The 112071-nt window shown below is 66.1% G+C and carries 105 protein-coding genes and 4 tRNA genes (2 of these 109 only partly in view); 66 read left to right on the top strand and 43 right to left on the bottom strand.

Translation table 11 applies throughout. The annotated features are described in order from the left end of the window. From QW845_RS08425 to QW845_RS08375, 11 genes are all read left to right on the top strand, one after another. A protein-coding gene (locus QW845_RS08425) for a molybdopterin-binding/glycosyltransferase family 2 protein (RefSeq protein ID WP_315801131.1) crosses the window boundary here: on the top strand, positions 1-1109 show its 3' portion. 496 nt of this gene lie to the left of the window's left edge; the window shows 1109 of its 1605 coding nt (coding positions 497-1605); the start codon falls outside the window, past its left edge; the stop codon is at positions 1107-1109. A 90-nt stretch (positions 1110-1199) separates the two neighbouring features. Further along, entirely contained in the window at positions 1200-1604 is a 405-nt protein-coding gene (locus QW845_RS08420; RefSeq protein ID WP_315801130.1) for a DUF4189 domain-containing protein, read from the top strand. 124 nt (positions 1605-1728) lie between these two features. Beyond that, positions 1729-2142, top strand: coding sequence for a DUF2000 family protein (locus QW845_RS08415; protein WP_315759242.1), 414 nt, complete (start codon positions 1729-1731; stop codon positions 2140-2142). A 122-nt stretch (positions 2143-2264) separates the two neighbouring features. Next, complete coding sequence (gene adhP, locus QW845_RS08410) at positions 2265-3290, top strand: alcohol dehydrogenase AdhP (RefSeq protein WP_315801129.1); 1026 nt, start codon at positions 2265-2267, stop codon at positions 3288-3290. Positions 3291-3386: 96 nt separating this feature from the next. Then, entirely contained in the window at positions 3387-4667 is a 1281-nt protein-coding gene (locus tag QW845_RS08405) for an alpha-glucosidase/alpha-galactosidase (RefSeq protein WP_315801128.1), read from the top strand. A 121-nt stretch (positions 4668-4788) separates the two neighbouring features. After that, positions 4789-5457, top strand: coding sequence for a TetR/AcrR family transcriptional regulator (locus tag QW845_RS08400; RefSeq protein WP_315801127.1), 669 nt, complete (start codon positions 4789-4791; stop codon positions 5455-5457). Next, entirely contained in the window at positions 5454-6245 is a 792-nt protein-coding gene (locus QW845_RS08395; protein WP_315801126.1) for an efflux RND transporter periplasmic adaptor subunit, read from the top strand. The genes QW845_RS08400 and QW845_RS08395 overlap by 4 nt, the downstream gene beginning before the upstream one ends. Continuing rightward, the gene (locus QW845_RS08390) at positions 6242-7180 is read left to right on the top strand and encodes an ABC transporter ATP-binding protein (RefSeq protein WP_315801125.1); all 939 of its coding nucleotides are present in this window, start codon (positions 6242-6244) and stop codon (positions 7178-7180) included. Before QW845_RS08395 ends, QW845_RS08390 begins: the two co-directional genes overlap by 4 nt. Beyond that, positions 7177-8334 (top strand): ABC transporter permease, encoded by a 1158-nt coding sequence (locus tag QW845_RS08385; RefSeq protein ID WP_315801124.1) that lies wholly within the window; start codon positions 7177-7179, stop codon positions 8332-8334. Before QW845_RS08390 ends, QW845_RS08385 begins: the two co-directional genes overlap by 4 nt. 40 nt (positions 8335-8374) lie before the next feature. After that, on the top strand, positions 8375-9685 hold the full coding sequence (locus tag QW845_RS08380) for an adenylate/guanylate cyclase domain-containing protein (protein WP_315801123.1): 1311 nt from the start codon (positions 8375-8377) through the stop codon (positions 9683-9685). 90 nt (positions 9686-9775) lie between these two features. Next, the gene (locus QW845_RS08375; RefSeq protein WP_315801122.1) at positions 9776-11461 is read left to right on the top strand and encodes a tannase/feruloyl esterase family alpha/beta hydrolase; all 1686 of its coding nucleotides are present in this window, start codon (positions 9776-9778) and stop codon (positions 11459-11461) included. Positions 11462-11465: 4 nt separating this feature from the next. Here QW845_RS08375 and QW845_RS08370 read toward each other — a convergent pair whose 3' ends face one another. Both QW845_RS08370 and QW845_RS08365 read right to left on the bottom strand, forming a co-directional pair. Then, positions 11466-11927 carry a DUF488 domain-containing protein gene (locus QW845_RS08370; RefSeq protein WP_315801121.1) on the bottom strand — a complete coding sequence of 154 codons (462 nt, stop codon included), beginning with the start codon at positions 11925-11927 and terminating at the stop codon, positions 11466-11468. A 16-nt stretch (positions 11928-11943) separates the two neighbouring features. After that, a complete protein-coding gene (locus QW845_RS08365) occupies positions 11944-12768 on the bottom strand; it encodes a DUF72 domain-containing protein (protein ID WP_315801120.1) in 825 nt (274 codons plus the stop codon). Between the two features lie 157 nt (positions 12769-12925). Between QW845_RS08365 and QW845_RS08360 the strand changes: the two genes are divergently transcribed. From QW845_RS08360 to QW845_RS08350, 3 genes are all read left to right on the top strand, one after another. Beyond that, on the top strand, positions 12926-13126 hold the full coding sequence (locus tag QW845_RS08360; RefSeq protein WP_315801119.1) for a hypothetical protein: 201 nt from the start codon (positions 12926-12928) through the stop codon (positions 13124-13126). Positions 13127-13477: 351 nt separating this feature from the next. Next, positions 13478-14611 carry a glycosyltransferase family 2 protein gene (locus QW845_RS08355; protein WP_315801118.1) on the top strand — a complete coding sequence of 378 codons (1134 nt, stop codon included), beginning with the start codon at positions 13478-13480 and terminating at the stop codon, positions 14609-14611. Further along, entirely contained in the window at positions 14608-16125 is a 1518-nt protein-coding gene (locus QW845_RS08350) for a glycosyltransferase family 39 protein (RefSeq protein WP_315801117.1), read from the top strand. The genes QW845_RS08355 and QW845_RS08350 overlap by 4 nt, the downstream gene beginning before the upstream one ends. Positions 16126-16133: 8 nt before the next feature. Here QW845_RS08350 and QW845_RS08345 read toward each other — a convergent pair whose 3' ends face one another. Then, positions 16134-16931: an FkbM family methyltransferase gene (locus QW845_RS08345; protein ID WP_315801116.1), complete on the bottom strand. Its 798-nt coding sequence runs from the start codon at positions 16929-16931 to the stop codon at positions 16134-16136. 540 nt (positions 16932-17471) lie between these two features. Between QW845_RS08345 and QW845_RS08340 the strand changes: the two genes are divergently transcribed. From QW845_RS08340 to lepB, 10 genes are all read left to right on the top strand, one after another. After that, entirely contained in the window at positions 17472-18659 is a 1188-nt protein-coding gene (locus QW845_RS08340) for a tlde1 domain-containing protein (protein WP_315801115.1), read from the top strand. A gap of 1458 nt (positions 18660-20117) precedes the next feature. Further along, a complete protein-coding gene (locus QW845_RS08335) occupies positions 20118-20306 on the top strand; it encodes a hypothetical protein (protein WP_315801114.1) in 189 nt (62 codons plus the stop codon). A 42-nt stretch (positions 20307-20348) separates the two neighbouring features. Further along, positions 20349-20423: transfer RNA gene (locus tag QW845_RS08330), tRNA-Asp, on the top strand. A 42-nt stretch (positions 20424-20465) separates the two neighbouring features. Further along, positions 20466-21002 carry an HNH endonuclease gene (locus QW845_RS08325; protein WP_315801113.1) on the top strand — a complete coding sequence of 179 codons (537 nt, stop codon included), beginning with the start codon at positions 20466-20468 and terminating at the stop codon, positions 21000-21002. Between the two features lie 438 nt (positions 21003-21440). Next, a tRNA-Phe gene (locus tag QW845_RS08320) sits at positions 21441-21513 on the top strand. 2 nt (positions 21514-21515) lie between these two features. Continuing rightward, positions 21516-21581: transfer RNA gene (locus QW845_RS08315), tRNA-His, on the top strand. Between the two features lie 345 nt (positions 21582-21926). After that, entirely contained in the window at positions 21927-23078 is a 1152-nt protein-coding gene (locus tag QW845_RS08310; protein ID WP_315801112.1) for a slipin family protein, read from the top strand. 54 nt (positions 23079-23132) lie between these two features. Next, positions 23133-23705 carry a 2OG-Fe(II) oxygenase gene (locus tag QW845_RS08305; RefSeq protein WP_315801111.1) on the top strand — a complete coding sequence of 191 codons (573 nt, stop codon included), beginning with the start codon at positions 23133-23135 and terminating at the stop codon, positions 23703-23705. A 159-nt stretch (positions 23706-23864) separates the two neighbouring features. Next, entirely contained in the window at positions 23865-25208 is a 1344-nt protein-coding gene (locus tag QW845_RS08300) for an RtcB family protein (protein WP_315801110.1), read from the top strand. 158 nt (positions 25209-25366) lie between these two features. Continuing rightward, positions 25367-26149, top strand: coding sequence for a signal peptidase I (gene lepB / locus QW845_RS08295; RefSeq protein WP_315801109.1), 783 nt, complete (start codon positions 25367-25369; stop codon positions 26147-26149). A gap of 165 nt (positions 26150-26314) precedes the next feature. Here lepB and groL read toward each other — a convergent pair whose 3' ends face one another. After that, on the bottom strand, positions 26315-27955 hold the full coding sequence (gene groL / locus QW845_RS08290; protein WP_315719441.1) for a chaperonin GroEL: 1641 nt from the start codon (positions 27953-27955) through the stop codon (positions 26315-26317). Positions 27956-28102: 147 nt separating this feature from the next. Continuing rightward, the gene (groES, locus tag QW845_RS08285; protein ID WP_315801108.1) at positions 28103-28417 is read right to left on the bottom strand and encodes a co-chaperone GroES; all 315 of its coding nucleotides are present in this window, start codon (positions 28415-28417) and stop codon (positions 28103-28105) included. Between the two features lie 380 nt (positions 28418-28797). Between groES and QW845_RS08280 the strand changes: the two genes are divergently transcribed. The 3 genes from QW845_RS08280 to QW845_RS08270 all read left to right on the top strand — a co-directional run bounded on the left by QW845_RS08280 (position 28798) and on the right by QW845_RS08270 (position 32038). Next, a complete protein-coding gene (locus QW845_RS08280; RefSeq protein WP_315801107.1) occupies positions 28798-29082 on the top strand; it encodes an usg protein in 285 nt (94 codons plus the stop codon). 133 nt (positions 29083-29215) lie between these two features. Then, positions 29216-29794 (top strand): cupin domain-containing protein, encoded by a 579-nt coding sequence (locus tag QW845_RS08275; protein ID WP_315801106.1) that lies wholly within the window; start codon positions 29216-29218, stop codon positions 29792-29794. Between the two features lie 222 nt (positions 29795-30016). Then, positions 30017-32038 (top strand): acyltransferase family protein, encoded by a 2022-nt coding sequence (locus QW845_RS08270; RefSeq protein WP_315801105.1) that lies wholly within the window; start codon positions 30017-30019, stop codon positions 32036-32038. Here QW845_RS08270 and QW845_RS08265 read toward each other — a convergent pair. Continuing rightward, entirely contained in the window at positions 31976-33226 is a 1251-nt protein-coding gene (locus QW845_RS08265; RefSeq protein ID WP_315801104.1) for a NupC/NupG family nucleoside CNT transporter, read from the bottom strand. The genes QW845_RS08270 and QW845_RS08265 overlap by 63 nt on opposite strands. A gap of 116 nt (positions 33227-33342) precedes the next feature. Between QW845_RS08265 and QW845_RS08260 the strand changes: the two genes are divergently transcribed. After that, positions 33343-34569 carry an MFS transporter gene (locus QW845_RS08260; protein WP_315801103.1) on the top strand — a complete coding sequence of 409 codons (1227 nt, stop codon included), beginning with the start codon at positions 33343-33345 and terminating at the stop codon, positions 34567-34569. A 241-nt stretch (positions 34570-34810) separates the two neighbouring features. On the opposite strand, the gene QW845_RS08255 is transcribed toward QW845_RS08260, so the two are convergent. The 5 genes from QW845_RS08255 to QW845_RS08235 all read right to left on the bottom strand — a co-directional run bounded on the left by QW845_RS08255 (position 34811) and on the right by QW845_RS08235 (position 40029). After that, entirely contained in the window at positions 34811-35566 is a 756-nt protein-coding gene (locus QW845_RS08255; RefSeq protein WP_315801102.1) for an SDR family oxidoreductase, read from the bottom strand. A 34-nt stretch (positions 35567-35600) separates the two neighbouring features. Then, positions 35601-36359: a peptidase gene (locus QW845_RS08250; RefSeq protein ID WP_315714729.1), complete on the bottom strand. Its 759-nt coding sequence runs from the start codon at positions 36357-36359 to the stop codon at positions 35601-35603. 205 nt (positions 36360-36564) lie between these two features. Then, entirely contained in the window at positions 36565-37413 is an 849-nt protein-coding gene (locus QW845_RS08245; RefSeq protein WP_315801101.1) for a transglutaminase family protein, read from the bottom strand. A gap of 163 nt (positions 37414-37576) precedes the next feature. Beyond that, positions 37577-38521: an alpha-E domain-containing protein gene (locus QW845_RS08240; protein ID WP_315801100.1), complete on the bottom strand. Its 945-nt coding sequence runs from the start codon at positions 38519-38521 to the stop codon at positions 37577-37579. 89 nt (positions 38522-38610) lie between these two features. Further along, a complete protein-coding gene (locus QW845_RS08235) occupies positions 38611-40029 on the bottom strand; it encodes a circularly permuted type 2 ATP-grasp protein (protein WP_315801099.1) in 1419 nt (472 codons plus the stop codon). Between the two features lie 228 nt (positions 40030-40257). Between QW845_RS08235 and QW845_RS08230 the strand changes: the two genes are divergently transcribed. From QW845_RS08230 to QW845_RS08220, 3 genes are all read left to right on the top strand, one after another. Beyond that, positions 40258-40995, top strand: coding sequence for a competence/damage-inducible protein A (locus QW845_RS08230; RefSeq protein ID WP_315759531.1), 738 nt, complete (start codon positions 40258-40260; stop codon positions 40993-40995). A gap of 38 nt (positions 40996-41033) precedes the next feature. Continuing rightward, complete coding sequence (gene gpt / locus QW845_RS08225; RefSeq protein ID WP_315714724.1) at positions 41034-41555, top strand: xanthine phosphoribosyltransferase; 522 nt, start codon at positions 41034-41036, stop codon at positions 41553-41555. A 102-nt stretch (positions 41556-41657) separates the two neighbouring features. Then, the gene (locus QW845_RS08220) at positions 41658-42275 is read left to right on the top strand and encodes a hypothetical protein (RefSeq protein WP_315801098.1); all 618 of its coding nucleotides are present in this window, start codon (positions 41658-41660) and stop codon (positions 42273-42275) included. Between the two features lie 51 nt (positions 42276-42326). Here QW845_RS08220 and QW845_RS08215 read toward each other — a convergent pair whose 3' ends face one another. Both QW845_RS08215 and QW845_RS08210 read right to left on the bottom strand, forming a co-directional pair. Continuing rightward, complete coding sequence (locus QW845_RS08215; protein WP_315801097.1) at positions 42327-45536, bottom strand: autotransporter domain-containing protein; 3210 nt, start codon at positions 45534-45536, stop codon at positions 42327-42329. Positions 45537-46038: 502 nt separating this feature from the next. Further along, entirely contained in the window at positions 46039-47061 is a 1023-nt protein-coding gene (locus QW845_RS08210; protein WP_315801378.1) for a methionine synthase, read from the bottom strand. A gap of 137 nt (positions 47062-47198) precedes the next feature. On the opposite strand from QW845_RS08210, the gene QW845_RS08205 reads away from it, so the two are divergent. The 3 genes from QW845_RS08205 to QW845_RS08195 all read left to right on the top strand — a co-directional run bounded on the left by QW845_RS08205 (position 47199) and on the right by QW845_RS08195 (position 49623). Then, entirely contained in the window at positions 47199-47906 is a 708-nt protein-coding gene (locus QW845_RS08205; protein WP_315801096.1) for a glutathione binding-like protein, read from the top strand. 131 nt (positions 47907-48037) lie between these two features. Further along, the gene (locus QW845_RS08200; RefSeq protein ID WP_315801095.1) at positions 48038-48646 is read left to right on the top strand and encodes a 2-hydroxychromene-2-carboxylate isomerase; all 609 of its coding nucleotides are present in this window, start codon (positions 48038-48040) and stop codon (positions 48644-48646) included. Then, positions 48646-49623: an NADPH:quinone oxidoreductase family protein gene (locus tag QW845_RS08195; RefSeq protein ID WP_315801094.1), complete on the top strand. Its 978-nt coding sequence runs from the start codon at positions 48646-48648 to the stop codon at positions 49621-49623. The genes QW845_RS08200 and QW845_RS08195 overlap by 1 nt, the downstream gene beginning before the upstream one ends. 315 nt (positions 49624-49938) lie before the next feature. Here the strand turns inward: QW845_RS08195 and QW845_RS08190 are convergent, their stop codons facing one another. The 8 genes from QW845_RS08190 to QW845_RS08155 all read right to left on the bottom strand — a co-directional run bounded on the left by QW845_RS08190 (position 49939) and on the right by QW845_RS08155 (position 60768). After that, positions 49939-50829 carry a crotonase/enoyl-CoA hydratase family protein gene (locus QW845_RS08190; protein ID WP_315801093.1) on the bottom strand — a complete coding sequence of 297 codons (891 nt, stop codon included), beginning with the start codon at positions 50827-50829 and terminating at the stop codon, positions 49939-49941. Positions 50830-51185: 356 nt separating this feature from the next. Then, the gene (locus QW845_RS08185) at positions 51186-52622 is read right to left on the bottom strand and encodes an amidase (RefSeq protein WP_315801092.1); all 1437 of its coding nucleotides are present in this window, start codon (positions 52620-52622) and stop codon (positions 51186-51188) included. A 65-nt stretch (positions 52623-52687) separates the two neighbouring features. Beyond that, entirely contained in the window at positions 52688-53851 is a 1164-nt protein-coding gene (locus QW845_RS08180; RefSeq protein WP_315801091.1) for a M20 aminoacylase family protein, read from the bottom strand. Positions 53852-53873: 22 nt separating this feature from the next. Next, entirely contained in the window at positions 53874-55373 is a 1500-nt protein-coding gene (locus QW845_RS08175) for a M81 family metallopeptidase (protein ID WP_315801090.1), read from the bottom strand. A gap of 248 nt (positions 55374-55621) precedes the next feature. Continuing rightward, entirely contained in the window at positions 55622-57268 is a 1647-nt protein-coding gene (locus QW845_RS08170) for an ABC transporter ATP-binding protein (RefSeq protein WP_315801089.1), read from the bottom strand. 133 nt (positions 57269-57401) lie between these two features. Further along, positions 57402-58292, bottom strand: coding sequence for an ABC transporter permease (locus QW845_RS08165; protein WP_315801088.1), 891 nt, complete (start codon positions 58290-58292; stop codon positions 57402-57404). Positions 58293-58304: 12 nt separating this feature from the next. Next, positions 58305-59246 (bottom strand): ABC transporter permease, encoded by a 942-nt coding sequence (locus QW845_RS08160; protein ID WP_315801087.1) that lies wholly within the window; start codon positions 59244-59246, stop codon positions 58305-58307. A gap of 391 nt (positions 59247-59637) precedes the next feature. After that, complete coding sequence (locus tag QW845_RS08155) at positions 59638-60768, bottom strand: M20/M25/M40 family metallo-hydrolase (RefSeq protein ID WP_315801086.1); 1131 nt, start codon at positions 60766-60768, stop codon at positions 59638-59640. 269 nt (positions 60769-61037) lie between these two features. On the opposite strand from QW845_RS08155, the gene QW845_RS08150 reads away from it, so the two are divergent. Further along, complete coding sequence (locus tag QW845_RS08150) at positions 61038-62651, top strand: ABC transporter substrate-binding protein (protein ID WP_315801085.1); 1614 nt, start codon at positions 61038-61040, stop codon at positions 62649-62651. A gap of 98 nt (positions 62652-62749) precedes the next feature. Here QW845_RS08150 and QW845_RS08145 read toward each other — a convergent pair whose 3' ends face one another. Beyond that, positions 62750-62890, bottom strand: a complete 141-nt coding sequence (locus QW845_RS08145; RefSeq protein ID WP_315801084.1) for a hypothetical protein — start codon at positions 62888-62890, stop codon at positions 62750-62752. 263 nt (positions 62891-63153) lie between these two features. Between QW845_RS08145 and QW845_RS08140 the strand changes: the two genes are divergently transcribed. Then, positions 63154-64764, top strand: a complete 1611-nt coding sequence (locus QW845_RS08140) for an ABC transporter substrate-binding protein (protein WP_315801083.1) — start codon at positions 63154-63156, stop codon at positions 64762-64764. A gap of 127 nt (positions 64765-64891) precedes the next feature. Here QW845_RS08140 and QW845_RS08135 read toward each other — a convergent pair whose 3' ends face one another. Continuing rightward, positions 64892-66295 (bottom strand): methyl-accepting chemotaxis protein, encoded by a 1404-nt coding sequence (locus QW845_RS08135; protein WP_315801082.1) that lies wholly within the window; start codon positions 66293-66295, stop codon positions 64892-64894. 222 nt (positions 66296-66517) lie between these two features. On the opposite strand from QW845_RS08135, the gene QW845_RS08130 reads away from it, so the two are divergent. From QW845_RS08130 to QW845_RS08115, 4 genes are all read left to right on the top strand, one after another. Beyond that, positions 66518-66847 carry a metalloregulator ArsR/SmtB family transcription factor gene (locus QW845_RS08130; RefSeq protein ID WP_315801081.1) on the top strand — a complete coding sequence of 110 codons (330 nt, stop codon included), beginning with the start codon at positions 66518-66520 and terminating at the stop codon, positions 66845-66847. Then, the gene (locus tag QW845_RS08125; protein WP_315801080.1) at positions 66840-67325 is read left to right on the top strand and encodes an SRPBCC family protein; all 486 of its coding nucleotides are present in this window, start codon (positions 66840-66842) and stop codon (positions 67323-67325) included. The genes QW845_RS08130 and QW845_RS08125 overlap by 8 nt, the downstream gene beginning before the upstream one ends. A 30-nt stretch (positions 67326-67355) precedes the next feature. Then, positions 67356-68015 carry a glutathione S-transferase family protein gene (locus QW845_RS08120; protein ID WP_315801079.1) on the top strand — a complete coding sequence of 220 codons (660 nt, stop codon included), beginning with the start codon at positions 67356-67358 and terminating at the stop codon, positions 68013-68015. Between the two features lie 232 nt (positions 68016-68247). Beyond that, positions 68248-68973, top strand: coding sequence for a Crp/Fnr family transcriptional regulator (locus QW845_RS08115; RefSeq protein ID WP_315801078.1), 726 nt, complete (start codon positions 68248-68250; stop codon positions 68971-68973). 36 nt (positions 68974-69009) lie between these two features. On the opposite strand, the gene QW845_RS08110 is transcribed toward QW845_RS08115, so the two are convergent. Further along, a tRNA-Leu gene (locus tag QW845_RS08110) sits at positions 69010-69096 on the bottom strand. Between the two features lie 412 nt (positions 69097-69508). Between QW845_RS08110 and QW845_RS08105 the strand changes: the two genes are divergently transcribed. Continuing rightward, entirely contained in the window at positions 69509-69964 is a 456-nt protein-coding gene (locus QW845_RS08105) for a hypothetical protein (RefSeq protein ID WP_315801077.1), read from the top strand. A 15-nt stretch (positions 69965-69979) separates the two neighbouring features. Here QW845_RS08105 and QW845_RS08100 read toward each other — a convergent pair whose 3' ends face one another. Together QW845_RS08100 and QW845_RS08095 are read right to left on the bottom strand one after the other, a co-directional pair. After that, positions 69980-71179, bottom strand: a complete 1200-nt coding sequence (locus QW845_RS08100) for an FAD-dependent monooxygenase (RefSeq protein ID WP_315801076.1) — start codon at positions 71177-71179, stop codon at positions 69980-69982. Positions 71180-71189: 10 nt separating this feature from the next. Continuing rightward, complete coding sequence (locus QW845_RS08095; RefSeq protein WP_315714692.1) at positions 71190-71432, bottom strand: zinc-finger domain-containing protein; 243 nt, start codon at positions 71430-71432, stop codon at positions 71190-71192. Positions 71433-71724: 292 nt separating this feature from the next. Between QW845_RS08095 and QW845_RS08090 the strand changes: the two genes are divergently transcribed. Both QW845_RS08090 and QW845_RS08085 read left to right on the top strand, forming a co-directional pair. Continuing rightward, positions 71725-72876, top strand: a complete 1152-nt coding sequence (locus QW845_RS08090; protein WP_409997883.1) for a hypothetical protein — start codon at positions 71725-71727, stop codon at positions 72874-72876. Positions 72877-73023: 147 nt separating this feature from the next. Beyond that, positions 73024-73773 carry an alpha/beta hydrolase gene (locus tag QW845_RS08085; RefSeq protein WP_315801075.1) on the top strand — a complete coding sequence of 250 codons (750 nt, stop codon included), beginning with the start codon at positions 73024-73026 and terminating at the stop codon, positions 73771-73773. A 111-nt stretch (positions 73774-73884) separates the two neighbouring features. Here QW845_RS08085 and QW845_RS08080 read toward each other — a convergent pair whose 3' ends face one another. After that, positions 73885-75213: a hypothetical protein gene (locus QW845_RS08080; RefSeq protein WP_409997882.1), complete on the bottom strand. Its 1329-nt coding sequence runs from the start codon at positions 75211-75213 to the stop codon at positions 73885-73887. A gap of 493 nt (positions 75214-75706) precedes the next feature. On the opposite strand from QW845_RS08080, the gene cysE reads away from it, so the two are divergent. Then, a complete protein-coding gene (cysE, locus tag QW845_RS08075) occupies positions 75707-76537 on the top strand; it encodes a serine O-acetyltransferase (RefSeq protein ID WP_315801074.1) in 831 nt (276 codons plus the stop codon). A gap of 277 nt (positions 76538-76814) precedes the next feature. Further along, positions 76815-77027, top strand: coding sequence for a DUF3126 family protein (locus tag QW845_RS08070; protein WP_006611186.1), 213 nt, complete (start codon positions 76815-76817; stop codon positions 77025-77027). Positions 77028-77415: 388 nt separating this feature from the next. Here the strand turns inward: QW845_RS08070 and QW845_RS08065 are convergent, their stop codons facing one another. Next, a complete protein-coding gene (locus tag QW845_RS08065) occupies positions 77416-78114 on the bottom strand; it encodes a hypothetical protein (protein ID WP_315801073.1) in 699 nt (232 codons plus the stop codon). Positions 78115-78310: 196 nt separating this feature from the next. Here QW845_RS08065 and QW845_RS08060 point away from each other — a divergent pair, with 196 nt between their 5' ends. Beyond that, positions 78311-78640 carry a DUF6949 family protein gene (locus QW845_RS08060; RefSeq protein WP_009027540.1) on the top strand — a complete coding sequence of 110 codons (330 nt, stop codon included), beginning with the start codon at positions 78311-78313 and terminating at the stop codon, positions 78638-78640. 83 nt (positions 78641-78723) lie between these two features. Further along, positions 78724-79254: a gamma carbonic anhydrase family protein gene (locus QW845_RS08055; protein WP_315801072.1), complete on the top strand. Its 531-nt coding sequence runs from the start codon at positions 78724-78726 to the stop codon at positions 79252-79254. Between the two features lie 31 nt (positions 79255-79285). Here QW845_RS08055 and QW845_RS08050 read toward each other — a convergent pair whose 3' ends face one another. Both QW845_RS08050 and QW845_RS08045 read right to left on the bottom strand, forming a co-directional pair. Beyond that, entirely contained in the window at positions 79286-79453 is a 168-nt protein-coding gene (locus QW845_RS08050; RefSeq protein ID WP_315801071.1) for a hypothetical protein, read from the bottom strand. Next, complete coding sequence (locus tag QW845_RS08045; RefSeq protein WP_315801070.1) at positions 79450-79755, bottom strand: hypothetical protein; 306 nt, start codon at positions 79753-79755, stop codon at positions 79450-79452. The genes QW845_RS08050 and QW845_RS08045 overlap by 4 nt, the downstream gene beginning before the upstream one ends. Before the next feature lie 75 nt (positions 79756-79830). Between QW845_RS08045 and QW845_RS08040 the strand changes: the two genes are divergently transcribed. The 3 genes from QW845_RS08040 to QW845_RS08030 all read left to right on the top strand — a co-directional run bounded on the left by QW845_RS08040 (position 79831) and on the right by QW845_RS08030 (position 81009). Continuing rightward, on the top strand, positions 79831-80268 hold the full coding sequence (locus QW845_RS08040) for a hypothetical protein (RefSeq protein WP_315801069.1): 438 nt from the start codon (positions 79831-79833) through the stop codon (positions 80266-80268). A 158-nt stretch (positions 80269-80426) separates the two neighbouring features. Next, a complete protein-coding gene (locus QW845_RS08035) occupies positions 80427-80726 on the top strand; it encodes a hypothetical protein (protein ID WP_315801068.1) in 300 nt (99 codons plus the stop codon). Positions 80727-80856: 130 nt separating this feature from the next. Further along, on the top strand, positions 80857-81009 hold the full coding sequence (locus QW845_RS08030) for a hypothetical protein (RefSeq protein WP_315801393.1): 153 nt from the start codon (positions 80857-80859) through the stop codon (positions 81007-81009). 103 nt (positions 81010-81112) lie between these two features. Here QW845_RS08030 and QW845_RS08025 read toward each other — a convergent pair whose 3' ends face one another. The 3 genes from QW845_RS08025 to QW845_RS08015 form a co-directional block, all read right to left on the bottom strand. Next, the gene (locus tag QW845_RS08025) at positions 81113-81925 is read right to left on the bottom strand and encodes a dienelactone hydrolase family protein (RefSeq protein WP_409997891.1); all 813 of its coding nucleotides are present in this window, start codon (positions 81923-81925) and stop codon (positions 81113-81115) included. Positions 81926-82320: 395 nt separating this feature from the next. Next, positions 82321-82836 (bottom strand): hypothetical protein, encoded by a 516-nt coding sequence (locus tag QW845_RS08020; protein WP_315801066.1) that lies wholly within the window; start codon positions 82834-82836, stop codon positions 82321-82323. Between the two features lie 242 nt (positions 82837-83078). Continuing rightward, positions 83079-83501, bottom strand: a complete 423-nt coding sequence (locus QW845_RS08015; RefSeq protein ID WP_315801065.1) for a hypothetical protein — start codon at positions 83499-83501, stop codon at positions 83079-83081. A 281-nt stretch (positions 83502-83782) separates the two neighbouring features. Here QW845_RS08015 and QW845_RS08010 point away from each other — a divergent pair, with 281 nt between their 5' ends. Beyond that, positions 83783-84781: a hypothetical protein gene (locus QW845_RS08010; protein WP_315801064.1), complete on the top strand. Its 999-nt coding sequence runs from the start codon at positions 83783-83785 to the stop codon at positions 84779-84781. Between the two features lie 480 nt (positions 84782-85261). Here QW845_RS08010 and QW845_RS08005 read toward each other — a convergent pair whose 3' ends face one another. The 3 genes from QW845_RS08005 to QW845_RS07995 form a co-directional block, all read right to left on the bottom strand. Continuing rightward, on the bottom strand, positions 85262-85882 hold the full coding sequence (locus tag QW845_RS08005; protein WP_315801063.1) for a transglutaminase-like cysteine peptidase: 621 nt from the start codon (positions 85880-85882) through the stop codon (positions 85262-85264). Positions 85883-86214: 332 nt separating this feature from the next. After that, on the bottom strand, positions 86215-86829 hold the full coding sequence (locus QW845_RS08000; protein ID WP_315801062.1) for a PilZ domain-containing protein: 615 nt from the start codon (positions 86827-86829) through the stop codon (positions 86215-86217). Between the two features lie 241 nt (positions 86830-87070). Then, positions 87071-87628, bottom strand: a complete 558-nt coding sequence (locus QW845_RS07995; RefSeq protein WP_315801061.1) for a PAS domain-containing protein — start codon at positions 87626-87628, stop codon at positions 87071-87073. 523 nt (positions 87629-88151) lie between these two features. Here QW845_RS07995 and QW845_RS07990 point away from each other — a divergent pair. Both QW845_RS07990 and QW845_RS07985 read left to right on the top strand, forming a co-directional pair. Beyond that, positions 88152-88949: a rhomboid family intramembrane serine protease gene (locus QW845_RS07990; RefSeq protein WP_315801060.1), complete on the top strand. Its 798-nt coding sequence runs from the start codon at positions 88152-88154 to the stop codon at positions 88947-88949. 304 nt (positions 88950-89253) lie between these two features. After that, on the top strand, positions 89254-89682 hold the full coding sequence (locus QW845_RS07985; RefSeq protein ID WP_315801059.1) for a CBS domain-containing protein: 429 nt from the start codon (positions 89254-89256) through the stop codon (positions 89680-89682). Here QW845_RS07985 and QW845_RS07980 read toward each other — a convergent pair. Further along, entirely contained in the window at positions 89669-90688 is a 1020-nt protein-coding gene (locus QW845_RS07980) for a patatin-like phospholipase family protein (protein WP_315801058.1), read from the bottom strand. The genes QW845_RS07985 and QW845_RS07980 overlap by 14 nt on opposite strands. Before the next feature lie 273 nt (positions 90689-90961). Here QW845_RS07980 and QW845_RS07975 point away from each other — a divergent pair, with 273 nt between their 5' ends. The 3 genes from QW845_RS07975 (at position 90962) to QW845_RS07965 (ending at position 95866) form a co-directional block, all read left to right on the top strand. Then, positions 90962-92038: a hypothetical protein gene (locus tag QW845_RS07975; protein ID WP_315801057.1), complete on the top strand. Its 1077-nt coding sequence runs from the start codon at positions 90962-90964 to the stop codon at positions 92036-92038. Positions 92039-92111: 73 nt separating this feature from the next. After that, a complete protein-coding gene (locus QW845_RS07970; RefSeq protein WP_315801056.1) occupies positions 92112-92282 on the top strand; it encodes an RNA polymerase sigma factor region1.1 domain-containing protein in 171 nt (56 codons plus the stop codon). A gap of 1112 nt (positions 92283-93394) precedes the next feature. Next, positions 93395-95866, top strand: a complete 2472-nt coding sequence (locus QW845_RS07965; RefSeq protein ID WP_315801055.1) for a putative bifunctional diguanylate cyclase/phosphodiesterase — start codon at positions 93395-93397, stop codon at positions 95864-95866. 196 nt (positions 95867-96062) lie between these two features. Here the strand turns inward: QW845_RS07965 and QW845_RS07960 are convergent, their stop codons facing one another. Then, positions 96063-96626, bottom strand: coding sequence for a nitroreductase (locus QW845_RS07960; protein ID WP_315801054.1), 564 nt, complete (start codon positions 96624-96626; stop codon positions 96063-96065). A 264-nt stretch (positions 96627-96890) separates the two neighbouring features. Here QW845_RS07960 and QW845_RS07955 point away from each other — a divergent pair, with 264 nt between their 5' ends. Continuing rightward, positions 96891-97847: a hypothetical protein gene (locus QW845_RS07955; RefSeq protein ID WP_409997881.1), complete on the top strand. Its 957-nt coding sequence runs from the start codon at positions 96891-96893 to the stop codon at positions 97845-97847. A 214-nt stretch (positions 97848-98061) separates the two neighbouring features. Here QW845_RS07955 and thrS read toward each other — a convergent pair whose 3' ends face one another. Beyond that, entirely contained in the window at positions 98062-100134 is a 2073-nt protein-coding gene (gene thrS / locus QW845_RS07950) for a threonine--tRNA ligase (RefSeq protein ID WP_409997880.1), read from the bottom strand. Between the two features lie 198 nt (positions 100135-100332). Here thrS and QW845_RS07945 point away from each other — a divergent pair, with 198 nt between their 5' ends. The 3 genes from QW845_RS07945 to QW845_RS07935 all read left to right on the top strand — a co-directional run bounded on the left by QW845_RS07945 (position 100333) and on the right by QW845_RS07935 (position 103534). Next, positions 100333-101748 carry a hypothetical protein gene (locus QW845_RS07945; protein WP_409997879.1) on the top strand — a complete coding sequence of 472 codons (1416 nt, stop codon included), beginning with the start codon at positions 100333-100335 and terminating at the stop codon, positions 101746-101748. Between the two features lie 101 nt (positions 101749-101849). Next, positions 101850-103037, top strand: coding sequence for an MFS transporter (locus tag QW845_RS07940; protein ID WP_315801053.1), 1188 nt, complete (start codon positions 101850-101852; stop codon positions 103035-103037). Positions 103038-103174: 137 nt separating this feature from the next. Further along, a complete protein-coding gene (locus QW845_RS07935) occupies positions 103175-103534 on the top strand; it encodes a hypothetical protein (protein ID WP_315801052.1) in 360 nt (119 codons plus the stop codon). A 21-nt stretch (positions 103535-103555) separates the two neighbouring features. Here the strand turns inward: QW845_RS07935 and QW845_RS07930 are convergent, their stop codons facing one another. Beyond that, positions 103556-104767 (bottom strand): alpha/beta hydrolase, encoded by a 1212-nt coding sequence (locus tag QW845_RS07930; RefSeq protein WP_315801051.1) that lies wholly within the window; start codon positions 104765-104767, stop codon positions 103556-103558. A gap of 340 nt (positions 104768-105107) precedes the next feature. Here QW845_RS07930 and QW845_RS07925 point away from each other — a divergent pair, with 340 nt between their 5' ends. After that, positions 105108-106481 (top strand): APC family permease, encoded by a 1374-nt coding sequence (locus QW845_RS07925; RefSeq protein ID WP_315801050.1) that lies wholly within the window; start codon positions 105108-105110, stop codon positions 106479-106481. A gap of 1 nt (position 106482) precedes the next feature. Then, entirely contained in the window at positions 106483-107721 is a 1239-nt protein-coding gene (locus QW845_RS07920) for a hypothetical protein (protein WP_409997878.1), read from the top strand. A 9-nt stretch (positions 107722-107730) separates the two neighbouring features. On the opposite strand, the gene QW845_RS07915 is transcribed toward QW845_RS07920, so the two are convergent. After that, positions 107731-107943, bottom strand: coding sequence for a hypothetical protein (locus QW845_RS07915; RefSeq protein ID WP_315801048.1), 213 nt, complete (start codon positions 107941-107943; stop codon positions 107731-107733). Positions 107944-108106: 163 nt separating this feature from the next. Then, complete coding sequence (yidD, locus tag QW845_RS07910) at positions 108107-108457, bottom strand: membrane protein insertion efficiency factor YidD (RefSeq protein ID WP_315801047.1); 351 nt, start codon at positions 108455-108457, stop codon at positions 108107-108109. Between the two features lie 262 nt (positions 108458-108719). Between yidD and QW845_RS07905 the strand changes: the two genes are divergently transcribed. Continuing rightward, the gene (locus tag QW845_RS07905; protein ID WP_315801046.1) at positions 108720-109613 is read left to right on the top strand and encodes a hypothetical protein; all 894 of its coding nucleotides are present in this window, start codon (positions 108720-108722) and stop codon (positions 109611-109613) included. 134 nt (positions 109614-109747) lie between these two features. On the opposite strand, the gene QW845_RS07900 is transcribed toward QW845_RS07905, so the two are convergent. After that, positions 109748-110209 carry an iron-sulfur cluster assembly scaffold protein gene (locus tag QW845_RS07900; protein WP_315801045.1) on the bottom strand — a complete coding sequence of 154 codons (462 nt, stop codon included), beginning with the start codon at positions 110207-110209 and terminating at the stop codon, positions 109748-109750. A gap of 227 nt (positions 110210-110436) precedes the next feature. On the opposite strand from QW845_RS07900, the gene folE reads away from it, so the two are divergent. From folE to QW845_RS07885, 3 genes are all read left to right on the top strand, one after another. Continuing rightward, positions 110437-111144, top strand: a complete 708-nt coding sequence (gene folE / locus QW845_RS07895) for a GTP cyclohydrolase I FolE (protein WP_315801044.1) — start codon at positions 110437-110439, stop codon at positions 111142-111144. Positions 111145-111171: 27 nt separating this feature from the next. Beyond that, positions 111172-111597 carry a phosphoribosyl-AMP cyclohydrolase gene (hisI, locus tag QW845_RS07890; RefSeq protein WP_315801043.1) on the top strand — a complete coding sequence of 142 codons (426 nt, stop codon included), beginning with the start codon at positions 111172-111174 and terminating at the stop codon, positions 111595-111597. Positions 111598-111746: 149 nt separating this feature from the next. After that, positions 111747-112071 carry the 5' end (the start) of a lytic transglycosylase domain-containing protein gene (locus QW845_RS07885; RefSeq protein ID WP_315801042.1) on the top strand. Its footprint extends 701 nt past the window's final position, so only the first 325 of its 1026 coding nucleotides appear in the window; the start codon lies at positions 111747-111749; its stop codon lies off the right edge, out of view.

The raw sequence follows: 112071 nt of genomic DNA, 5'->3' as shown, positions 1-112071 counted from the left end.
AGCGCGTCGGCGTGGTCTCGACGCTTCTTCCTGGGCTCGCGCCCAAGGTCATCGACAAGACGCTGCGCGTCACCGCAGAGCGGCTCGCACCGGCCGGCGCCACCATCATCGCCGAGCGCCGCGTGCCGCATGAGCAGGCCGCGCTGGCGGCTGCGATCAGGGAGCTGCTGGCGCTGGGCGCCGAGCTCGTCATCGTGTTCGGCGCGTCCGCGATCGCCGACCGCCGCGACGTCATTCCCGCCGCGATCACCGGCATCGGCGGGGCCATCGAGCATTTCGGCATGCCGGTCGATCCCGGCAATCTGCTCTTGATCGGCAATGCCGGCGGTGTGCCGGTGCTCGGCGCGCCCGGTTGCGCCCGCTCGCCGGCCGAAAACGGTTTCGACTGGGTGCTGATGCGGCTGCTCGCCGGCATCAAGGTCACCCGCGCCGAGCTGACCGCGATGGGCGTCGGCGGCCTGCTGATGGAAATCGTGACGCGGCCGCAGCCGCGTGCCAAGCCGGAAGCCGAGGGTGAGCGCAAGGTCGCCGCGGTCGTTCTTGCCGCCGGACGCTCGACCCGGATGGGCGGACCGAACAAGCTGCTGGCCGAGCTCGACGGCAAGAAGCTGGTGCGGACGGTCACCGAGCAGGCGCTGGCCTCCAGGGCCTGCGAGGTCATCGTCGTCACCGGTCATCAGGCCGAGTTGGTCGAACAGGCGCTGTCCGACCTGAAGGTCCGCTTCGTCCGCAATCCCGATTTCGCCGGCGGCCTCGCCAGCTCGGTGAAATCAGGCATTGCCGCGGTGCCTGAGGGCGTCGATGGCGCGGTCGTGTGCCTCGGCGACATGCCGATGGTTTCCTCGGATCTGCTCGACCGTCTGATCGCCGCGTTCGCGCCCGATCGCGGCAATTTGATCGTGGTGCCCGTGTCCGAAGGACGCCGCGGCAACCCCGTGCTGTGGTCGCGCCGCTTCTTCGCCGAGCTGATGACGCTGGACGGCGACGTCGGCGCGCGGCACCTGATCGCCAAGCACACCGAGGCCGTCGCCGAGGTGCCGGTCGACGGTGACAGCGCGTTTCTCGACATCGACACGCCGCAGGCGCTGGAAGCCGCGCGGCGTGGCTGAGCCCACGTAGCCCGCCCTCAACCTCCCATTCACCAAGTCTCAACGACCCCCGGCTAGATTTGCCGACATTGGGCCTCGGGGGAGGAGAGAGTGATCATTTCGACCGCTGCGCGACGTTTCGCGCTGTTTGCATTTGGACTGACTGTGATCGTTGCTGCCGCGCGCATCGCGAGCACCAGCGCCATCAGCCCGGCCCACGCCGCCGGCGCCTTCGCCATGGGCCAGTGCGCCGCCTACGGCCAGGCGTTCGACTATCCCGCCGAGCATCTCGCCAAGGCCGCCGCGCTGAAGCAGTGCAAGGGCGACTGCACCGCGGTGACGATGAAGAAGGCCTGCGCCGCGTTCGCGGTCGATCTCACCAATCCCTGCGGCGCCCACGGCTATGCTGTTCGGCCGACGATCTCGACCTCGCTCAACGAGGCGACCCGGGAATGCTACAAATATGGCGGCAAGGAATGCGTCATCCGCGCCTGGGTCTGCGACGCCAAGGGTTGATTCAAGTCTGATGATCTCAACGGCTCGGCTGCCGGGGTTCCACGTCCGCTTTCATTTCGATGCTTCACCCCGAGAACGGCTCGGCTATTCTCGGCGTTCGATGACATCGAACCCCGGAAGTGACATGCAATTCGACACCAAGATCGCGCTGATCATCCGCAACGATCTCGAAGCTTGGCAGAAGCTCAACGTCGCGGCGTTTCTTTCCAGCGGCATCGCCGCCGCATTTCCCGAATGCATTGGCGCACCTTATGAGGACGGCTCGGCAACCCTGTATCACGCGTTGATCGGGCAGCCGATCCTGATCTACGGCGCGCCGGATCGTGCCGCGCTGGCGCGTGCTCTGGATCGGGCGCTGTCGCGCAGCGTGAAGCCTGCGCTCTACACCGAGGACATGTTCAAGACCACGCATGACGAGGCCAACCGCGATGCCGTGAAGGCGGTGGCGCGCACCGATCTCAATCTGGTGGGACTGGCGTTTCGTGCCGAGCGCAAGGTGGTCGACAAGGTCGTCGACGGACTCAAATTTCACGCCTGACAGAAACGGGCGCATTGCGCTGTCATCAAACTGTTACTTCATGCGGCGGCGCGGCTTGACGCCGATCAAGACCGGACGACTCCGACGTCGTTAGTTTGCGCCGCGACATGAGGAGCAGACAGATGCAGACCATGAAAGCCGCCGTCGTCAAAGCCTTTGGCAAGCCGCTGGTCATCGAGGACGTTCCAATTCCTGCGCCGGGACCCGGCGAGATTCTGGTCAGGGTGAAGGCCTGCGGCGTCTGCCACACCGATCTTCACGCCGCCTCCGGCGATTGGCCGGTGAAGCCGGTGCCGCCGTTCATCCCGGGTCACGAGGCGGCCGGCATCGTCGCGGCGCTCGGGCCAGGGGTCACCGACTTCAAGGTCGGCGACGCCGTGGGCGTGGCTTGGCTGCACGATGCCTGCCTGCGCTGCGAGTATTGCGAGACCGGCTGGGAGACACTGTGCGAGCACCAGCACAACACCGGCTACAGCGTGAATGGCGGCTTTGCCGAATACGTGATCGCGTCCGCGGCGTTCGCCGCGCGTCTGCCGGCCAATGTGGACTTCGCCAGGATCGCCCCGATCCTCTGCGCCGGCGTCACCACCTACAAGGGCTTGAAGGAGACCGACACGCGGCCCGGCGAGTGGGTGGTGGTCTCCGGCGTCGGTGGCCTCGGTCATGTCGCCATCCAGTACGCGAAGGCGATGGGGCTGAAGGCGATCGGTCTCGATATCGCCGATGACAAGCTGAAACTCGCGCTGGAGGCGGGCGCCGAACATGCCGTCAACGCGCTCGACAAGGATGCCGTGGAGCAGGTGATCCGGATCACCGGCGGCGGCGCTCATGGCGTGCTGGTCACCGCGGTGTCGACGCCGGCTTTTGCCCAGGCGCTGCACATGGTCCGCCGCAAGGGGACGGTCAGCCTTGTCGGCTTGCCGCCGGGCGAATTCCCGACGCCGATCTTCGATGTCGTGCTGAAGCGCATCACCGTGCGCGGCTCGATCGTCGGCACCAGGCGTGACCTCGACGAAGCCATTGCGTTTGCCGCGGACGGCAAGGTGACGGCCGAGGTGACCACGGCGCCGTTGTCGGAGATCAACACCGTCTTCGACCGCATGAAGGCCGGCAAGATCGACGGTCGCGTGGTGCTCGACTTCGGCTGATCAGCATGACCGATTGGTGCGCCGCCGCGCCGAACACTTCGCGGCGGTTTGATCTGGATCAGGAAGGGGGACGCGCGGCGCTGGCACAAATTGTTCATGGCAGCCGTCACCAAGATCGTCTTCCTCGGCGCGAGCAGCGCGTCCTTCGGACTCAGCGTTTTCCGAGACCTGTTCTCGACGCATGATCTCGCCGGTTCGACGCTCGTGCTGATCGGCCGCGATCCGGTCCGGCTTGCCCGGTCGGAAGCACTCGCCCGGCTGCTCAACGACCTCTCCGGCGCCGGCCTCAAGATCGAGGCGACCACGGATTGGCGCGCGGCGCTCGACGGCGCCGGCTTCGTGATCCATGCCACCGCGATCGACCGCAACCGCCTGTGGAAGCTCGATTTCGAGGTGCCGCGCAAATACGGCATCCGACACACGCTGGGTGAGAATGGCGGGCCTGGTGGATTGTTCTTCACGCTCCGTACCCTGCCGGTCGTCTTCGACTTCGTGCGCGAGATGGAGCGGCGCTGTCCGGACGCGCTGTTCATCAACTTCTCCAATCCCGAGAGCCGCATCATCCTCGCGCTCGGGCTTCACAGCCGCGTCGCGCATATCGGCCTGTGCCATGGCATCTTCATCGCGCGCAGCCAGGTGGCCTCCATTCTGGGACTCGCCGAGGAGCGCGTGGACGTGTGGGGCGCCGGGCTCAATCATTTCCAATGCCTCGTGCAGATCCGGGATCGCGACACCGGGGCCGATCTCTATCCACTGCTTCGCGAAAAGGCCGGGAGCCACGACCCCAAGGTCGCGCCGCTGACGCGGGCGCTGTTGCGCGACTTCGGCTTCTGGCTGGGCTGCGGCGACAGCCATGTCGGCGAGTATCTCGCGTATGGCTGGGAAGCGGGCGAGAGCGGGTACGACTTTGCGTGGGACGAGGCGGAGCGGGCCAAGCTGATTCGGCAGATCGACGAGGTCCTGGCGGGCAAAGCCGGCATGCCGGACTGGTGGCGAATGCCATCCGGAGAGCGCGCGGTCACCGTGATCGGTTCGGTGCTGCACGATCGCAAGCAGGTCATCGAGTCCGGCGTCGTTCTGAACCGTCACGTCATTCCCAACCTGGCTGCCGAGGCCGCTGTCGAAGTGCCCGTTGTCGCGGATCGCGTCGGCATCCATCCGGTTTCGCTGGGCCCGCTTCCAGATGCCGTCGCCAAGCTGATGTCGGTCCAGGTTCAGGTTCAGCAACTGGCGGTGCAGGCGGCCATGACGGCGTCCAAGGATCTCGCCTTGCAGGCGCTCCTCATCGATCCCGTCGTCAACTCGGCCGCCGCCGCGCGCCAGATCGTGGACGAGCTTTGGGAGATCAATCGGCCTTACATCAGGTCCTGCGCGTGATCGCGCTGACTTCGTCTGATGAGGGGCCGCGCGCGGTCGGGTCGGGCTCCTGACCCGCGCCGACGGCTCAGCCTTCTCGGGGCCTCTTTACAATGACTGACTAGTCAGTCATAATTGTTCAATGTCGAAGCCGTCGAAATTGTCCGAGCGCAGAGTTGAGCCCGTCAAGCCGGCGGCAGCCGGCGCCTCGCGCCGGGCGGATCGCTCCGCCGAGCGCCGCGCGGCGATCGTGCAGGCGGCGATGGACGAGTTCATCGCCCGAGGCTTCGCGGCGACCCGGCTGGACGACGTCGCCAAGCGGGCAGGGGTCGCCAAGGGGACGATCTATCTGCACTTCAAGGACAAGGAATCGATGTTCGAGGAATTGATCCGGACCGCGATCGTGCCCTTCGTCGGCCGTCTTGCGGCGCCGCCGCCGGCCGGCGGCTCGGTGCGCGACATGGTCGAGGCGTTGGCGCGCATGTTCCTGCAGGAAATCGCCGGCACGCGGCGGGCCGATCTCGTCCGGCTCATCATCGCGGAAGGGCCGCGCTTTCCGTCCATTGCCGATTTCTACTATCGCGAGGTCGTCTCCCGCGGTCTCGCGGCCATGCGTGCGCTGATCCAGTTGGCGATCACGCGCGGCGAGATCCGCGAGCCCAAGCTGGCGCAACATCCGCAACTGATGATCGCGCCGATGATGGTCGCGGTGATCTGGAAGAGCCTGTTCGAGCGTCATGCGCCGCTCGACGCGGAAGCGATGCTGCAGACGCATCTCGATCTGATCTTTGGCGCGAGGAGGCCGACATGAGTCTGCTGCACTGCCTCGCCGTGCTGGTCACGGCCTTCACGTTCAACGGTTGCAAGGAGACGCGCGATCCCGGCTATCAGGGCTGGGTCGAGGCCGACATGATCTTCGTCAGCCCGGACGAAGCGGGCCGGATCACGAAGCTCAACGTGCATGAGGGGGACGTGGTCAAGATCGGCGATCCGCTCTATTCGGTCGACGACGATCTGCAGCAGGCCGATCTCAACCAGACCAAGGCGACGCTGGCCAATGCGCAGCAGACCTATGACCGCGCCGCCGCCTTGAGCAAGACGGGCGCTGGGACGCAGGCGACGCTCGACTCCGCCGTTTCGGCGCTGCGCGTCGCCGAGGCCCATCTCGTGACCTCACAGACGCGGCTGGCAAGGCGCAAAGGTGTGGCGCCCGTCGCGGGGACCGTCCAGCAGATCTACTTCCGCGAGGGCGAGATGGTCGCGGCGCAGCGGCCGGTGCTGTCGATCATGCCGCCGGGCAACATGAAGCTGCGCTTCTACGTGCCCGAGCCTGATCTGCCGAAACTCGCCATCGGCGACGAGGTCCGCGTCACCTGTGACAATTGCGCTGATGATCTGACCGCCAGAATCTATTTCCTCGCGACCTCGGCGGAATACACGCCGCCGGTGATCTACAGCCTCGATGAGCGCAACAAGCTCGTCTATCTGATCCAGGCGCGGCCCTCGAGGCCGGACGCGCTGCGCGTCGGCCAGCCGGTCAGCATCTATCCAAACCTCAAGACTCCCGATCGGAAGACTCCGGTGGCGGACAAGCAATGAACGGGACGGGACCGGCCGAGATCGCGATCGACGTCCAGGGACTGACCAAGTCCTTCGACGGCCGCGAGGTCGTGCATGATCTGTCGATGCAGGTGAAGCGCGGCTCGATCTACGGCTTTCTCGGCCCGAACGGCTCGGGCAAGACCACGACCATCCGGATGCTGTGCGGCCTGCTGACACCCGACGGCGGCGAGGGCACCTGCCTCGGCTTCGACATCCGGCGCGACGCTGACAAGATCAAGCGCCGGGTGGGCTACATGACGCAGCGCTTCAGCCTCTATCAGGACCTCTCGGTGCGGGAGAACCTCGAATTCGTGGCGCGCCTCTATGGCATGTCCGATCCGCGCCGGGCCGCGCGCGACATGGTGCAGCGGCTTGGGCTTGCCGGCCGCGAGCGGCAGCTCGCCGGCGAGTTGTCGGGCGGCTGGAAGCAGCGGCTGGCGCTCGGGGCTTGCACCCTGCCGAGCCCGCAACTGCTGCTGCTCGACGAGCCCACTGCCGGCGTCGATCCCAAGGCGCGGCGCGATTTCTGGAACGAGATTCATGCGCTCGCCAGCGAAGGGCTGACCGTGCTCGTCTCGACCCACTACATGGATGAGGCCGAGCGCTGTCACGAGATTGCCTACATCGCCTATGGTCATCTGCTGGCGCACGGCACCGTCGCCGAGGTGATCGCGCAATCGGCGCTCACGACCTACACGGTAAGCGGCGACGATCTGCGCGAGCTCACGGCTGACCTCACCGGCAAGCCGGGTGTCGACATGGTGGCGCCGTTCGGCACCAGCCTGCACGTGTCCGGCCGCGACCGCAACGCGCTGGACGCGGCGATCGCGTCCTGGCGCGACAAGGCTGACCTGCACTGGCAGCCCGCCGCGCCCTCGCTCGAGGACGTCTTCATCGACCTGATGAACCGTTCGCGGGACAACTTCCAATGAGCGATGCGGCCGTCCATCCCACGTCTTCCGAGCCGCGCTTCGGCTTCTGGCGGCGCACCTATGCGATGCTCGTCAAGGAGTTCATCCAGCTCAAGCGCGATCGGGTCTCGTTTGCGATGATCGTGATGATCCCGGTGATGCAGTTGATGCTGTTCGGCTACGCCATCAACACCACGCCGCATCATCTGCCGGCGGCGGTGCTGCTGCAGGAGGACAGCGACCTCGGCCGCTCGATCCTGAAGGCGATGGAGAACACCGCCTATTTCCGCTTCACCCGGGAAGTCAGCAGCGTCGCTGAGTTCGACGATCTCCTGCTGTCCGGCAAGGTCCTGTTCGGCGTCGAGATCCCCCGCGGCTTCGAGCGCGCGGTCCGCCGCGGCGACCGGCCGGCCTTGCTCGTCGCGGCCGACGCGACCGATCCGGTCGCGGCGTCCTCGGCACTGTCCTCGCTCGGCATGATCGTGCAGACCGCGCTGGCGCATGATCTCTACACCGGCAATCCCGTCACCACGCCGTTCGAAATCAGGGCCCATGCCCGTTACAATCCGGCGGCCTCGTCGCGGCTCAACATCGTGCCGGGCCTTGTCGGCACCATCCTGACCATGACCATGCTGATCTTCACCGCGCTCTCGGTGACGCGCGAGATCGAGCGCGGCACGATGGAAAGCCTGCTGTCGATGCCGATCAAGCCGGTCGAGGTCATGCTCGGCAAGATCATCCCCTATGTGATGGTCGGCTTCCTGCAGGCGACGATCATCATCGGCATCGGCGTGCTGCTGTTCGGCGTTCCCATCATGGGCAGCTTATTGCTGCTGGCGCTGCTGTCGACGCTGTTCATCGCGACCAACCTCTCGATCGGCTACACCTTCTCGACGCTGGCGCAGAACCAATTGCAGGCGATGCAGCTGTCGATGATGTTCTTCCTGCCTAGCATCCTGTTGTCGGGATTCATGTTCCCGTTTCTCGGCATGCCGCAATGGGCGCAGGTGCTCGGTGAATGCCTGCCGCTGACGCACTATCTGCGCATCGTGCGCGCCATCATGCTCAAGGGCTCGACGCTCCAGAACCTGCAGCATGACACGATCGCCCTGTTCGGCCTCATGCTGTTCGCCATGACGGTCGCCGTCTTGCGCTTCCGCCGCACCCTCGATTGAGGCACAATGGCGGCCGGGCTCAGAAGACGGCTGGGGCAGGATGACGATCTCGTGGGAAGGGCAGGCCGGCGCGGAGCCGGCGGCGTCGGCTACGTTCAACCAGGCGCTGATGCGCCAGACGTTGAACACCGAGCTGTTGCGCGTGAGGGTGCTGATCAACACTGCGGCGCTGTTTCTCGTGATATCGATGCTGGTCGAAACCTTCGAACCCAAGATCTCGGAGTGGATCTGGCCGAGCCGGATCGGGGTCCTCTACGTCTACGCGATCATCGTGGTCTTCATCGGCTTCGAGACTCTCATCCTGTTCAGGATCAAGTCGGACATCCGCCACGGCCGTGACGTGCCGGTGATCTGGCGCTATGTCAGCGCGCTGGTCGAGACCTCGCTGCCAACGTTCGTCCTCGTTCTGCAGATCGAGGGCATCGGTCACGACAAGGCACTGGGCTTCGGCGCGCCACTTGTCTATTTCATCTTCATCGTTCTCTCGACGCTTCGTCTCGATTTCTGGCTGTCGAGCTTCACCGGTCTGGTTGCCGCGGTAGAGCTGCTGGTGGTGGCGCTGTTCGACCGGCCTTCGATCGATCTCAGCCAGAATCCGGAGATCTACTATCACGGTGAGCGCAGCTTCATCATCCTGCTGTGCGGGATGCTCGCTGGTGCTGTCAGCGTGCAGCTGCGACGCCAGTTCGCGGCGAGCATCGAGGCCGCGTCGGCGCGCGACCGCGTCACGGATCTGTTTGGCCAGCACGTCTCGCCCCAGGTCGTCGAGCGCCTGATGAAGGAGGGGACGGCGGAGGCACGCGACATCCACGAGGTCGCGGTGATGTTCGTCGACTTCCGCGGCTTCACCGCGGCGGCGCGGTCGAAGACGCCGCAGGAGGTCGTTGACCGGCTCGACGGCGCATTTGCTGTTCTCGTCGAGATTCTCGAGCGCCATGGCGGCATCGTGAACAAGTTCCTCGGCGATGGCTTCCTGGCGCTGTTCGGCGCGCCGTTCGAGTCGCGCGATGCGGCCCCGCAGGCCGTCGCGGCGGCCCGCGAGATGGTCGCCGCCATGGACCGCGTCAATGCGATGTCGTCCTGGCCGCTGCGGATCGGGATCGGTGTTCATCTCGGCGAGGTCGTTGCCGGCAGCATCGGGTCGCCGCGGCGGAAGGAATACACCGTCATCGGCGATACCGTGAACTTCGCCTCCCGCCTCGAGGCGCTGAACAAGGAGCTCGATTCGCGCCTCCTGATCTCGAGCGAGGTGCGGCAGGCCGCCGGCGACGGGGCGCGCGACGCCGTCTTCCACGGCGCGGTGTCGGTGCGCGGCTACGACCGGCCGTTCGAGGTCTGGCAATTGCACTGACTGGCAAGCCGTCGCGCGCTGTCGGAGATTTACATTGCACGGTCTCCGCGTTTAACTGCCCCCAACGAGAAGCATCATCAGGGGGAATGCATGATCCGAACCGGAGCGCTGTTTTTGGCCGGGGTAAGCCTCGCGTGCGCAGCCGGCGGGGGGCCAGCGCGAGCCGAGGATGTTGCCTGCAGCAAGGTGACGGCCGAGGCGCTGAAGGTCGCCGGGCTGACCCTGACGGGATCGAAGCTGCAGGAGGCCGCCGACGGGTTGCCGCGGCATTGCATCCTCTCCGGCAAGGTCAACGAGCGCACTGGCGTCGACGGCCACGCCTATGCGATCCAGTTCGAGATCCGGCTGCCGGAGAATTGGAACGGCCGCTTCCTGCATCAGGTCAATGGCGGCAATGATGGCGTGGTGGTGCCGGCGCTCGGCGACAAGGCCGATGGCTTGGTCAGCGGTGGCATCACGCCGCTGGCCCGCGGCTTCGCGGTGCTGTCGTCGGACAGCGGCCACTCCGGCAACGATCCCGCCAACAAGCCGCGCGGGCTTGCGTCCGGCTCCGCCTTCGGCCTCGATCCGCAGGCGCGCCGGGATTACGGTTATTCGGCCGACATCACGCTGGCGCCGATCGCGAAGGCGATCATCTCCGCGCATTACGGCAGGAAGCCGGACTATTCCTACATCGCCGGCTGCTCCAACGGGGGGCGCCACACCATGGTCGCTGCCGAGCGCATGCCCGAGCAGTATGACGGCTTCCTGGTCGGCAACCCCGGCTTCAACCTGCCGCGCGCTGCCGTGCAGCACGCCTGGGACGTGCAGGCGCTGACCAAGGCCGATGCCGACATCCGCAAGTCGATCACGCGGGAGGACGCCAAGCTGATCGCCTCCAGGATCACGGGGGTCTGCGACGGCCTCGACGGCGCCAAGGACGGCCTCACGGCCAACCTGAAAGCCTGCCAGAAGGCGTTCGACTTCGACAGCCTGCGCTGCGCCGCCGGCGCGACCGACGCCTGCCTGCCGGCGGCTAAGGTCGACGCTCTGAAGAAGGTCTTCGCGGGTCCGCACAATTCCAAGGGCGAGCCGCTGTATTCCGACTGGCCGGTGGATGGCGGCGTCGGCACCGGCAATTGGCGCGCCTGGAAGGTCGAGAGCCCGGTGGCGCCCTGGAACAACCTTCCGATCATCGCCACAATGGGCGGCGCCTCGCTCAACTACATCTTCTCCACGCCGCCGATCGAGATCGAGGGCTCGCCCGACAAGCTCGTGGAGAAGCTGCAGACCTTCGACTTCGACAAGGACGCGCCGAAGATCTACGCCAAGGAGGGCCCGTTCACGGAATCGGCGATGGACTTCATGGCGCCGCCCGCGGTCGATAACCCGACCTTGCCGGCGTTCCAAAATGGGGCCCGCAAGATGCTGATCTACCACGGTCAGGCCGATCCGGTGTTCTCGATCAACGACACGATCCGCTGGTACGAGAAGCTCGATGCCAACGTGCAGGGCAAGGCCGAAACGTTTGCGCGCCTGTTTGCATTGCCCGGCGAGACCCATTGCGGCGGCGGCGTCACGCTGGAGAAATTCGATGCGCTGGGCGCGCTGATGGACTGGGTCGAGAAGGGCAAGGCGCCCGAGGCGATCACGGCCTCGGTCAATGCGGCCAACAAGGAGCTGCCATCGACATGGAGCCCGCAGCGGACGCGGCCGCTGTGCCCATGGCCGAAATTCGCCAAATATATCGGCGGCGATGTCGAGCAGGCGTCATCCTTCACCTGCGCGGCGGAGTGAGGCGTCAGACCTGCGGCGCGACCAGGTTCTTCACCTTGACCTGGTCGCGGTCCTCGATGATCTCGGCGATCCATTGCCGGTGGCAATGAGCGTGGTCGCGCTCGTAGCAGAGCAGGCAGACGGGACCGGCGCTCTTCACCAGCGCGGCCAGCTCGTCCATCTGCTCCTTCGCCTGGGGCGTCTTCAGGTGCGCGCTGTAGATCTTGTGCAGCGTGTCGTAATGGCCGCTGCGCGCGGCTTCGCGGCCCTCTTTCGGCGTGCCGAGCCCGCGCAGATGGACGTAGCTGATGCCGCGCTCGTCGAGCCCGGCGGCGAGCTGGCTCTTGGAGAAGCCCGGCCGGCGCGAGGCCGCCACCGCGCGCACGTCAACCAGCAGCTTGACGCCGGCCGATTGCAGCTCGTCGAGCACGGCTTTGGCCGGCGTGTGCTCGTAGCCGATGGTGAACAGGGTCTTGCTCTTGGCCATCGTGCGTCCCCTCGCGTCAGCTCACGCGCTCGATGAGCTCCATCGCCCCGGCTGGCGCGCGCACCTTGCCCTCGTGAATGACATAGGCAAACACGTCGCGCGGCATCTTCTTCGCCGGCTTGTCGTCAACCCGGGGCAGGTCGTCCGGTTCGCTGCCGCTGGCCCAGAGCTGCAATCGCTTTGCCCAGGCGTCGAGCTGCTTCGGCGGATAGCACGTCGTAAGCTCGTCATTGCCCTTCTGCAGCCGGGCATAGACGAAATCACCCACGACATCGGCGATCGCCGGATATTTGCCGTGCTCGGCGAAGACCACCGGCGTCGCGAACTCGCGCAGCAGCGCGACGAAGCCGGGGACGCAGAAACTGTCATGGCGGACCTCGACGACGTGACGCAGCTTGCGGCCGCCGAGCTCACGCGGCAACAGCTCGAGGAACTTGCCGAAATCAGCCTCGTCGAACTTCTTGGTCGGCGCGAACTGCCACAGCACCGGTCCGAGCCGGTCGCCGAGCTCGAGCACGCCGGTGTCGTAGAAGCGCTTCACGGAATCACCGGCCTCGGCGAGCACGCGGCGGTTGGTCGCGAAGCGCGGCCCCTTCAGCGAGAAGATGAAGCCGTCCGGCACCTCGCGCGCCCATTTGCGGAAGCTCTCCGGCTTCTGCGACCCATAATAGGTACCGTTGATCTCGATCGAGGTCAGCTTCGAGGCGGCGTATTCGAGCTCTTTCGATTGCGGCAGCTTGTCCGGATAGAACACGCCGCGCCACGGCGCGAAGGTCCAGCCGCCAATGCCGATGTAGATGTGGCTCTTGGATTGCGAGGCGCGTGCGGGGGCTTTGCTCACGGACCGATTCCGATGCTGATTGCCGAGGGTGTTGCGGTACGGAGACGATAGTCAACCGGACCGGTTCTGGCCAGTTCGGCGCTGTTGGGGCGTCGCTCTTCCCGTGCTCCGGAGGCTCGTGTATCCAGGACGTGGGCCGGGAAGGGGAGATATGGCAATGAGAGCGGAATCGGTCGGTGGCCTGCTGGGCGCTATCGTCGGGGCCGCCGTGCTGGCGGCAGCCTTCTATTATGTTCCCGTCGGGCCGATGGCCCGTCAGATGCAGCCGGCCAAGGTCGAGCTGCCGCCCACGCCGGTGCAGACCGTCCCAGTGGCCCCGGCGGTGCGGGGACCGGTCGTCCGCGAGGTTCCGAACTAGGCTGGCTTTCGTAGCCCGGCTGAGCGGAGCGATATCCGGGGTCTCCCGAAGAGTTCGCCTGAACCCGGATGTCGCTGCGCTCAGCCGGGCTACGGCGGACGGCCCTTGCATTTCGGCCGGCGCACCCCATTTGGGGAAGGAGGGTGACGTCGAGCTCAACGGCTCCGGCACCGAGACGACCACGGCAGAGCGGCTGCGCCGGATGTACGCGCGCCCTTTGTTTGTGGTCGTTGGCGTTTTTGGGCCGGATTTGCGGCGGTGCACGGCGGCACCACAGTTCGCCCTTTTTGCAGTTTCCGGCGGCCGTCGCGCTTGGCAGTGCGGAACGCGGCGGATATACGCATCCGCACCATGACCGACGCCCTCCGACCGGCCCCGCAAGTGGCCCAGCAAACCGTTGAAATTCCGATCGTTTCGGTGGTCGTTCCGACCTTCAACGAGCGCGACAATGTCACCACGCTGTATCGGCGGCTGGAGGCGGCGTTCAAGGACGTGCCCTGGGAGGTCGTGTTCGTTGACGACAACTCGCCGGACGGCACCTGGCAGGTGGTGCGCGAACTGTCGCGCAACGACCAGCGCGTCCGCTGCATCCGCCGCATCGGCCGGCGCGGCCTGTCCGGCGCCTGCATCGAGGGTATCCTGGCTGCCAGCGCGCCCTATGCGGCTGTGATCGACGCCGATCTGCAGCACGACGAGACCCAGTTGCCGAAGATGCTGTCGCTGCTGCAGAGCGGCGCGGCCGAGCTCGTGGTGGGCAGCCGCTACATCGAGGGCGGCAGCGCGGCGAGCTTCGACAGCAAGCGGGCCGGGGCCAGCGCCTTCGCCACCGAGATCGCGCGCCGCGCGCTCAAGGTCGAGGTCAACGACCCCATGAGCGGCTTCTTCATGATCCGCCGCGATCGGTTCGAGGAGATCGCGCCAAAACTGTCGACACAGGGCTTCAAGATCCTGCTCGACATCATCGCCAGCGCCGAGGGCGGTCTGAAGACGGTCGAGGTGCCCTATACGTTCGGCTCGCGCCTGCATGGCGAGAGCAAGCTCGACTCGATGGTCGCGCTCGACTTCCTCGGCCTCGTGCTGGCCAAGATGACCAACGACGTGGTGTCGCTGCGCTTCCTGTTGTTCGCCATGGTCGGCGGCACCGGCCTGGTGGTCCATCTCGCCACGCTTTTTCTCGGTCTCAATTTGTTCGACATGCCGTTCGCCGAGGCACAGGCGCTCGGCGCCTTCGTGGCGATGACCTCGAACTTCATCCTCAACAACTTCCTCACCTATCGCGACCAGCGGCTGAAGGGCTTTGCCATCCTGCGCGGCCTGCTCGTGTTCTATCTGGTCTGCTCGGTCGGGCTGCTCGCCAATGTCGGCGTCGCCTTCTCGGTCTATGACCAGGAGCCGATCTGGTGGCTGGCGGGCGCGGCCGGCGCGCTGATGGGCGTGGTGTGGAATTACGCGATCTCCGGATTGTTCGTCTGGCGCAAGCGATGACCTCTGCGGCAGGCGCCGACGACGCCCGGCTGGTCCGCAATGTCTGGCTGACCATCGCGGGCCTCGTCATTGTCAGGCTGATCGCGGCCGCGGTCACGCCGATCACCTTCGACGAAGCCTATTACTGGATGTGGTCGAAGCATCTCGCCGGCGGCTATTACGACCATCCGCCGATGGTGGCGGTCGTGATCCGGCTGGGCACCCTGATCGCGGGGGACAGCGAGCTCGGCGTGCGCCTGGTCTCGATCCTGCTCGGCCTGCCCATGAGCTATGCGGTGTATCGCACCGCTGAGATCCTGTTCGGCGGCGTGCGCGTGGCGGCGACCGCGGCGCTGCTGCTCAACGTCACGCTGATGGCGGCGGTCGGCACCTTGATCGTGACCCCCGACGCGCCGCTGCTGGTCGCCTCCAGCTTCGTGCTGTTCTTCTGCGCCAAGGTGCTGGAGACGGGCCGGGGCGCGTGGTGGCTCGCCGTCGGCGCGGCGGTCGGTGCGGCGCTGCTGTCGAAATACACATCGCTGTTCTTCGGCGCGGCGATCCTGATCTGGCTCGTCGCCGTGCCGAGGCTGCGGCATTGGCTGGCCTCGCCCTGGCCCTATCTCGGTGGCCTCGTGGCATTCGCGCTGTTCGCGCCGGTGATCCTGTGGAATGCCGATCACCAATGGGTGTCGTTCATCAAGCAGCTCGGCCGCGCCAGGGTCGAGGCGGTCAGGCCCGTCTACATCGCCGAGATCATCCCGACGCAGTTCGCCTTTGCGACGCCGCTGGTCTTCATCCTCGGCGTGATGGGCCTCTATGGCCTGGCCCGCCGCCGGGCAGGGGACGCGGCGGCACGCGTCCTGATCGAGGCGATGGTCTGGGTCATCGTCGCCTATTTCGTCTGGCATTCGCTGCATGCCCGCGTCGAGGCCAACTGGTTCGCGCCAATCTATCCGGCCTTCGTAGTGGCTGCTGCGGCGGCGGCCCATCTCGTCGCCTGGTCGGCGCGCGAGCAGCGCACCGCGGCATTCTGCCTGCGCTGGGCGCTGCCCGCCGGCGTCGTGATGTTCGTTGCGCTGATCGTGCAGGCGAACACGGGCCTGCTGTCCGGCTACCGGCGCGACGCCACGGTGCGCAGTGTCGGCGTCGGCTGGCGCCCACTGGCCGACGAGATCGAGGCGGCACGCGTGCGCGTCGGCGCCTCCTGCGTGCTGGCGATGGATTATGGCACCACCGCCTGGCTGTCGTTCTATCTCCCGCCGGGGACCTGCGTGCTGCAGCCGATCCAGCGCATCCGCTGGGTCAATTTTCCCGAGCCTGATCCGGCCAAGCTCGCGGGGACGCAACTGTTCGTCGACGAGGCACAGATCGCGACGCGGGTCTACGTGAGCAAAACGTTCGGCCGCATCGAGAAGGTCGGCGAGGCCGCGCGCAAGCGCGGGCCCTTGACCATCGAGACCTACGCGTTCTACTCGCTCGGCGAGCCGAAGGCCGAGCTCCTCGACCGCACGTCGCCGCCGGAGCTGCAGCGCTGACGCGCGCGTCAGGCCTGCGGGATGATATCGGCCAGCGCCTTGTCCCGGCCGTGGATCGCAACCATGTTGATATCGGCGTCGACGGTCTTGTAGCCGCGGCGATCGAACCATTGCCGCAACTGGTCGGCATCGGTCTTGATCTTCTCGACCAGCATGATCGGCGTGCAGCGCTCGATCGTCGCCGCCGCCCCTTCGAGCGCCTCGAGCTCCATGCCCTCGACATCGAGCTTGATCAGGTCGCAGCGCGGCAGGTTGAAATCGTCCAGCGGAAGCTTGCGCACCTCGACGGTATCGTTCGCGTAGTCGATGGCCTGGCCGATGAACTCGGTGTTGGGACGCTGGCGCAGCTCGAGGCTGCCGAAGCTCGACGGGGTCAGATAGTTCGGGCTCGGGATGTTGAGCACGCCGCGCTCCGAGGAGACCGCGGCATGGATCGCGATCGCGTTGAAGCAGTTGTTGATCGCGATATTGCCGGCGAGCGCGTAGTAGATCCGCTCCTGCGCCTCGATCGAGAGCACGGATCCCCAGCCGGTCATCGCCTTCGCCCATTCGACGGTGTGGACGCCGATATTGGCGCCACAGTCGATTGCGACCGCGCCGTCGCCATAGTGCCTGCGGCGCACGCCGAGCAGGCGGACGGCGAGCTGCACCTCTCCCGGATCGAACGCGCCGGTGTTGAGGATCTGGAAGCCGACACCGTAGCCGCGGTTGGCGTCGATCATGCGATAGTCGAGCCGGTTGACGATCATCGTACCTTGATTGGTCGAGGCCAGCACGAAGGCCAGCTTCCGGTCGGGGATCTGCATGGAGAGGTCCTCTCGTGTCGTCTCGGCAGGGAGCGGACGCGGTACGATTCGCCGACGGAGTGTCGCAGAGAATCGTCCCGTACCATACTGCCGCCAGCGGCCACAGCGCCTGTAGCTCCGGGTCGCTACGGATGCGCTTGTCGCGCCCGGCCTGCCGGAGCGGGGGCTTTCGACCGGCGAGACCTGCGGCCTTTACCTCGTCAGCGCGCGCAAACGAGAGATCATCGATCGCGCGCCGCCGCCCCGGCCCAATCGTTAACGCGGCGTGCGCTGTTTTACGGATCGGCGCAGCCGACGGATGCTGCCTCTCCGGATTTTCCCGGTACGGTAATATTGCATGTGGCTGCAGTTTTGCCCTGTTTCCGCCCTGTTTGACGGCAAAACAGGCCCTGAAGGTTAACCCGCCCCTAATCCGCCAACACTTAATCAGCATTTAACTAAAAGTCGCCTTAATGAAGCTCTGTGCTTCTGCGAGATGCAAAGCGGGTGTCCGTGGCGCATCGAGCGAGAGTTGTCGAGTATTCGTTCGGGCGTGAGTGAATGAGTAACAGTCGAGCTGCGTTGGCCGCACGAAATCGCAGGAAGTCCTCCCTGATCGCGTTCTCTCACAAATTGATCGGTGGCGCGGCAATCGCATGCCTGATCGGGGGCTGCGCCGTGACGGTCTATACCAAGATCATCGCGGCCGACGCCTATCCGACCCTGGGCAGCATCGAGCAGGACGAGCCCGTCGTGCGCCCCGCGCCGCGGCTCGCGACGCGCAGCGCCGCCGAAGCGGTGGGCGACGCCTTCTCGGCATTCCCGGAATCTCCCCCCGTCACCACGGTCGCCGCCATCACGCCGCAGATGTTCAACGACCGCTTCGGCGCGGCCGTGCCGCAGGGCGTGGCCTCCAACGCCGCGAACGGCGCGCCGCCGCTGTCCAAGCTCGCCGAAGCCGCGCCGCCCAGGCCCGTCGAGGCCAGGCAGATCGAGACGAAGCCGTCCGAAGCCAGGCCGGCTGAGCCTGCGAAGGTTGCCGAGGCGCCGAAGAAGGATGCCCGGCCGCCGATGCAGCTGGCGCTCGCCAATACCAAGCCGGCCGCGCAGCCGCAGCAGCCCGTGACGCCGGCGCAGGCTGCCGAGGCCAATGCGCCGAAGAGCAGCGGCTTCTCGCTGCGCGCGATGACCGAGCGCGCCAAGGCGGCGGTGCTGTCGATCGCGGGTGATCGTCACTCGATCCAGGAAAAGCTCTGGGGCAAGCCGGAGAACCAGGATGGCGGCCTCCTGGCCTATGCTTCGGCTGATTCCAACATCACCGCCAGCATCGCCAAGGATCCGACCCGCGGCGGCCGGCCGCCTTATGATCTGAGCACCGCGGTCTACGACATCTCGGCCAAGGCGGTGTATCTGCCCGACGGTACCAAGCTCGAGGCGCATTCCGGCCTCGGCGAGAACCTCGACAAGCCGAGCTCGGAGAAAATCAAGATGCGTGGCGTCACGCCGCCGCACATCTACGAGCTGAAGCCGCGCGAGGCGCTGTTCCATGGCGTGCCGGCGCTGCGGCTGAACCCGATCGGCGGCGAGGACGCCATCCACGGCCGCAACGGCCTGCTGGCGCACACCTTCATGCTCGGCCCGAACGGCGACTCCAACGGCTGCGTGTCGTTCCGCGACTACTACGCGTTCCTCGATGCCTACAAGAACAAGGGCATCCGCAAGCTCGCCGTCCTCGCCCGCATCGAGTGAGGCGGGCAGGGGGCGTTGAGGTGTGATCTGCATGGCCGCCCTCGCACTCAGCAGTAGTTCCGAACTGGAGGGCGTGCAAAGGTGCGCCGTGACCCCCGCCGCACGAGTGCTATATCGCCAACTACTACGCTGCGCGATACAGCGTCCTCTCCCCTTGTGGGAGAGGGCATGTACGGCCCTTCCGAGTATTCGGTTGGGTGAGGGGCATCTCTCCGCAAGCGAACTCGCGGAGGCAGACCCCTCACCCAACCGAGCACGCCGTGCTCTCCTACATGCCCTCTCCCACAAGGGGAGAGGGCGCATTCACTCGCAGCGCTCGTCCGATCTCCCAATCTCCAAGAGCATGCACTCTTAGAGCCACAAGCTCGAGAATCCATTGGATGCCGTGCGGCAACGAGCGCAGTGATGCGGCTTCGGGATCGGCGTCGCTCCGGGCGACCGCTTCATGCGATCGCAGGGGAAGAAGGGCAGACGGATACACAGCTCGAACACCTCGGCCACGACGTCGCATTCTCGCGGCGAATGACGCCCGAGTGATGCCAGCGACATCGCCCTCGAAAATCGTGAGAGGGCGCGGGGAATGCCGGGTGAGGGCCTCACCCATGGCCCGCCTGCAACAAAGAAAGCAGGCGGCAGTCACCACAGGTTCAGCCGCATCATCCGGCATTCCCCGCGCGATGGATTGACGGCTTATACGTGGTCTCCCTGGTGCGCCGGCTGTCTGGCCACCATCGGTCGGAGCATTCGTCTCTCTCGACCTTGACACCAGCGTCGGGGTGTCAGGACATCACGACTTCGCCGTGCGCATCTCCGCGTTCGTCGGCATGACCGAAGTCACGCTGCGAGGCGATGCGCCCACCGCATCCCGCCCTCCACGTTCATGACGATCGCGAAGCGCCCCTCTCATGAGGGCGGGACCGGCATAGAATGCATGATTTCTGATTTTTGGAAATAGGAAAATGTTCGGGCTCGGCGGTGAGCGTGGTGATCCCATTGGCTGTGCTCGACAAATGAGCTTCCGCGCGCACGCATTTTCGATCGCTCGAATGACCATTTGCGACCTTGTAGCTCGCGAGAATGCGCAACTGATTTGCCCGACGAGCAGTCTGGTTGTTGCAAATCTGTCGCGGTGCAGGGGACTGCAACGCCATCGCTTCGCGCTGCGGCCTTGACGGCTTCGGGAAATTCTGCGCATAGCTCTGCCCCATCGAAATCGATGCGCCGTTTGCCGGCGCGCTCTTGAGGACCACGACCGTGTTGAGCCTACGCTCACATCTCGCGAACGCCCCCGCCAACGAACGACCGTTTACCTGGTCGCGCGATGGGTCCGGCATGGGCGTCGCCTGTCAGGGTCCTGCCAATCTCGTGCTGTCCCCGGACAAATCGGGACTGCGAATTCCAGCACAAGTATAACTCGCGGCGGGATCTCGACCCTCCGCACCAAGAGCGGAGGGTCTGATGACCCGCATGATGAGCCCAGATTCCGAGACAACCGACCACACGCGAGCACTGTGCTCGCCGGTGGCGCTTGCCTTCGTGCGCATCGTCATGGCCTGCCGCGGCGTCACCGAGGCGCGCGCTCGCCAGATCTATCTCGACTACATCAATGGCGTTCGGCCGGAGCATGCTCCGGCTGGGTTCGACTGATTGACCATGATCGTGCCGGCGCAGGCCGGGCGCGACGAACAGGCCCATGTTCCCATCTGGCGAAGGGACCGGACTGTCGATCCGGTAAGGCGGGTTCGATTCCCGTCATGGGCGCCAACATGACCCGATGAGATCACGAGCCGAGAGAGGAGGTCGACGATGTCAGCAACAAATCCGGCGCTGGTTCTCAACGCCGACTTCCAGCCGCTGAGCTACTTTCCGTTGTCCGTGTTCAGCTGGGAGGATGCGGTCAGGGCCGTGGTCGGCGGATCGCACGTCGTCGTTGCCGAGTACGATCGCGTCGTCCGCAGTCCGAGCGTCACGATGCGGTTGCCGTCGGTGATCGCGCTGCGCGACTACGTCAGACCGGCGACGCGGGTGCCGTTCACGCGCTTCAACGTCTTCCTGCGCGATCGCTTCACGTGTCAGTACTGCGGCGGCCGTTATCTCCACGGCGAGCTGACGTTCGACCACGTGGTGCCGCGCGCCGATGGCGGCGAGACGTCGTGGAGCAACATCGTCGCCGCCTGCAGTCCCTGCAACGCGCGCAAGGACCGGCGTCACCTCAAGCCGCGGCGGCCGCCGTTCGAGCCGACGCGGCACGAGCTGATGGCCGCACAGCGCCTGTTCCCGCCGAGATTCCTGCACGAGACGTGGCAGGACTATCTCTACTGGGACGTGGAGCTGGAGCGCTGACGATGGCCGTGGTGCCCAGATGAGCTCACGTCGTTGCCCGTCGGGCGGCGGCGTGAGCGACATGCGGTGTTCAACGAGCTGCGCGTGTGAACCCGGATGTCGCTGCGCTCATCCGGGCTACGTGGTGGTCACGTGCTTGTAGTGGCGCGTTTGTAGCCCGGATGAGCGCAGCGATATCCGGGGTATCACGAGCTGCGTGTATGAACCCGCATGCCGCTTCGCTCATGCGGGCGACATTCTTTAATGATCGAGAGATCGAAGTGTATCTAATTAGTAACGACGAGATCGGCAGTGAAAATGAGCGAGATGTTTGTCTTGCGTAAAATGGGAATTGCATTTAGCAGAACGATCCTTCGTGATGACTTTGGTTCGGGCTCGCTGAGATCCCGACTGGCGCGGCCGGTGTCCGGTCCCGTGTTCCGTCGTCGCAAAGAGCAAGGAGTCTGTAGCTCATGGAGAGCGTCGGGTTGAAGGCCCGAAGGCATCGGTTCGATTCCGGTCGACACCACCAAAGGATAGCTCAGTTGGATAGAGCAGATGATTATGATTCATCGGGTCGCGGGTTCGACTCCCGCTCCAGCGCTTCGGTTTAGCCTGAAAAGCTAATCGCCTCTGACGAGGACCGGACGCGCGCTTCAGTCGCGGTCCGGCCGTTTTGCCCCAGGGCATTTCGACCAGATCAAAGACACTGCAGAGCCGGCTCTGCGCCGCGGTGGATACCGCGTCCGAAGATGTCGGGAAGGCTGCGCAAGGACGCTCGGACTTATGGTTCGCGCGACTGCGCGCGTGCGCCCGGCATCGTCAGACGCTCAAGCCTCGGCCCGCTCAGTTCACGCAGGAAGCGTCGTCCGGTCCTCACGTCCTTTGATCGATGACATCAGCATTCTGGCCGATGGGCCGGAAAGCAAACCGTGGGAGTGTGTTGTGACTTGGCATCTGGTGACGAAGACCGTGACGGTGGAGGATGGCGAGCGGGCGCTGGTCTGGCGCGACGGCCAGCTCATGCGGGTGCTCGCGCCGGGCCGCCATGTGCTGCTCGATCCGCTGCACCGGCTGAAGGTGCAGGTGTTCGACGTCGTCCGCACCGAATACACCACCGAGCGCTACGCGGTGCTGAAGGCCGCACGGCCCGATCTCGCCGCGGAGCTGTTCGAGGCGGTGGAGACCGGCGCGAACGAGATCGCGATCGTCAGCCTCGACGGCCGGCCGACGCATCTGCTCACGCCCTGGCAGACCCGCGTCTACTGGACGGTCGCGACTGATGTCGAGGTCGAACGCATCGACATCACCAGCGACGTGCGCGTGAGCGCGCGGCACCTGGCGATGATCGAGCGCAACCGGCCGGGCATCGTGACCGAGGCCGTGGTCGAGAACCACGAGGCCGGTCTGCTCCATGTCGACGGCAGGCTGACCGAGCGGCTGGCGCCGGGCCGGCATGCCTTCTGGGCGGTCGGCCGCAAGATCGAGGTCAAGCGCCTCGATCTCAGGCCCACGGTGCTCGAAATCACCGCGCAGGAGATGCTGACAAAGGATCGCATCGCGCTGCGGGTGACGCTGACGGCGTTTCGCCGGATCGTTGATCCGGAGGCGGCGGTGGCGACGTCGCCCGACGTGGACGCGTGGCTGTACCGGCTGGTGCAGTTCGCGATCCGGGAGGCGGTGGCGTCGCGCACGCTCGACGAGGTGCTGGCGGCGAAGGCCTCGCTCGACGCGGAGCTGCGCGACTACGTGCGCGCGCGGCTCGACGGCTCGGGCGTGGAGATCGCGGAGCTCGGCGTGAAGGACGTGATCCTGCCCGGCGAGATCCGCGACCTCGTCAACAAGGTGGTCGAGGCGGAGCGGCTGGCCAAGGCCAACCTGATCCGCCGCCAGGAGGAGACCGCGGCGACGCGCTCGCTCCTGAACACCGCCAGGCTGATGGAGGAGAACCCGCTGCTGCTGCGGCTCAAGGAGCTGGAGTCGCTGGAGCGCCTGGTCGAGAAGGTCGGCCGCATCGACCTGCACGCCGGCGAGGGGGCCGGCCTCGACGCGCTGCTGACGCGGCTGGTGCGGCTGAAGGCGCCCGATGCGGCGTGATGGACAAGAGAGGCCGCCCAAGGGCGGCTTCTCGCTGCCAACGGAGGAGAGATCATGACCGAGATGACCTGGAGAGCTGACAACATCGAGACGATCGCGAATTTCTTCTCCACCGCTGAGTGCGAGGGGTATATCCGCTTGGGTGAATTGATGGGGTTCGAGGAGGCGACGTTGTTTGCGCCTCGCGGCGTGAAGGATCATCGCAACAACGATCGTGTCATCATCGATGACGCCGGGCGCGCGCGGGATCTCTACGAACGCCTCGCCGGCCATCTGGCACCGTCGTTCCAGCATCGCTGGCAGCCGGTCGGGCTGAACGAGCGGCTGCGGATCTATCGCTACGACGTCGGACAGAAGTTTGAATGGCATCGTGACGGGCATTTCGAGCGTGACGATGGTGAGCGCAGCCAATTCACCTTTATGGTCTATTTGAACGATGATTTTGGAGGCGGCACGACGTCGTTCTGCGACGACACCGGTCTGATGCCGGATGGTCCGTTGCGCATCGCACCGGAAAAAGGGATGGCGCTGCTGTTCCATCATCCCATCATGCATCGCGGCGATCCTGTCACGCAGCGCCGCAAATACGTGTTGCGAACCGACGTGATGTATCGGCGGACAGCGTAGCCCGCATGAGCGCAAGCGACGTGCGGGTTGATCACTGCTGATCTTGAGACCCCGGATGTTGCTACGCTCATCCGGGCTACAGGCTGCGCATCGTTCCGGCAATGAACGCAGCCGCCGCCCGATGCTACAAACTGACCTGTATGAAATGCGAGACGTGCCATGATCGACGGAAACACCCTGATCGCCTGGGGCTTCAAGCCCGGCCGCTGGTTCAAGCAGGGCTTGGAGACGGCGAATGCGATGCGCGCTGATGGCGCCAACGACGATGCGATCTTCGCGGCACTGCAGGCGCTGCAGCCGGTGGAGACCTTGATGCGCACCAACGGCGTGCCGTTCGCGATGCTGATCGATGCCGACAACGAGCTCGAGCGCGCCAACGTCGCGGCGGTCGCACAGCACATGGATGCCCTGATGCGGGTGCCGACCATCGTGGCCGGCGCCGTGATGCCGGACGCCTGCCCGTCGGGGACGGCGCTCGGCACCATTCCGGTCGGCGGCGTGGTGGCCTGCGAGGACGCGATCCATCCGGGCTTTCACTCCTCCGACATCTGCTGCTCGGTGGCGGTGACCGTGTTCGCGCGCAAGGACGATCCCAAGCGCATCCTCGATGCCGTCAATGCGGTGACCCATTTCGGTCCCGGCGGCCGCGACCGGCTGCATCAGCCGCCCGACGAGGTGATGGCGGGGTTCGAGGCCAACCCCTTCTTGAAGGGGCTGGAGCGCTTCGCGATCGGTCACTTCGCCACGCAGGGCGACGGCAACCACTTCGCTTATGTCGGTCATCTCACATCGACCGGTCAGGCGGCGCTGGTGACGCATCACGGCTCGCGCGGCTTCGGTGCGCAGCTCTACAAGCGCGGCATGGCGGTGGCGAAGCGGCACACCGCGATCCACGCGCCGAAGGTCCCGGAGCACAGCGCCTGGATCAAGGCGTCGAGCGACGACGGCCGGGCGTATTGGGAGGCGTTGCAGGTGGCGCGGCTGTGGACCAGGGCCAACCACCACGCGATCCATGACCTCGCGGCGGCGAAGCTCGGCAACGCCGTCACGGACCGGTTCTGGAACGAGCACAACTTCGTTTTCCAGAAGAGCGACGGCCTGTTCTATCACGGCAAGGGGGCGACGCCGAACTGGTCCGGCTTCTCGGCCGATGATGACGGACGCACCATCGTGCCGCTCAACATGGCCGAGCCGGTGCTGATTCTGAAGCACCGGGACAACAAGGACGCGCTCGGCTTCGCGCCACACGGCGCCGGGCGCAATCTCGGGCGGAAGGCTTTTCTGCGCGAGAATCGTCCCGAGCTGCCTGATGGCATCGACGCGCGCTTCTATTGCGGCAAGCCCGATCTGTCGGAGCTGCCGCAGGCCTACAAGAACGCCGCGTCGGTGCGGGCGCAGATCGCACGCTACGGGCTCGGCGAGGTGATCGACGAGGTGATCCCTTACGGCTCGATCATGGCCGGCGACTGGGAAGCCGACGCGCCGTGGCGAAAGGGACGGTGAGAGCTACGATCAGGGAGAGGTCGCCCACGGGCGGCCTCTCGTTGACGAATGGGCAGGGGCTGGAGATCTTCGGCAGCCGCGTGGCTTCCGGTTCATTTGGTGATTGCGCAGGCTCGGGCCTTCCCTCATCCTCAGGGTGTGAAGAGGGGGAAGACGCGATGACGAGCCTGGAGGTGGGCGCGACCGGGCCGAGGCGCGAGCCGTGGTGGGCGATCGTAGCGATCTTCATCGCGGGCTTCGTGGCTCTTTGCCTGCTGCTGGCCTCGCCGGTGCTGATCCGCACCTTTCTGTTTCAGCCGTTCAACATTCCTTCATCCTCGAACATTCCAACGCTTCTCGTCGGCGATATCTTCTTCGTGTCGAAATATCCCTATGGCTACAGCCGCTTCACTTGGCCGTTGTCATGGCCTTCGTCGCTGCCGCCGTCGGCGCGGATCTGGGGTGCGACGCCTGCGCGCGGCGATGTCGTCGCGTTCTTCCTGCCGAAAGACAATGCGACCGTCTATATCAAGCGCGTCGTCGGACTGCCCGGCGATCGCGTCCAGATGAAGGACGGAGTGCTCTACATCAACGATACGGCCGTCGCGCGCGAGCGGGTCGAGGATCTGACCGGAGAGGCGGCCTGCGGGGGCGATGCGACCGAGCGCGTCAAGCGCTGGCGCGAGACCTTGCCGAATGGCGTGAGCTACGAGACGCTGGATTGCGTCAGCAACGGCTTCTTCGACAACACCAATGTCTTCGTCGTGCCGCCCGGCCGGCTGTTCATGCTCGGCGACAACCGTGACAACTCGACCGACAGCCGCGTGCTGTCCCAGATCGGCTATGTGCCGATCGAGAACGTCATCGGCCGCGCCGCCATGATCTTCTTTTCGGCCGCCGGTGCCGGCAAAGGCAGGCCCGGCCGCATCCGCTTCGAGCGGATCGGGACGATGGTGAGGTAGACCGGTCGCGGATGTCGTAGCCCGCATGAGCGAAGCGACATGCGGCACTGCCGACTCTGCTTCTCGAGACCCCGGATATCGCTTCGCTCATGCGGGCTACGCTCTGAGCAAAGAAAAGGGCGCGGCTTTCGCCGCGCCCTTGGTATCTTCGCGAGGAGGCCGGACTTAGAAGTCCATGCCGCCCATGCCGCCGCCCGGAGGCATCGCGGGGCCGCCGGCGTTCTTCTTCGGCAGCTCGGCGACCATTGCCTCGGTGGTGATCAGCAGGCCGGCCACCGACGCGGCGTTCTGGATCGCGGCGCGCACGACCTTGGTCGGGTCGATGATGCCCTTGGACACCATGTTCACGTAGTCGCCCGACTGCGAGTCGAAGCCGTACGCATACTGCTCCTTCTCGAGGATCTTGCCGACGATGACCGAGCCGTCCTCGCCCGCGTTGATCGCGATCTGGCGGGCCGGGGCGGAGAGCGCCTTGCGGACGATCTCGATGCCGGTCTTCTGGTCCTCGTTCTTGGCGCGGACGCCCTTGAGCTGCTCGGAGGCCCGGAGCAGGGCGACGCCGCCGCCCGGCAGGATGCCTTCCTCGACAGCCGCGCGGGTCGCATGCATCGCGTCATCCACGCGATCCTTGCGCTCCTTCACCTCGACCTCGGTCGCGCCGCCGACGCGGATCACCGCGACGCCGCCGGCGAGCTTGGCCAGACGCTCCTGCAGCTTCTCACGGTCGTAGTCCGAGGTGGTCTCCTCGATCTGCGCCTTGATCTGCTGAACGCGCGCCTCGATGTCGGCCTTCTTGCCGGCGCCGTTGACGATCGTGGTGTTCTCCTTGTCGATCATCACCTTCTTGGCGCGGCCGAGCATGGAGAGGTTGACGTTCTCGAGCTTGATGCCGAGATCTTCCGAGATCGCCTGGCCGCCGGTCAGGATCGCGATGTCCTGCAGCATGGCCTTGCGGCGGTCGCCGAAGCCCGGCGCCTTGACGGCAGCGACCTTCAGGCCGCCACGCAGACGGTTCACGACCAGGGTGGCGAGAGCCTCGCCCTCGACATCCTCGGCGACGATCACCAGCGGCTTGCCGGTCTGCACCACGGCCTCGAGCAGCGGCAGCAGCTCGTTCAGCGACGACAGCTTCTTCTCGTTGATGAGGATGTAGGCGTCGTCCATCTCGACGCGCATCTTGTCGGCATTGGTCACGAAGTACGGAGAAATGTAGCCGCGATCGAACTGCATGCCCTCGACGACGTCGAGCTCGGTCTCGAGCGACTTGGCTTCCTCGACGGTGATCACGCCCTCGTTGCCGACCTTCTTCATGGCGTCGGCGAGGAACTTGCCGATCTCGGAGTCGCCGTTGGCGGAGATGGTGCCAACCTGGGCGATCTCGTCGTTCGACGTGACCTTCTTGGAGTTCTTGACGAGATCGGCAACGACCGCCTCGACCGCGAGGTCGATGCCGCGCTTCAGATCCATCGGGTTCATGCCGGCGGCAACCGCCTTGGCGCCTTCGCGGACGATGGCCTGGGCCAGCACGGTCGCGGTGGTGGTGCCGTCGCCGGCCGCGTCAGCGGACTTCGAGGCGACTTCGCGCACCATCTGCGCGCCCATGTTCTCGAACTTGTCGTCGAGCTCGATCTCCTTGGCGACGGTGACGCCGTCCTTGGTGATGCGCGGCGCGCCGAACGACTTGTCGAGGACGACGTTGCGGCCCTTCGGACCGAGCGTGACTTTCACGGCATTGGCGAGAATGTCCACGCCGCGCAGCATGCGGTCGCGGGCTTCGACGCCGAACTTTACGTCTTTCGCTGACATATTGGGTTTCCCTGGTTTTGATCGAGATCCTCGTCCTGAGGAGCCCGCGCAGCGGGCGTCTCGAAGGACGAGATGAGGAGGTGGTTGGGGCCTCATCCTTCGAGACGCCGGCTCAAGCCGGCTCCTCAGGATGAGGGGCAACGGCGCTTAGGCGGCCTTCTTCTTGGCCGCGGTGTCGGTGAGAACGCCCATGATGTCGCTCTCCTTCATGATGAGCAGCTCCTGGCCGTCGATCTTGACCTCGGTGCCCGACCACTTGCCGAACAGCACGCGGTCACCGACCTGAACGTCGAGCGGGACGAGCTTGCCGCTCTCGTCGCGGGCGCCGGGGCCCACCGCGATCACTTCGCCCTGCGAGGGCTTTTCCTTGGCCGAGTCGGGGATGATGATGCCGCCAGCGGTCTTCTCTTCGGCGTCGATGCGCTTGACCACGACGCGGTCGTGAAGCGGACGGAAAGCCATACAGTCCTCCTAAGGTATTGAAGCGATTGTCAGTTTCTGGAGATTTGGCAGTCGGCGCCGGCGAGTGCCAGCACGCGGGCTGGATTTAGGGGAGAGTTTTATGCCGGGCAAGGCCTTGTAGCAGAAAAATTAGCAGTCGATCGCGGGCTCTGCCAAAGCGTTCCGACAGCGTTAACGGAGGCGGAACGAACCGCGAAACCCCGTATTAGCACCTGGGCTAAGTGGCTGCTAATGCAGCATTTTTCAACATGTCGTTAAACATTTAAGCTTGAGATGGGTTGAGGACATGCGTCACATTTCTAGGCGGTGAGCGCATCGTTGCCGGGTGGCTCCATCCCCGGTTGGCCACACGGACATGCGCTCCAGAAACGGAGGTTGGCATGGTGTCGAGGGTTGAGGTTTCCGAGGACTTTCGGAAACAGGTGCTGGGTTACGGGCTGACGACCGCGCAGATCCTGTATCGGATGCCGGACCATCGCTCGCTGCTGCAGACCTATGTCTGGCAGAACTACGACCTGTTTCCGAAATTCCCTGCGCTGCAGGACTTCCTGGCGTTCTGGGAGGAGAAGATCGAGGGCCCGCTGTACTCGGTCACCGTGGCGCATTCCAAGCTGATCAAGCCCGCCGAGCTGCGCGCCGTCGACGGCGTGTTCGTGCTGCATTGAGCTGACAACCCCGCCATCGGTGTCATTCCGGGCTCGTGCTGCGCACGCCCCGGAATGACGACCTTTGTTGGAGCTCTGCCGAGTCCCCCCAATTGTGATAGCCTCTGACCCGAGGACTCGCAGGGAGAGCGCCATGGCCAAGAAGAGCCGCAGCACCACATCATCATCACGCACCGCCGCGAAGGCTGCGCCGCGTAAGGTCGCAAAGACAAGGCCGACGGCGAAGACTGTCGCCAAGACGGCCGCCAAGCCGGGCAGGGCGGCTGCACCGTCCGCGCGCAAGGCGCTCGTGAGCAAGGGGCGGCCAGCACCGGCGCCGCGCCGGCGCAAGCAGAAGGTCGCGATCAGCCATCACCGCGAGGAGGATTTCAGGGCCGACGGCCTGCGCGCCTATGCGCATTATCGCGACCTCGGCATCGCCGACGCGACGCACGGCCTGGCGCGCGCGCATGTCATCCGCATGCTGCCACCGTGCAATCCGCAGGAGGTCTCCAAGCTGCACACCCATGCGGTCGACTTCCAGATGGTCTATGTGCTCAAGGGCTGGGTGAAGAGCTACCTCGAAGGCGTCGGCGAGACGCTGATGAAGGAGGGCAGCTGCTGGACCCAGCCGCCGAAGATCCGCCACATGATCCTCGACTATTCCGACGACGTCGAGCTGCTCGAGGTGATCCTGCCGGCCGACTTCAAAACCGTCGAACTGTCGACGTAAAGCCGACAGAAATGGATGGAAACATCCGCGACGCGGTGGACGGCGGTCCCATCGCGCGTGTGTGTTGACATCCGGTCTCGCGTCATTGGGACGGATGGGCCGGCGACGAATCCGTCAGACGTGTTCGTCGCGGGCTTGCGTAAAGGCGTACCCGTCCCGTTGCCGCGCTTCGTCGTCCAGTTCGCTCCGACCATTGCGTGCGCGCCTCGCACGCGTGCATCGATGCAGCCTCGCATCGCCAACGCGGGCGCCGGCTCGGCTTCAGGTGCAGGCCATCGCGAGGACATCGACTGGCTGCGCGCCATCGCGGTGCTCTCCGTCGTCGCATTCCATTTCGAGGCGCCGGCGATCTTCGGCGGCTTCGTCGGCGTCGACATCTTCTTCGTCATCTCAGGATACCTGATCACCGGCATCATCGCGGCAGAGATGGCGCAGGGCCGCTTCTCGTTCGCGCAATTCTACGAGCGGAGGGTGCGGCGGCTGCTGCCGGCGCTCTACGCCATGGTGGCGTTCGCGGCGCTCCCGGCGTCGCAGGACATGCTGGGCTCCGAGCGCGCCGAGTTCCTCCGTTCCGCGGCCGCCGTCGTCACCTTCACCTCGAACATCTTCTTCTGGCTGCAGTCCGGCTATTTTGACCACGCGGCGGTCGAGAAGCCGCTGCTGCATACCTGGTCGCTGGCGGTCGAAGAGCAGTTCTATCTGGTGCTGCCCGTGGTGGTCTGGGCCGTGCTGCGGCTGGCGCGCGGCCACAGGCTCGCGCTGCCGGTCACTCTCGCGCTGCTTGCCACAGGCTCGTTCGCGCTCGGCCTGATGCTGATGCGCGGCGGCGCGTCCGCGAGCGCGTTCTTCCTCAGCCCGCCGCGCGCCTGGGAATTCCTGCTCGGCAGCCTGGTCGCGATATCCGGCCTTCCCGCGCCGCGGCCGGGTCTCGTTCAGCGCGGCGCCCGCGCGCTGTCGCTGCTGCTGATGGCGGTGCCGATCCTGGCGCTGCGCCCCGGACCGGGCTTCCCCGGCGTCGACGCGCTGGCGCCATGCCTCGGCGCGGCGCTGTTCCTGTGGAGCGGCGCCGGCGTGGCCAATGTGCCGCGCAGCCCGCTGTCGCCGCTCGGCGTGGCGGCGTTCTTCGGCCGCATCTCCTATTCGCTGTATCTCTGGCACTGGCCGCTGTTCGCCTTCGCGCGCTTCGCCAAGCCCGGTCTCGCGCTCGACGGCTGGGAGCGGGCGGCCCTGTTCGTCCTCACGGTCGCGGTCGCCACGCTGTCCTGGCGCTTCATCGAGCAGCCGTTCCGCAACCGCCGGCTCGCGGCGACTCCGCGCGCCGCGTTCGGTCTTGCGGCGCTGGCGAGCCTGCTGCTGCTGGCCGGCAGCGGCGTCGGCCTGCTGCGCGCCGGCGCGGTGTCTGACAACGACCGCGCGGCGCAGCGGCTGGACGCCTACAATGCCTACGACATGAAGCCGGTCTATCGCTACGGCACCTGCTTCACGACACCGGACGGCCGGGTCGCCGAGGATTGTCTGCAGGCGGTGGCCGGCAAGACCAATGTGCTGCTGTGGGGCGACAGTTTTGCGGCCCACTACTATCACGGCCTCAGGGCCCAGCTCGATCAGGACACCGTCAACATCATGCAGGCGAGCCAGCCCACCTGCATGCCGACCTTCAGCGCGGAGACGCAGGGCGTCGCGGCCTGCCGCGCCCTGGCGAGCCAGATGCGCGACTATTTCGGGCAAGCGCGGCCCGACCTCGTGGTGATGTCGGCGGACTGGCTGGAGAACGCGCGCCCACCGCGGTTCGCCGGCATGGTGCGCGACCTCAAGCAGACGCTGCAACGGCTGCAGGAGGCCGGCATTCCGGTGGTTCTGCTCGGTCCCTCCGTGCAATTTCGCGCGCGACTGCCGTCGATGCTGGCGCGCGCCACCTTGCGCGGCGCGACTCCGGATCCCGTGGCTTTCGTCCGCTCGGACATCTTCGCGCTGGATGCGGCCATGCAGGCTGCGCTGCCGAGTGGCGAGGGCTTTTCCTACGTCTCGATCCTGTCGGCGGTCTGCGAGGACGGCCGCTGTCCACTCACGGTCGGCGACGTCCCGCTGTCCTTCGACCACGCGCATCTCACCGCGGCGGGCTCGCGCCATGTGATGGCTCGGATCGCGCCGCTGCTTCTCCCGCAGGCGACGGAGCTCAGCTCACGTCAGCAGGCCGACGATCGCACCCATCAGGCAGGTGGTGAGGGTGCCCGAGACGATTGACTTGAGGCCGAGCGCGTTGATCTCGTCGCGCCGCGTCGGCGCCATGGTGCCGAGGCCGCCGATCATGATGCCGAGGCTGGCGAAGTTGGCGAAGCCGCACATCGCATAGAGCATGATCAGCCGCGCGCGCGGATCGAGCGCGCCTGCATCGAGCTTCGCCAGCTCGACATAGGCGATCAGCTCGTTCAGCACCGTCTTGGTGCCCATCAGGCTGCCGGCGGTGACGGCCTGCGGCCATGGCAGGCCCATCAGCCAGCACACCGGCGCCATCACGAGGCCGAGCAGCCGCTGCAGCGAGATGTCGGCGCCGCCGATGGCGGGCAGCAGCGACAGGATCGCGTTGGCGAGATGCACCAGCGCGACGAGCACCAGCAGCAGCGCCACGATGTTCATCAAGAGCTCGAGCCCGGCGCTGGTGCCCTTGACGATCGCGTCCATGGTCGATGTGGCCTCGGTCCCGGGATCTGCGAGCGCGCCGCCGGTGAGCTGCTTCGAGGTCTCCGGCACCATGATCAGGCTGATCAGGATCGACGCCGGCGCGCCGAGCACCGAGGCGATGACGAAATGCGCGGCGGCATCCGGGATCAGCGGCGCCAGCAGCGTGGCGTAGAGCACCAGCACGGTGCCGGCGATGCCGGCCATGCCGCCGGTCATGACGAGAAACAATTCGCTGCGTGTCATCTGCGCGAGATATGGCCGGATGAACAGCGGCGCTTCCACCATGCCCAGGAAGACATTCGCGGCCGTCGACAGGCCGACCGCGCCGCCGACGCCGAGGGTGCGCTCCAGCAGCCAGGCCATGCCGCGCACCAAGGGCGGCAGAACTCGCCAGTAGAACAAGAGCGTCGTGAGCACGCTCATGACCAGCACGATCGGCAGCGCCTGGAAGGCGAGCACGAAATCGGCACCGGGCGCCTTCAGCTCGAAGGGCAGGGCGCCGCCGCCGACATAGCCGAAGACGAACGAGGTGCCGGCCCGGGAGGCCGACGAGATGGCGCCCACGACATCGTTGATGGCGCCGAACGCGCGGGCGACGGCGGGGACCTTGAGCAGGACGATAGCCGTCACGAGTGTCACCACCAGCCCGAGCCCGGCCTGTTTCAACGACACCGCGCGCCGGTTTTCGCCGAGCGCCCATGCGATCGCCAGCAGCGCGACGATCCCGAACCCCGATTGCAGCTGAAGCATCAGATCCCCCGAACCCCGTTTCATTATGAGCGCAGGGAACTGCCGCGTGCAATGCCGCGCGGCCATGCGGGGCCCGCGATTGACAAGCCATGAGGGCTGCGTCACGCAGGCGCATCATGTCGTCCACCGTCCCGATCGGCGCGCGCGATCTCCTGAAGCAGAGCGCGTTCCTGTTCTTCCTGTCGTCCCGCAGCCTGTCGCGCTTTGCGAGCCAGATCGCGGCGGTGGCGATCGGCTGGCAGATCTACGATCTGACCGGGCGCGCCTTCGATCTCGGCATGGTCGGGCTGATCCAGTTCCTGCCAACGGCCCTGCTGGTGTTCGTCGCCGGCAGCGCCGCTGACCGATTCCAGCGCAAGCGCGTCGTGCAGCTCTGTCAGCTCGTCGAGGCGCTGACCGCGCTCTATCTGTGCTGGGGCGCCACTACCGGCCAGCTCGGCGAATTCCAGCTGTTCGCGGCGGTCTTCGTGCTCGGCATTGCCGGCGCGTTCGAGAGCCCCGCGACCGCGGCGCTGCTGCCGCTGATCGCGCCGGCCGGCACGTTACAGCGGGCGAGCGCGCTGTCGAGCGGTGCCGCGCAGCTCGCGACCATCGCGGGGCCTGCGATCGGCGGCTTCGCCTATGCCGTCGCGCCCGGTGTGCCCTACGGCATCATGATGCTGTTCTGGATCGGAGGCATGGCCCTGACCGGCCTGATGCAGGTGCCTGATGACGTGCCGGCCGAGCGGCTCGAGGGCAGCAAGGACGATCTGTTCGCCGGCGTCCGCTTCATCCGCGCCAATCCGGCGATCCTCGGCACCATCTCGCTCGATCTGTTCGCCGTGCTGCTCGGCGGCGTCACTGCGCTGCTGCCGATCTATGCGCGCGATATCCTCGACACCGGGCCGTTCGGGCTCGGCGTGCTGCGCGCCGCGCCCGCGGTCGGCGCGCTGGCGATGACGGCGGTGCTGGCGCGCTACACCATTCGGCGGCGCGTCGGCCTGCGCATGTTCCAGGCGGTCATCGTGTTCGGTGCGGCGACGGTCGTGTTCGCCGTTTCGCAGGTGATGTGGATTTCGGTCGCAGCGCTCGCCATTCTCGGCGCCGCCGACACGATCAGCGTCGTGATCCGTTTCTCCCTCGTCCAGCTCGCCACGCCCAACGAGATGCGCGGCCGCGTCGGCGCGGTGAACTTCCTGTTCATCAACGCCTCCAACCAGCTCGGCCAGTTCGAGAGCGGCGTCACCGCCGCGCTGTTCGGCGCCATGCCGGCCGCCATCCTTGGCGGCCTCGGCACGATCGCGATCGCGCTGGCGTGGATGAAGCTGTTTCCCGAGCTGAGGAAGGTCGAGCGGTTGGAGTAGCGGGCCAGCATCGGCTCGCGTCGGGGGAGAGAACGGGTTGTGACGACGGTTTCTCCGTCATTCCGGGGCATCGCGCAGCGATGAGCCCGGAATCCATAATCGCGACACGTCGTGTGGCGGAGAAGAGCGCCACATCCATCTCGCACCAAATAACCGCTCGTGGCTATGGATTCCGGGCTCGCGCTTCGCGCGCCCCGGAATGACGTGAGGAGAGAGCGGGGGCCGTGATCGGAAACGGCGATCAGCCGCGTCCGACGAACGGCATCTTCGTCGCCATCACCGTGATGAACAGGACGTTGGCGTCGAGCGGCAGGCCGGCCATGTAGGCGACGGCGTCGCCGACGGCCTTCACGTCCATCCGCGGCTCCGGCATCATGCGGCCGTCGGGCTGCAGCACGCCGCCGACCATGCGCTCGGTCATCGGCGTCTCGGCATTGCCGATGTCGACCTGGCCGACCGCGATGTCATAGGCGCGGCCGTCGAGATTCGAGGCCTTGGTCAGGCCCGTGATCGCATGCTTGGTCGAGGTGTAGGGCGACGAGAACGGACGTGGCGCATGCGCCGAGATCGAGCCGTTGTTGATGATGCGGCCGCCGCGCGGCGACTGGCCCTTCATGATGCGGAACGCGTGCTGCGTGCACAGGAACGGCGCGGTGAGATTGGTGGCGACCACCTGCTGCCATTGCTGCAGCGTCAGGTCTTCGAGCGGCACCGGCGGCGCGCCCATGCCGGCATTGTTGAACAGCACGTCGAGCCGGCCGTAGGTCGACTTCACGGTATCGAACAGCGCCGCGATCGAGGCGGGGTCCGTCATGTCAGCCGGCACGGCGAGGCTCATGCCGGACGGACCGAGCTTGGCGGTTTCCTCCAGCATCTCCTTGCGGCGCCCTGCCAGCACCACGGTGAAGCCGGAGTTCATCAACGCCAGCGATGCGGCGCGGCCGACCCCTGTGCCTGCGCCCGTCACCAGCGCGATCTTCTTTGCCGCTTCAGCCATGTTTCCTCACCTTCAATTCAAGCGTTTTGCAGTTTCAGTGTTTTGACTCGCTCTGAGTCTTATAGGGCGGCCGCGGGATGTTGTTATGCGCCGCGCGCAGGGCCGCCGACCAGCGCGAGCGGAGATCGTGGAAATAGGGCTCGCCGGCCTCGATGCGATGATTGAGGTCGGCCTCGCAGGCCTCCGCGCGCACCACCAGGACGTCGATCGGCAGGCCGACGCCGAGATTCGAGCGCATCGTCGAGTCCATCGAGATCAGGCCCGTCTTCAGCGCCTCGTAGAGCTCGACGTCGTAGTGCATGGCGCGGTCGAGCACCGGCTTGCCGTATTTGTGCTCGCCGATCTGCAGATAGGGCGTGTCGGTGGTGCATTCGATGAAGTTGCCGGCGGTGTAGACCATGAACAGCCGCATCCGCGAGCCCTTGATCTGGCCGCCGAACAGGAACGAGACGTCGAACGAGATGTCCTCGGCCTTCAGCGCCGGCCCTTCGGTGGCGTGCACCATGCGGATCGCCTTGCCGATCCGCTGCGCCGCCTGGAACATGGTCGGCGCGTTCATCAGCGTCTCCACCTCGCCGGTGTCGGGGTCTTCCATTCCTTCGGTCAAGGTCGACAGCACGGACTGGCTGATGGCGAGATTGCCGGCGCTGGCGACCGCCACGATGCGCTCGCCCGGATTGGAGAAGATGTGCAGCTTGCGGAAGGTCGAGACGTTGTCGAGACCGGCATTGGTTCGGGTGTCCGCGATCATGACGAGGCCGTCACGCACCAGAATTCCGCAGCAATAGGTCATCTCAGTCCCCTCGAGCCATTGCGCGAATTACTAGCGAAAATCGACGGTCCCTCCAACCCCGCAGTGCTGTAGCCCGGATGAGCGGCAGCCGGCGCCCGTAGGGCGCTGGTGGGAGCGATATCCGGGATCTCACGCGCTTTCTCGGAGAACCCGCATGTCGCTTCGCTCATGCGGGCTACGGGGCTACGGGCGCGCGTTCCGGAATTCAGGACTGGCGCTGCGACTGCGATTGCGACTGGCCGCCGCGGCCGACCTGCTCGACCTTCACCTTGACGGTGAGCGTCTCGGTGCCGCCGCCATAGCGGGTGCCGCGCACCGGCGCCGCGCCGAGATAATCGAGCCCGATCGCGACCCGGACATGGGCGTCGGTGGTGCAGATGCAGTTGGCGGCGTCGAAGCCGACCCAGCCCAGATCCGGCACATAGGCTTCCGCCCAGGCATGGCCGGCCTCCTGGTGCACCGCACCATCGGAGCGCAGGAAGTGGCCGGACACGAAACGCGCGGGGATGCCGGCGGCGCGCGCGCAGGCAATGAAGATGTGCGCATAGTCCTGGCAGACACCGCGCTTCAGCCCGAAGGCTTCCGCCGCCGAGGTGCCGCTGTGGGTCGGATCCTCGTCGAAGGTCATGTGCTCGTAGACCTGCGTCATCAGCGTGTGCAGAAGACCGAGCACGTCGCTCTCGGACTCCGCGCGCAGATCGCGCACGACTGCGGCCATGGCAGCATTGGCGGCCGTAAGCGGCGTCTGCCGGAGGAAGAAGCTGGGCGGGAAGCGCTCGTCCGCTCCCTTCAGCACGCCGCCGGTGTCGTGGGTCTCGACCAGACCCTCGGCCGTGATTGTGAGATCCTCGAGCGCGCCGTGCGTGATCACATGGGTGACGTTGCCGAATGCGTCCTCATGCATGTCGAGGCGGGAATCGGTCGACACGTCGATCTGCCACTCCGCCACATATTGGCCGTCATTGCTGCCGGGCGTCATGCGGATGATCTGGATGACGCCGGTCGCCGCCGGCTCGTAGCGGTAGGTGGTGGAATGGGAGATACGCAGGCGCATGGCGGTCGACCAGTCTTCGTCAGATGTGCTGTCCGCGGTAGCTCGTTTCACCTCTCCCTGAAAGGGGGGAGGAGGATCCCTCGGGCGGAGGGCAGGGCGCCGGGTGCCGGACGTGGTCTCGCAGACACAGTCCAGCGGGCCGCGATCGCTGTCTCCACTGCGCTCAGATCAGGTACTGCTTGGTGATGATCTCTCCGAGCCGCGAATTGTCGGCGATGAACTCCTGGATGAACTCGTGCACGCCATGCTGGAAGATGTCGTCCATGTTGGAGTGGTCGAGCCGGTTGCGGACGCCGCGGGCATGGCGCTGCGCCGCCCCCTGGCGGCCATAGGCGACGCCGATCTGGTCGAGATTGCGGACGAGGTTGCCGTAGCAGCTCGCCAGCGAGCGCGGCAGCGTGTCGTTGAGGATCAGGAGGTCCGCGATCAGCCAGGGCTTCAGCGTCTCGCGATAGACCCAGTGATAGGCCGTGAGCGCCGACACCGAGCGCAGGATCGAGGTCCACTGATAGTAGTCCAGCGGGCCGCCGACATGCTCCTCCTCGGGCAGCAGCACGTGATATTTGACGTCGAGGATGCGGGCGGTGTTGTCGGCGCGCTCGAGATGCAGGCCGAGCCGCGAGAACCAGTAGGCGTCGTTGCGCAGCATGGTCCGGTAGGCCGAGCCGTCGAAGCGCAGAGAGGTCTCCTGCACGAAGCGCAGGAAGCGCGCCAGCTCCTCGCGCGTCTTGGCGCCCTTGCTCCAGACTTCCTGCAGCTCGATCCAGGATCCGTTGAGGGTGTCCCACATCTCCGACGTCAACGCGGTTCGCACCGAGCGGGCGTTGAGACGGGCGGCCTCGATGCAGTTCTTGATCGAGGACGGGTTCGACTGGTTGAACGAGAGATATTCGACGACGTTCTGCTCGTTGGCCTCGGAGTAGTGCTCGTAGAAGCTGACATTGACGCCGGCGGTCATCAGCGCCGATTCCCATTCATTGGTCTTGCCGATATAGGCCGCGGGAAGCGCCGTGACGCGCAGGGTGGCGTCGATGGTGCGAGCAAGGTACTCGGCGCGCTCGACGTAGCGGGCCAGCCAGTACAGGTTTTCGGCGGTGCGCGACAGCATGGGCAATCTATGAGGTGCGATGTGAACCCGCCCCAACCACGGGGAAGGCATGCACGGGAACGAAGTGCGTGAAGCGAGAGCGGCGAGGCTTACTCATCCAGCACCCATGTGTCCTTGGTGCCGCCGCCCTGGCTGGAATTCACCACCAGCGATCCCTCCTTCAGCGCCACGCGGGTGAGGCCGCCGGGCACGATGGTGGTGCGGTCGCGTCCCGTCAGCACGAACGGCCTGAGATCGACATGGCGTGGCGCCAGGCCGGACGCGACGCAGGTCGGGCAGGTCGACAGCGCGAGTGTCGGCTGGGCGATAAAACCCTCCGGCTCGCGCTTCAGCTTGTCGCGGAACGCCTCGATGGTCGCCTTGGTGGCGGCCGGGCCGATCAGCATGCCGTAGCCGCCGGAGCCGTGCACCTCCTTGACGACGAGCTCGCCGAGATGGTCGAGCACGTAGGACAGGTCGGCTGGCTCGCGGCAGCGCCAGGTCTGCACGTTCTTCAGGATCGGCTCCTCGCCGAGATAGAACTTCACGACGTCGGGCATGTAGGAGTAGATCGCCTTGTCGTCGGCGATGCCGGTGCCGACGGCGTTGGCGAGCGTGACATTGCCGGCAACATAGGCCGACATCAGCCCGGGCACGCCGAGCGCCGAATCCGGTCGGAAGGTGAGGGGATCGAGGAAGTCGTCGTCGACGCGGCGGTAGATCACATCGACCCGCTTCAGCCCCTCGGTGGTGCGCATGAACACCTCGTCGTTCTTGACGATGAGGTCGCGGCCCTCGACCAGCTCGATCCCGAGCTTGTCGGCCAGGAACGAGTGCTCGTAATAGGCGGAGTTGTAGATGCCGGGCGTCATCAGTGCGACGGTCGGCTCGGCCGAGGCGCTGAGCGGCGCCACCGAGCGCAAGCACGACAGCAATTCGTCCGGGTAGCGCTCGACCGGCGCGACGCGGTGGCGCGCGAACAGGTCCGGAAACAGCCGCATCATGATCTCGCGGTTTTCCAGCATGTAGGACACGCCCGACGGCGTGCGCGCATTGTCCTCGAGCACGATGAAGTCGTTGGCGTCGACGCGGACGATGTCGATGCCGGCGATGTGGACATAGACGTCGTGCGGCACGTCCTGGCCGTTCATCTCCGGGCGGAAGACCGGGTTCTGGAAGATCAGGTCATCCGGCACCACGTTGGCGCGGAGGATGTCGCGGCCGTGATAGATGTCGCGCAGGAACATGTTCAGCGCCTTGACGCGCTGCTTCAGCCCCTTCTCCAGCAGGATCCATTCCTTGCCGGAGAGGATGCGCGGGATCACGTCGAACGGGATCAGCCGCTCCTGCGCCTCCGCCTCGCCATAGACCGCGAAGGTGATGCCGATTCGCCGGAACAGCAGCTCCGCCTCGTGGCGGCGATACTCCAGCGCCTCCGGCGGCGTTTCCTTCAGCCACCGCGACAGCTCCTGATAAGCCTGACGGACGTCGCCGCCCGGCTCGTTCATTTCGTCGAACGCAACTGCCATAGATGCCCGTGTGTCCCAGCCTCGCCATACACTGCATGACTCCTTGGGATGGTAGCAAGGGGCGGGCCAGCGCGATATGCATTCTCCGGCGGCATTTCGTGGGGGTTGCGAAAGCCGTGCCCGAAAAACCGGCTGCGTGGTGCTCAAATCCGCGGCATAGACTGCGACGTTCCGGATGACATTGGCGCCGTGGCGGGCCAAAAGAGACGCGAGATGCGAGGAGAAACCATGAGCGAGATCGTCACCGCGGGGTTGCTGGTCATCGGCGACGAGATCCTGTCCGGCCGGACCAAGGACAAGAACATCGGCTTCATCGCCGAATACCTCACCAATCTGGGCATCGACCTCAAGGAGGTTCGGGTGGTCTCCGACGACGAGCCGGACATCATCGCCGCGCTCGATGCGCTGCGGCATCGCTACACCTATGTGTTCACCACCGGGGGCATCGGACCGACCCATGACGACATCACCGCGGATGCGATCGCGAAGGCGTTCGGCGTCGGCATCGACCACCATCCCGAGGTCGTGGCGCGCTTCCGCGAGCGCTGGAGCGAGCAGGAGCTCAACGAGGCGCGGCTGCGCATGGCGCGCATCCCCGACGGCGCCGAGCTGATCCAGAGCGCCACCATCCTGGCGCCCGGCTTCAAGCTCGGCAACGTCATCGTCATGGCCGGCGTGCCGTCGATCATGCAGGCGATGATGGACATCGTCGCGCCGAAGCTGAAATCGGGCGTGCGCATGCTGTCGGAGACCGTGCGCGCCAATGCCCGCGAGGGCGACATCGGCGGCCCCCTGCGCGAGATCGCCAAGGCGCATCCGGACACCATCATCGGCAGCTATCCCTTCATCGACGAGGACCAGAAGCCGAACACGCATCTGGTGGTGCGCTCGCGCGACCAGGACAAGCTGTCGGCCGCGATGGCGGCCGTGAAGGAGATGCTCGCCGGGCTCAACGTGACGCGCTAAAGCAGGTGCAGCTTTCGAGAACTCACGGACGAGATGAGATGCCAGACAAGACTTTGAGTGCAGAGGAGCGCGCGGGCCGGGCCTTCCCGGTGTCCTGGGACCAGTTTCACAGGGATTGCCGGGCGCTGACCTGGCGGCTGAACGAGATCGGGCCGTTCCATGCCGTGGTGGCCATCACCCGCGGCGGACTGGTGCCGGCGGCGATCGTGGCGCGCGAGCTTGGCGTGCGTGTCATCGATACGATCTGCATCGCGAGCTATGACCACACCAAGCAGGGCGAGCTGCAGGTCCTGAAGGGCATCTCGGCTGACACGGCGCAACTCGGCGGCGGCACCGGCAAGGGGCTCCTGATCGTCGACGATCTCGTCGACACCGGCAAGACCGGGCGCATGGTCCGCGAGATCCTCCCCGACGCCCATTTCGCCACCGTCTATGCCAAGCCGAAGGGCCGACCGCTGGTCGACACCTTTATCACCGAGGTGTCGCAGGACACCTGGATATTCTTCCCCTGGGACACCGCGCTGTCGTTCGCACCGCCGCTGCGTGACGGGGCGGCATGACAGAGCGAATGGCGAGTAGGGAGTAGCGAATAGGGATTCGGGTGGGCGGGCCGTTCGCTATTCCCTACGCCCCATTCGCTATTCGCCAGCCGAAGGCTCGCCATGCCGCTGCAGAACCGTGTTACCCCGACCGGCGACATCGTCGCCACGCCGCATCGCGGCCTGTTCACCGGCAATCGCGGCATCATCCATGATCCCGCGACGAAGACGCTGCTGAACCGGCGCTGGTCGAGTCCCGCCTGGCTGGTCTGCCTGTGCGAGTTTCGCGGCAAGCGTCGCAAGGTCATGGCAACGCAGAGCTGGACCGAACTGTTCTTCCTCGACGAGGCGACCGCGCTCGCCGCCGGTCATCGCCCCTGCTTCTACTGCCGCCGCGACGACGCCAAGAGGTTTCGTGCGGCGTGGGAGGAGGGCAACGGCGTCGGGGCTCTGCGCATCTCCGAGATTGATCGCGTGCTCCATCGCGAGCGCCTCGATCGCGGTCGCAAGCGCCTGCATCCGCTATCGACGCCGCTCGCCGCCTTGCCTGACGGGGCCATGGTGCAGGCAGGCGAGGAGAGCTTTCTGATCCGAGAAGGCAGGGCGCTGCCCTGGTCGGCGGCGGGCTATGACGCGCCACGCGCAGGGATCACCGACGCGTTGCTGCTGACCCCGCCCTCGACGCTGCGCGCGATCAAGGCGGGCTACGCGCCGGTGCTGCATCCGAGCGCGATGACCTGACCGTCGGGTGATCGAGGCGCCGTACGGATGTGCCGCGCGCAGCTCCGCGCGTCACCACGTGTAGCGCACGATGCCCTTGCCGCCGTAGCTGCGGGTCACATCCGAGAACTCGCCCTCGAAGCTCGCGGCGGCCGACCAGCCATTCCGCCACTTCATTTCAGCGGAGACCGTGGTCAGCGCTGAATTCTGCGCCTGCCGCGCGCCGTTGACGACGAAGGATGCGCCCGGAAGGGTCTGGAACGTGGCCCCGGCCGACCGGCTGGGGTTGAAGTCATAGGCCCAGGCGAAGCGGCTTCGCAGCGTGAACACGCCATCGGCCAACGCATAGGCCTTGTCGGTGCGCAGGCCCAGCTCCGACCGCGTATCGGTGACGTTCTGCGATCCAAAGCGCAGCGCGAACGTGTTGGCGCCGGAGACAGCATTCTCCGCATAGCCCGGCAGGCTGAACGTCGTGAATTGCGCCGCGGCGTAAGGCGTGATCCCGAACCCCATCCAGGGCGCCACGAAGCGATAGCCGCCCTCGACCCGGCCGGCAAAGGTGTTGGCGTCGAAATTCGCCCGGAGCTGGTCGACGCCGGCCACCGTCACGGTGCGGTTGGTGGTGATGTTCTGCCAGCCATACGCCAGTGCTCCCGAGATATAGCCTGCGCCGATATTGTGCCTGACGAAGGCGCCGGCCTGGAACAGGTCGGACCGGCCGCTGCCGCCATTGGCGACGCTGAACGTGGTGCCGCCGCCGGCCATCGAGAACCCGGCGATCGTGGACGGCGAGAAGCGGTAGTCGGCGCCGACGGCCGTGCCGTAGATGTTGCTGGTGGTATTGTTGGACCCGAGCGCGGTGTTGCCATCGGTGGTCTGCGAGCCGCCGAAGCCGGCTGCCCACACGCTCCAGCCCGGCCTGGCCACGGGCGCGGCCGGCGCCTTGGTGTAGATCGCGGCCAGCGCGTCGTTCGGATTGCGCTTGGACGCAAAAGCGAGCGTCTCCTCCGCGTAGCCGATCGCGCCGCTGGGCGCAGAGCCCTGGTCGCCGCGGCCGCCGACGAACGGATCGGTCATGACGCCCATGAACTGCGTCATCGCATTGAACGTCGTCTGCTGCGAGCCGGTCGCGGTCTCGCCCGAGATCTGCGTCAGCCCCGCTGGCGTCAAGCCGGTGAAGACGACGGGAATGCTGCCGTTCGTGTTGAAGTAGTTGCTGAGCGCGTTGCTGACGTTCTGCTGGTTGATGCTCGCCGACGACGTGCCCATCGAGAGGTTGAGGAAGACATCGTTGCTGCCATAGCTCAACGTCGAGGTGAACCCGGCTGGGAGGTTGGTGTTGGTAATGCCGCTGAACGTGCCGCTGACGCCGCCGGTCGCGGTGAGAATGGTGTATTGCTTGGAGATGTAGCTGCCGTTTGCGAAGGTCGCGGTGACGGCGGCGCCCCCGAGCGTCGCAGTGCCGGTGACGGTGGCGAACGACGCCGTGGTCGGATTCACCTGCACCAGGTATTGCGCGCCCGACTGGAACGCGAGGTTGCCGACGACAGCCATGGAGGACGCCGGGGTGCCGTTGCCCGGCGCGAACGAACCTGAGATCGTCGCGTTGGCGCCGGTGACGGTGCCATCTCCGCTCAGCGTGCCGAACGTCTTGTTGAAGCCGTTGAGATCCAGCGTGGCGCCGGACAGCACGCTGAAGACCGTGCTGGCACCGAACGCGCCGGCCGAACCCGCGCGCAGCGTACCTGCGTCGACGTTGGTCGCGCCGGTGTAGGTGTTGGTGCCCGAGAGCAGCAGGATGCCGCCGCCCGCCTTCGCCAGGGTGCCGGCGGAGGCGCCGTCGCCGACGATGCCTTGCAACGTGGTCGTGGTCGCGCTGGCTATGTCGATCGTCGACAGCCCGGCAATCTTGAAGTCGCGGCCGTTGGCGAACGTCGTCGTGCCGGTGACCGCCAATGTGCCGCCGTTGGAAATGATCACGTCGTTGGCGACGTTGCCGAGATTGGCGGTGGCGCCGACCGAGAGCGTGCCGGCGCTGATGTTGACGTTGCCGGTGAACGTATTGGTCGCCGACAGCACCAACGTGCCGATGCCGGTCTTGTTGATCGCCGTGTTGACGCCGCCGGTCGTCAGTCCGGTACCGCCGATGGAGTCGCCGTAGGTCACGGTGCCACCGGACACGCTGATATTGGCCGTCACGCCGCTCAGGAAGATGCCGGCGCCCTGCGCTGCGCCGGCCGCTGCCGAAAACCCGTTGATGGCGCTTGGCCCGATGCCGATGCCGGGGGTACCGGCGGCGCCACCGGTGACGGTGTTGCCCGAAATCGGCGAGTCGAGAATCGTCAGCGTGCCGCCGGTGGCGACATAGATGGCGCCGCCATTGGCGGCGCCGCCATTGCCGCCGGCGCCGCCGTCGGAGCCGGGCCCGGGGCCGCCCGAGCCGCTGGCATTGGTCGCACCGTCGCCGCCGGTGCCGCCGTTGCCGCCATTGGCGTTGCCGCTGCCGCCGGGATTGTTGTTGGTGTAGGTGTTGCTGTTGGTGGTGCCGGAGCCGCCGCCGCCACCGCCGCCGTCGCCGAGCGCGGCGCCCGCGGTGCCGGCCGTGCCTTGCGTGCCGGTATGTCCGCCGGTGCCGCCCGCACCGCCGCCGCCGCTGGCGCCGCCGTTGTTGGCGGCGCCGCCCGCGCCGCCATTGCCGCCGTTCACCGGGTCGGCTGCCGCGTTCTGTGCGCTGCCGCCGTTGCCGCCACTGCCGCCGGTGGCGCTGTTGCTGGTGAAGGTTACCGCGGCGATCGTGACGTTGGCGCCGCTGCCGACCAGCAGGCCGCCGCCGGCGCCGAGACCGCCGCCGCCGCCGCCGCCGGAGCCATAGGCCAGGCCGCCGCTATAATAGCCGTTCTGGCCGTTCTGGCCGTTGCCGCCGATCGCGGCCGTGTTGGTGATCGCCAGGCTGGAGATGTTCACGGTCGGCGCGTTGGCACCGTTGACGACGATGCCCTGAAACGAGGAGGCGCCGTTGATCGTCTGGCCGTTGCCGGTGATGTTCACCGTGACGTTGCTGTTGGCGGCCTGCAGTTGCGCAAGCGAGCTCGACAGCGTGAAGCCGCTGGTGATGTTGATGGTGACGGTCGAGTTGGCGCCGGCGGCCGCGACCGCTGCCACCGCCGTATTCCAGTCGGCCTGGTTGGCGACGTCGATCGCCAGGGCCTGGGTGCTCAACATGGTGCCCGCAAGAAGAACCGAGACGGTCAGCCAGCGCCGCGACTTCGGCGCAGCAAACATCGTTCTCGCAAGGCAAGCCATTGCATTCCCCAATAATGAAGGCGGAGGTCAGATACGAACTGGATTAAGCAGCAAAAAATTCACGCCACACTTGTGGCCAAGAAATGAAATGTTAGGACACATACTGTCAAGCGCAGCAAAGACACACAGCGTCGGGAATGTTGTGCATCTGGTATTTTGCTACCAAGGATAGATTTTTTCCATCCGGCGACCGTGATCGATGATCGCTGCGATCTGCCGCAAAACACAGAGCAGTGCATATGAAAGGCTGACGTGGCCATCGCGGCGGTCGTGCAGGGGCGGCACAGGCGCGGCCGTGCTGTTGCGGCGAATCGCGCGTGGTGAGACCGTGCTCACCTCGGATGCGCTCTTACTTTGATTCCAGGACCGTGTGCGTATCGCCTCCCGGCGCGATCGCGATTGAGCCAGGGCCCCGAGCGCGATGCCTCGGGGGGCGGCGAGCCGTCGACGCCCTTGCCTCGTGTCTGACCTGACCTCTGAGTCAGGCAAACCTTTGCCGCGCCAGCTTTGCGCCGGTGCCGAGCGCCATCAGCTTGGCCTCGGCGATCTCGCGCCGCATCGGCGCCATGCCGCAATTGGTGGTGGCGATGATGTTCTGCTTCGGCACCACCTTCATGACGTCCTCGAGGGTCTTGCAGACGTCCTCGGCGGTCTCGATCGCGTCGCTGGCGACGTCGATGACGCCGGCCTGCACGATCTTGTTCTTGAGCAGGCCGAGCAGCTCGATCGGCACCTTCGAATTGCGGCACTCGACCGCGACCTGCTGGATCGTGCTGGCGTCGATGACCGGGAACGTCTCCTCATACTGCCGCCACTCGCCGCCCAGCGTCTCCTTCCAGTCGGTGTTGGCCTTGATGCCGTAGCCGTAGCAGATGTGCACGGCGGTCGGGCAGGTCAGGCCTTCGGCGGCGCGCTCCAGCGCCTTGATGCCCCAGTCGCGTACCTCGTCCATGTAGACGTTGAAGGCGGGCTCGTCGAACTGGATCATGTCGATGCCGTCGTCGTGTAGCGCCTTGGCCTCCTGGTTCAACAGCTCGGCGAAGGCGAACGCCATCTTGACGCGGTCGCCATAGTAGTTGTCGGCGATGGTGTCGATGATCGTCATCGGTCCGGGCAAGGTGAACTTCACGGCGCGCGTCGTATGCGTGCGCGCGATCCGCGCCTCGTCGCCATGGACGCGGCCCTTCAGCGACAAGGGTGCTACGACCTGCGGCACCATCGCCTTGTAGCGGTCCTTGCGGATGCCCATCTCGACCTTGTGGGCGAAGTCGATGCCTTCGACACGTTCCAGGAATCCGTGCACGAAATGCTGGCGCGACTGCTCGCCCTCGGTGAGAATGTCGATGCCGGAATCCTCCTGCAGCTTCAGCGCCAGGATCGTCGCATCGCGCTTGGCACGCGCCAGCTCCTCGCCCTTCGACTTCCACGGAGCCCACAGCACGTTGGGCTCGGCCAGCCATTCCGGCTTCGGCAGCGAGCCTGCAATGGTCGATGGAAACAGCATGGTCGAACTCTCCAGCATAAAGGCGGTCAGGCTTGAGCGCCTGTCTGCCATGGCTTACCCTTCAGGTACAGAAGAACGAAGCCGCCTCGCGTGTTCCGCAGCGCGGCATAATGGTCCGGGGAAGGAATCGGGGAAGGATGATCGATCTCCATTACGCGCCGACGCCGAACGGCTGGAAGATCTCGATCATGCTCGAGGAACTCGGGCTGCCCTATACCATCATTCCCGTCGACATCCGCGCCGGCGAGCAGTTCAAGCCGGAGTTCCTGGCGATCAGCCCGAACAACCGGATTCCGGCGATCGTCGATCACGCGCCGGCCGATGGCGGCGCGCCGTTCCCGGTGTTCGAGACCGGCGCGATCCTGATCTACCTCGCCGACAAGACCGGCCGTTTCCTGCCGCAGGAGATGCGGGCGCGCTCGCGTGTGATCCAATGGGTGATGTGGCAGATGGCCGGGCTGGGGCCGATGATGGGGCAGCACGGCCATTTCGCGCTGTATGCGGCCGAGAATATCCCTTATGCGATCCAGCGCTATCGTGATGAGGTCATCAGGCTGTTCCATGTGCTCGACGTGCAGCTCGGCAAGACCGGCGCCTATGTCGCCGGCGACGACTACTCGATCGCCGACATCGCCTGCTTTCCGTGGATGATGACGCACAAGGCCCAGGGGTTTACGCTCGACGACTATCCCGGCATCAAGCGCTGGTACGCGGTGTTGCGCGCGCGGCCGAAGCTGCAGGCGGGGCTGGCGATCGGCAAGTTCGTCAAGGAGCCGTTCGACGAGCAGTCGCGTCATGTGATGTTCGGCGCGCGGGCGAAAGAGATGATCGAACGAGGTTCATAAGAAACCCTCATGGTGAGGAGCGCCGCAGGCGCGTCTCGAACCATGAGGCCACGACGCGGGCCTCATCCTTCGAGATGCGCGCAGTGCGCGCTCCTCAGGATGAGGAAAAACAGCCAGAACGGAAATCATCCATGATCGAATTCTTCTTCGACTGCTCCAGCCCCTGGACCTGTCTCGCCTTCCACAACATCCAGCCGCTCGCGCAGGAATTCGACGTCGACATCGTCTGGCGGCCGATCCTGGTCGGCGGCATCTTCAACACCGTCAATCCCAGCGTCTATGCGCAGCGCGAGAAGCCGGTGCCGGCCAAGGCGGCCTACATGCTGAAGGACCTCGGCGATTGGTCCCGCTCGGCCGGGCTCAAGATCAAGATGCCGCCATCGGTGTTCCCTGTGAACAGCGTCAAGGCGATGCGCGGCTGCATCTGGCTCGGCCAGGACATGGTGCCGTTCGCGCGGGCCGTGTTCGAGATCTATTGGGGCGAGGACCAGGACATCTCGCAGGATGCGGTGCTGACCGAGGTGTGCCGGCGCGTCGGCATCGATCCGAAGGCGTTCTTCGATGGGATCGCGCAGCAGGGCATCAAGGACCAGCTGCGCATCAACACCGAGGAGGTCGTCAAGCGCGGCGGCTTCGGCTCGCCGACCATCTTCGTCAATGCCACCGACATGTATTTCGGCAACGACCGGATGCCGCTGATCCGCGAGGCGCTGGCGAGGGCGAAGGGGCGCGCCAGCTGATGGCGCGGGCGATCGTCTGCCGCGAGCTCGGGCCGCCGGAGAAGCTGAAGCTCGAAGACCTTCCGCCACGCCCGCTGGCCGAGGGCGAGGTGCGGGTTAAGATCCGCGCGGCCGGCATCAATTTCCCGGACATCCTGATGGCGGCGGGCGAGTATCAGCTCAAGCCGGAGCTGCCGTTCACGCCCGGCGTGGAGGCGGCCGGCGACGTCATCGCGGTCGGCGCGGCCGCGACCGGCCATGCCGTCGGCGACAAGGTCATCGTCCGGATGCGCTTCGGCGCTTACGCCGAGGAGGCGGTGGTGGCCGGGAGCCAGCTCACGCCGCTGCCGTCGACCTTCGACTATGCTGAAGGCGCGACCTATCTGGCCGGCCACGGCACCGCTCATCACGCGCTGGTCGATCGCGGCCAGCTCAGGCCCGGCGAGACGCTGCTGGTGCATGGCGCCGGCGGTGGCGTCGGCCTTGCCGCCGTCGAGATCGGCAAGCTCCTGGGCGCGACCGTGATCGCGGCGGCGTCGTCGGAGGAGAAACTCGCGGTGGCACGCGCGCGTGGCGCCGATCATCTGGTGCTCTATGCGCGCGAGCCGTTCCGTGATGCCGTCAAGCGCATCACCGATGGCCGCGGCGTCGACGTCGTGTTCGATCCCGTCGGCGGCGAGGTGTTCGAGAACAGCTTGCGCTGCATCGCCTGGGGCGCGCGGCTGCTGGTGATCGGCTTCACCGGCGGCATCGGGCTCGCACGCACCAATCTGATCCTGATGAAGGGCGCCAGCGTGCTCGGCGTCCGTGCCGGCGAGGCGGTGCGGAAGGATCCCGAGCTGGGCCAGCGCCGCATGGCGGCGCTGCTGGAGTTCGCTGAGCAGGGCAAGCTGCGGCCGAACGTCTCCCATCGCGTGCCGTTCGCGGACTACGCCGCGGCGATGCGGCTGTTGATCGATCGCAAGGCGATCGGTCGGGTCGCGCTGGTGATGGACTGAGGCACACAGCGGCGCCAAACCACCGGTGTCGTCCCGGCCTTGAGCCGGGACCCATACCGCGTGATCTCTCTTGTGGCACCCTGAACGTAGTTCTTCGCCAAACAGCGCCCTGTGGTTATGGGTCCCGGATCGGCGCGCGCCGTGCCGCGCGCTTGTCCGGGACGACACCGAGGGTGGGGTTGGCACCGCTCGCCGTCATCGCGAGCGAAGCGAAGCAATCCAGGGCTAAGACGGGACTCTGGATTGTTTCGTCGTGGAGCCTGTCATCGGGCCGCGCTTTGCGCGGACCCGTTTGCTCCTCGCAATGACGGACGACTACTTGTACTCCCGCTCGTCCCACCACGGAAAATAATCCGGCATATCAGCCGTCACCGTGTTCTTGAACTGCGCCGGGCGCTTCTCCAGGAAGGACACCACGCCTTCCTTGACGTCGTCGGAGCGGCCGCGCGCGTAGATGCCGCGGCTGTCGACCTTGTGCGCCTCCATCGGATCGTCGGCGCCCATCATGCGCCACATCATCTGGCGGATCAGCGCGATCGACACCGGCGCGGTCTTCTCCGCGATCTCGCGCGCAAGCGCTCGGGCGGTCGGCAGCAGATCATCCGGCGGCACGACCTTGCTGACGAGGCGGCCGGCGAGCGCCTCCTGCGCCGGAAACACGCGGCCGGTGTAGCACCATTCCAGCGCCTGCGAGATGCCGACGATGCGTGGCAGGAACCAGCTCGACGCCGCCTCCGGCACGATGCCGCGCTGGGAGAACACGAAGCCGAACCGTGCAGCGTCCGAGGCAATGCGGATGTCCATCGCAAGCTGCATGGTGACGCCGATGCCGACGGCGGGACCGTTCACCGCGGCAATCACCGGCTTCAGCGACTTGAAGATCCGCAACGTCACCTGGCCGCCGCCGTCGCGCACCTGCGGATCGGAATAGTCGACGCGACCGTCGGCATGGCGCTTCACCGGACCGCGCTTGGCATCGCGGTCGAAGGTGTCGGCACCAGACGAAAGGTCTGCACCGGCGCAGAACGCGCGGCCCGACCCGGTGACGATGATCGCCCTGACGCCGTCGTCCTTGTCGGCGCGGTCGAAGGCGTCGATCAGTTCCTCCATCATGGTGCCGGTGAAGGCGTTGAGCTTCTCCGGGCGGTTGAGCGTGATGGTGAGGATCTTGTCGACGACGTCATAGAGAATGGTCTGGTAGGCCATGGGGTTTCCTGGTTAGCTGTTGTTATTAGTTAGGCGAGCCAAAAATCCCGCCGTCATTCCGGGGCACGCCCGAATGGCGTGAGCCCGGAATCCATAACCACGATCGTGAGTATGGATTCCGAGTGCGTGCTTCGCACGCCCCGGAATGACGACGCAAACTAAGACCCGCGACGTGACCACAATAGTTCAGCGTTGCGCGGCGGCAAAGACCCGATAAATCATTCCGCAGCATGGAAAGGCGTAAGGCAACTCGCCCATTCCTGCACCCAAGACTCGCTGATAACGCAGCGTCATCTTGTTTCAATGGGCGACGTCGCAGTGATAATCCGCGCTCACGCGTGGGGATAGCTCGTCGTCTAATGGGCGGATGGTTGTGAAGCCGGAGCCTTTGGCCATGGCCGCTGCTCGCCGCGTAATCCCTCGAACGTCTTGGCCATCCCGAGCACGCCGACATCGTCGAAGCGGCGGCCGACGATCTGCAGGCCGATCGGGAAGCCGTCGGAGTCGTAGCCGGCATTGACGGAGATCGCCGGGTTCTCCGACATGTTCCACGGTACGGTGTAGGTGATGTGCTCGAACGGCGCCTGCGGGTCGTTGACCGGCGAGGCGAACTCGGCGGGGAATTTCACGCCGGGCGAGACCGGCGAGATGATGTAGTCGTAGTCGCAGAACAGTCTTGCTGCGGCGGCGCGTAGCGCCATCGTGACGTTGAAGCCTCTGACGACTTCGACGCCGGAGAGCGCGGCGCCGCGCTCGGCCCATTGCAGGATGTAGGGCAGGGTCTTGGCGCGCACCTCGGGCGCCAGCCGCGCCAGATCGTCCCACAGCCGCGCACGCCAGAAATTGTCGAGACCGTCGAGCATCTCGCGCGTCAGGAAGCCCTTGACCTCGCTGATTACGGCGCCGGCGTCCTCGAACGCTCTGGCGGCCGCCAGCGTCGTCGCGCGCACCGGCTCCTCGAGCGGCTGGCCGACGCCGCCGAGATCGAGCATCAGGCCGATGCGCAGCTTGCGCACCGGCTTCTCCGCGATCTTCCAGTGCAGGTCCGAGGGCGGCAGGCTGGTGCCATCGCGCCTGTCCGGCTTGGACAGCACGCTCATCATCAGCGCGGCATCGTCGACGATGCGTGTCATCGGGCCGGCAACGCGGCCGACATAGGGCGGATCGATCGGCACGCGGCCGAAGCTCGGCTTGAGGCCGACGAGGCCGCACCACGACGCCGGCAGCCGAATCGAACCGCCGATGTCGGTGCCGACATGCAGCGGACCGTAGCCCGCGGCGGCGGCGGCACCCGCACCGGCGCTCGAACCGCCGGGGTTCATGCGGAGATCCCATGGATTGCGCGTCAGCGGATGGAAGCTCGACAGTCCCGACGACAGCATGCCGTAGTCTGGCATCGTGGTCTTGGCGAAGATGATCGCGCCGGCCTCGCGCAGCCGCGCCACCGGCGGCGCGTCGGCGGCGAGCGGCGTGCGCGTGACGCTGGCTGCGCCGAGCGGCATCGGCTGGCCCTTGGTGGCGAGATTGTCCTTCACCGTCGCCGGTACGCCGTCGAGCACGCCGGCCGGCTCGTCATTGGCCCAGCGCTCGGTCGAGGCTTTCGCCGCCGCTCGCGCGGCGTCGGTGTCGAGCAGGTACAGCGCCTTGATATCAGGCTCCCACGCCGCCACGTGCGCCAGCACCTCGTCCATCACCTCGGACGGCGAGAACTGGCGCGCGCGGTAGCCGGCGATCAGGTCGACGGCGGAGAGATCGTGAAGCGAGGTGATGTCGTCCGAGACGGGCTTGTGCATGCTGGTGCTCCCACGCCGAAGTTCATCTCGATCTGCCGCCCGCTCATTGACGTATGTCAGTCGCGCTAGGCTGCCTTAAGGCGCGTCTCGATGATGCGGGCGAACATGCTGGCGCCGATCGGCAGGATCTTGTCGTCGAGCACGTAGCCGGGATTGTGCACCGGCACCGAGCCGTCATGGCCGACCCAGAAATAGGCGCCCGGAATCGTCTGCAGCATGTCGGCGAAATCCTCGCTGCCCATCTTCGGCGTCGAGCGGGTCAGCACCTTGGACGGCTCGACCACGGTTCGCGCGACCTGCTCGACGACCTTGGACTGCTCCTCCTGGTTCACCAGCACGCTGAACGTGTCGCGGATGTCGACATCGATCTCGCAATTGAACGCCGCCGCCATGCCGGCGCAGATCGCGCGCATGCGCTCGCGCACCAGCGCACGCACGGGGTCCGAGAACGCGCGCACGGTGCCGCACAGCCAGGCATCGCCGGGAATGACGTTGTAGGCCGAGCCGGCATGGATCTGGGTGATCGAGACCACGGCGGCCTGCAGCGGCTCGACGTTGCGGCTGACGATGGTCTGGATCGCCTGGGCCACGCTGGTGGCAATCACCACCGCGTCCTTGGAGCGCTCGGGCATCGCGCCGTGGGCGCCGTAGCCGGAGATCCGGATGTCGAAGAAGTCGGCGCCGGCCATTGCGGGACCGGGCAGGATCGCGATCTCGCCGTGCTCCAGGTCCGGCGCGTTGTGCAGGCCGTAGAGTTCGTCGCAGGGAAACTTCTGGAACAGGCCGTCCTTGATCATCGCGCGTGCGCCGCCGAGTCCTTCCTCCGCCGGCTGGAAGATGAAGTGCACGGTGCCGTCGAAGTTGCGGGTCTCGGCGAGATAGCGCGCCGTGCCGAGCAGCATCGTGGTGTGGCCGTCATGGCCGCAGCCGTGGAAACGGCCGGGGATGGTCGAGCGCCACGGCAGGTTGGTGTTCTCCTCCATCGGCAGCGCATCCATGTCGGCGCGCAGGCCGATCTTCCTGCCGCTGTCACCCTTGCCCTTGAGCACGCCGATCACCCCGGTGCCGCCGAGACCGCGATGCACCTCGATGCCCCATTGCGCGAGCTTCTCGGCGACGATGCCGGAGGTGCGCGTCTCCTCGAAGCCGATCTCGGGATGGGCGTGCAAGTCGCGGCGGATGGCGGTGAGCTCGTCGGCGTAACCTTGGATGCGATCGATGGTCGGCATGGGTGCGTTTCCGTTGAGAGGTTTATGCGTTGAACGCCGGGCCTTTCGGCTTGAGGCGGATGCCCGGACGCAAGCTGGTCCAGGGCAGGGTGGAGGGATCGGCGGGCATCGCGCCGGGCGCGGCGCAGATCAGGAGATGTTCGGCGATCGGTTCGAAATCGGCGCGGAAATGCACCGAGCTCTTGTTGACGAGAATGGCCTGTTCGGTCGGCTCGATGCCGACGAAGCGATACATTTCCTGGTCGGCGAGCTGGGACTTGTGCGAGGCCACCACGACCCTGACGTCGCCGATGCGCAGTGCCGCGGACGGTCCCATCTCCATCTTGCGACCGCCGTAGAATGGGCCGGGCGCGACGAAACGGCCGTCGGAAATCTTCTCGACGATGAAGCTTTCCTCGAACGGCGCATCGCCGGGAATGCCGCTCTTGCCGCCGAGCGACAGCGTCACGGTGGCCCCTTCGCCGGCTGCATGGGCGGCGAGCGCCGCCTGCGGATCGTAGATCATGCCGATCGCGGCACGGCTGGCGCGGTTGCGCACCAGCGCGCGCAGCATGCCGGTGGTGTCGGAGTCGCCGCCGGCGCCGGGATTGTCCTGGGTGTCGGCGATCACGATCGGGCGCGTCGCCGTCTTCGCCAGCGTCATGGCATGGCGTACGCCGTCATCGGGCGCGTAGATGCGGCCGTCGAAATCATCCTCGTGGCCGGTGACGATCGCCGCGATCGCATCCGCCGCGGCGTCCGCGTCGGCCTGCGTCCGGCCATAGGCGAACACGCTCGGGCCGCAATGGGCGAAATCGGCGGCGGGAAAGCCGGGCGCGAAGGACAGTGTCGGCACCGCCTCGCTCTGCAGCGCCGCGAGCTTCTCGTAGATGCCCTTGGTCGGCTGGTCGTTGGTGCACTGCCAGCTGATCGGGATCAGGAACGGCAACTGCCGGAATGCCTTGGCAAGCGGCTCTTTCGACCGCAGCAGCAGCGCGAGATGCTCCGCCGACGCGCGTCCGGTGTCGGCCATGTCGGTGTGTGGATATTTGCGATAGGCGATCAGCGCATCCGCATGCGCCATCATCTCGGGCGTGACGTTGGCGTGCAGGTCGAGGCTCGCGACCAGCGGCACGTGCGGGCCGATCACCTTGCGGATACGGGCGAGGATCTCGCCTTCGCCGTCGTCGAGATGCTCGGTCACCATCGCGCCGTGCAGATCGAGATAGACGCCGTCGAGCGGCCCGGCAGCCCTGATGCGATCGACCATCGTGGTCGTGATGCGCTCGAACGCATCCCGGGTGACATGTGCGGAGGGGCTCGCCGCACAGGCGATGGTGGGAACGATCTCCCAGCCGTTCGCTTCCGCGACCGCGATGAAGCCGGCCTGGCCGGCATTGATGCCGCGCATCGTCGTGAGCACGGAGGTCGCATCAACGATCGAGCCGCGGCCGCCGCCATGCATAAACGCGTCGTAGTCCGCTTTCGTCGGAGCGAATGTATTGGTCTCGTGCAGGAAGCCGCCGATCGCGACGCGCGTCATTACTTCGCCTCAGGCCGTTGAACGTATGATGACGTTAGACCCGGGTTCGCGGCCCACGCAAGCGATGGAGCGATGCCGTTTTGCATGCCGCTAACGCGTAGCCCGGATGAGCGGACGCCTGCGCCCGAAGGGCGAAGGCGGGAGCGACATCCTGGTTCAGCGCCGCAGTTCGTGAGATCCCGCATGTCGCTGGCGCCGCCGCGCGTTCCGCGCGCCGGCTTTCGCTCATGCGGGCTACGGCAGCGCTGCTACGCCACCGCTTCCGCCACCGGCCGGAAGTTGGCAAAGTCCCAGTTCCGTCCGGGGGCCGCTTCGAGCAGGGACCTGGTATAGGCCTCCTTCGGATGCGTCAGGATCTCGCCGGCCGGGCCCTGTTCGACGATGCGGCCCTTCTGCATCACGACGACGTCGTCGCAGATCTGCGCGGCAACGCGCAGATCATGCGTGATGAACAGGATCGCGATCCCGAGCCGGCGCTGGATCTCGTCGAGCAGCTCCAGCACCTGCGCCTGCACCGACACGTCCAGTGCAGAGACGGCTTCGTCCGCCACCAGCACGTCCGGATCGAGCGCGAGCGCGCGTGCGATCGCGATGCGCTGGCGCTGGCCGCCGGAGAACTGGTGCGGATAGCGCGAGATCGCGTCCGCGGGCAGGCCGACCAGCTCCAGCAGCTCGCGCGCCCGCGCCATCGCCTTATCGTGCGACGTGCCGTAATTGACGGGCCCCTCGGCGATGCTCTCGCCGACGGTGAGGCGCGGGTTGAGTGAGCGGTAGGGATCCTGGAACACGATCTGGATGCGCTTGCGGTGCGGCTGCAGCAGCCGCCGCGTCAGGATCGAGATCTCGTGGCCGGCAAGGCGGACGCCGCCGGAGGTCGGATCGATCAGCCTGACGATGCAGCGGGCCACCGTCGACTTGCCGGAGCCGCTCTCGCCGACGATGCCGAGCGTGCGGCCCTTGCGCAGGGTGAGGGTGACGTTCTGCGCGGCGACGACCTCGCGCGCTTTGCCGAGGAACGAGCGCTCGCGATAAACCTTGCCGAGCTCGTTGGTCTCCAGCACCACCGGCTCGGTGCTCTCAGGGCGGGGCGGGCGCGGGATCAGGCTGGGCACGGAGGCCAGCAGGTTGCGCGTGTAGTCCATCTCGGGCGCGCGCAGGATCTTGTCGAGCGCGCCGGTCTCGACCAGGCGCCCCTGGCGCATCACCGCGACGCGGTCGGCGATCTCGGCGACCACGCCCATGTCGTGGGTGATGAACAGCACCGCCGTGCCGTGATCGCGCTGCAGCTCGCGGATCAGCGACAGGATCTGCTTCTGCGTGGTGACGTCGAGCGCGGTGGTCGGCTCGTCGGCGATCAGCAGCTTCGGCTCGAGCACCAGCGCCATCGCGATCATGATGCGCTGGCGCTGGCCGCCGGACAGGCGATGGGGATAGGAGCCGAAGATTCGCTCGACGTCGGGCAGGTGGACCTGCTCCATCATGTCGAGGATGCGCTTGCGCCGCGCCCGTGCATCGAGCGACGTATGCGCGCGCAGCACCTCGTCGATCTGGCGGCCGACCGGCACGACCGGATTGAGCGCGGTCATCGGCTCCTGGAAGATCATCGCCATCCGGGTGGCACGCAGCTCACGCAGCCGGCGATCGGTCGCGGTGAGCAGCTCTTCGCCGACCAGCTTGACGCTGCCGCCGACGGCATGCAGCGCGTTCTTCGGCAGCAGGCCCATCGTGGTCAGCGAGGTCACGGACTTGCCCGAGCCGCTCTCGCCGACGACGCAGAGCGTCTCGCCTTTCTCGACCTTGATCGAGACGCCGTCGATGATGCGCGGGCCGTTCGGGTTCTTCGTCTTGCCGACGGTGACGACGAGATTGTCGATGTCGAGGATGGTGTCGGTCATTAGGTCAGGTCTCCGCCGTCATTGCGAGGAGCGAAGCGACGAAGCAATCCAGAGTCGCGGGCGTGGCCCTGGATTGCTTCGCTTCGCTCGCAATGACGAAAAGTGAGATGATCATCTGGGCTAAGCGGTGCCGTCACTTGCCGGCCTCGCGCTGCTTCATGCGCGGGTCGAGGGCGTCGCGGGCGGCGTCGCCGATCAGGTTGATCGACAGGATCGCGATCGACAGCAGCAGGCCGGGCCAGAAGATCAGCGACGGCTTGATCTGGAAGTAGGAGCGGCCCTCGGCCATGATGTTGCCCCAGGTCGGCGTCTCCGGGCTGATGCCGGCGCCGAGGAACGACAGGATCGCCTCGGTGAGAATCGCGGCGGCGCAGATGTAGGTGCCCTGGACGATCAGCGGCGCGATCGTGTTCGGCATCAGGTGCCGCCACATGATCTTGGGCATCGACGTGCCCAATGAAATCGCGGCCTCGACATAGGGCTCCTCGCGCGCGGTCAGCACGACGGAGCGGACGAGGCGAGCGACGCGCGGGATCTCGACGATGGTGATCGCGATCATCACGGTGCCGACGCTGGCGCCGGACAGCGACACCACGGCGATGGCGAGCAGGATGCTCGGGATCGCCATCAGGCCGTCCATCACCCGCATCATGATGGCGTCGACCCAGCGGAAGAAGCCGGAGACGAGGCCGATCACCAGGCCGATCGCGATCGAGATGATCGCCGCGCCGACGCCGACCAGAAGCGAGATGCGGCCGCCATAGATCGTGCGCGACAACAGGTCGCGGCCGTAGGCGTCGGTGCCGAGCAGATATTGCGCGCTCGACGGCTTGAGCCGCTGCGCCGGCGCGAGCAGCACCGGGTCGTGCGGCGCCAGCAGCGGCGCCAGGATCGAGATGATCACGATCAGCGACAGGCACACCGTGGCCACGGCGATGATCGGGGTCGAGGTCAGAAAGCCGAACCGGGGCCCGAGTCGCGTGGTGACCGGGATCGACGGCTCAGGAGTGGTGACGATTGCCATCGGAACAGGGCCTCAGTAGCGGATGCGGGGATCGAGCAGGGTGTAGGCGAGGTCGATCAGCAGATTGACCGCGAGATAGATGAAGGAGGTCAGAAGGATCATGCCCTGGATGACCGGATAGTCGCGCGCCAGCACGGCGTCGACGGTGAGGCGGCCGATGCCCGGCAGGTTGAACACGCTCTCGGTGACCACGACGCCGGAGATCAGCAGCGCGAAGCCGGAGCCGATCACGGTGATGACGGGCACCGCCGCATTGCGCAGCGCGTGCCGCAGCAGCACCGCGATCTCGCTGACGCCCTTGGCGCGGGCGGTGCGCACGAAGTCCTCGCCGAGCACATCGAGCATCGCGGCGCGCGTCATGCGCGCGATCAGTGCGACGTAGATGAAGGACAAGGCGCAGGTCGGCAGGATGATGCGCTCGAAGAACGGGCCGAAGCCGGCGCTGAGACTCTTGAAGCCCTGAACGGGGACCCAGCGCAGGTTGATCGCGAACACCTGGATCAGGATGTAGCCGATGACGAACACCGGCACCGAGAAGCCGATCACCGAGAGCGCCATCACGAAACGATCGATCCAGGTGCCGTGCTTCCAGGCCGCGATGACGCCGAGCGGGACGGCGACGAGGATCGACAGGATGATGGTCGAGATCGCGACCGAGATCGACGGCTCGATGCGCTGGCCGATCATCTGCAGCACCGGCACCTTCGAGATCAGCGAGACGCCGAGATCGCCATGCAGCAGCTGATTGATCCAGGTGAAGAACTGGATGTAGAGCGGCTCGTGCAAGCCGAGCGTGATGCGGATGCGCTCGAGCTGCTCCGGAGTCGCGTTGTCGCCGGCGAGAATCGCGGCGGGATCGCCCGGCGTCAGCCGCAGCAGGAGAAAGACGAACAGCGCCACCACGCCCATCACGGGGATGGACGCGAGGATGCGGCGAAGCAGATAACCGATCATCTTGAGAGAACCGCCTTCATGGTGCTGGGGCGACGCGCGCAACGTCGTGAGAGAGTGTGCATGTCACCGATGTCCATCGCTTTCAAGGTCTCCGATGTGCGCTCGCCCGCTCCTGCGCGCAGGATGACACGGTGTTCGTGATCCGCGCGAACCATCGCATTTGCGAACAATGTCGCAGCACTTTTGCGGCGAACCTTCTCGGAAACTTTGCAAGCCGCATGCCATCATGCGCGCGCTGCGGAGTGATTGTCCACTCGCCCCGTGCAGGTCCCGGAAAATGAAACCGTGCTGCTGCGCAGCGTAGCCCGGGCGAGCGCAGCGACCGCGCCGACGAGCGGGACCCGCATGTCGCTGACGCTCATGCGGGCTGCGCGCCGTCGCGTGCCGCGATCTAGTCGAGCGTCGCGAGCAGTCCCGCCATCAGGCGGCCGCGCTCGGCGAGGCTGTCGATCTCGATGTGCTCGTTCAGAGTGTGCATGTCGGTGCCGCGCACCCCTAGGCCGTCGAGGGTTGGAATGCCGAGCGCGCCGGTGAAATTGCCATCCGAGCCGCCGCCTGCCGAGCCGTGCGGCAGCGACAGGCCGAGCTGCTCGGCGATTCCGCGCGCCTTGTCGTACAGCGCCATGGTTCCGGAATCCGGCTCCCACACCGGCCGCGTCACGCCGCGCGTCACCTTGAAGGTCACGTCGTCGGTGGTGCCGGACAGGGCGAGCATGCGCTCCACGCCGCGATCGAGATCGGCCTGCCGTTTCGCCATGCTGAGCGCTTCGCCGGTGGCGGTGGTGGCGACGCAATTGACCCACTGGCCGCCATGCACGATGCCCACCGAGAAGGTGCAGTCCTCGGTCGTCATGCCGTCGATGGCGAGGATCTGTCGCGCCATTTCCCGGATCGCGGAACGGCCCGCGCCGAGCCGTGCGCCGGCATGGCTCGGACGTCCGATCGCCTCGAGATTGAAGCGGGCGATGGCATAGCGGCCGGTCACCACGCCATTGTCCTGACGGCCCGGCTCGGGCACCAGCACGTATTTGTTGCGCTGCGCCTCGGCTTCGATGATGTCGCGGGTCGAGGGCGTGCCGACCTCCTCGTCAGGCGTGAACAGGACGGTGATCGGCAGCGGCGTGGCGATGGACGCCTTGCTCAACTGGCGGATCGCTTCCAGCGAGAGATAGTTGCCGCCTTTCATGTCGCAGATGCCGGGCCCGTAGCATCGGTTGCCGTCGCGGCGCCACGGCAGCTTGGCCAGCGTGCCGACGGGGTGAACGGTATCCATGTGGCCGGCGATCAGGATGCCCGGCTCGCCCTGCCGCGGGTGCGGGAATCGCGCGCGCACGCAGCCGGCGAAGCCCTGGCGTCCGGCGATGCGCTCGATCGTCGCACCCATGATCGCCATGTCGCGCGCGGCAAGATCCAGCATGCGCTCCACCGCGGCGGCGTCCCAGGTCGGACTTTCGCATTCGACCCAGCCGCGCAAGCCCTGCAGCATGATGTCGGTATCGAAGGGAAGATGGGCTGGATTCATTTGTGCTCTCTCAAGGCTTTGTCGCGATCTCATGACACGAGACGGAGTTGCGCGCGCCTTGTAAAGCGAAAGCTATGCAGACGTTAACGGCATTCTCAGCCCAGGGCCGCATGCGCTGAATGCGGATTGACGCGAAAGGCGACCTCTGCAACTGTCGAAAGCTCGCGACTTACAGCATGTTAGTTCGCACAAGGATTGATCTGCACGCCCAACGAATGGTCTGGATCTGATCAGTTTCAGGTCAAACCATCCACTCAGGAGACCTCGTAATGTTCCACAGCCCGCGCTGGAAACGTCTGACGCTCGCGACGAGCCTCGCCGTTTCCATGCTTTCGCTCTCGACGGCGCTGAGCACCCAGGCCATCGCAGCCGGCAAGAAGACGATCACGGCGGTGATGCATTCGGATCTGCGCGTCATCGATCCCGGATTCACGACGGCCTACATCACCCGTGACCATGGCTACATGGTCTACGACACGCTGCTGGCGACCGATTCGAATTTCAAGGTCCAGCCGCAGATGGCGGATTGGAAGATCTCCGACGACAAGCTGACCTACACCTTCACCCTGCGCGACGGCCTGAAATGGCATGACGGCACGCCGGTGACCGCCGAGGACTGCGTCGCCTCGCTGAAGCGCTGGGGCCGCAACGACGGCATGGGCCAGAAGCTGATGGACTTCACGGCGAGCCTCGAGGCTGCGGATGCCAAGACCATCGTGCTCAAGTTGAAGGAGCCCTATGGACTCGTCCTGGAGTCGATCGCCAAGCCGTCCTCGCTGGTGCCGTTCATGATGCCGAAGCGTCTCGCCGAGACGCCGGCGGGCCAGCAGATTCCCGAGCAGATCGGCTCGGGCCCGTTCAAATTCGTCAAGGCGGAATTCCAGCCGGGCGTGAAGGCGGTGTACGAGAAGAACACCGACTACGTGCCGCGCAAGGAGCCGGCGAGCTGGACGTCCGGCGGCAAGGTGGTGAAGGTCGACCGCGTCGAGTGGATCACGATGCCGGATGCGCAGACCGCGGTGAACGCGCTGCAGTCAGGCGACATCGACTTCATGGAGAACCTTCCCTACGACATGCTGCCGGTGCTGGAGGCGAACTCCGAGCTCAAGATCGACGTGCTGAACAAGTTCGGCTTCCAGACGCTCGGCCGCATGAACTTCCTCAACCCGCCGTTCGACAACGTGAAGGTGCGCCGCGCGGCCTTCCTCGCGCTGAACCAGAAGGACGTGCTCGACGCGCTGGTCGGCAATGAGAAGTATCAGAAGATCTGCGGCGCCGTGTTCGTGTGCGGCACGCCGCTCGAGACCGACGTCGGCGCCGAGACGCTGATCAAGGGCAACGGCATGGCGGAAGCCAAGAAGGCGCTTGCCGAGTCCGGCTATGACGGCACGCCGATCGCGATCATGGCGCCGGGCGACGTCACCACCCTGAAGGCGCAGCCCGTGGTGGCGGCGCAACTGTTGCGCGAGGCCGGTTTCAAGGTCGACCTGCAGGCCACCGACTGGCAGACCGTGGTGACGCGGCGCGCCAGCCAGAAACCTGTGAAGGAGGGCGGCTGGAACATGTTCTTCACCAACTGGGTCGGCGCCGACGTCGCCAATCCCGTGGTGAACGTCTCGGTCGGCGGCCGCGGCACAAAGGGCGGCTGGTTCGGCTGGGCCGAGGATGCCGAGATCGAGAAGCTGCGCGACGCCTATGCGCGATCGTCCTCGCTCGACGAGCAGAAGAAGATCGCCACCGAGATCCAGAAGCTGAACTACGAGAAGGTGATCTACATCCCGCTCGGCCAGTATCTGGTACCGAGCGGCTGGCGCAAGTCGCTGAGCGGCGTGCTCGACGGCCCGGCGACGCCGCTGTTCTGGAACGTCGACAAGAGCGAGTAGGCGGCGAACGCACTCGTGATGCAAACAAAGACGCGGCGAAGTGGAAACTTCGCCGCGTCTCTTTTTTGTTCCCGCATTCGCCCGTGCGTGAGCGCCCTTCAGCAGTGCGGATCGCGCACCGCTTCGAGACCCTCGACCATCAAGGGCGGGCTGATCTGATCCTGGGACGGGTTCTTCTCGGTGCGGATCGGCATGGCCGGACGTCGGCTGTCCCGCGGTTTGGTGACTTCATTCGGCATCATCAGGCTCCTTGCTGCTGCGCATAACAGACCGGGAGCCGCCGAGTTCCAGATGGCGGGACGTGATCGACGCAATCGCGATATGTGCATCCGCGTGATGCGGCGACCCATGCGCCCATGGCGATTGACCTGCGAGGGAACTGCTGCAAGTCTCCTCGCCGAGACTGTTCGCTGAAGCGTTTGCAGACGCGACGCAGGACGCCTCGTCAGGCCTTGATCGGTGTCAGGGCCCCCGGATGGAAGCTCACGCCAAGAGAGATCGCATGTCACATACTCCGCGCCGGACCGCATCCGCGCTCGTTTCATGGTTCGTCGCTTCGGTCATGGCCGTGTCGATGGCGGGCGTCACGACCGAGGCCTTCGCCGGCAAGAAGACGATCACGGCGGTGATGCATTCGGACCTGCGCGTGATCGATCCCGTGTTCACGCCGGCCTACATCACACGCGACCACGGCTACATGGTGTACGACACCCTGCTCGGGACGGACGCCAAGTTTCAGGTCCAGCCGCAGATGGCGGACTGGAAGGTCTCCGACGACAAGCTGACCTACACCTTCACCCTGCGCGACGGCCTGAAGTGGCACGACGGCACTGATGTCACCGCCGAGGACTGCGTCGCCTCGCTGAGGCGCTGGAGCCGCAACGACAGCATGGGCCAGAAGCTGATGGAGGCGACCGCCTCGCTCGAGGCCACCGACGCCAAGACCATCACCTTGAAGCTGAAGCAGCCGTACGGCCTGGTGCTGGAATCCATCGGCAAGCCGTCGTCCTACGTACCGTTCATGATGCCGAAGCGTCTCGCCGAGACGCCCGCGAACCAGCAGATCTCGGAGCAGATCGGCTCCGGACCGTTCAAGTTCGTCAAGGCGGAATTCCAGCCGGGCGTGAAGGCGGTCTATGAGAAGAACATCGACTACGTGCCGCGCAAGGAGCCGCCGAGCTGGACCGCCGGCGGCAAGGTGGTGAAGGTCGATCGCGTCGAGTGGGTCTCGATGCCCGATGCGCAGACGGCCGTCAACGCGCTGCAGGCCGGTGACATCGACTTCATGGAATTCCCGCCGCTCGACCTCGAGCCGGTGCTCGCCGGCAATCCCGATCTGTCGATGAACGTGCTGAACAAGTTCGGCTACCAGACCCTGGGACGCATGAACTTCCTGTTTCCGCCGTTCGACAACGTGAAGATCCGCCGTGCGGCCTTCCTGGCGCTGAACCAGAAGGACGTGCTCGACGCGCTGGTCGGCAACGCCAAGTACTACACGATCTGCGGCGCCGTGTTCGGCTGCGGCACGCCGCTCGAATCCGACGTCGGCTCGGAGACGCTGGTGAAGGGCAACGGCATGGAGCAGGCCAAGAAGCTGCTGGCCGAGGCCGGCTATGACGGCACGCCCGTCGTGATCCTCGCGCCGGGCGATGCGATCACCCTGAAGGCGCAGCCGGTGGTCGCTGCGCAGCTCCTGCGCGCCGCCGGGTTCAAGGTCGATCTGCAGACGACGGACTGGCAGACCGTGGTGACGCGGCGTGCCAGCCAGAAGTCGCCGAAGGAGGGCGGCTGGAACATGTTCTTCACCAACTCGGTGATCGCCGACTCCGGCAATCCGATCGGCAGCACCTTCGTCGGCGCACGCGGCCAGAAGAGCCCGTTCGGCTGGCCCGACGATCCCAGGATGGAGGAGCTGCGCGACGCCTTCGCCAAGGCCACCAAGCCGGAGGACCAGAAGCGGATCGCCGCCCAGATTCAGCAGGAGGTCTACGATCAGGTGATCTACGTGCCGCTCGGCCAATGGTTCATGCCGAGCGCCTGGCGCAAGTCGATCACCGGCGTGCTGGAAGGGCAGGCCGTGCCGGTGTTCTGGAACGTCGAGAAGAGCGAGTAGCGGAGGTCGTGTAGCCCGCATGAGCGCAGCGACATGCGGGTTCGCCACCGCCGTGCGTGAGATGCGTAGCCCGGATGTCGCTGCGCTCATCCGGGCTACGCATCTCACGCGGAACGACGATCTTCAATCACGCCTTGATCTGGTCCAGCGCCGCCAGCACCTCGCTGGATGCGACCTCGACCCGGCCGATCTCATTGAGCGCTTCCTCGATGTGCCCTGAGCTGAACAGCCGCGCCGCTTCCTTGCCGTGGCGGTGCACCGCCTCGTGCGGGCGCTCGAGGTTGCGGAATGCCGGATCCCCGGCCAAACGCCGACCGCCTTCGCCATAGTACCATTTGCCGAGCCGGCACGTGTGATGATCGGAGAGCTCGTCGGCGCGCAGTTGCAGCCGGCCGACCGACATGTCGACCAGCCGCTTTTTCCAGATCACATGGTCGGCCTTGGCCAGTCTCACCACCTGGTGGTCCAGCGAAAGCTTGGCGATCTCGCCCAGCATCTTGCCGACCTTCGCGTCCGTCTTGCCCATGGTGTCCGCGAGCGACATCACCTCGTTGGCATTGGCGGTCGCGAGATCGGCGATGATGGTGATGCCCTGTGCGACCTCGTCGGTCGCGGCGGACTGCTCGGCGAGAATGCCGGAGATTTCGTCCATCTTGGTGCTGACCACCGCGGTCCGGGTGCCGGCCTGATCGATCGCCTGCGCCAGATCGTCCATCTCGGACATGCCGACCTCGACCGCCTTGGCGCCGCCGGCCATGGCCTCGACGATGCCGCTCATCTCGCCCTGCAGCCGCTCGATGCGGCCCTTGATGTCCTCCGTCGCCTTGGTCGTCTGCTGCGACAGGTTCTTGACCTCGGCCGCAACGACGGCGAAGCCGCGTCCGAACTCGCCGGCGCGCGCCGCCTCGATGGTGGCATTGAGCGCCAGCAGGTTGGTCTGGTTGGCGATCGCGTCGATGGTGCCGACGATGGATCCGATCTCGGCGGAGGCGGCGCTGAGATCGGCGATCTTTGCCGAGGTGTCGCGCACAGAGCTGGCGATGCCGTTCATCGTCTGCAACGTCCGCCGCACCGCGGTCACGCTGTCCTCGACGGCCTGGCGGGTCGCGGCGGCCTCGGCTGCAGCCTGGGTCGACGTCGCCCGGATGGTGTGCACGGAGGCCTGCATCTCCACCGAGGCCGAAGCGAGGCTCTGGCAGCGCTCGGATTGATTGTTGGAGGCGCCGATCAGGCGCGCCGCGCTGATCGAGGCTTCGTTGCTGTTGATGCAGAGGTCGACGATGGAATCCAGGTCCTGGGAGGCGCGGGTGGCCAGCGCGATGCCCAGGCGATGGATGGCCTCGATCAGTTGCGGCTTGAGCCTGGCACGTAGCGCGGCAGCGTCGACATCAGCGACATCGCGGTTGAGCCTGCCGTCCGCCCAGTCGCCCAGGCACCGCGCCAGCGTGTCCTGGAAGGCGTCGTGTGCGTCCGTGTCGGGGGCGGGCGGGGCATCCGACGGTTCGTTCTTTCGGCTGCGGAATCCCAGCATCGTGCCTCTCATTGATGGCGAGCCCCGGCTGGCCTCGGAACGTCGCACGCAGGTGATCGACTCGGAACGCCGGCAGCCGTTGGTTCCACCGTGGTTCGGTTGTGGTTAACGGCGGGTTTCTCCCTGCAACCGGCGGTGGCGAGATCTGCTGGATCAGACTCTCGTGTTCCGCGTCGAGCCGGCATCCTTGACAGTTTGGTAAGTATTGGCTTACAGTAAGTCATGACTTACGAAGTGGCGCTGAACGTTTTGGCGGACCCGACGCGGCGGGAGGTGTTCGAGCGGCTGCGCGGCGGGCCGCGCCCGGTCCACGCGATTGCGGCGGGAATGCCGGTGTCGCGGCCGGCCGTCTCGCAGCATCTGAAGGTGCTGAAGGATGCCGGCCTGGTCGAGGAACGCAGCGAGGGGGTGCGGCGCATCTACGCTTTGCGCCGTGAGGGGTTGGCCGAGCTGCGCGACTGGCTCGACAGCTTCTGGGACGACGCGCTGCTCGCCTTCAAGATCGAGGCGGAGCGCACGCATCGGCAGACGAAAGGGAGGATCGATGAGTGAGGGTGCCGTGATCGCGCCGGTCCGGAAGCTTGTCCATGTCCGGGCGCCGATCGATCATGCCTTCGACGTGTTCACGCGCGGCCTGACGCGCTGGTGGCCGCATACGCATGGGGTCGGCCGCAAGCCGATCGAGAAGGTGCTGCTGGAGCCGAAGCTCGGCGGCCACTGGCTCGAGATCGCCGAGGACGGCACGGCGACCACGGTCGCGACGATCACGCTGTGGGAGCCGCCGCATCGCTTCATCATGCTGTGGCAGGTCGATGCGCAGTGGAAGCCGGATGCCGCGATGCGCTCGGAGGTCGACGTGCAGTTCGTGGCCGAGGGCCCGGACGCGACCCGGGTCGAACTGCTGCACCACAAGTTCGAAACCATGGGCAGCGAGGCCGGCGCGTCGATGCGGCGGGATGTCGACGGCGGCTGGCCGGGGCTGCTGCAGCGTTTCCTGGCCGAGGCCGAGCGGCCGCCGGCGTCATCATGAGAAGTTCATCATAAGCGTGGGGAGATCGTGATGTCCGAGTTCGTCGTCCATTCCGTGCCGGGAAGCCCGTTCGGGCGCAGCGTGTTGATTGCGCTGGAGGAGAAAGGCGTTCCGTATCGGCTCGCGGCGATGGCGCCGGGTGACTCCAAGGGGGCGGCGCATCTGGCGCGTCATCCCTTCGGGCGCGTGCCGGCGCTCGCGCATGACGGCTTCGCGTTGTACGAGACCCAGGCGATCCTGCGCTATCTCGACCGCGTGCTGCCCGAGCCGGCCCTGACGCCCGCGGATGTCCGGCAGGCCGCGCGCATGGACCAGGTGATGAACATCAGCGACTGGTACCTGTTCCAGGGCGTGTGCAACGTCATCCTCTTCCAGCGCATCATCGGCCCGCAATTCTTCGGCACGACCACCGACGAGGCTGCGATCGCGCGCGCGATGCCGCAGGCGAGAGCCGTCATCGCGGAGTTGTCGCGGCTGCTCGGCGAGCAGCCATTCATGGTCGGCGATCATCTGTCGCTGGCCGATCTGCAGGCCGCGCCGCAGGCGAGCTTCCTGTCGCTGACGCCGGAATGGGCGGAGCTGACCGCCGGCCATCCCAATCTCGTCGCGTGGATCGAGCGGCTGGAGGCGCGGCCGAGCTTCAAGTCCACCACCATGGCGGAGCTGACGGCGCGAGCGCAGGCGGCGTAGGCGCAAGCGGCGTCGATCATGCTTCGGGTGTCGCGCTGCGACGGCCGTCGGGACGGATGGGCGACTTTCAGCCGCATGATTAATCCAGGTTATATCGCTGCGGACCGGTTCCATTTTAGCTGCGACGCAGGTCGAAGGCTTCGGCATCCGCCGCCCCCGATCGACCGCCACAGCGTCCCGATGACCGGATGACGAATCCGGGTCGGCGGGACGGAAGCGCGCGCACCCCTTGATGCTGCGATCAGAACCCGATCTCGCCGGCTGCTGCGTCTCCTGCACCCACGTCGATTCCGGATTCTGTGCCGCGCTGTTCAGGGCCTGCCGGGCGCAGTCGGCGCTGCCGCGGCTCAATCAGCAGTTCTTCAGCGTCCGGGCCGGCCAGCAGATCAAATGCCAGAGCGAGGCGCGCGACGACGTGCTCGTGCTCTGCAGCGGCTGGGCATTCCGTTACATCCAGTTGTCGGATGGCGGCCGCCAGATCCTGCGCTTCCTGCTGCCGGGCGACATCTTCTCGCCGGCGGCGATCTTCGCCAAAGGCATGAGCTTCTCGGCCAAGGCCTTGACCCAGGTCCAGGTCAGCCGGCTCGATGGCGAGGAGGTCCGCAAGCAGTGCCGTGCCGACGAACTGGTCATGATGGAGGTGTTCCGCTCGCTCGGCGACAACGGTCGAGCCTCCTACGAGCTCATCACCGTGCTCGGCCAGCGTCCGGCCGAGCGCCGGATCGCGCATCTGCTGCTCAGCCTGATGCGGCGGGTCGCGGTGGACGGCGTGGTCCAGCACCACCGCTATCCGTTTCCCTTGAAGCAGCAGCACATCGCCGACGCCGTCGGCGTGACCTCGGTCCATGTCAGCCGCGTGCTCGCGCTGTTTCGCGATCGCAAGATCCTGACGATTGCGGAGGGCAGGCTGGAGGTCACCGATCTCGCCGAGCTGGAGCGGCTGGCGGCGCTGAACTGAGCCGGGCAGGGCAGTCGAGCGAGGCGTGCACAGGGCTGGTGCGGACGGTGGGACTCGAACCCACACGACGTTGCCATCGAGGGATTTTAAGTCCCTTGCGTCTACCGATTCCGCCACGTCCGCGCTTTGATCTTGGAGACCTGACGCATCATCCGGCGACGCCGGACGAGTTGCACTTTGACTCCAAAGCTCATCCTCTGCTTAAGCCAGCGCGAGCGCCTTGGTAAAGCCTCAATCCGGCCGTCACCAGCTGCTTTGAGATTGCCTTGGCGCTGAAGCGCTTTGTCAGGTCTGGGATCATCTGGTGCAAGACATGGACGAAGCGGCCGTTGTAAGGCACGGACCCATCACGAGAAAACGATTCGGATCCGCATGCCTTGCGGACCAGTCGTCGGGCGAGGTGAGCGTGACGAATCCGAAGACCATCGCAGAGGCGAACGCTGCCGCCGTTCGGGCCGATGTCCGCGGCCGATCGGCCCAAGATCGAGCCCAAGATCGACCCCATGGCTCGCGGCCGCTGCACGATCGGGGCTGCATGACCAGCGATCGGCTTCGCGTCGCGCTGGCCGCGGGACTGCTCGGGGTGGGATCGCTGCTGTCGGGCTGCGCCGGCATGAGCGACAGTGTGTCGACCGCCTTCGCGGATCCGGCCAAGTACGAGCTCTATGACTGCAAGCAGCTCGAGGCCGAGCGCAAGGCGCTCGCCGGGCGCGCGGCCGAGCTGCAGGGCCTGATGGCCAAGGCGGAGACCGGAGCCGGCGGCGCGGTGGTGGCCGAGGTCGCCTATCGCAACGACTATATCGCGATCCGAGGCCAGACCCAGTTCGCCGAAGAGGCCTGGCGCCGCAACAAGTGCCAGGAAACTCCGGCGCCGCAGCCGGCGGCCGCCAAGCCTGGGAGGCCGGTCAAGCCGGCGGCGCGCCCCGCGCGGCCGATGGCCTCCGGTGCGGGCACGCCGTCGACCCTGCCGCGGGATGGCTCGGTCTACTGAGACGGCGCTCTCCGCCTACGGCCGCCAGTCGTAGATCCAGCTCTGCCGCGCCGACAGGCGCTGCGGGCCGAGCGCCTTGATGCTGAGATCGCGGGCCAGCGCCAGCGGTCCGGTCATGTGATAGAGCCGGCCCTGGTTGCGCGCGGTGCGCTGCACCTGGCCGACGCGCGGGCGGCGCAGCTTGGCGTAGCGTTTCAGCGCAGCCGGGATCGCGCCGTGACCGTCCGGGCGCGCCTCGCTCAGGCTCTTGGCCAGCACCACCGCATCCTCGACCGCCATTCCCGCGCCTTGCGCCGCAAACGGCAGCATGGCGTGCGCGGCGTCGCCGAGCAGCGCGACGCTGCCCTCGGTCCATTCGATGCCTTCGGGGACGCCGAACAACGCCCATTTGCGCCAGCCGTCGACCGCATTGAGCAGCAGCCGCGCCGTCGCCGGCCAGCGCGGCGGCGCGAACGCCGCCTTCAGCTCGCCCGGATCGCCCTCCGTGCTCCAGCCCGGCCGGTTCCAGGTGCCCGGTACCACCGCAACCACATTGACCTGCCGGCCAGCCGAGATCGGATAGGCGACGAGATGGGCCGCGGGACCCATCCAGAGCTGCACCCGCGCGGCGGTCAGTTCGCGCGGCAATTGCCGGGCGTCGAGCGTGCCGCGCCAGGCGATCAGGCCGGAGAACTCGGCGCGGACCTGCGGAAACAGATGGTGCCGGACCGTCGACCACACGCCGTCGGCGCCGATCAGCGCCAGCGCCACGTCCTGGCGGCGCTCATTGCCGCGGCGATGCACCACGGTGAGGCCCTTGGCGTGGGCGGCGACGTCCTCGAACTGGCAGCCGAGCCGCAGCTCGACGTCCGGATGCGCCATCACCTCCGCGGCCAGCGCCGCCTGCAGGTCGGCGCGGTGGATCACCCAATAGGGCGCGCCCGCTGCCTGGCTCGCGGCCTCGCCGAGCGGCAGGCGGGCGATCTCGCCGCCGGCCCGCGCGCTCATGATGCTGACGGCGTCCGGCACCACCGCGCGCGCGGTCAGCCGCGGCCCGAGGCCGAGGTCGAGCAGGATCCGGCTGGCATTGGGCGACAGCTGCAGGCCGGCGCCGACCTCCTCGAGCCGTTCGGCCTTCTCCAGCACGACGACGCGGAAGCCCTTGGTGGCGAGCGCGAGCGCGGCCGTCAGGCCGCCGATCCCGGCTCCCGCCACATAGACGGTACGCGATGCCACGACACGCCGATCAGGCGACGTCCTTCAGCACGCATTCCGGGGGCCGCGCCTCGCCGGCGGCGAGGTCCGGCGCATAGCGGTACAGCGTCGAGCAATACGGGCAGATGATCTCTTTGTCGTTGCCGAGATCGAGGAACACGTGCGGATGATCGAACGGCGGATTGGCGCCCACGCACATGAACTCATGCGAGCCGATCTCGATGACGGGGACACCGGCATCGTTGTTGAAATGCGGGACGATGTTATCGGCCATCGGTATTACCTCGCGTGGCAACGGGAGCGTATGCGGTCAGCACGACGGAACAGGACGGGACTGAGGTCGCACGGCCGCACGCGTCGAAAACGGCGCGACCATACTGAGCCTTGATGCCAATTCCTAGTGCTGGGAACCCGCGTTTGATGCAACGCACGCCGTTATGTTGTGGCTTGTGGATTCGACACAAACTCAGGGCCGCCGAGAAGCCCTTCTTTCGTCGAGGCCGTTGTGTCAGGCACGGAAATTACTATGTCTCTTCGCATCGTTCCCGCGAAAACGTGAAGGCGGCGTGATCTCGAAGCGAATCAAGCTGGGACTCAGTCTGGCGCTGGCCGGGCTTGCCGTCAGCGCCGCAGTCGGCGCTGCGGTATGGCCGCACGCCTATGGGGCCGGAGCCATCATGGCGGCGCAGGATGATCCGGCGCGGCTGTCGGAGCTTCAGGTCGCCTCGGTGCTGCAGACCGATCCGGCGCGCATCACCAGCGGCATCAAGGATGCGCTCGAAGCCGGCGATCCGGATCTCGCCGAGAGCTTCGTTGCGCTCGCGCGGGATCATCAGGTGACACTCGATGACGCGCTGGTGCAGCGCGTGAGCGATGCGGCGGCCGCCGAGAAGGCACCGGCCAGCGTCGCCAAGCGGTTCGCGACCGGGCTCGTCACCGGCCAGGCCGACGACGTCGCGAGCCTGTCCGGCACCGTGGCTGGCGACCTCTTCGTGTTCGGCGACATCCGCGACGCGGTGCGCGAAGGCAAGCATCTGGTGATGGGCGAGGAGACCGACCGCCTGGTGCTGGGCCTGGCCACGGCCGGCCTTGCCGTCACTGCCGCGACCTATGCCTCGGCAGGCACTGCCGCGCCGGTGCGGGCCGGGCTGACGCTGGTGAAGGATGCGCGAAAGGTCGGCCGGCTCGGCGAGGGGCTCGCCGCCTGGGCCGGACGCTCGGCGCGGGATGTGGTCGATGCGCCGCTGTTGCAGCAGGCGGTGGCCTCGGGCTCGGTGCTTCGTCCTGGCCAGACCGCGACCGCGATCCGCGCGGCGTTCCGCGCCGAGAAGGCCGGCGCGCTGGTGCGGCTCGCCAAGGATGTCGGCCGCATCACTGAGAAGGCCGGCACGCGCGGCGCACTGGATTCGCTCAAGCTCGCCGAAGGGCCGAAGGACATCGCCCGCGCGGCCCGGCTCGCCGAGGCCAAGGGTGGGCAGACGCGGGCGATCCTGAAGCTGCTCGGCCGCGGCGCGCTGCTCTTGACCGCCGGCGCGTTCAATCTCGCGCTGTGGCTGTTCGGCGCGCTGATGACGCTGCTCAGCTTCGTCGCATCGCTGAAGGCGATGACCGAGCGGGCCACCCAGGCCTGGCTCGACCGGAGCCGGCGACGCCGCCTGCGCCGGATGCAGGCCGCGGTCGTCGCTCCCGAACTGGCCGCAACCGCGTCCTGCGGCTAGAGCATGATCCGGAAAAGTGGAAGCCGGTTTTCCGAAAAGATCATGCTCAAACAAAGGGATAAGATCATGATGCGATTCCGTGGAATCGCATCATGATCTAGACTTCGTCCGACCAGCTTCACTCCAGCGTTCCGGGATTCGCGACCGATGCCGAGCTTTCACAACGGCGCCGTTGAAATTGCCTTCATCGATGAGGGGGAGGGCGATCCGATCGTGCTCGTCCATGGCTTTGCGTCGAGCAAGAACGTCAACTGGGTCTACCCGGCCTGGACCTCCGAGCTGCGCAAGGACGGCCGCCGAGTGATCGCGCTCGACAATCGCGGCCATGGCGATTCGGGCAAGCTGTACGACCCCGCGCTGTATTCGATCGCGGCGATGGCGAGCGACGTCACGGCGCTGATGGATCATCTCGGCCTCGCCAGCGCCGACGTGATGGGCTACTCGCTCGGCGGCCGCATCGCCGCACATATCGCGCTGACCGCGCCCGAGCGGCTGCGTTCGGCGATCTTCGGTGGCATCGGCATGGCGATGATCGAAGGCGGCGGTCCCGGCGAGAACGTCGCCGTCGCGCTCGAGGCGCCGTCGATCGACGACGTGACCGATCCCGTGGGCCGCACCTTCCGCGCCTTCGCCGACCAGACCCGCTCCGACCGCCTGGCGCTGGCCGCCTGCATGCGCGGCTCGCGCGGCCTGATCTCGCGCGAGGACGCCGGCCGCATCGCGGTGCCGGTGCTGGTGGCGGTCGGCACCACCGACGAAGTGTCGGGCTCGGGTCCGGCGCTCGGCGCGCTCATCCCCGGTGCCGAAGTGCTCGACATCCCCAATCGCGATCACATGCGCGCTGTCGGCGACAAGGTCTACAAGGCCGGGGTCGTCGACTTCCTGTCACGGCGCTGAAGCCGTAGCCCGGGCGAGCGCAGCGACCCCCGGGGTTGTCCGAGCGGCGCGTGTGAACCCGCATGTCGCTCCCGCCTTCGCCCTCTGGGCTTCGGCTGCCGCTCAAGCGGGCTACGGGAGGCGTTCCGCCGAGCCTTCCACGCGCTCGCCGCTGAACCACCTCGCCGCGGCGATCAGCGCGGTGAAGGTGGCGATCCACACCATCCGCGCGCCGTAGCGGTCATGCGGGCCGGAGATGACACCGCAGATCAGGGCATTGCCCAGCAGCGCCAGGGTCACGGTGCTGGCGAGCAAAGCCACATCGTCGCGCCGCCGGCGCCAGATCGCGTGCGCCGCGATCGCCGCCGCCGCCAGCATCGAGGCCAGCGCGACCGGCACGTGCAGCCAGTTGACGTCGGCGAAATTGATGTCCCAATGCTGCTGGTGTGCGGCGCGCATCTTCTTGAGCTGCGAGGGGACGTAGCGCTCGATGATGCCATAGGTATGCGGCAGCCAGCCATTGGTGCCTTCGCCGGTCGCCACATGCATCAACTGCTCGGCGGTGGCGACCGCGGCGGCCCTGGCCTGCCACAGCGGGTAGGCCGCGAGCGACCGCTTCACGATGAAGCCCATCTCGTCGTTCATGCCCTCGAAGCGGCCGAGCTTGTTGAACATGCTGTTGCCCCAGAGGAAGTCGTCGGCGGTGGGCGGCAGCTCGTTGCGATAGGGGCAGAGCTTCAGCTTCTCGCGAGCGCAATGGTCCTTCAGATATTGCGCCACGATGCCGTCCTGGAGCATGCGGCCGAAGGCGACCCCGGTGCCGCCCGGCGTCCACGCGAACTGGCCGGACAGGGCAAAGTTGGCTGCGAGCAGCATCGCCGCACCCGCGACGATCGTCATGCTGGCCTGGACCAGGCCGGAGAGCGCGATCTGCCGGCGCAGCCAGGGATAGCCGATCCAGCCGGCGCAGCACAGGCCGAACAGCACGCCGAGCGTGGCGCTGTGGGTGGCGGAGGCGAAGGCCACGAAGCCGAACAGCGCGCATCTTTCCAGCATGGAGATCCGGCGTGCGTGCGCGACCATGATGTAGAGCGCCAGCACCGACAGGCCGGCGAAGATGTCGGTCAGCAGCATGCTGGCGAGCCAGGGCAGGGCGGTGGTCAGGATCAGCAGCAGGCCGATCCAGAGCAGGCGCAGCGGCTGGGCCAGCCCCAGCACGCGCAAGGTGAGCTGCAGGATCCAGAGCGTCGCCAGCGCCTGCAGGCCGAGATTGAGCCAGAAGCTCGAGCCTTCGCCAAAATGCAGATAGAGCCCGAACACGGTCGAGCGGCTCGGCACCAGATAGCCTTCGTACCAGCGCGCGAGATAGCCCCCGGTGTCCCACTGCAGCAGCGGGTAGCCGTTCCATAGCGCCGGCGCGACGAGGAAGAGCGGGATGACGATGACGGGGAGCCAGGCCAATCCGGCCTCGGTTGCGCGTTCGTCCAGGATCTGAGTGTTACTGATACCCGTGTCCCCCGATCAGGAGCACCGTGGCCGAAATATGGTCAGGGCGATATTCACTAGTAGACGCAGAGCGATGGATGGTAAAGCCGCTCCCGTGATCGAACGGGGGAATGGCCGGCCTTCTGTCCCCGGGTGGTTCCTTTTTGCCGCAGCCGCCGGTATCCGTCCCTTCCGCCCTCCCGCAGAGTGCCCCAGGTGCCGGAACCGATTGCTACCCCCGAGGCCCACCTTGATTTCGGGTTCCTGCTGCCCACCTTGAGCCGACGCGGTGCCGAATGGCATGGCGGCGCAACCGGAACGTCATCGGCGGAACGTAAAATGTCTCAATCCCGTGTTCTCTGGGAAGCAGGCTGGCTGGAGGGATCCCCCGGCCTCGCGCAGCCCGCAGGGGACACCGTTCCATGCGCCGTGCTATAAGGCCCGCCCACTGAAACTGCGAGAAGCAGCCATGGCTATCCATCAGACCAATCCGCAGCAGGGCGGCAAGCTGGCGACGCTTGATCCGATCTGGGATCGGATCCGCCACGAGGCAGAAGAGATCGTGCGCCGCGAGCCCGAGCTCGCGACCTTCATCTATTCAACCGTCCTGCACCACGGCCGGCTCGAGGATTCGGTCGTGCACCGCGTCGCCGACCGTCTCGATCATTCCGCGCTGTCGGGCGACCTGATCCGCCAGACCTTCAATGACGCGCTGCGCGACGAGCCGGACCTCGGCCATGCGTTCCGCGCCGATCTCGTCGCCGTCTACGATCGCGATCCCGCCACCTCGCGCTTCATCGATCCGCTGCTCTACTTCAAGGGCTTCCACGCCCTGCAGACGCACCGGCTGGCGCATTGGCTGTATCGCAACAGCCGCAAGGATTTCGCGTTCTATCTGCAGAGCCGCTCCTCGGCCGTGTTCCAGACCGACATCAATCCGGCGGCGCGCATCGGCCGCGGCATCTTCCTCGATCACGCCACCGGCTTCGTCTGCGGCGAGACGGCCATCATCGAGGACAACGTCTCGATTCTGCATGGCGTGACGCTCGGTGGCACCGGCAAGGAGAACGAGGATCGGCACCCCAAGATTCGTCATGGCGTGCTGATCGGCGCCGGCGCCAAGGTGCTCGGCAACATCGAGGTCGGTCATTGCGCGCGCATTGCCGCCGGCTCGGTCGTCGTGAAGCCGGTGCCGAACAACGTCACCGTCGCAGGCGTGCCGGCGAAGATCGTCGGCGAGGCCGGTTGTGCGGAGCCGTCGCGCACCATGGATCAGATGATCAACGCGATCGGGATCTGAGCCGCGACCGCCTCCGTCGACAGCGAAGTCAAGACCTTCTCATCCAGGGAAATTCGTGCCAACACATCGGCGTCTGTGGATTTGACGATCCGCCGTTTGTCTTGAGTTTGTCTTGGCGGAATGAATGTGAGATCCACGGCGTCCCTTTCAGTGCGTTCGACATCGCCGCTCGTCTTGCCTCGATCCTTGGGCCGGAATGTCGAAGTCATAAGGACACGGACGTTCGCGCTGTAGCGTCCGCATCATCTGCAAACCTCGCTGTCGATTGGAGATCACCGTGGACGTTCAGGAAGTCAGGAAGCTCGACGCGTATCTGAAGCGCGTGTTCGGCAATCCCAAGATCCGTGTGGTGCCGCGGCCGAAGAAGGAAGACTCCGCCGAAGTCTATATCGGCGAAGAGTTCATCGGCGTTCTGTTCGTCGACGACGAGGACGACGACCGCTCGTTCCAATTCCAGATGGCGATCCTGGAAGACGATCTGGTGGAGTAGATCCTCTCGCCACGCTTGAGAATGCACGATCAGGCGCGGTGCCAGTGAATGCGCCCTCTCCCCTTGTGGGAGAGGGCGACGCCGGCCTATCAATGGGCTCGCTTGAGGGGTCTCTCTCCGCCAGCGGCGCTCGTCGCGAGATACCCCTCACCCAAGTGCGTTTGCCGCTCGATCCTCCATGCCCTTTCCCACAAGGAGAGGGCGCATTCACGAGAACCTCGCCAAGGTGTCGACGCTCATCGGCCGCCCCTCGAGTGCCGTGGGGATGAGCTTATGAGTAAGTAGAACGGCGCGCATCGCGTAGCCCGCATGAGCGTAAGCGACATGCGGGTTCACACGTTGTGCCGGAGAGCCCGGATGTCGCTGCGCTCATCCGGGCTACGACCAACTACTTCACCGCATGCATCTGCGCCGTCAGCCGCTCCATGGCCGCGGCGACGTCCTGCCACTGTGACAGCCAGCCGCGCGGAAACCTGAAGGTCAGATCCGCGCCTTCGACGCGGCGTTCGCTGAGGCACATGCCCGGCGTGGCGGCATCACGCGTGCAGCGGGCGACCAGCACAGGCTGCTCGGCCGTGAACAGATCCTCCATGTCGTACGCTGTGCCCGCGCGGAAGCTTCGCATGCTCAATCCGTCCTGCACCGGCACGGCAGCCGGATTGAGATAGCGCGGATAGATCGTCTTCAGTCGCGTCTCCGGCGACATCGCGTCGTGATGTGCCGATATCGAGACGAAGATGCGATCGATCGGGTGCGGCGCCTGGTCGATCTGGTCGGCGCTGACGTGATGCAGCGCCTCGGGCGGGGTGAGCGAGGGATATTCGAAGCCGAGATCGACGCGCTCCTGCGGCCCCGTATGGCGCTGGATCTTCACCCGGATGGCGGCCGCCGGCACGTTGAACACGGTGCCGCCGATGCTGACCGGCAGGCGTTCGGGCCCCTTGAAGGTGCTGGCGCGCCAGGTGGGCCAGAGCAGGTAGGCGACGAGGGCGACTGCGGCCGCCGTCAGCACGCAGCCCAGGATGATCGGCACGGCGTGGCCATGTCCGTTCGAAGGGCGGGCACTGCGGACCGAAAACATCGTCATGGCGGGCAGGGGATCTCAAGGACCGAATCAGCGCCGACTATGCCACGGCGATGCGGCATTCTGCAGAAACTTACCTGCAGGGAGCCGCGCACCGGCCGCGGCCGCCATTAACCCTTCCTTAAGGATAATGTGGCGGGTGCGGTCGCTTTTTGCCAAACCAGCATCGGGCAGTTTTGCAAGTGTGTGAGTGCGTACGATGTCGGCAGAGGCGTTCAATTCCCTGTTCTCGCTCCTCATCGGTTTCGCCTTGGCCGGCGCCTTGGCGAGCGGCTACCAGGCCTATGCCGAACGTCCGCCGGGCTTCGAGCTGCTGCAGGAGGGCGTCACGCCCCGGCGGTTCGCCGCGGTGCCATTCCTGGTGTTCGCCGCGCCTTTCATCATCATGCGCAACACGCTGCGCGGTGCCCGCATCGAGCGCCGTCGCTTCGAGTTCGTGATGCTGGCGACCGTGATCGCCGGCTTCTGGAGCATGATGTGCGGCACCTTCGTGGTGATGACGCTGCGCGCCGCGGGCGTGCTGGCCTAGTTCCCGTGCCGGGCGCCGCCGCGGCGTTTGCTTGAAATCGCTCCGGAGCCTGTGCCAAGGTCGCCTGCGAACGGGAGACCTCGATGGCCATCTACGAACTCGACGGGCAGGCGCCCGAGCTGCCGGCGGACGGCAACTACTACATTGCCGACAATGCCACCGTGATCGGTCGGGTGAAGCTCGCCAAGGAGGTCACGGTCTGGTTCGGCGCGGTGATCCGCGGCGACAATGACTGGATCGAGATCGGCGAGAGCTCCAACATCCAGGACAATGCCACCTGTCACGTCGATCCCGGCTTTCCGCTGCGCGTCGGCCGCAACGTCACCGTCGGCCACAACGTCATTCTGCACGGCTGCACGGTCGAGGATGACGCCCTGATCGGCATGGGCTCGATCATCATGAACGGCGCGCACATCCGCCGCGGCAGCGTCGTCGGCGCCGGCGCCATCATCACCGAGGGCAAGGATTTTCCGGAATACGCGCTGATCATCGGTGCGCCCGCGCGTGTCGTTCGCACGCTGGAGCCGGCGCAGGTCGAGCGCATGGGCATCGCGGCCAAGGCCTATGTCGCCAAGGGACCGCGCTACACCAAGGGTCTGAAGAAGATCGGCTGACATCACGGCCGATGGAGCTGTCGGAGATTCCTCACGTCCCTTCGGATTCGCCTGCCTCCGCTGCGCTGGCGACACGTTCGTGGCCGCTCGCCCACAGCGCATGCTGTTCGCTGCCGTCCTGATAGGGATTGGCCTCGGCCGGAATGTTCTCGCGCGCGGCGCGCTCGCCCTGTTCAAACGGATCGGGGTCGGTGCTCATGCTGATGTCCTGCTCCTCTGTTTCGGTTTGGGCTTCGACTGGTTTCTGGACTTGTCGTCCGGCTCGTTCTTCCGTTTGCGCGCAGGCTTGCCTGCGCCATCGCCATCCTCCGCAGCGCTCTTGCGCAGCGCGTCCTTCAGATCCGCCGGTACGCCGTGCTTTTCCAACAGGTCCATGAACGCCTCGTCGGCGAGGTCCTGCAGACTCAGCATCTGATCGCGGCCCAGCTGCTTGAGCTTGTCGAACGTGTCCTCGTCAAAGGCGATCAGCTTGCGCACGGCTCCTTGCTCTCCTCGCCCCATCAATCCTCTCCGATCAACATTCGTTCCGGAACGCGGTCCGTCCGGTCGGGTTGAAGTGTAAAGGGAGACGGTCCCATGGCCAGGTTTTCATTGAGCACTTTGATCGTGATTGCAGGCCTCGGCACGGGCACTGCGGTGTTCGCGCAAGGCGGTGGCGGCGGTGCGGGCGGCGCTGGCGGTGGAGTGAGCGGCGGCGGCGCGCCGAGCGCGGGAGCCGCCGGCACCGGCACGACCGGGACCGCCGGAAGCGGCAGCAATCCCTCACAGTCATCGCAACCGGGCGCGGCAGGTGCCAACGGGACTAACAGCCTGGGCACGGCGCAATCGTCCGGCTCCGGCGCGAGCGGGGCGGGGGCGAGTAATTCCGCTGTCACGACCGGCATGGGTCATGGAGGAGACGGAGGGACCGCAGCAACAGGCCCGAACCGTACCGGTGATGCGACCGATGTGCAGATTCAGCAGGAGAACAACGCGGTCGACCGGAAGGTGAAGAGCATCTGTCGCGGTTGCTGAATGTTGCCCGCCGCTCCAGACGTCACGCAACGACATCGAGATCGCGCAGATGTGAGCGGGTTTGCCCGCGCGCCGTTCCAAATCCGGCTTAGAGACTTCCGGCTGGGAGCACCGAGTACACTGACGCTCTCATGCCGCTTGAATTTGGAGACGGATCGATGCGCAAGAGATTGATGGGATTGTTGGCGGGTGCCGTGATTGCGGCGGCAATGATGCCGGGCATGGCGTCGGCGCACGGGCCGGGCGGTTTCCATCATGGCTTCGGCCATCATGGCTTTGGCCCGGGTTTCGGACTCGGATTCGGCTTCGGTTTTGGCTATCCCGGCTACTACGGATACGGAGGCTATCCCTACTACTACCCGTACACCTACGAGGATCTCGGCGGCTGCTACGTCGCGCGCAAGCGTGTGCGGACAGCGCACGGCTGGCGCTATCGCAACGTCGAAGTGTGTGAATGAAGTTTGGGCGAGGCGGCCGGCCGATCCGGTCACTTCGCCTTAACGACATCTCGTGACCATTTGTTGCCGCTCCGATCGGCGGAGCGGCGACGGAGAAGTAGCTGGCGCAACGCTTGCATGGGATCCAGGCATGATGAACACACTCACATCCCCTGAACTCACGTTTGTCTTCATGGGCGTCGTCGTCAGCCTGGGCGCTGCGCTGGTCTGGATGGCCTGGGAGCTCGAGCAGGGCGGCAGGCAGCTGGCGAAGATTCGTCGCGACGATCGTCGGCCGCGCTAACAGCCGCCGGTCCGGCGCCCGAGCGCAAGCGACAGCCGGCCAGCGACTTGCGGGAAGTCTCGCGGGGCAGTCTTCCGTGTTCGCTCGCCCCGGGCCGCGGCTGTCAGCTCAGCACGCCATATTTCTTGAACCACGCCTGCATCTGCGCCCAGCCGTCCTCGGCGGCGTCCTTGCGATAGCTGGGGCGATAATCGGCGTGGAAGCCATGCGGCGCGCCGGGATAGATCTTGAACTCAGCGGTCTTCTTGTTGGCGGCGAGCGCGGCCTTCATGGCCTCGACGCTGGCGACGGGAATGCCGGTGTCGGCTTCGCCGTAGAGGCCGAGCACGGGCGCCTTCATCTCCGGCGCAAGCTGCGTCGGGCTCTTCGGCCAGGCGGGATTGGGCGGGTCGATCAGCGGGCCGTAGAACGCCACGCCCGCCTTCAGCGCCGAACTATGCGCCGCATATTCCCACACCGTGCGGCCGCCGCGGCAGAAGCCGACGATGCCGAGACGCGAGGTGTCGCCGCCCTGCGACTTGGCCCAGGCCACGGTGGCGTCGAGGTCCGACAGCAGCTCCGCGTCGGGCTTGGCATTCACGATCGGCAGCAGGTCCTTGATCTCGGTGATCTTGGTGAGGTCGGTCCCGCTGCGGAAGTAGTAGTCCGGCGCCACGGCGAGCGCGCCGAGCTTGGCGAGACGACGCGTCACGTCCTTGATGTACTGATGCAGGCCGAAGATCTCCATCGCGACCAGCACGACGGGCGGATTGCTGGCGCTGGCGGGGCGCGCGAAATAGGCCGGCATGTCGCGGTCGCCGACCTTGATCTTCGCATCTCCGGCATTCAGCCCATTGGTGTCGGTGGTAATGACCTCGGCCCGCACCGGGCCGGCAGCCAGCGTGTAGCCGGCCGTCACGGCAGCGGATGCGGTCATGAAGCCGCGGCGTGAGAAGGGGGCGACTTTGGTCAGCCCGATGACATCGGACGTCAGTGCTGGATCGGCGGACATGGGGGCTCCTCTGCATCTTGCGGGTGCATTGAGCCGAGACTTGGTTGGGAAAAGCAAGTCACCAGCCGGAGAGCCTCGGCCGTCGGACCCGTTCGGGCGGTCGAACGCGCCCCCACAAAGAACAAGGCCGTCGGCGCAGTATGGCGCCAACGACCTTGCCAGCCCCGGATATTGAAATTGGCCCTGTGCCATCCTGAAATTGGCTCGCCATCCGGTGCAGGCAGGATGGCGTGACTCCCGGTTTCAATCTGTGAAGCACTTCACAGGGTCCCGGGAAAATTCGGCAGGAATTCTACGAGCAGGCGTCAGAACCGGGCGTCTCAGGATCGGTTGCGACGATGCCGATGGCTGCTGCGGCTGGCATGGGCGCGGGCGCGGATGCTGCGGTTGCGTGGAGCAGGCGCGGCCTGCTCCGAGCTCTGCGTGCTGGCGAAGGACTGGCGCAGGCCATCGATGGAGTCCTTCAGGGTCGAGACCTGGTCCGACAGCCGCTTGGTGTCGGCCTGCTGGGCCGCGAGCAGGCGGCGCATGCTCTGCAGTTGCTCCTGCATCATCTGCAACTGATCGATCGATTCCTGCTGGGTGGCCTCCAGGCCCTTGGTCTTCTCCACCAATTGCTCGGATGCCTGCACCGTGCGCGCCTGCAACTGCCGCGTCACCGCGCCGCGCTCGGCTTCCGGCGCGCCGCCATAGGCACGCCACAACATGATGCCGCCGATGCCCGCGACCAGCACCACGAGCGTCGCGGCGGCGAGCGCGATCGGCTGGGCGCCCTTGACGGGGCTCGGGCTGAGCTTCTCGGGGTAGCGTCTGGTGTCGCGCGTCACCGGATTCATCACGAAACCACCCAAATTGAAAAAGCTTCGGATGCTCCTCCCGAAAACTGGGAGAGGCGAAAAACTCGAGCAGAGAACGCTGTCCGCCGAGCCCGCAAATCGTGCATCTGGCGAACGAACCAAGTCGTCAACGTTTGATTAGGAAATCCGACAAAAGCGAGGCCTGCAAGCCTGAAATCGCGCGGTCGCAGCGGTTCCAGGTCGCGGTCGCGACCAGCCGAAAACTGCGGACGGACAAATGCTTACTGCGTTGCGCTGCAGTTCCGGCAGATCGTGAGCTTCTGCTTGAGGCGGGCCTCGTCGGCGAGGTCGGCCGCCTGTTCCTCCTCCCAGCTCATCCGGCCGCGATAACCGGAGCTCGATTGCGCGGACATCACGTCGACCCGCGAGTCGCCACGGCGCTTGGCGCCTTTGCGCGGCGTGCCGATGTCCGGCTCCGTCACCATCTCGGTGTCGGCGTCGGAGGTGGCGACACGGCCGTCCCAGTCGGCCGCAGCGCTCGTCGGCTGCGCGGTAATCACGGCGGGCGTAGCGGCCATCGCCGGCGCGGCTGCAGGTGTGCCGGCCGAGGCCAGCGGTCCCGAGCAGCCGGTGCCGGACATGCAGCAGTTCGCCAGGGTCAGGGCCGCGGCCAGCAAGGTCGCGCTTCGCAGGATCATCATCATGCCGACAACCTAAACCCGACGGTCGAGGGAAAACAAGGTTGGCCGGCCGGTGCCGCGCCCCGCTGGCGACATATCGTCAAAGCAAGGCCAAAAAAAGTTGCGCATCGAGACGGCCTCACGCGAAGCGATGCCGTGCCTCTCACCGTCCGCGACCGGCGGCAAGACGTCTAACTTCAAACTCAGAATTCGATCTGAGGTCGATTTTATTGCGCGCGATGGCGAACGCATGTGGTATTTTATAACCGTTGTTCTGGTCGGCCCGGGGGGCGCGTGCGTGCGTGATGAGGCACAAGCTTTGGTTGTTAATCTATATTGCCATGGTCATCTTATCGGGCTGCCTGGCAGCTCCGATCGCATATAGCGGCAGGGGTATCTCGATCGCCGGATGCAAGCCGGCGCCGGAGCGTGATCAGTTCATCAGCTCGTGCAGTGCGCGCCGGTTTGGAGACTTCGAGCATGCTGCGTTTTGGTTCGGGATCGAGCGCAGGGCGCTTGCCAACCTGAAGGCAGCCGATGTGGTCTTCACGGGATCGAGCCGCACGATGTTTGCTTTCAGCACGGCCGAAGTGCGGTCGTATTTTGCCGCACGCGGTTTACGGCAGTTCAATCTCGGATTCAGCTATGAGGACCAGCAGGCGTTCTTCTCTGCGCTTGCAGTGAAGCACCATCTGCGTCCACGTGTGCTGGTGATTGGCGTCGACCCCTATTTCAACGACCGTGTGAGCGAGCCCGCTCTGGCCGCGATGCATGATCGATGGGAGCTCGGGCGGGCTCTGGTCAAGAAGGGGGAGATGTGGGCCCAGCCAGCCCTATGCAAATTTCGGTTTATCGACTGCGAAATTGCGCCGACGGCCTTCAGATCGTCAGTGGATGGCTATTTTCTCTGGCGGGATTCGCTTATGGCGGATCGCCAGCGCCCGCGGGTTCGTCGGGATCGGTTGCGGGACTTTCAGGTCAATGTGCCGCTCGCGGCGATCGAGGCGAACACCTTCTTGAAGCGAATTGGCATGCCTGCCGACTGTGTCGTCCTGGTCCCGATGCCGACGACCGAAATCTGGCCAAAGCCGGATCCGACCAGCCAACTCGCCGAGACGATCGGAGCCATGTATATCGACGCGGACACCGGCGACGATCTCACCTTCGTCGACGAGGTGCATCTGTCATTTGACAGCGCGAAGCGGTTCTCGTCGGAATTTGTTCGCGCGTTCGACCGGCTGCCGCAGACCTGCTTGAACAATGGTCCATTGCCGGCCGAAGCCTCCGCGCTTCCTGGCAAGTGATGGAGCCGGGACGGTCGGGATCGCCGCTGGCCTCTAAACCGGGGGCGCCTACATCTCGGCCTGCTCTCAGGACGGCATCGCGGAGAGATACGCGGGGACAGTCGATCGTGCCCGACGCGGGAGATCCGGGCGGCAGCCTTTGCCGAGGACTGGTCGATTGGTCGTGCTCATTGAGATGGCCCGTCGGCCTGGATTGTCGTCCCAATAGACGTAGACGGACTCGCGCCGTCCCCGAACGCACCTGGCACCAGATTTCGGAAGCCCGCCGACGCGGCAGGAGGGTGAACGGGAGATTTCCCGGTCTCGTGCCGTACTCGCACGCGTTCATGAACTATCGTCGGCCGGGCGACGCCGCCAAAAAAAGTTGCGGCCAGCCCTTGGGGGAGAGCTGGCCGCGCGCGAACCGGTCTGGGACGGGGAGGGGTGGGGATGTGACCGGGTCGCGTAACTCGAATTCCTGTCTCGCCTCTCTGATCAGCGCTATCTGGCGCTGGCGGTGGCCACTGCCGGGCGACCGTCGCCGAGCGAGACCCACACGTTCGGGTCGCTCTGCGACTGCCGCTTGACGAAGCGGTAGCCGGTTTCGGTCCAGGCGACGACGTTCTCGTTCTGATTGTCGAGCACGTACTCGCCCTTGTCGGTCTTCACGGTGAGGACGGCATGTCCTTCACCCTTCTTGTCGCGCACTACCGTGATCAGCAGCGCCTCGCGGGGCCAGCCGGCATCGATCAGCAGCTTGCGCTTCAGCAGCACGTAATCCTCGCAGTCGCCGTAGCCATCCGTCGGCAGCGACCATTTCTCGACCACGCCCCAATGGTCCATGTCGGTGATCGGCTTGACGTTCTCGTTGACCCAGCGATTGACCTTTAGCAGATCGCGCCACGCGGTCTGGGACAGCACGATGTCGCGGGGCTGCGACGCGCCGCCGCGGCATTCCTCGGGGGTCTCGGTGCAGAACTCGACCCAGCCGATCGGCGCCCGCGCGGTGTCGCCCAGGCTCGCATAGAGCACCCGGTCATCACCGGCATGCGCCACCCCGCCCATCGCCATCAGGAAGGCTGCGACCGCCCACCCTGTTGCCTGTCCCGTCCGCTTGACCATTTTGGCCCCCGTTTTCGTTGGGACCATCTGTCTCACAAAGATTTTTCGCTGCCGCTAAATCGCCACGATGGATTTGACGCAAATCCAAGTAAAACAAAGGGCTTATTCGACTTTCACTTGAATCGAATCTAGCTAAAATTTGAATCATTCGCGGTTGAATCGAATGCGCTGCATTAAGCCGGGAACCGCTGCCGTTGCAGGGTCCCGTGCGCTTTTCCCGCCAACCATTAACTGCGCTGGACTGCCTGTGCGATGGCCGAACGCCACACGGCGCCCGTGGTGGCGGACGCCGTGTGCTCCGTGAAGTTGCGGGATTTCAGAGGCTTGCGGCTTTACCGCGCGGTAACGCTGTCTTCGAGCGTTTCGGCGAGCTGGGCGTGCATGAACTCGATCGCGAAGCCGCCTTCGAGATTTCGCACCACGCGCGCCTGGACGCGGCCGAGCATGACCTGCGATTTCAGCGGCGGCCTGGTCTCCGCCGCAATCGCCGCGCCCGACAGCGACATGTCGATGATGCGGCAGGTCATCTTGGTGCCGTCCTCGAGCGTCAGCACCGCGATCGGGTTGCGCGGAATGATACGGTCGTGGCGGCGATCCTCCGGCAGGTTGAGGATGTCGCGGTTGGCGAGCCAGGTCAGCTGCGCGGCGAGCTTGTCGCGCTTGCGCGCGGTGGCGCCGATCGTCATCGCGAAGCCGTTGTCGATGATGCGGGTGATCTTGCCCTCGACGCGGCCGATATGGTCGAGATAGGCGATCACGCGGTCGCCGACATTGCCGATGCCGGGTGCGAGCAGTGCCAGCCCGCCCGGCGACATGTTGATCACCTGGCAGGGAAACTCGCGCCGGTCGGGCAGCATGTAGCGGCCGAGCAGGTGGACCTTGACCCGCTGGAAACGGCGGCGCTCCTCGGCGGCCGGAAGAGAGAGTTTTTTGTTCGGCAACGCCATGTTTCGCCACTCAAAGCCGGCTCTTAGCGTGCCGGATGATCCAGTGTTGAAACTAAGTCCTGCACGGTTAATTCAGCGTTATCGCAGCACCGCAGGCGTTCATCTTGTTCGCGCAAGACGAGCATTGCCGCTGATGACGGCTCTCTCCGTCATTCCGGGCCTTGTCCGGATGATGCGCTCGCAATGACGGGGAGAGAGCTGGGGCCCCGACGAGGCTTACGGGACACGGATCTGCAGGAAGTCAGCGCAGTCCCTCATACACCATCAGGCCGCGGGCGAGCGCGAGCTTGCGCAGCGCGCGCGGCACGATCGGCTCGACCGGCAGATGGATGTAGCGCCATGACACCATCTCCAGCGGGCCGAGCGCGCCCCTTGGCGTCTCGAACGGGGCGAGCAGGCCGGTCAGGCTGATCGGTTCATGCGCGCGGGTCGCGAACGGCAGCAGCAGCAGCTCGAAATGCGCGGTCGTGCGATCCGGCGCCTGCGCCGTCACGCCGGCGATCGCCGGCAGCGACTCTTCGCAGACCACCGCCGTGATCTCCTCGATCTCGCGGCGGCTGGCCGGCGCGAACTGCGCCGGAAAGCTCCGGTCCTTGACGTCGCCGCCGAGCAGGGCGCACAGCCGCGTGCCGGCCATGCGGAACGGAAAGCCGCTGTCGGCATCGCAGGACAGGACGAAGATGTCGCCCAGCAGCTCGCGCACGGCCGACGGCTCGAAGTCGCAGCGCTCCGGCGCCTTGGCATGGCCGCGCCTGTCGTTCCAATAGGCGAAGAGCTCGCGATTGGACGGATGTTTCATCTCGGTAACCCCTCGCGCCCTCGACGTCACGGGGGACATTGCTGTCCCGCTTTCGTCCAGGCGCCTCCCTGGTTGATTTTCGCAGGAGGGGTGGTGCAGCGTCCATGCCGATGGTGCGATCGTGCCGGCTTTGCCCCGGCCTTCCGCGCGTTAAGGTTAAATTAACGATGAGCTTGGCGGCGTCCCGGCGATCGTTAACAATGCGTTCATCAGATCGCGGCCGGACGGTGCAAGGTCCGCCGCGATACGGTGAGGTACACGCAGGCGGCGTCAAACAAGTCTGGTCGTCGCGACGGGGCGGGGTGGGGACAACAACCCCGGGCGCTCCGGACGCGGCAAAGGCCGGCAAGTCTCGGAGGGAGGGTCTTCTCAGGACCCTCCCTCGTTCTTTTGGCGGATCCGTCGCCCTTTCGCCTCCGCTGCCTCCGCCCCACACATCAACTCTGCCGCCGTGCGCTTGCGCAGGCCGGCCAAAGCCGCCTATCTGACGGATCTGTTCCTCTCGTCGAAGGCGTGCGTTCCGTTGGATTCCTCCTCGTCAGACCTCACGCAGGATCCGCCGCTCCAGCAGGCGCGGGAGCCGATCCTCAATCTGCCGGGCGCACTGACCGCCTACATCCTGCTGATCGCGGTGATCCATCTGCGCGTGCTGCTGCCGGACGAGTGGAACGCAGGGATCATCGACCTGTTCGCCTTTGTCCCGAAACGATACGACCAGACCCTGATGGACGGGGCGTTTCCCGGCGGCACGCCGGCCAAGATCTGGACCTTTTTCAGCTACTCGCTGCTGCACGCCAATCTGGCGCATATCGGCTTCAACGTGCTGTGGCTGCTGCCGTTCGGCAGCGCGCTCGCGCGCCGCTTCGGAGCGCTCAGGTTCTATCTGTTCCTGGCGGTGACGGCGGCGGCCGGTGCACTGGCGCATCTGCTCACCCATGAGCATGCGCTGGCGCCGATGATCGGTGCCTCGGCCTCGGTGTCCGGCACCATGGCGGCGGCCATGCGCTTCGCCTTCGTGAGCGGCAGCTTCCTGTCGTTCACCCGTGGCGATGCCGATGCGGCGGCCAGGGTGCCGGCGCTGTCGCTGACGCGTGCGCTGCGCAATCCGCGGGTCCTCGGCTTTCTGGCGGTGTGGTTCGGCGTCAACATCGTGTTCGGCATCGGCGGCATCACGCCCGGCGCCGAGGGCGCCGACGTCGCCTGGCAGGCGCATATCGGCGGCTTCATCGCCGGACTGATCCTGTTTGCGCTGTTCGATCCCATCCCGCATGTGCGTGGCGATGCTGCGCCTGCGTTGCCGTCCGACGCGGCCGACCATTAGTTGCCGCGATCCTGCGCTTGCGAGCGCGGGTGATTTCATTCATCATTTGCGTCCACCACAACCGGGACACGATTCCGGGCGAACGAAAGCAGGCCCTTTTGTGCCATGCGGCAGGCCTGCGAAGGGCGTTGCAACCACAACGCGATCCGCTGCGTTGGATCAGACGCGGTCGGGCCGGATGCGTTGGATCGGTTGCGCTGCCAGACTGTTGATTGAAGACTCGCTTGACTGACGATCGCTGGAAGCATCGGCCGCAACGACGCCTCGTTCAAGAAGGCGCACCGGCCTTTCAAGGAGACGAGCAATGACAGTACGTGCGATCCTCGACATCAAGGGCCACCAGGTCGAGAGCGTCGAGTCCCAGACCACACTCGCCGAGGCTGCCAAGCGGCTCGCCGAGCGCAAGATCGGCGCGGTGCTGGTGATGTCGGGCAGCCGGATGGAGGGCATCCTCTCGGAACGCGACATCGTCCGCGCGCTCGGCGAGCGCGGCGCCGCGGCGCTGACCGAGCCGGTGTCGAACGTGATGACGCGGCGGGTGGTGAGCTGCAAGCCGGCGGATACGGTCGCCTCGATCATGGAGATGATGACCAACGGCAAGTTCCGCCATCTGCCGGTGATCGAGGGGGGCGGCGTGGTCGGCCTGATCTCGATCGGCGACGTCGTGAAGTGGCGCGTCCAGGAATACGAGACCGAGCAGGAAGCGCTCCGCCAGTATATCAAGACGGCGTAGTCGCTCCGCCGCCGGTCGGCGTGACTGCGCCGATCGCCTCCTGGATTGAATCCAGCGCACGTTCGGCCGCCCTTGTGCCGAACGCGATGAGGTCGGCCGCGCGATGGAAGTCGAACCAGCCGATCTGGCCGACGCGCGGCGAGATCAGCAGGTCCGGCGGATCGCCGGCGAGGCGCGCACGGGTGATGCGGTCCTGCATGATGTTGAAGGCGTCGACCATCACCGACGAGATGCCCGGCCGGCCGCCTTCGCCGAAGAACTGCCGTTTCACCGCGCGCTCCGGCGAGAACAGCCTGCGGAAGCGCCGCTTCGGCGGCGTGCTTTCCATCACCGTCTCCGGCACCTGGACCGGCTGGCCATGCGCGTAGATCGTTGTCGAATGCGTGAACACGTCGCTGGACAGGTTGGCGGCGATCACGATCTCGGCGCCGAGCGCCCGCGCCGCCGACACCGGCACCGGATTGACCATCGCGCCGTCGACCAGCCAGCGGTCGCCGATCAGGACCGGCGCGAAGATGCCGGGCAGGGCATAGGAGGCGCGCATCGCATCGACCAGGCTGCCATGGGTCAGCCAGATCTCGTGCCCTGTGCGAATCTCGGTTGCCACCGTCGCGACCTTCATCGGCAGCTCCTCGATCGTGATGCGGCCGAGCGAGGCTTCGAGCTGCGCGGCGAGCTTCTCGCCGCCGATCAGGCCGGAGCCATTGAGGCGGATGTCGAGATAGCCGAGGATGTTGCGCATCTGCAGGCTGCGCGCCCATTCCTCCAGGGTATCGAGCTGGCCGGCCGCATAGGCGCCGCCGACCACGGCGCCGATCGAGGTGCCGACCACGACGTCGGGCACGATGCCGTGGGCCATCAGGGTCCGGATGACGCCGATATGGGCAAAGCCGCGCGCCGCGCCGCCACCCAGCGCCAGCCCGATCACCGGCTTGCGGATCGTCCCGAGACCGACATCGGAACCTTCGGTTCCGCTCGCACGGCGTCCTTTCAGAATATCCAGCACCGAGATCTCCACGCCTACGCATACTGTGTGCAACGAGTCGGCAACGGACTCATGACGCATGACAGCCTAGCACCAGCCTACCAGAAGCATCCTTTATGCCGGGTCGACGGGAGTGCCGGATGCCGCTGATTTGAACGCTCCGCCGGGCAGACTGCGCGCCGCGGGCGCTGAGGCGCCGGAGAATGCGACCAGGTCGCGCGACGTTCGCGCGGTTCCTCAGGGACGGTTGAGTACAGGCTTGAATTTGCCGCGTTTTCGGTCAAAAGCAGGACGATGACGACAGGTCGCGGGTTCACCAGATTCCGGCGCAGCGGGCGGCTATGGCTTGTGCTCGCCTTGTCGTGCCCGCTGACCGGTTTCGTGATGTCGCCGGCCGCGGCGCAACTGTTCGGCGACCGGCCACCGCCGGTTCCGCCGGCCTCGGTGCCCGATCCCGGCGCGGCGGTCAGCCTGGCGCCCCCCTCCGGCCCCGCCGCCGGGCCCATTCCGCCGCCGGCCCCGCAGGCGCTGCCGGGACCCCCGGTCGCCGCGATCCCCCCCGGCGCGCCGGCCGCGATCCCGCCGGTGGCCGCTCCGCCTGCCGCGCTTCCCAATCAGGGCGTGCTGTCGCTGTCGGCGCGGTTCGGCAAGGACCTGCCGAACATCAATGGCGGTCTGGTCTGGCGCGTGTTCGCCGACCGGCCGGACGAATCCGGCGCCTTCAAGATGCTGCGCGAGGATCGCGGCCCGACGCCGAACATCGTGCTGCCGCCCGGCACCTATGTCGTGCATGTCGCGCTCGGCCTCGTCAGCGCGGTCAGGTCGGTGAACCTGAAGACCGAGACCGATCGCGAATCGTTCGTGCTGCCGGCCGGGGGCCTGCGCCTCGAGGGCAGGGTCGGCACCAGCAAGATCCCGCAGAACCAGATCTCGTTCGCCATCTACAAGGGCAGCCAGTTCGACGGCCGCGAGCGGGCGCCGCTGGTGCCGAACGTCGCCGCCGGCGACATGCTGATGCTGCCGGAGGGCACCTATTACATCGTCTCCAACTATGGCGACGCGAACTCGGTGGTGCGCTCCGACATCCGCGTCCAGGCCGGCAAGCTCACCGACGTCACGGTGACGCACCGTGCCGCGGTCATCACCTTGAAGCTCGTCTCCGACAAGGGCGGCGAGGCGCTCGCCAACACCGCCTGGTCGGTCATCAACCCCGGCGGCGACGTGATCAAGGAATCGATCGGCGCCTTTCCCAAGGTCGTGCTGTCCGAAGGCGACTACCGCGCCATCGCCAAGAACGAAGGCAAGGTGTTCGAGCGCTCCTTCAGCGTCGTCAACGGCGTCGACGGCGAGGTCGAGGTGCTGGCGCGGTAGGACGCGCGAAAGCCTGCAGGGGCAAACCGACTCTCCCCGCTATTGATGAGAACCCATCTCCGGGGAGAGCCGCATGCAGATATCCGACATCATCCGCCATGCCATCGCGATCGGTGAGCGTAAGGGATGGATCACGTTCGACGAGCTGAATGAGATCTGTCCAGGCAACACCGTCGCATCCGAGGACATCGAGCGGCTCATGGAGGCGCTCAGCGACGCAGGCATTCGTCTGGAGCAGGAGTGATGCGAGCGCAGAGTTTTTGCAGGATCGCGTTCCACCAATGGTGTCGTCCCGGCGAACGCCGGGACCCATACCGCGGATGCTATCGGGGACGTAGCTGTCAGCGGCCCGCCTCGCCGCGGCCGGTGGCTATGGGTCCCCGCTCAAGGCCGGGACGACGGCGGTGATCGTCGAAGCAGTGGTGCGCGACACGACTCGCTAAACTCGCGACGTCTGCCCGTCGAGTTACTTTGTCGCATGAGCCGTAGGGTGGGCAAAGCAGCCGCCGTAGGCGGCAGCGTGCCCACCGTCGATCCGCGCACGCAACAGGAAGATGGTGGGCACGGCGTCAACTGCGATCGTATGCGTGGAGAGGTCACGGCAGCGCCTTTGCCCACCCTACGGCTTTCTGCCAACCGAACTCATTATTTTGCCCGTCGGGTTACTTTGTCGCAGTTATTTGTCCTTGCGTCGTCGGGCAAATCAGGTCGATCTTTCCGCGCATTCCGCCTCGAGATGAGGGGCGTATCGCGGTCGTCACGAGACGCGAGGCGGGGAGCGGTGGGCGTGGTGGATTGCAGCGCGGGGTTGCTCGCGCCGACGAACGATCCGCTGCGCACGGTCAAGTCGCGCGGTCCTGATATCCCGACGCTGATATCAACTCACGTTGAGGCTTCGCCTTGCGTGGGGATGGTGGCCAGAAAGCCCGGCGCACCAGGGAGAACGCGAAGCAGCCGTTAAAGCCATCGCGCAGGGAGGGCCGGGTTTCCGGCTGACCTGTGGTACCTGCCGCCTGCATTTTTTTCGCAGGCGGGCCACGGGCCTCAGTCGAGGTCCGGCTCTCCCTGCGCCCTCTGTTTGAAGAGGGCGGTTCGATCAGCAAAACTCGGGCAGATCGTGTCGCGAGATCGCGCAGTCACATCCGCATCCGTGCCGTATCTCCCTCTCGTTGGGACAGCGGCGATGAACGTGAAGCGACGCTGTCACAGTCGCTAATGCGCGATAACCATGGAACCACTTAAAACTGTCACAATCGCTGCGCGCCATGCGCGAAGCCAATGCATTTACAGCTCGTTAAAGCCGCGTCTGCTTCAGATACCGCCGGGACCGACAGGGTGGGCGATCGAGTGGGAATGATGAGTGCCGCGACGACCAAGGCGTTGACAACGATCAGCAGCGATCTCTTTGACGACATCCCGGTACTCAGGCGCAAATGGCAGGCCGCATTGAGGCCAGGGCAGCGCCTGCCGCGCTACGAGGACGTGATGCTGGGCAGCCTCGGCCGGCTCGCCGATCACATCGCGGTGCTCAACAACGACGACGGCGGCCTGCAGATTTCGCGCAGCGGTCGCTACGTCCAGCAATGGCTGCAGGACGAACGCTGGGACGTCGCGGTGGAGGCCGTGTCGCCGGATTGTGCCACCGTGCTGGTGGAGGCCGCCAATTGCGCGCTCGTCAGCGGCCAGCCCTATCTCGCCCATGCGCATTGCGTGCGCGACGGCATGGTCCGCAGCTATGATGTCCTGGCGTTGCCGACCAATTCGCGGTGGGGCAGCACGCTGGTCGGGACCTACGTCAACGAGCGTGCCACGCAGTACAATCTGCTCGACGCGATCTTCTCGACGACCGATGACGGCGTCGTCTCGCTCGCGACCATCCGCGACAGCGTCGGCATGCCCTGCGATTTCCAGGTGGTCCATCACAATCGCGCGGCCGCTGACCTGCTCAGGCTGCCGTCGGCGACGCTGCAATGGCATCGGCTGAAGCAGGGCGGCAACATGTTGTGCACGCCCGAGGTGATGGCGCGGCTGTTCGACGTGGTCACGCACGGGCGAAGCGACCAGTTCGAGCTCGACAGCGAAGCGCGCAGTCTCAGGCTCGGCGCCCACGCCTTCGGCGACATCATCTCATTGACCATTGCCGATGTGACCGCGCTGAAGCGGCGCGAGGCCTCGTTCCGGCTGCTGTTCGACGCCAATCCGGTGCCGATGTGCATCCTCGACGCCAAGACCGCGCAGATCCTCAACGTCAACGACGCGATGGTCGGGCACTATGGCTACGGCCGGGCCGATCTCCTGTGCATGAACGTCTGGGATCTCTGGCCGCCGGGCGAATGGGAAAGCCTCGATGACGCGCTGTTGCGGCTCGCCGACGGCGATCTGTTTCACCGCGACTGGCGCCATCGCAAGGCTGATGGCAGTGAGATCGAGGTGCTGACCTATGGCCGCGAGATCAGCTTCGATGGCCGCGACGGCGTGCTGGTCGCGATCGTCGACATCACCGAGCGCCGCCGCGCCGAGGCGCGCATCGCCTACATGGCGCACCATGACGGGCTGACCGGCCTGCCGAACCGCGAATTCTTCCAGCAGCGCCTCACGCAGGAGCTCGACGGCGCCTTGTCGGCGGACAGGCGCATCGCGGTGATGTGCATCGACCTCGACCTGTTCAAGACCGTCAACGATTCCTTCGGCCATCCGATGGGCGACCGGCTGCTGCAGGCGGTCGCGGGCCGCCTGACGCAGCAGATGCATGGCGGCAAGCTGGCGGCGCGGCTCGGCGGTGACGAGTTCGCGGTGATCATCCGTCAGGGCGGCGCCGATGACGCCAGCGAGAGCGCCGCGCGTCTGATCGCGGCGCTCAGCGCTCCCTATGACATCGACGGCAATGAGCTCGTGATCGGTGCCTCCATCGGCATCGCGCTGTCGCCGGGCGACGGCGCGAGCTGCGAGGAACTGATGAAGAACGCCGACATGGCGCTGTACCGCGCCAAGCAGGACGGCGGCCGCGTGCATCGGTTCTTCGAAAAGGAGATGGACCGCCAGGCGCAGAAGCGCCGCGACATGGAGCACGATTTGCGCCGCGCCTTCGCGCAGGGCGAATTCGAGCTGCACTACCAGCCGCTGGTCGACGTCGCGACCGGCGCGATCTCCGGCTTCGAATGCCTGCTGCGCTGGCGCCATCCCGACAAGGGCATGATCTCACCGGCCGACTTCATCCCCGTGGCCGAAGACATTGGACTGATCGTGCCGCTCGGCGAATGGGTGCTGCGCGAGGCCTGTCACGAGGCGGCGCGATGGCCCGATGGCATCAAGGTGGCGGTGAACCTGTCGGCGGTGCAGTTCCGCAGCCGCAATCTGGTGCAGGTCGTGGTGCAGGCGCTGGCACAGTCGGCGCTGGCGCCGGAGCGGCTCGAGCTCGAGATTACCGAGTCGATCCTGCTGGCGGAGACCGAGGCCAATCTGGCGACGCTGCATCAGCTGCGCCAGCTCGGCATCCGCATCTCGATGGACGATTTCGGCACCGGCTATTCCAGCCTCAGCTATCTCCGCAGCTTCCCGTTCGATAAGATCAAGATCGACCGCTCCTTCGTGAAGGACCTCGCGCAGCGCTCCGACTGCCTCGCCATCGTCCGCGCCATCTCCGGCCTCGGCAGGAGTCTCAACATCATCACCACCGCCGAGGGCGTCGAGACATCGGATCAGCTCGACTGGCTGCGCGCCGAAGGCTGCAACCAGGTCCAGGGCTATCTGTTCAGCGCCGCCAAGCCGGCCTCGGAGATCGCGGGGCTATTGGCGCAGTTCGGTGGGCGATCGTCCAAGGCGGCGTGATGGGATGACGGCCGCCACACCCTCAACCGTCGTCCCGGACAAGCGCGCCGTAGGCGCGCGCCGATCCGGGATCCATAACCCCAGGAAGATGTGGTGACGGATGGTGTCGAACGAGCTTGTGTCGCGACTGCCGCCGGTGGTTATGGGTCCCTGCGTTCGCATGCGTTCGCAGGGACGACAGCGGAGATTGTCGCGCTCAGAACCGCGTCACGATGTCCGCCAGCGCCGGGCGCGGGCGGTCCTCGCTCGGCTTGGTCGGCTTGCCGATGTGAATGAGACCTGCGAGCTTCTCCTCCGGCTTCAGGCCGAGCCCGTCCATCACGTCGCGGTCGAACATGAACCAGCCGGACAGCCAGCAGCCGCCATAGCCGAGCGCGGTGGCCGCGGTCAGGATGTTCATCGCGCTGGCGCCGGCCGACAGCTCCTGCTCATAGGCCGGCACCTTGGGATGCGGCCGGGTGAAGCTGACGAGACCGATCACAAGCGGCGCTTCCATGAAGCGGTTCTTCTCCACCTCCAGCTCGGCAGCGGTCGCCTGCGGGTTCTTCCTGGCGAAGGCGGATGCAATGACTTCGCCGGCGCGGCGCCGGCCGTCGCCCTCGAACACGATGAAGCGCCACGGCGCGAGCTTGCCATGGTCCGGCACGCGGGCGCCGATGGTCAGGATGGTGTCGAGCTCGGCGGGCGAGGGGCCGGGACCGCTCATCTCGCGCGGCTTTACGGAGCGGCGGGTCTTCAGGAGTTCAATCGCGTCGGTCACGTCGTCAGGTCTCGTTGGTTGCATCCGCGACAGATAGCATGCGCCCCCGCCCGCAACGAGATCACGGCACGGCGTTTTGATCGGTTCTACCGCGTGCTGCCGCGGCCGCAGGCGGACCCTTTGCTCGAGCCGGCGTGCAGCCGTGACGTGAAGCCGGCCATCTTTCGCCTGGTGCGGCGGCGCCGGTCGTACGGGCTGCGGCCATCGGTCCGCAGCCCGGCCTGGCGCCGGCAATTGTGGAAGTTGGGGTGGATCGGTAAAAAGATGACGCTGGCGACCGCAGCTCGCGGCCGGCCGGGCACCAGCCTTGCAGTGGGAATGACAGCGCTGACACCTTCACCTGATGCCGTACTGCGGCTGCGCGGCGCGCCCGGCTTCGCCGCGGCGATGCGAGCCTCGACCGCAGCCGCGGTCCGGCTCTACCGTGGCGACCGCATCCTCAATGCGTTGCTGAGCGATCGGGCGAGGGCGCTGTTTCCGCATGTCGCGCTGTACCTGCATTTCGCCGAGCAGCGCGACGGCGAGCTCGGCCTGACCGTCGGCGCCATGAAGGAGATGTGCGCCAGACTCGATCTGTGCAGTGGCGGCCGCTGCGAGGCGATGCTGGCGCTGATGCGCGCGGCCGGGCTGGTCGCGTCCGCCGCCAATCTCGACCGTCGCCGGCGTCCGCTGGTGCCGACCGACAAGCTGATCGCGCTGCATCAGGAGCGCTGGGGCGTGCAGTTCGACGCGATGAGCGCGGTACTTCCGGCCGCCGTGGTCTATCGGACGGCGCTGAACGATCCGGCCTTTGTGAAGACCTTCGTGCTCGAGCTCGGCCGCCGCTTCATCGCCGGCCTGCGCGTGCTCGACGGCGCGCCCGAGCTGGAGCCGTTTGCCGAGCGCACAGCCGGCATGGTGATCCTGTTCAGCCTGGCCCAGGGCGCAGGGCCCGAGCAGCCGTTCCCGCCGGATGAACCCGTGCCGCTCTCCATCAACGCCCTGGCGACGCGCTTCTCGGTGTCGCGCAAGCATGTGCTGACACTGCTGCGCGATGCGGAAGAGAAGGGCCTGCTCGCCCGCGGCACCGACGCCATCACCATCCTGCTGCGCGGCCGCGAGGCGATCGAGCGGATGCTCGCGACGATGTTTCTCTACATGGCCGAATGCGCCGAGGTAGCGCTGCAGGCGGCGGGCAAAGATAGAGATTCCGCTGATGTCGTTGTCACTCTGTCAGCGTAGCCGCTCGCGACAGCCGGCCCATGCGGGCGCAAGATCTATCCCCGCGTCATTGCGAGCGCAGCGAAGCAATCCAGACTGTCCCTGTGGAAAGACATTGGATTGCTTCGCTGCGCTCGCAATGACGGCGAGGGAATGTGTTGATCGGATGAGCGCAAGCGACATGCGGGAATACCGTTCCCGCGTGTCGGCCCGCTTATGCGGGGATAGGCTGACCTCAGGCCGCCTCGCGCTGGCGGCGCCGCACGTCGGGCGGCGTCGCCTCGTCGACCAGCGCCGCGATGGCGTCCGCCGTCGGCATCACGGTCTGGCCGTCGCGGCCGAGCCGGCGGACCGAGACCGAATGCGTCTCGGCCTCCTTCTTGCCGACGACGAGCAAAGCCGGGATCTTCTGCAGCGAATGCTCGCGGACCTTGTAGTTGATCTTCTCGTTGCGCAGATCGATCTCGGCCCGCAGTCCCGCCCGCCGCAGCGCCGCCAGCACCTGCTTGGCATATTCGTCGCCCTCCGAGGTGATGGTGGTGACGACGACCTGGGTCGGCGCCAGCCACAACGGGAAGCTGCCGGCGTAGTGCTCGATCAGGATGCCGATGTAGCGCTCCATCGAGCCGCAGATCGCGCGGTGTACCATCACCGGCGCCTTCTTGGCGCCGTCGGCGTCGATGTAGAACGCGCCGAACCGCTCCGGCAGGTTGAAGTCGACCTGCGTGGTGCCGCACTGCCAGTCGCGGCCGATGGCGTCGCGCAGCACGTATTCGAACTTCGGCCCGTAGAACGCGCCTTCGCCCGGATTGATCTCGGTCTTGATGTGGTTGCTCTGCGCCTTGATCTCGTTGAGCACGGTGGCCATCACGCGCTCGGCGTGATCCCACATCTCGTCGGTGCCGACGCGCTTGTCCGGCCGGGTCGACAGCTTGACCGTCAGCTCGCCTTCGAAGCCGAAATCCGAGTAGGTCGACAGGATGAGGTCGTTGATCTTCAGGCACTCCTCGGCGAGCTGATCTTCCGTGCAGAAGATGTGCGCGTCGTCCTGGGTGAAGCCGCGCACGCGCATCAGGCCGTGCATGGCGCCGGAAGCCTCGTAGCGATGCACGACGCCGAACTCCGCGAGCCGCAACGGCAGGTCGCGGTAGCTCTTCAGGCCATGCTTGAAGATCTGCACGTGACCCGGGCAGTTCATCGGCTTCAGCGCGAACCAGCGCTTGTCCTCGGCCTCGTCGCCGGCGGACTGCGCCGCGAACATGTTCTCGCGATACCAGTTCCAGTGGCCCGAGGTCTCCCACAGCGACTTGTCGAGGATCTGCGGCGCGTTCACCTCGTCATACTCGCCGGCGAGGCGCCGGCGCATGTAGGCGATCAGCGCCTGGAAGATGCTCCAGCCTTTCGGATGCCAGAACACGACGCCCGGGCCTTCCTCCTGGAAGTGGAACAGGTCGAGCTCGCGGCCGAGCTTGCGGTGGTCGCGCTTCTCGGCCTCCTCGATCTGCTTCAGATAGGCGTCGAGCTGCTCCTGCTTGGCGAAGGCGGTGCCGTAGATGCGGGTCAGCATGGGATTGTTGGAATCGCCGCGCCAATAGGCGCCCGCCACCTTCATCAGCTTGAAGGCGTTGCCGATCTTCCCGGTCGAGGTCATGTGCGGGCCGCGGCACAGGTCGAACCAGTCGCCCTGGTAGTAGATCTTGATCGGCTCGCTGCCGGGAATGGCATCGACCAGCTCGACCTTGAACGCCTCGCCCTTGTCGCGGAACACCTGCTTGGTCTTTTCGCGGTCCCACACCTCCTTGGTGAAGGGTTTGTCGCGGCCGATGATCTCGCGCATCTTCTTCTCGATCGCGGCGAAGTCCTCGGGGGTGAACGGCTCGTTGCGGAAGAAATCGTAATAGAAGCCGTTCTCGATCACGGGGCCGATCGTGACCTGGGTGCCGGGCCACAGCGCCTGCACGGCTTCCGCAAGCACGTGCGCGCAGTCGTGCCGGATCAGCTCCAGCGCGCGCGGGTCGTCGCGGTCGACGAGCTCGAGCTTGGCGTCCTCGGTGATGGGATCGATGAGGTCGACGAGGTCGCCATTCAGCGCCATCGCGACGGTGCGCTTGGCGAGCGAGGGCGAGATGCCCTTGGCGATGTCGAAGCCGGTGGTGCCTCTGGGATATTCGCGGCGGGCGCCGTCGGGGAAGCTGATGGTGATCTTCTCGACCGGGGCGGCGGGCTTCAGGTTGCTGAGGCTGTATTGGAAGCCGGGCTTGGACTGGTCGGCGGCGGATTTCGCGTCGGGCGATTTGGAATCAGGCATGGGTCTCTCCTTGAGCTCACTCCTGCGAACGAGCGCAGGTAAGCGGGAGCAAGGGGTATAGCAGGGGATTCGGAGGCTGCAACCCGGGGAGGGAGGGGAAAACCGGCCAATTGCGGCCGACGGGGCGATGCGGTGATTGCCGCCGCGGGCCGGTATGATACAACTTCAAGTGTTCGGGGCGTGGGGACGCGTTTGGCGATGGAGTCTGCAGGGGAGGCGCCGCTCTCTCTTTTTCGGCGGGGTGGCGCGCATGTCGGGGCCGCGCTGATCATGTGCGTGCTGTCGAGCCTGTCGCCGCTCGCGGCCGCTCCGACGATGACGAGGCCGGCGGCCCAGCCAAAGCCTGCGGCACAGGCGAGGCCGGCCACCCCGGTCAGGCCCGCCACGGAGTCCAAGCCGGCTGTGCGCCGGGCGTCGCCGCCGCGGATCGCAGACGGCTCCACGCCGATCGCATTCGCGCTCGTCAAGGGCTCCTCGGATGTCTGCGGACATGGCTGTGACAGCTGGATCGCCGCCGAAGGCAAGATCGACGGCAGCGCCGCCGCGCGGTTTCGCAAGTTCATGAAGCAGATCGGGGAGCGCCGATTGCCGATCTACTTCAATTCGCCAGGCGGCAATCTGCAGCAGGCGCTCGCCATCGGCGACATGCTGCGCGAGCGCAAGGCCGCCGTGCGGGTGGGACGCACCACCTTGCGCGAGTGCGGCTTCGAGCCTCAGGAGGGCGACGCTTGCACCAAGCTGAAGCTGTCCGGGCGCGAACTGCACGGCGAGGTCTGGACCCGAGGGGCGATCTGTAATTCGGCCTGTCCCTACCTGCTGCTCGGCGCGCCCACGCGCGAGATCGCAGCGGATGCGACGCTCGCGGTGCATTCGCCGCGCGTCATCCTGAACTTCACCGGCGGCGTCCCGACCCGCGAGATGCGGGCGCAGGCAATGCAGCAGGCGATGGCGCGGGCCGACAAGATGGTGCTCGACTACATCACCAGGCTCGGCGCGGATCCCGCTCTGCTCACGGTGGCGCGGTCTGTCCCGTTCGAGAGCATGCGCATCCTGACGCGGGAGGAGATTGCGCGCTTCGCGCTCGACCGGCGGCAGCGGGTCGAAAGCCCCTGGATGTTCGAGACCGCCAGCCGTGGGATTGCCTACAAGACCATTCTCGCACGCAAGGAGGGTGAGAGCACGTTCCAGACCACGCGCTTGCAGATGGTCTGCTTCGATCAGGACCGCTTCGAGCTCGACGTCGAGCGCATCGCGCCGGCCGGCCCGCCGCCGGCTCCGCTGGCGATGACGAGCGGAGATCTGCGGCTCAATTTCCTCTCGCCGCCGCGGCGGTCCGGCGATCGCGAGACTTGGGGTGTGTTCCTGAATGCAAGCCAGGTGAAAACGCTGTCCTTGATGCCGTCTGCCGAGCTGAGCGATTCCCTGTTGAATGTTGCGCGTCGCAATGTCTCGACATTTCCGGTGAGCAGCGAAGGCCTGCAATCTGCTCTGAAGATGCTGACCGAGAGCTGCCCGCCGTCCAAGGCTATCGTCCGTCCGACGGGCACGCCGGTTCCCTGGAGGCAGATTCCCTCGCCGCAGGCCTCGGCGGCGCAGCCTGCCCCCGCGCGCTGACGAGAATAGCGGCCAGGACAAGGGAGGAGGACGAGAGAAAGTCATGGACGGCATGAGACAATTTCATGCAAATGCATGAAATTCTCTGCTATTGAGGCGCGATGACATCCGCTTCCGCTTCCGGGCGCCTTGCGCCGACCTCGCTCATGCTCGGCAATCTCGTCACTGGCTGCTCGGTGCTGGCGCCCGCTGGCCTGCTGCCGGAGCTCGCCTCGGATCTCGCCGTCGGAATTCAGACGGCGGGGCTGCTGATCACCTTCGGCGCGGTGGTGCTCTGCATCTGCTCGCCCTTGACCGCCTGGCTGACGAGCCGCTTCGACCGGCGCCGTCTGCTGGCGGCGACACTCCTGGTGCTCACGCTCGGCAATCTCGCCTCGGCGTTTGCGCCGGACTATGCGAGCCTGCTGGCGCTGCGCCTGGTGATGCTCGCGGTCGGCGCTCTCTATACACCGCAGGCCGCCGGGACCGCGGCGCTGATCAGCCCGGTCGAGAAGCGCGGCAGCACCATCGCCTATGTCTTCCTGGGCTGGTCGCTGGCGGCCGCCGTGGGGCTGCCCATGATCACCTTCATCGGCAGTCATTCCGGTTGGCGGGCCGCCTATCTCGCGGTCGCTGCGGCCGGCGCGGTCAGCTTCGTGCTGCTGACATGGCGCCTGCCATCCGGCCTGAAGGGCGCGCCGGTCGCGTTGAAGACCTGGACCGAGCTCGGCCGCAACCGCCTGGTGGTGCTGCTGCTCCTGGTCACGACCCTGCAGATGTCGGGACAGTTCGTGATCTTCACCTTCATGGGACCGCTGCTGAAGCGCCTGACCGGCGCCGACTCCAACCAGATCGGGCTGGTGTTCGCGATCTACGGCGCCTGCGGCTTTCTCGGCGTCGTCATCGCAACCCGGATCGTCGATGGCTGGGGGGCCTATCGGACGTCGCTGTTGTTCACCTGCCTGATGTTCGCCGGCGTATCGGCCTGGACGCTGGCGGCCGGCACCTACGTCCTGATGGCGATGGCGGTCGCGATCTGGGGGTTGGGATTTGCGTCCACCAATTCGATGCAGCAGGTTCGGCTGGTGGCAGCCGCGCCGCCGCTCGCCTCGGCCTCGGTGTCGCTCAACACGTCCGTGCTCTATATCGGCCAGGCCATCGGCTCCGCGATCGGCGGCAGCCTGTTTGCACGCGACCTGCTCGGCGCCACCGGCTACGTCGCCCTGATGTTCCTGACCCTGGCATTGCTGGCGATCCTGGCCAGCCGCCAGCGCGCGCAGATCGCGGTTCCGGCCCGAGCAGCGGGTTGACGCTTGGCAAGACCGGTCCGACCGGATTAAAGGCCGATGTCGTTGGGGGCTGCCGGGGGCGTGGATTCTGCCTCGGCCGGCGAGTAGCATCGGCGGACGTCCTCGCGTGCCCACGGGTCGGACAAGAGAGATATGGCATGAAGAAGATGATGTTGAGCCTGGCCGCAGTGCTGCTGTGCACCCCTGCGCTGGCCCAGAGCGCGCCGATGGTCGGTGACCGCCCGCTGGTGCAGGTCAAGCCGAAGGGAACGAAGACCGCCGCCGCCGCGCCGGCCAAGCCGCAATCGGCAGCCGTCAAGCTCCAGGCCTGCCTGGACATCGACGACGGAACCAAGGAGCGGCTGAACTGCTATGACGCCGTTATTCCTCCGGCAGCCAAGCCGAAAGCGATGAAGGCCAAGACCGTCGCCGACTGCAAGTTCACCAAGGAAGAGGACGAGCGGCTCGCCTGCTTCAACGGCTTCGTCGAGAACATGCCGAAGCTGCCGAAGTCCTGAAGCGCGGCGTCGGCCGCCCGCTCAGCGGCTCGACACACGGTTCGAACTATCCTGGGCTCCGGCCGCAATCCGGATCGGCGGCTGGGCGGCCGCCATCTTCATCAGCACGTCCTTGATCGGTTGGCGGGTCCAGGCCTGCGTGACGTAGTCGCGATGGGTGATGCCCTCGTCGGTCTCGACGAAGACGACGCTGCCCGGCCGCAGCGGCCGGTCCATGCCCTCGGAGACCTCGATGCCGCGATTGCGCAGCATGGTCATCAGCTCCTGATCATGCCGCGCGGTATAGCGGGTGTAGGAGCTGATGAAGAAGCCGGAGCGGTTGCGCTCGATCCAGTTGGCGAATTTGTCGAGCTGGCCATAGACCGCATCGAGCAGCACCACGCCGCGCACGCGGTCGCTGATGCCGCCGACCTCGAGGCTCCAGGCCGTAGGGAGAAAGCCGCCGCTGTAGCCGACGATCACGATGGGCATGCCGGCGAAGGTCTTCGCGCTCGCGGGATCGCCGGTCAGGCGGGCGAGGCTGGCCGCAGCCTCGTCCATGAAGCGCTTGAAGCCGCCGGGCTGCCAAAACTTGCCGGCGCTCGAATCGGCGGCGTCGACGGCCATCTGCGGCGCGAGCAGCACCGCGTTGACGCCGGCCGCCGTGATCTGCTGCGGCACCAACTGGCGGTCGCGCACGTCGCGCTCCAGCGTGGCGCCGTTGCCGTGGAAGAACACGACGATCACGCCCGGCTTGCGCACATCGAACTGTTCGGGGACGTGCACCAGCACGCGGCTGTCGTTGTAGGTCTGGTCCTGCCAGTAGACGCGGCCGGAGAAGCTGCGGTGGCCGCGTCGCTCACCGTTGCTGACGTTCAGGAACGGCGCGTCGGAGGCTGGGTTGTTGCCGAAATAGGGAAAGGCCGACGACTTCATGCTGACGAGGGTCGTCAGATCCTCACGCTGCCGCCGTTCCGGCCGTTGCGGCTCCAGCGATGCGATCTGAGAGGGCGCGGGCTTCGAAGCGAAGTCGGAGGGCGTGTGAAGCCGGAAGCTCTCCTGCGCGGACGGGAAGCGGTCGCTGAATTCAGGTACCGGAAAACGGTCGTCGAAGGTCAGCCCCTGGGCCGTCGATGCGTTGGCGGCCAACGCCTCGGGATTCGGCGCCTTGCCGCAATGCGTGACGGAAAGACAGATTGCCAGCGCCGATGCCGCGCGCCACCAGAGGCGCAAGCCCTGGCGCACAGACCTCATGACGTTCTGGTGTTCCCCGATCATCCGTCCCCAAAGACGCGTTCGAGCCCCAACGCGGCTCTTCAACCAGCGGATTTCGTTCAACCTGCGCCGCCGAAATTGAGGTCGCGTTAAGGATCGTGTCCGGTCAACCCCGGGCGCACCGGGACACACCACGCGAACGTGTCGCGATTGTGGGTCGTTTGGCCGCCCGATGCAATGCCGCAGCCTGCCCCGGCCGAAATCGGTTCAAAAATACCCTTGAGGAAGGTCATATTTAACGCCCGTTAACGATGTTTGAATGCTTCGGCGGGAACCTGGGCTGAGGCAGAGGAAGGGGCGCACGGCGTCCCTCGACGAAATGGCTGCATCCGAGGCGGACGATCCCAGCCTGGGCCGGGCGGACGGCGACCGGGTTCCATCCGTGTCCTTGCCGGTCGCGACCGCCATCGTCATCGCCGACATGATCGGGGTCGGCGTCTTCACCAGCCTCGGCTTCCAGGTCCGCGACATCCCATCCGGCTTCTCCATCCTGGCGCTGTGGGCGGTGGGCGGACTGGTGTCGATCTGCGGGGCGCTGGCCTACGCCGAACTCGGCACGATGTTTCCTCGCTCCAGCGGCGAGTACAATTTGCTCACGCGGGCGTTCCACCCGGCGATCGGCTTCATGGCCGGGTGGGTCTCGGCGACCGTGGGCTTCGCAGCGCCCGTGGCACTCGCGGCCATGGCGTTCGGAGAATATGGCCGTGCCGTCATCCCGGGCGTTCCGCCGATGCTGCTCGCCACGGGCGCAGTCTGGCTCGTGACGGCAGTGCAACTCGGCGGCATCAGGCAGTCGAGCCGCTTCCAGCTGTTGTCGACCCTGTTGAAGCTCGGGCTCATCACCGCCTTCCTGATCGCCGGCTATGCCATCGCTGCCCCGCAACCGGTGACGTTCCTGCCGGCCGCGACCGATCTCGGCCACGTGACGAGCGCTGCGTTCGCGACGGGACTGGTGTTCGTCATGTACGCGTTCTCCGGCTGGAACGCGGCGACCTACATCATCGGCGAGTTGCATGCGCCCGAGCGAACCTTGCCGCGCGCGTTGCTGCTGGGCACGGTGATCGTTCTGGTGCTCTACATTGCGCTCAACGCTGTCTTCCTGCGGGCTGCACCGATGGACGCGCTCGCGGGCCAGCTCCAGGTTGCGAGTATCGCGGGCAGTCATATCTTCGGCGAAGCCGGCGGCCGCTTCGTGGCCGCGATGATCTGCATCGGACTGGTTCCTTCCATCGCCGCGATGATGTGGATCGGCCCGCGCGTGCTGATGACGATGGGCGAGGACATTCCGGCGTTGTCGGTGTTCGCACGGCGCTCGCGCAACGGCGCGCCGGCCTATGCGGTGCTGTTCCAGCTCACCGTGGCCACGCTGATGCTGTTCACTGAGAGCTTCGAGTCGGTGCTCGACCTCGTCCAGTTCTCGCTGTTGTCCTGCTCGTTTCTCGCCGTGGTCGGACTGTTCAAGCTGCGTATCGTGCAGCCAGATCTCCCGCGACCCTATCGCGCCTGGGGCTATCCGGTCACGCCGTTGATCTTCCTCAGCGTGACCTTCTTCATGATGTACTATCTCGTCATGACGCGGCCGTTGCAGGCAGGGCTCGGCGCAGGCGCAATGGCGTCGGGACTGGTGATCTATTGGTTCGCTCACGCGCGGTCGCGCCGTGTCGCCGCAACGCTCGCATCGGGTTCGGATTGAAATGCTGTGGGTCTCGAGAGTCTGGTTCGCCGTCGCATGTCTGATGCTTGCCCCGAGCTTCGAGGCTCGGGCTCAGTCCGTCACGCCGGACGATACGGCGCGGGTGCTGGCGGGGATGGCGCCGGCGGCGGGCTCGCCACTTGCGCCCTTCGTACAGGATCCGGCGTGGCGGCGGCACGCGGCTTTCTTCGACAACGCCTTCAATCAGCTCGAGCAGCGGCAGTTGTCGAAGATCAGGGCCTGGACGGATGCCAATCTGACGGCCCCGCAGCCGGCGATGTTCTATTTCTTCTCGGGGCCGGATTTTCTCTATGCCGACGCCTTTCACCCGAAGGCAACGACCTATGTCCTGGCGGCGCTCGAGCCAACCGGCCCGATCCCGGACCTGTCCAGATTGCCGCGCGGCGGCATTGGCCCGGCACTGTCCTATGTCGAACGCTCGTTGCAGTCGATCCTGAGCTTCTCCTTCTTCATCACCAAGGACATGAAGGTCGACCTGCGCGAAGGCGAGCTCGAAGGGACCTTGCCGATCCTCTACGTGTTCCTGGCACGCACCGGCAAGACGATCCGCGAGGCGAGCCTGATCTGGTTGGACGAGAACGGCGGATTGCACGGCAACTCCGAGCCGCCGGCGCGCAATGCGACAAAGGGCGCGCGTATTCTGTTCGCCGGCGCCGACGGGGTCGTGAAGACGCTCTATTACTTCTCCACCGATCTCTCCGATGCCGGCGTGAAGGCGAGTGGGCTGCTCAAGTTCTGCGAGCCGCTGGGGCCAGGCGACAGCCTGCTGAAGAGCGCGTCCTATCTGTTGCATGAGAACGGCTTCGGACGGGTCCGCAGCTGGCTGCTCAAGAACAGTGCGACCGTCGTCCAGGATGATTCCGGCATCCCGCTCGCGAGCTATGAGGCGCGGGCCTGGCGTTTCCTGCCGTTCGGACGCTACGCCGGGCCGATCGACAAGTTTCCGGACATGTACCAGAGGAGCTATGCGAAGCTGTTCGAGCGTGCGCAGCCGCTGGAGTTCGGGATCGGCTATCGCTGGCGAACGCGGGAATCGAATGTCCTGCTCGCGGTGAGATCGCCTCCTGCCGACGCGACGGTGTCGGCCGAAGCGAGCGCCCCTCCAGAGACGGATTATCAGCCGCCGCCGCGCGCCCGGCGCGTGCCGCGGACGCCGGAGCCCGTTCCTCTCTATCCGCCGCCGCGGCGCGACGATTTCATCTTTTGGCCGAGATGGTAGGGGTGAATCTCACCAGTGCACGCTCTGGCTGGGCACGATGTAGGACGTCGTCGGCGGGGGCAGGGCGGTGCTGTCGGCGAGATAGCGCCAGGCACCGACAATGACGATCAACAAAGCGATGATGCAGAGCAGGTCCACCTGACGGGCATCGTGGTGGTCGGCATGGTCGGGACCGATGCTCTTGCGCGATCGGTTGCTTCTGGGACTGATTGTCCAGCGCATCGTTGTCTCCTCCCGAAGGAAGCGTCACATCAATGCAGGCCGAGGCAGCGCGGTTCCTGCTGGGAGCGCCGGCTCTTGGCGTAAGAATAAGCCTGACTACAGATTTCGCCAGGCCCTTTTTCTGCAGATCAATCGACGGGCGAGGCGTCTGTTGCGCTGCACATCAGTCCGGGCCGTTGACGCCGCGCCATCGCGCGTAGCGCCACGGCAGGTACCAGCGGGCGCGCACAGGAGCCGTCGTTGGGACGTTGTCGATGCCCGAGGTGCCAAAGGGCTGGCAGCGCAGCAGCCGAGCGAGTGTCATCCACCCACCCGCCCAGAGCCCGAAGCGTTCGATGGCTTCATCGGCATAGACCGAGCAGGTCGGCAGATGCCGGCAATTGTAGCCGACCAGTGGCGACAAGGTGTGGCGATACAGCCAGATCAGCGCATGAGCAGCGCGCCGCGGGAGTCGGGCCAGCAGCGACCCGATGTGCGCAGAATGGCAGCCGATGTCAGAGCATGAGTGCTTCATGAGCGCGATGCAAGATGGATGGGCGAGCTTCTGACCGGTTCCTCGGCAGGGAACCCGGCTCTCGGTCATTTGTGGTGATGTGATGCAACAATGGCCGGTTTTCAGCGGCGTCGCAGCACGCCGCAGCTGGACGGTAGGTGATTGCCCGGATACGTTTCTCGGCAAGGATGTGACAGACTAATAACGGATTTGAGGCCAAGTTGTCAGGTCTTTCCGCAAGAAAACCGAGGAACTGCGTACCGAGCTTGACGAGGGGGACGGATTGCGCGTGAGATTGCTGCGGTCGCGTGAATTGCGCTGGATGCTACTCGGTGTTGCAGCGCTTGGGATGGTGGTCGGTGGCGCGATCACCATCATGTCAAACACGGCGCGCGCCGGCGGCGCGCTCGAAGAGCGCAAACTCCCGATGCGGTTTGGTTGGGTCGCCTGCGAGCCGAATTGCGGCTGGGTCAGCGCGGTCGGGATCGTCACCGGCGATACGCCGAAGGATTTCGAGGATTTCGCGAGGGATCGCGACCTGACTGGCACCACGCTGGTGCTCGATTCCAGCGGCGGCTCCGTCAATGACGCGATCACCTTGGGCCGCCGGTTCCGCGGCTTGAAGATGCGCACCACCGTCGGCATGACCCAACGCCCGAGCCGCGGGGGTGATCGGCCGCGGGTCATGCCCGAGGCCTATTGCGAGTCGATGTGCGTGTTCCTGCTGCTGGCCGGAACCACGCGTTATGTTCCGGATGCGGCCCATGTCCGCGTCCACCAGATCTGGATGGGAGACCGCGCCGACGACGCCAAGGCGGCGAGCTACACGGCGCAGGACCTGATGATCGTCGAGCGCGACATCGGGCGTCTCGCCAAATACACCTTCGACATGGGTGGAGCGGGCGATCTGCTGTCGCTGGCGCTGAACGTGCCGCCGTGGGAAGACCTGCATGAGCTGTCGCGCGCCGAACTGCGGCTCACCAATGTCGTGACCACGGATCTGATCGCCGAGGTGCTGCCGCCGAAGGGCACGACACCGGTCGCCGAGCTCGCGCCGAAGCCGCAGGCCAAGGACAAGCAGCAGGACCGCTTCCCCGTTGCGCTGGACAAGGCGCAACTGTCGCGTACCGCCGAGGCGTTGCCGCCCGCGACCGTCGCCGCGACGCCACAGCAATAGGCATCGACGTCGCCTGGGTGAGCCGGGCCTCGCGCCAAGAATCGGCGTGTCGAAATACTGCTCCCGCATGTCGCCGCGCTCATGCGGGCTACGGATCGGTCATTCTGCTCGCGCGGGCGGGAAGCGGCGTTGCCTCAGCCCTGGGCGGCGGCCGGCTCCGCGCCGTTGGCCTTCGCCTCGATCTGGCCGATGGCATCGACCACGGCATCGAAGGTCAGCATCGTCGAGGCGTGGCGGGCCTTGTAATCCCGGACGGGCTCGAGCAGGGCGATGTCGGCCCATTTGCCCTCCGGCGGCGCGCCGTTTTCCTTCAGCATCCTCCGGACCGTCTCCCGCAGCTCGCGCAGCTCCGCGGCGCTGGAACCGATAACGTGGCGGGCCATGATCGAGGAGGAGGCCTGGCCGAGGGCGCAGGCTTTCACGTCGTGGGCGAAGTCGGTCACCACGGGCCCATCCATCTTGAGGTCGACCTTGACGGTCGAGCCGCAGAGCTTGGAATGGGCGGTGGCGGTGGCGTCCGGGTGGTCCAGCCGTCCGAGCCGCGGAATGTTGCCGGCCAGCTCGATGATGCGCTTGTTGTAGATGTCGTTCAGCATGTGCCTGACGTCCCGGAATTACCGGCGTGGCGGCCTTGGCGGCCGGGTTTCATCGCCCTATATTGCGAGTATATGGAAACGATTGGCAGGAATTCCAGCCACATCCACAGGCGTCCGGCGCCAGAGGCGCCAAGCCTGCGTGTGGCGCCTCTGCAGGTGACGCCCTCAAGGTGATGCTGTGCCGGTGACACTCCGGTCGGACCGCCGACCGGTCGAACGGAGTTGAGATGGACACTTTGATCAAGACGCTGCGCACCACCAAGCCCGAGGGCAAGCCGTTAGACGCCAAGCTGACCGACCCCCGCGCTGCAGAGCTCGATCCTGCCGATTTTCTTGCTGCTGCCGTGCGGCCGGACCGGCCACGGCCGTCGCGCGCCGAAGCCGAGGCCGCGGTTTACACGCTCCTGAACTATATCGGCGAGGATCCGACCCGCGAAGGGCTGGTCGATACGCCGCGCCGGGTCGTCGAGGCCTATGACGAGCTGTACCAGGGCTATCACCAGTGCCCGGCCGAGGTGCTCGACCGTACCTTTGGCGAGACCGCCGGCTACGACGACTTCGTCCTGATTCGCGACATCGAGTTCACGTCGCAATGCGAGCATCACATGATGCCCTTCTACGGCCGCGCGCATATCGCCTATACGCCGGTCGAGCGTGTCGTCGGCCTGTCCAAGCTGGCGCGCCTGACCGACATCTTCGCCCGCCGCCTGCAGACCCAGGAGCATCTGACCGCCCAGATCGCGGCTGCGATCGACGAGGTGCTGAAGCCGCGCGGCGTCGCTGTCATGATCGAGGCCGAGCACACCTGCATGTCGGTGCGCGGCGTCGCCAAGCACGGCGCCATCACCTTCACCAGCCGCTTCACCGGCATGTTCAGGGACAATCCGGCCGAGCAGGGGCGCTTCCTGTCGATGGTGCGCTCGCCGCAACGGTAAGACCAGCAACATCTTAGCGAGAGTTTCGTGTCCTCATCCTCAGTCGAGCGCGAGGAGGGCTTGGCCTTCCTGCCCAAGTTCGACGCGGCCGGCCTCGTCACGTGCGTGACGACGGACGCCGTGAGCGGCGACGTGCTGATGGTCGCCCACATGAACGAGGAGGCGCTGCGCAAGACGGTGGCAACCGGCGAAGCCTGGTATTTCAGCCGCTCGCGCAATGCGTTGTGGCGCAAGGGTGAGAGCTCGGGCCAGACCCAGCGCGTGGTCGAGATGCGCACCGATTGCGACCAGGACGCGGTCTGGCTGCGCGTCGAGCAGACCGGCGCGGCCTGTCACACCGGCCGCCACTCCTGCTTCTATCGCAAGGTGGAGCGGGCTGAGGGCGAGGGCGCGCGGCTGGTGTTTGTCGAGGCCGACCGGCTGTTCGATCCGGCCGAGGTCTATCGCAAGTAGGCCAGCGACCTTCCTCCGGGTCTGTCCTGTCGTTCATTGGCCCGGCCGGGCCCAGCGAATTAACCCGCCATTAACCATACCCGCCGCATTTTGCCGGACGTTTCCGGCGCGTTCGTCTGCCAGCGAATCTGCAAACAGCGGGTCTTCCCATGTCGGTCGACGCATCCAACTCCTCGTCCACCGGTTTCCTCGATGGCGTCCGGGCGAAGGTCGCCGGCGCGATCAAGCAGGCCGCCGACAGCGTCGGCACCAGCTTCGAATATCTGCTGTCGACCGCCAAGATGGAGTCCGACTTCAATCCGACCGCCGGCGCCTCGACGTCGTCAGCGCGCGGGCTCTACCAGTTCATCGACCAGACCTGGCTGGGCACGGTGAAGGAAGCCGGCGCCGATCTCGGCTACGGCCAATATGCCGACGCGATCACCCGGACATCGTCGGGCGACTATACGGTCAGCGATCCCGCCATGCGGCAGG

The sequence above is a fragment of the Bradyrhizobium sp. SZCCHNS3002 genome (assembly GCF_032377435.1).
Lineage (GTDB): Bacteria > Pseudomonadota > Alphaproteobacteria > Rhizobiales > Xanthobacteraceae > Bradyrhizobium.
This window is presented reverse-complemented; position numbering and strand designations above follow the sequence as displayed.

What these genes read in the sequence shown, in the direction of transcription:
- QW845_RS08230 (WP_315759531.1), top strand. Translation starts at nt 40,258, where the DNA reads ATGAGCGAGATCGTCACCGCGGGGTTGCTGGTCATCGGCGACGAGATC.
- QW845_RS08105 (WP_315801077.1), top strand. Translation starts at nt 69,509, where the DNA reads ATGACCAGCGATCGGCTTCGCGTCGCGCTGGCCGCGGGACTGCTCGGG.
- QW845_RS08000 (WP_315801062.1), bottom strand. Translation starts at nt 86,829, where the DNA reads ATGGCGTTGCCGAACAAAAAACTCTCTCTTCCGGCCGCCGAGGAGCGC.
- QW845_RS08140 (WP_315801083.1), top strand. Translation starts at nt 63,154, where the DNA reads ATGTCACATACTCCGCGCCGGACCGCATCCGCGCTCGTTTCATGGTTC.
- QW845_RS08115 (WP_315801078.1), top strand. Translation starts at nt 68,248, where the DNA reads ATGCTGCGATCAGAACCCGATCTCGCCGGCTGCTGCGTCTCCTGCACC.
- QW845_RS08375 (WP_315801122.1), top strand. Translation starts at nt 9,776, where the DNA reads ATGATCCGAACCGGAGCGCTGTTTTTGGCCGGGGTAAGCCTCGCGTGC.
- QW845_RS07915 (WP_315801048.1), bottom strand. Translation starts at nt 107,943, where the DNA reads ATGCGCTGGACAATCAGTCCCAGAAGCAACCGATCGCGCAAGAGCATC.
- QW845_RS08390 (WP_315801125.1), top strand. Translation starts at nt 6,242, where the DNA reads ATGAACGGGACGGGACCGGCCGAGATCGCGATCGACGTCCAGGGACTG.
- QW845_RS08130 (WP_315801081.1), top strand. Translation starts at nt 66,518, where the DNA reads ATGACTTACGAAGTGGCGCTGAACGTTTTGGCGGACCCGACGCGGCGG.
- QW845_RS08125 (WP_315801080.1), top strand. Translation starts at nt 66,840, where the DNA reads ATGAGTGAGGGTGCCGTGATCGCGCCGGTCCGGAAGCTTGTCCATGTC.
- QW845_RS08025 (WP_409997891.1), bottom strand. Translation starts at nt 81,925, where the DNA reads ATGACCGCATCCGCTGCCGTGACGGCCGGCTACACGCTGGCTGCCGGC.
- QW845_RS08145 (WP_315801084.1), bottom strand. Translation starts at nt 62,890, where the DNA reads ATGCCGAATGAAGTCACCAAACCGCGGGACAGCCGACGTCCGGCCATG.
- QW845_RS08015 (WP_315801065.1), bottom strand. Translation starts at nt 83,501, where the DNA reads ATGATGATGATCCTGCGAAGCGCGACCTTGCTGGCCGCGGCCCTGACC.
- QW845_RS08170 (WP_315801089.1), bottom strand. Translation starts at nt 57,268, where the DNA reads ATGACCGACACCATCCTCGACATCGACAATCTCGTCGTCACCGTCGGC.
- QW845_RS08030 (WP_315801393.1), top strand. Translation starts at nt 80,857, where the DNA reads ATGATGAACACACTCACATCCCCTGAACTCACGTTTGTCTTCATGGGC.
- QW845_RS08180 (WP_315801091.1), bottom strand. Translation starts at nt 53,851, where the DNA reads ATGCCGACCATCGATCGCATCCAAGGTTACGCCGACGAGCTCACCGCC.
- QW845_RS08245 (WP_315801101.1), bottom strand. Translation starts at nt 37,413, where the DNA reads ATGCGCCTGCGTATCTCCCATTCCACCACCTACCGCTACGAGCCGGCG.
- QW845_RS08400 (WP_315801127.1), top strand. Translation starts at nt 4,789, where the DNA reads ATGTCGAAGCCGTCGAAATTGTCCGAGCGCAGAGTTGAGCCCGTCAAG.
- QW845_RS07920 (WP_409997878.1), top strand. Translation starts at nt 106,483, where the DNA reads ATGCTGTGGGTCTCGAGAGTCTGGTTCGCCGTCGCATGTCTGATGCTT.
- QW845_RS08335 (WP_315801114.1), top strand. Translation starts at nt 20,118, where the DNA reads ATGACCCGCATGATGAGCCCAGATTCCGAGACAACCGACCACACGCGA.
- QW845_RS08280 (WP_315801107.1), top strand. Translation starts at nt 28,798, where the DNA reads ATGGTGTCGAGGGTTGAGGTTTCCGAGGACTTTCGGAAACAGGTGCTG.
- adhP (WP_315801129.1), top strand. Translation starts at nt 2,265, where the DNA reads ATGCAGACCATGAAAGCCGCCGTCGTCAAAGCCTTTGGCAAGCCGCTG.
- QW845_RS08150 (WP_315801085.1), top strand. Translation starts at nt 61,038, where the DNA reads ATGTTCCACAGCCCGCGCTGGAAACGTCTGACGCTCGCGACGAGCCTC.
- QW845_RS07925 (WP_315801050.1), top strand. Translation starts at nt 105,108, where the DNA reads ATGGCTGCATCCGAGGCGGACGATCCCAGCCTGGGCCGGGCGGACGGC.
- QW845_RS08085 (WP_315801075.1), top strand. Translation starts at nt 73,024, where the DNA reads ATGCCGAGCTTTCACAACGGCGCCGTTGAAATTGCCTTCATCGATGAG.
- QW845_RS08340 (WP_315801115.1), top strand. Translation starts at nt 17,472, where the DNA reads ATGAGTAACAGTCGAGCTGCGTTGGCCGCACGAAATCGCAGGAAGTCC.
- QW845_RS08385 (WP_315801124.1), top strand. Translation starts at nt 7,177, where the DNA reads ATGAGCGATGCGGCCGTCCATCCCACGTCTTCCGAGCCGCGCTTCGGC.
- QW845_RS07955 (WP_409997881.1), top strand. Translation starts at nt 96,891, where the DNA reads ATGACGCTGGCGACCGCAGCTCGCGGCCGGCCGGGCACCAGCCTTGCA.
- QW845_RS08135 (WP_315801082.1), bottom strand. Translation starts at nt 66,295, where the DNA reads ATGCTGGGATTCCGCAGCCGAAAGAACGAACCGTCGGATGCCCCGCCC.
- QW845_RS08155 (WP_315801086.1), bottom strand. Translation starts at nt 60,768, where the DNA reads ATGAATCCAGCCCATCTTCCCTTCGATACCGACATCATGCTGCAGGGC.
- folE (WP_315801044.1), top strand. Translation starts at nt 110,437, where the DNA reads ATGGACACTTTGATCAAGACGCTGCGCACCACCAAGCCCGAGGGCAAG.
- QW845_RS08415 (WP_315759242.1), top strand. Translation starts at nt 1,729, where the DNA reads ATGCAATTCGACACCAAGATCGCGCTGATCATCCGCAACGATCTCGAA.
- QW845_RS08005 (WP_315801063.1), bottom strand. Translation starts at nt 85,882, where the DNA reads ATGGTCAAGCGGACGGGACAGGCAACAGGGTGGGCGGTCGCAGCCTTC.
- QW845_RS08250 (WP_315714729.1), bottom strand. Translation starts at nt 36,359, where the DNA reads ATGACCTATTGCTGCGGAATTCTGGTGCGTGACGGCCTCGTCATGATC.
- QW845_RS08035 (WP_315801068.1), top strand. Translation starts at nt 80,427, where the DNA reads ATGCGCAAGAGATTGATGGGATTGTTGGCGGGTGCCGTGATTGCGGCG.
- QW845_RS08040 (WP_315801069.1), top strand. Translation starts at nt 79,831, where the DNA reads ATGGCCAGGTTTTCATTGAGCACTTTGATCGTGATTGCAGGCCTCGGC.
- QW845_RS08300 (WP_315801110.1), top strand. Translation starts at nt 23,865, where the DNA reads ATGATCGACGGAAACACCCTGATCGCCTGGGGCTTCAAGCCCGGCCGC.
- QW845_RS08220 (WP_315801098.1), top strand. Translation starts at nt 41,658, where the DNA reads ATGCCGCTGCAGAACCGTGTTACCCCGACCGGCGACATCGTCGCCACG.
- QW845_RS08395 (WP_315801126.1), top strand. Translation starts at nt 5,454, where the DNA reads ATGAGTCTGCTGCACTGCCTCGCCGTGCTGGTCACGGCCTTCACGTTC.
- QW845_RS07970 (WP_315801056.1), top strand. Translation starts at nt 92,112, where the DNA reads ATGCAGATATCCGACATCATCCGCCATGCCATCGCGATCGGTGAGCGT.
- yidD (WP_315801047.1), bottom strand. Translation starts at nt 108,457, where the DNA reads ATGAAGCACTCATGCTCTGACATCGGCTGCCATTCTGCGCACATCGGG.
- cysE (WP_315801074.1), top strand. Translation starts at nt 75,707, where the DNA reads ATGGCTATCCATCAGACCAATCCGCAGCAGGGCGGCAAGCTGGCGACG.
- QW845_RS07940 (WP_315801053.1), top strand. Translation starts at nt 101,850, where the DNA reads ATGACATCCGCTTCCGCTTCCGGGCGCCTTGCGCCGACCTCGCTCATG.
- QW845_RS08405 (WP_315801128.1), top strand. Translation starts at nt 3,387, where the DNA reads ATGGCAGCCGTCACCAAGATCGTCTTCCTCGGCGCGAGCAGCGCGTCC.
- QW845_RS08185 (WP_315801092.1), bottom strand. Translation starts at nt 52,622, where the DNA reads ATGCACAAGCCCGTCTCGGACGACATCACCTCGCTTCACGATCTCTCC.
- QW845_RS07965 (WP_315801055.1), top strand. Translation starts at nt 93,395, where the DNA reads ATGAGTGCCGCGACGACCAAGGCGTTGACAACGATCAGCAGCGATCTC.
- QW845_RS08215 (WP_315801097.1), bottom strand. Translation starts at nt 45,536, where the DNA reads ATGTTTGCTGCGCCGAAGTCGCGGCGCTGGCTGACCGTCTCGGTTCTT.
- QW845_RS08060 (WP_009027540.1), top strand. Translation starts at nt 78,311, where the DNA reads ATGTCGGCAGAGGCGTTCAATTCCCTGTTCTCGCTCCTCATCGGTTTC.
- QW845_RS08165 (WP_315801088.1), bottom strand. Translation starts at nt 58,292, where the DNA reads ATGGCAATCGTCACCACTCCTGAGCCGTCGATCCCGGTCACCACGCGA.
- QW845_RS08355 (WP_315801118.1), top strand. Translation starts at nt 13,478, where the DNA reads ATGACCGACGCCCTCCGACCGGCCCCGCAAGTGGCCCAGCAAACCGTT.
- QW845_RS08045 (WP_315801070.1), bottom strand. Translation starts at nt 79,755, where the DNA reads ATGGGGCGAGGAGAGCAAGGAGCCGTGCGCAAGCTGATCGCCTTTGAC.
- QW845_RS07900 (WP_315801045.1), bottom strand. Translation starts at nt 110,209, where the DNA reads ATGCTGAACGACATCTACAACAAGCGCATCATCGAGCTGGCCGGCAAC.
- QW845_RS08350 (WP_315801117.1), top strand. Translation starts at nt 14,608, where the DNA reads ATGACCTCTGCGGCAGGCGCCGACGACGCCCGGCTGGTCCGCAATGTC.
- QW845_RS08240 (WP_315801100.1), bottom strand. Translation starts at nt 38,521, where the DNA reads ATGCTGTCGCGCACCGCCGAAAACCTGTACTGGCTGGCCCGCTACGTC.
- gpt (WP_315714724.1), top strand. Translation starts at nt 41,034, where the DNA reads ATGCCAGACAAGACTTTGAGTGCAGAGGAGCGCGCGGGCCGGGCCTTC.
- QW845_RS08050 (WP_315801071.1), bottom strand. Translation starts at nt 79,453, where the DNA reads ATGAGCACCGACCCCGATCCGTTTGAACAGGGCGAGCGCGCCGCGCGC.
- QW845_RS08210 (WP_315801378.1), bottom strand. Translation starts at nt 47,061, where the DNA reads ATGCTGTTTCCATCGACCATTGCAGGCTCGCTGCCGAAGCCGGAATGG.
- QW845_RS08195 (WP_315801094.1), top strand. Translation starts at nt 48,646, where the DNA reads ATGGCGCGGGCGATCGTCTGCCGCGAGCTCGGGCCGCCGGAGAAGCTG.
- QW845_RS08205 (WP_315801096.1), top strand. Translation starts at nt 47,199, where the DNA reads ATGATCGATCTCCATTACGCGCCGACGCCGAACGGCTGGAAGATCTCG.
- thrS (WP_409997880.1), bottom strand. Translation starts at nt 100,134, where the DNA reads ATGCCTGATTCCAAATCGCCCGACGCGAAATCCGCCGCCGACCAGTCC.
- QW845_RS08065 (WP_315801073.1), bottom strand. Translation starts at nt 78,114, where the DNA reads ATGACGATGTTTTCGGTCCGCAGTGCCCGCCCTTCGAACGGACATGGC.
- QW845_RS08235 (WP_315801099.1), bottom strand. Translation starts at nt 40,029, where the DNA reads ATGGCAGTTGCGTTCGACGAAATGAACGAGCCGGGCGGCGACGTCCGT.
- QW845_RS08345 (WP_315801116.1), bottom strand. Translation starts at nt 16,931, where the DNA reads ATGCAGATCCCCGACCGGAAGCTGGCCTTCGTGCTGGCCTCGACCAAT.
- QW845_RS08010 (WP_315801064.1), top strand. Translation starts at nt 83,783, where the DNA reads ATGAGGCACAAGCTTTGGTTGTTAATCTATATTGCCATGGTCATCTTA.
- QW845_RS08275 (WP_315801106.1), top strand. Translation starts at nt 29,216, where the DNA reads ATGGCCAAGAAGAGCCGCAGCACCACATCATCATCACGCACCGCCGCG.
- groES (WP_315801108.1), bottom strand. Translation starts at nt 28,417, where the DNA reads ATGGCTTTCCGTCCGCTTCACGACCGCGTCGTGGTCAAGCGCATCGAC.
- QW845_RS08175 (WP_315801090.1), bottom strand. Translation starts at nt 55,373, where the DNA reads ATGACGCGCGTCGCGATCGGCGGCTTCCTGCACGAGACCAATACATTC.
- QW845_RS08255 (WP_315801102.1), bottom strand. Translation starts at nt 35,566, where the DNA reads ATGGCTGAAGCGGCAAAGAAGATCGCGCTGGTGACGGGCGCAGGCACA.
- QW845_RS08325 (WP_315801113.1), top strand. Translation starts at nt 20,466, where the DNA reads ATGTCAGCAACAAATCCGGCGCTGGTTCTCAACGCCGACTTCCAGCCG.
- QW845_RS07985 (WP_315801059.1), top strand. Translation starts at nt 89,254, where the DNA reads ATGACAGTACGTGCGATCCTCGACATCAAGGGCCACCAGGTCGAGAGC.
- QW845_RS07975 (WP_315801057.1), top strand. Translation starts at nt 90,962, where the DNA reads ATGACGACAGGTCGCGGGTTCACCAGATTCCGGCGCAGCGGGCGGCTA.
- QW845_RS07930 (WP_315801051.1), bottom strand. Translation starts at nt 104,767, where the DNA reads ATGAGGTCTGTGCGCCAGGGCTTGCGCCTCTGGTGGCGCGCGGCATCG.
- QW845_RS07945 (WP_409997879.1), top strand. Translation starts at nt 100,333, where the DNA reads ATGGAGTCTGCAGGGGAGGCGCCGCTCTCTCTTTTTCGGCGGGGTGGC.
- QW845_RS08200 (WP_315801095.1), top strand. Translation starts at nt 48,038, where the DNA reads ATGATCGAATTCTTCTTCGACTGCTCCAGCCCCTGGACCTGTCTCGCC.
- groL (WP_315719441.1), bottom strand. Translation starts at nt 27,955, where the DNA reads ATGTCAGCGAAAGACGTAAAGTTCGGCGTCGAAGCCCGCGACCGCATG.
- QW845_RS08270 (WP_315801105.1), top strand. Translation starts at nt 30,017, where the DNA reads ATGCAGCCTCGCATCGCCAACGCGGGCGCCGGCTCGGCTTCAGGTGCA.
- QW845_RS08120 (WP_315801079.1), top strand. Translation starts at nt 67,356, where the DNA reads ATGTCCGAGTTCGTCGTCCATTCCGTGCCGGGAAGCCCGTTCGGGCGC.
- QW845_RS07935 (WP_315801052.1), top strand. Translation starts at nt 103,175, where the DNA reads ATGAAGAAGATGATGTTGAGCCTGGCCGCAGTGCTGCTGTGCACCCCT.
- QW845_RS08260 (WP_315801103.1), top strand. Translation starts at nt 33,343, where the DNA reads ATGTCGTCCACCGTCCCGATCGGCGCGCGCGATCTCCTGAAGCAGAGC.
- QW845_RS08360 (WP_315801119.1), top strand. Translation starts at nt 12,926, where the DNA reads ATGAGAGCGGAATCGGTCGGTGGCCTGCTGGGCGCTATCGTCGGGGCC.
- QW845_RS07995 (WP_315801061.1), bottom strand. Translation starts at nt 87,628, where the DNA reads ATGAAACATCCGTCCAATCGCGAGCTCTTCGCCTATTGGAACGACAGG.
- QW845_RS08160 (WP_315801087.1), bottom strand. Translation starts at nt 59,246, where the DNA reads ATGATCGGTTATCTGCTTCGCCGCATCCTCGCGTCCATCCCCGTGATG.
- QW845_RS08095 (WP_315714692.1), bottom strand. Translation starts at nt 71,432, where the DNA reads ATGGCCGATAACATCGTCCCGCATTTCAACAACGATGCCGGTGTCCCC.
- QW845_RS08265 (WP_315801104.1), bottom strand. Translation starts at nt 33,226, where the DNA reads ATGCTTCAGCTGCAATCGGGGTTCGGGATCGTCGCGCTGCTGGCGATC.
- QW845_RS08305 (WP_315801111.1), top strand. Translation starts at nt 23,133, where the DNA reads ATGACCGAGATGACCTGGAGAGCTGACAACATCGAGACGATCGCGAAT.
- QW845_RS08190 (WP_315801093.1), bottom strand. Translation starts at nt 50,829, where the DNA reads ATGGCCTACCAGACCATTCTCTATGACGTCGTCGACAAGATCCTCACC.
- QW845_RS08380 (WP_315801123.1), top strand. Translation starts at nt 8,375, where the DNA reads ATGACGATCTCGTGGGAAGGGCAGGCCGGCGCGGAGCCGGCGGCGTCG.
- QW845_RS08020 (WP_315801066.1), bottom strand. Translation starts at nt 82,836, where the DNA reads ATGAATCCGGTGACGCGCGACACCAGACGCTACCCCGAGAAGCTCAGC.
- QW845_RS08055 (WP_315801072.1), top strand. Translation starts at nt 78,724, where the DNA reads ATGGCCATCTACGAACTCGACGGGCAGGCGCCCGAGCTGCCGGCGGAC.
- QW845_RS08370 (WP_315801121.1), bottom strand. Translation starts at nt 11,927, where the DNA reads ATGGCCAAGAGCAAGACCCTGTTCACCATCGGCTACGAGCACACGCCG.
- lepB (WP_315801109.1), top strand. Translation starts at nt 25,367, where the DNA reads ATGACGAGCCTGGAGGTGGGCGCGACCGGGCCGAGGCGCGAGCCGTGG.